At 42.6% G+C, this 115,343-nt stretch carries 103 protein-coding genes, 1 tRNA gene, 1 other RNA gene, 1 pseudogene, 2 riboswitches and 1 other annotated feature (2 of these 109 running past the window's edge); of the genes and pseudogenes, 16 read left to right on the top strand and 90 right to left on the bottom strand.

Annotated features, from left to right (window positions below; all coding sequences use genetic code 11):
* The 8 genes from A8805_RS01770 to rfbC all read left to right on the top strand — a co-directional run.
* On the top strand, window positions 1–123 hold the 3' end of the coding sequence (locus tag A8805_RS01770; RefSeq protein WP_109708480.1) for a [Fe-Fe] hydrogenase large subunit C-terminal domain-containing protein. Its footprint begins 1,281 nt before the window's first position; only the last 123 of its 1,404 coding nucleotides appear in the window; its start codon lies beyond the left edge, outside the window; it ends in the stop codon at window positions 121–123.
* A gap of 4 nt (window positions 124–127) precedes the next feature.
* Window positions 128–457: a DRTGG domain-containing protein gene (locus A8805_RS01765; RefSeq protein ID WP_109708479.1), complete on the top strand. Its 330-nt coding sequence runs from the start codon at window positions 128–130 to the stop codon at window positions 455–457.
* Window positions 457–1,179, top strand: a complete 723-nt coding sequence (locus A8805_RS01760; protein ID WP_109708795.1) for a PHP domain-containing protein — start codon at window positions 457–459, stop codon at window positions 1,177–1,179. The genes A8805_RS01765 and A8805_RS01760 overlap by 1 nt, the downstream gene beginning before the upstream one ends.
* 317 nt (window positions 1,180–1,496) lie before the next feature.
* Entirely contained in the window at window positions 1,497–2,276 is a 780-nt protein-coding gene (gene rfbF, locus A8805_RS01755) for a glucose-1-phosphate cytidylyltransferase (RefSeq protein WP_109708478.1), read from the top strand.
* Complete coding sequence (gene rfbG, locus A8805_RS01750; protein WP_109708477.1) at window positions 2,264–3,397, top strand: CDP-glucose 4,6-dehydratase; 1,134 nt, start codon at window positions 2,264–2,266, stop codon at window positions 3,395–3,397. The genes rfbF and rfbG overlap by 13 nt, the downstream gene beginning before the upstream one ends.
* 29 nt (window positions 3,398–3,426) lie before the next feature.
* Complete coding sequence (gene rfbH, locus A8805_RS01745) at window positions 3,427–4,770, top strand: lipopolysaccharide biosynthesis protein RfbH (protein ID WP_109708476.1); 1,344 nt, start codon at window positions 3,427–3,429, stop codon at window positions 4,768–4,770.
* On the top strand, window positions 4,767–5,684 hold the full coding sequence (locus A8805_RS01740; protein WP_109708475.1) for an NAD-dependent epimerase/dehydratase family protein: 918 nt from the start codon (window positions 4,767–4,769) through the stop codon (window positions 5,682–5,684). Before rfbH ends, A8805_RS01740 begins: the two co-directional genes overlap by 4 nt.
* On the top strand, window positions 5,663–6,256 hold the full coding sequence (rfbC, locus tag A8805_RS01735; RefSeq protein WP_109708474.1) for a dTDP-4-dehydrorhamnose 3,5-epimerase: 594 nt from the start codon (window positions 5,663–5,665) through the stop codon (window positions 6,254–6,256). Before A8805_RS01740 ends, rfbC begins: the two co-directional genes overlap by 22 nt.
* Window positions 6,257–6,396: 140 nt before the next feature.
* On the opposite strand, the gene A8805_RS01730 is transcribed toward rfbC, so the two are convergent.
* Window positions 6,397–7,914 carry a glycosyltransferase family 2 protein gene (locus A8805_RS01730; RefSeq protein WP_181392711.1) on the bottom strand — a complete coding sequence of 506 codons (1,518 nt, stop codon included), beginning with the start codon at window positions 7,912–7,914 and terminating at the stop codon, window positions 6,397–6,399.
* Between the two features lie 183 nt (window positions 7,915–8,097).
* Between A8805_RS01730 and A8805_RS01725 the strand changes: the two genes are divergently transcribed.
* On the top strand, window positions 8,098–9,129 hold the full coding sequence (locus A8805_RS01725) for a CatB-related O-acetyltransferase (protein ID WP_109708472.1): 1,032 nt from the start codon (window positions 8,098–8,100) through the stop codon (window positions 9,127–9,129).
* A gap of 202 nt (window positions 9,130–9,331) precedes the next feature.
* On the opposite strand, the gene A8805_RS01720 is transcribed toward A8805_RS01725, so the two are convergent.
* The 30 genes from A8805_RS01720 to cobK all read right to left on the bottom strand — a co-directional run bounded on the left by A8805_RS01720 (window position 9,332) and on the right by cobK (window position 38,374).
* The gene (locus A8805_RS01720) at window positions 9,332–10,207 is read right to left on the bottom strand and encodes a patatin-like phospholipase family protein (protein WP_109708471.1); all 876 of its coding nucleotides are present in this window, start codon (window positions 10,205–10,207) and stop codon (window positions 9,332–9,334) included.
* Window positions 10,208–10,418: 211 nt separating this feature from the next.
* A tRNA-Gly gene (locus tag A8805_RS01715) sits at window positions 10,419–10,489 on the bottom strand.
* Between the two features lie 126 nt (window positions 10,490–10,615).
* Entirely contained in the window at window positions 10,616–11,083 is a 468-nt protein-coding gene (locus A8805_RS01710) for a precorrin-2 dehydrogenase/sirohydrochlorin ferrochelatase family protein (RefSeq protein WP_330405676.1), read from the bottom strand.
* 57 nt (window positions 11,084–11,140) lie between these two features.
* Entirely contained in the window at window positions 11,141–11,773 is a 633-nt protein-coding gene (locus tag A8805_RS01705; RefSeq protein ID WP_109708470.1) for a precorrin-8X methylmutase, read from the bottom strand.
* On the bottom strand, window positions 11,770–12,780 hold the full coding sequence (locus A8805_RS01700; RefSeq protein ID WP_109708469.1) for a bifunctional adenosylcobinamide kinase/adenosylcobinamide-phosphate guanylyltransferase: 1,011 nt from the start codon (window positions 12,778–12,780) through the stop codon (window positions 11,770–11,772). Before A8805_RS01700 ends, A8805_RS01705 begins: the two co-directional genes overlap by 4 nt.
* Before the next feature lie 28 nt (window positions 12,781–12,808).
* Complete coding sequence (locus A8805_RS01695; RefSeq protein WP_109708468.1) at window positions 12,809–14,413, bottom strand: peptide ABC transporter substrate-binding protein; 1,605 nt, start codon at window positions 14,411–14,413, stop codon at window positions 12,809–12,811.
* Between the two features lie 126 nt (window positions 14,414–14,539).
* Window positions 14,540–16,375, bottom strand: a complete 1,836-nt coding sequence (locus A8805_RS01690; RefSeq protein ID WP_109708467.1) for an ABC transporter ATP-binding protein — start codon at window positions 16,373–16,375, stop codon at window positions 14,540–14,542.
* A 117-nt stretch (window positions 16,376–16,492) separates the two neighbouring features.
* Window positions 16,493–17,296, bottom strand: a complete 804-nt coding sequence (locus tag A8805_RS01685) for an ABC transporter permease (protein ID WP_242992221.1) — start codon at window positions 17,294–17,296, stop codon at window positions 16,493–16,495.
* Window positions 17,293–18,213, bottom strand: coding sequence for an ABC transporter permease (locus A8805_RS01680; RefSeq protein WP_109708465.1), 921 nt, complete (start codon window positions 18,211–18,213; stop codon window positions 17,293–17,295). The genes A8805_RS01685 and A8805_RS01680 overlap by 4 nt, the downstream gene beginning before the upstream one ends.
* A gap of 57 nt (window positions 18,214–18,270) precedes the next feature.
* Window positions 18,271–19,818: a uroporphyrinogen-III C-methyltransferase gene (gene cobA, locus A8805_RS01675; RefSeq protein WP_109708464.1), complete on the bottom strand. Its 1,548-nt coding sequence runs from the start codon at window positions 19,816–19,818 to the stop codon at window positions 18,271–18,273.
* A 48-nt stretch (window positions 19,819–19,866) separates the two neighbouring features.
* Window positions 19,867–20,751 carry a hydroxymethylbilane synthase gene (hemC, locus tag A8805_RS01670; protein WP_109708463.1) on the bottom strand — a complete coding sequence of 295 codons (885 nt, stop codon included), beginning with the start codon at window positions 20,749–20,751 and terminating at the stop codon, window positions 19,867–19,869.
* 104 nt (window positions 20,752–20,855) lie between these two features.
* Window positions 20,856–22,373 (bottom strand): cobyric acid synthase, encoded by a 1,518-nt coding sequence (locus tag A8805_RS01665; RefSeq protein WP_109708462.1) that lies wholly within the window; start codon window positions 22,371–22,373, stop codon window positions 20,856–20,858.
* The gene (locus A8805_RS01660; protein WP_109708461.1) at window positions 22,366–23,406 is read right to left on the bottom strand and encodes a pyridoxal phosphate-dependent aminotransferase; all 1,041 of its coding nucleotides are present in this window, start codon (window positions 23,404–23,406) and stop codon (window positions 22,366–22,368) included. The genes A8805_RS01665 and A8805_RS01660 overlap by 8 nt, the downstream gene beginning before the upstream one ends.
* 149 nt (window positions 23,407–23,555) lie before the next feature.
* Window positions 23,556–24,533: an adenosylcobinamide-phosphate synthase CbiB gene (gene cbiB, locus A8805_RS01655; RefSeq protein ID WP_109708793.1), complete on the bottom strand. Its 978-nt coding sequence runs from the start codon at window positions 24,531–24,533 to the stop codon at window positions 23,556–23,558.
* The gene (locus A8805_RS01650) at window positions 24,530–25,129 is read right to left on the bottom strand and encodes a histidine phosphatase family protein (RefSeq protein WP_109708460.1); all 600 of its coding nucleotides are present in this window, start codon (window positions 25,127–25,129) and stop codon (window positions 24,530–24,532) included. The genes cbiB and A8805_RS01650 overlap by 4 nt, the downstream gene beginning before the upstream one ends.
* On the bottom strand, window positions 25,117–25,887 hold the full coding sequence (locus tag A8805_RS01645) for an adenosylcobinamide-GDP ribazoletransferase (protein ID WP_109708459.1): 771 nt from the start codon (window positions 25,885–25,887) through the stop codon (window positions 25,117–25,119). Before A8805_RS01645 ends, A8805_RS01650 begins: the two co-directional genes overlap by 13 nt.
* 28 nt (window positions 25,888–25,915) lie before the next feature.
* Window positions 25,916–26,995, bottom strand: coding sequence for a nicotinate-nucleotide--dimethylbenzimidazole phosphoribosyltransferase (gene cobT, locus A8805_RS01640; protein ID WP_181392710.1), 1,080 nt, complete (start codon window positions 26,993–26,995; stop codon window positions 25,916–25,918).
* Window positions 26,976–28,409: a cobyrinate a,c-diamide synthase gene (locus tag A8805_RS01635; RefSeq protein WP_109708458.1), complete on the bottom strand. Its 1,434-nt coding sequence runs from the start codon at window positions 28,407–28,409 to the stop codon at window positions 26,976–26,978. The genes cobT and A8805_RS01635 overlap by 20 nt, the downstream gene beginning before the upstream one ends.
* 10 nt (window positions 28,410–28,419) lie before the next feature.
* Window positions 28,420–29,622, bottom strand: coding sequence for a precorrin-6y C5,15-methyltransferase (decarboxylating) subunit CbiE (gene cbiE, locus A8805_RS01630; protein WP_109708457.1), 1,203 nt, complete (start codon window positions 29,620–29,622; stop codon window positions 28,420–28,422).
* The gene (gene cobJ / locus A8805_RS01625; RefSeq protein ID WP_109708456.1) at window positions 29,615–30,346 is read right to left on the bottom strand and encodes a precorrin-3B C(17)-methyltransferase; all 732 of its coding nucleotides are present in this window, start codon (window positions 30,344–30,346) and stop codon (window positions 29,615–29,617) included. The genes cbiE and cobJ overlap by 8 nt, the downstream gene beginning before the upstream one ends.
* Complete coding sequence (cobM, locus tag A8805_RS01620) at window positions 30,339–31,112, bottom strand: precorrin-4 C(11)-methyltransferase (RefSeq protein WP_109708455.1); 774 nt, start codon at window positions 31,110–31,112, stop codon at window positions 30,339–30,341. The genes cobJ and cobM overlap by 8 nt, the downstream gene beginning before the upstream one ends.
* Window positions 31,113–31,862 (bottom strand): precorrin-2 C(20)-methyltransferase, encoded by a 750-nt coding sequence (gene cobI, locus A8805_RS01615; RefSeq protein WP_109708454.1) that lies wholly within the window; start codon window positions 31,860–31,862, stop codon window positions 31,113–31,115.
* Window positions 31,859–33,022, bottom strand: a complete 1,164-nt coding sequence (gene cbiD, locus A8805_RS01610) for a cobalt-precorrin-5B (C(1))-methyltransferase CbiD (protein WP_109708453.1) — start codon at window positions 33,020–33,022, stop codon at window positions 31,859–31,861. Before cbiD ends, cobI begins: the two co-directional genes overlap by 4 nt.
* Window positions 33,023–33,064: 42 nt before the next feature.
* Entirely contained in the window at window positions 33,065–33,847 is a 783-nt protein-coding gene (locus A8805_RS01605) for a sirohydrochlorin cobaltochelatase (protein ID WP_109708452.1), read from the bottom strand.
* Between the two features lie 73 nt (window positions 33,848–33,920).
* Window positions 33,921–34,778, bottom strand: coding sequence for an energy-coupling factor ABC transporter ATP-binding protein (locus A8805_RS01600; protein ID WP_109708451.1), 858 nt, complete (start codon window positions 34,776–34,778; stop codon window positions 33,921–33,923).
* Entirely contained in the window at window positions 34,775–35,548 is a 774-nt protein-coding gene (gene cbiQ, locus A8805_RS01595; RefSeq protein WP_109708450.1) for a cobalt ECF transporter T component CbiQ, read from the bottom strand. The genes A8805_RS01600 and cbiQ overlap by 4 nt, the downstream gene beginning before the upstream one ends.
* Window positions 35,549–35,578: 30 nt before the next feature.
* Window positions 35,579–35,887 (bottom strand): energy-coupling factor ABC transporter substrate-binding protein, encoded by a 309-nt coding sequence (locus A8805_RS01590; RefSeq protein ID WP_109708449.1) that lies wholly within the window; start codon window positions 35,885–35,887, stop codon window positions 35,579–35,581.
* 1 nt (window position 35,888) lies between these two features.
* Entirely contained in the window at window positions 35,889–36,638 is a 750-nt protein-coding gene (locus tag A8805_RS01585) for an energy-coupling factor ABC transporter permease (RefSeq protein WP_109708448.1), read from the bottom strand.
* A gap of 100 nt (window positions 36,639–36,738) precedes the next feature.
* Window positions 36,739–36,933: riboswitch (cobalamin riboswitch) on the bottom strand.
* A gap of 38 nt (window positions 36,934–36,971) precedes the next feature.
* Window positions 36,972–37,499, bottom strand: a complete 528-nt coding sequence (locus A8805_RS01580; protein ID WP_109708447.1) for a cob(I)yrinic acid a,c-diamide adenosyltransferase — start codon at window positions 37,497–37,499, stop codon at window positions 36,972–36,974.
* Window positions 37,500–37,567: 68 nt separating this feature from the next.
* Window positions 37,568–38,374 (bottom strand): precorrin-6A reductase, encoded by an 807-nt coding sequence (gene cobK / locus A8805_RS01575; RefSeq protein ID WP_109708446.1) that lies wholly within the window; start codon window positions 38,372–38,374, stop codon window positions 37,568–37,570.
* Between the two features lie 180 nt (window positions 38,375–38,554).
* On the opposite strand from cobK, the gene A8805_RS01570 reads away from it, so the two are divergent.
* Window positions 38,555–39,691, top strand: coding sequence for a GGDEF domain-containing protein (locus A8805_RS01570; protein WP_109708445.1), 1,137 nt, complete (start codon window positions 38,555–38,557; stop codon window positions 39,689–39,691).
* A gap of 56 nt (window positions 39,692–39,747) precedes the next feature.
* Here the strand turns inward: A8805_RS01570 and A8805_RS01565 are convergent, their stop codons facing one another.
* The 17 genes from A8805_RS01565 to A8805_RS01480 form a co-directional block, all read right to left on the bottom strand.
* The gene (locus tag A8805_RS01565) at window positions 39,748–40,221 is read right to left on the bottom strand and encodes a superoxide dismutase family protein (protein ID WP_109708444.1); all 474 of its coding nucleotides are present in this window, start codon (window positions 40,219–40,221) and stop codon (window positions 39,748–39,750) included.
* An 87-nt stretch (window positions 40,222–40,308) separates the two neighbouring features.
* On the bottom strand, window positions 40,309–45,531 hold the full coding sequence (locus tag A8805_RS01560) for an EAL domain-containing protein (protein WP_109708443.1): 5,223 nt from the start codon (window positions 45,529–45,531) through the stop codon (window positions 40,309–40,311).
* A 142-nt stretch (window positions 45,532–45,673) separates the two neighbouring features.
* The gene (locus tag A8805_RS01555) at window positions 45,674–46,525 is read right to left on the bottom strand and encodes a MetQ/NlpA family ABC transporter substrate-binding protein (protein ID WP_109708442.1); all 852 of its coding nucleotides are present in this window, start codon (window positions 46,523–46,525) and stop codon (window positions 45,674–45,676) included.
* A gap of 24 nt (window positions 46,526–46,549) precedes the next feature.
* Complete coding sequence (locus A8805_RS01550) at window positions 46,550–47,212, bottom strand: methionine ABC transporter permease (protein WP_109708441.1); 663 nt, start codon at window positions 47,210–47,212, stop codon at window positions 46,550–46,552.
* Window positions 47,209–48,207 (bottom strand): methionine ABC transporter ATP-binding protein, encoded by a 999-nt coding sequence (locus tag A8805_RS01545; RefSeq protein ID WP_109708440.1) that lies wholly within the window; start codon window positions 48,205–48,207, stop codon window positions 47,209–47,211. Before A8805_RS01545 ends, A8805_RS01550 begins: the two co-directional genes overlap by 4 nt.
* Window positions 48,208–48,265: 58 nt before the next feature.
* A complete protein-coding gene (locus A8805_RS01540) occupies window positions 48,266–49,159 on the bottom strand; it encodes a cysteine ABC transporter substrate-binding protein (protein WP_109708439.1) in 894 nt (297 codons plus the stop codon).
* Complete coding sequence (locus tag A8805_RS01535; protein ID WP_109708438.1) at window positions 49,156–49,932, bottom strand: amino acid ABC transporter ATP-binding protein; 777 nt, start codon at window positions 49,930–49,932, stop codon at window positions 49,156–49,158. Before A8805_RS01535 ends, A8805_RS01540 begins: the two co-directional genes overlap by 4 nt.
* A gap of 11 nt (window positions 49,933–49,943) precedes the next feature.
* Window positions 49,944–50,621 carry an amino acid ABC transporter permease gene (locus A8805_RS01530; protein ID WP_109708437.1) on the bottom strand — a complete coding sequence of 226 codons (678 nt, stop codon included), beginning with the start codon at window positions 50,619–50,621 and terminating at the stop codon, window positions 49,944–49,946.
* Window positions 50,602–51,261 carry an amino acid ABC transporter permease gene (locus A8805_RS01525; RefSeq protein WP_109708791.1) on the bottom strand — a complete coding sequence of 220 codons (660 nt, stop codon included), beginning with the start codon at window positions 51,259–51,261 and terminating at the stop codon, window positions 50,602–50,604. Before A8805_RS01525 ends, A8805_RS01530 begins: the two co-directional genes overlap by 20 nt.
* A gap of 229 nt (window positions 51,262–51,490) precedes the next feature.
* Entirely contained in the window at window positions 51,491–52,264 is a 774-nt protein-coding gene (locus A8805_RS01520; protein ID WP_109708436.1) for an ABC transporter ATP-binding protein, read from the bottom strand.
* On the bottom strand, window positions 52,257–53,138 hold the full coding sequence (locus tag A8805_RS01515) for an ABC transporter permease (protein ID WP_109708435.1): 882 nt from the start codon (window positions 53,136–53,138) through the stop codon (window positions 52,257–52,259). Before A8805_RS01515 ends, A8805_RS01520 begins: the two co-directional genes overlap by 8 nt.
* Before the next feature lie 98 nt (window positions 53,139–53,236).
* Window positions 53,237–54,247 carry an ABC transporter substrate-binding protein gene (locus tag A8805_RS01510; RefSeq protein ID WP_109708434.1) on the bottom strand — a complete coding sequence of 337 codons (1,011 nt, stop codon included), beginning with the start codon at window positions 54,245–54,247 and terminating at the stop codon, window positions 53,237–53,239.
* Between the two features lie 563 nt (window positions 54,248–54,810).
* Window positions 54,811–56,094, bottom strand: a complete 1,284-nt coding sequence (locus tag A8805_RS01500; RefSeq protein ID WP_181392709.1) for a methyl-accepting chemotaxis protein — start codon at window positions 56,092–56,094, stop codon at window positions 54,811–54,813.
* Window positions 56,095–56,246: 152 nt separating this feature from the next.
* Window positions 56,247–56,993 (bottom strand): amino acid ABC transporter ATP-binding protein, encoded by a 747-nt coding sequence (locus tag A8805_RS01495; protein WP_109708432.1) that lies wholly within the window; start codon window positions 56,991–56,993, stop codon window positions 56,247–56,249.
* Window positions 56,994–57,005: 12 nt separating this feature from the next.
* A complete protein-coding gene (locus A8805_RS22805; RefSeq protein WP_109708431.1) occupies window positions 57,006–58,565 on the bottom strand; it encodes an ABC transporter permease subunit in 1,560 nt (519 codons plus the stop codon).
* A gap of 145 nt (window positions 58,566–58,710) precedes the next feature.
* Window positions 58,711–58,885, bottom strand: a riboswitch (Lysine riboswitch).
* Between the two features lie 156 nt (window positions 58,886–59,041).
* On the bottom strand, window positions 59,042–60,118 hold the full coding sequence (gene rsgA, locus A8805_RS01485; RefSeq protein WP_109708430.1) for a ribosome small subunit-dependent GTPase A: 1,077 nt from the start codon (window positions 60,116–60,118) through the stop codon (window positions 59,042–59,044).
* A gap of 420 nt (window positions 60,119–60,538) precedes the next feature.
* Window positions 60,539–61,657 carry a glycosyl hydrolase family 18 protein gene (locus A8805_RS01480; RefSeq protein WP_109708429.1) on the bottom strand — a complete coding sequence of 373 codons (1,119 nt, stop codon included), beginning with the start codon at window positions 61,655–61,657 and terminating at the stop codon, window positions 60,539–60,541.
* 193 nt (window positions 61,658–61,850) lie between these two features.
* On the opposite strand from A8805_RS01480, the gene A8805_RS01475 reads away from it, so the two are divergent.
* The 3 genes from A8805_RS01475 to A8805_RS01465 are packed head-to-tail and all read left to right on the top strand — an operon-like array spanning window position 61,851 to window position 63,813.
* Entirely contained in the window at window positions 61,851–62,207 is a 357-nt protein-coding gene (locus A8805_RS01475) for a PadR family transcriptional regulator (protein WP_109708428.1), read from the top strand.
* A complete protein-coding gene (locus tag A8805_RS01470; protein ID WP_109708427.1) occupies window positions 62,197–62,862 on the top strand; it encodes a permease prefix domain 1-containing protein in 666 nt (221 codons plus the stop codon). The genes A8805_RS01475 and A8805_RS01470 overlap by 11 nt, the downstream gene beginning before the upstream one ends.
* Window positions 62,863–62,871: 9 nt before the next feature.
* Window positions 62,872–63,813 (top strand): DUF4097 family beta strand repeat-containing protein, encoded by a 942-nt coding sequence (locus tag A8805_RS01465; RefSeq protein WP_109708426.1) that lies wholly within the window; start codon window positions 62,872–62,874, stop codon window positions 63,811–63,813.
* Window positions 63,814–63,943: 130 nt separating this feature from the next.
* On the opposite strand, the gene A8805_RS01460 is transcribed toward A8805_RS01465, so the two are convergent.
* From A8805_RS01460 to ssrS, 8 genes and pseudogenes are all read right to left on the bottom strand, one after another.
* Window positions 63,944–64,294 (bottom strand): hypothetical protein, encoded by a 351-nt coding sequence (locus A8805_RS01460; RefSeq protein ID WP_109708425.1) that lies wholly within the window; start codon window positions 64,292–64,294, stop codon window positions 63,944–63,946.
* 127 nt (window positions 64,295–64,421) lie between these two features.
* Window positions 64,422–64,673: pseudogene (locus tag A8805_RS01455) on the bottom strand (metallophosphoesterase family protein); the annotation flags it as partial.
* 176 nt (window positions 64,674–64,849) lie between these two features.
* Window positions 64,850–65,560 (bottom strand): alpha/beta hydrolase, encoded by a 711-nt coding sequence (locus A8805_RS01450; protein WP_109708423.1) that lies wholly within the window; start codon window positions 65,558–65,560, stop codon window positions 64,850–64,852.
* 183 nt (window positions 65,561–65,743) lie between these two features.
* Complete coding sequence (gene queA, locus A8805_RS01440; RefSeq protein ID WP_109708422.1) at window positions 65,744–66,769, bottom strand: tRNA preQ1(34) S-adenosylmethionine ribosyltransferase-isomerase QueA; 1,026 nt, start codon at window positions 66,767–66,769, stop codon at window positions 65,744–65,746.
* A gap of 123 nt (window positions 66,770–66,892) precedes the next feature.
* Complete coding sequence (gene pheT, locus A8805_RS01435; protein ID WP_109708421.1) at window positions 66,893–69,310, bottom strand: phenylalanine--tRNA ligase subunit beta; 2,418 nt, start codon at window positions 69,308–69,310, stop codon at window positions 66,893–66,895.
* A gap of 36 nt (window positions 69,311–69,346) precedes the next feature.
* Window positions 69,347–70,366, bottom strand: a complete 1,020-nt coding sequence (gene pheS / locus A8805_RS01430; protein WP_109708420.1) for a phenylalanine--tRNA ligase subunit alpha — start codon at window positions 70,364–70,366, stop codon at window positions 69,347–69,349.
* Between the two features lie 187 nt (window positions 70,367–70,553).
* Window positions 70,554–70,780 (bottom strand) — a binding site (T-box leader).
* A 50-nt stretch (window positions 70,781–70,830) separates the two neighbouring features.
* Window positions 70,831–71,673: a YihY/virulence factor BrkB family protein gene (locus tag A8805_RS01425; protein ID WP_109708419.1), complete on the bottom strand. Its 843-nt coding sequence runs from the start codon at window positions 71,671–71,673 to the stop codon at window positions 70,831–70,833.
* Window positions 71,674–72,060: 387 nt separating this feature from the next.
* Window positions 72,061–72,237, bottom strand: a non-coding RNA gene (gene ssrS / locus A8805_RS01420) — 6S RNA.
* Between the two features lie 186 nt (window positions 72,238–72,423).
* Here ssrS and A8805_RS01415 point away from each other — a divergent pair.
* Window positions 72,424–73,206 carry an EFR1 family ferrodoxin gene (locus A8805_RS01415; protein WP_109708418.1) on the top strand — a complete coding sequence of 261 codons (783 nt, stop codon included), beginning with the start codon at window positions 72,424–72,426 and terminating at the stop codon, window positions 73,204–73,206.
* Between the two features lie 102 nt (window positions 73,207–73,308).
* Here A8805_RS01415 and A8805_RS01410 read toward each other — a convergent pair whose 3' ends face one another.
* The 8 genes from A8805_RS01410 to A8805_RS01375 all read right to left on the bottom strand — a co-directional run bounded on the left by A8805_RS01410 (window position 73,309) and on the right by A8805_RS01375 (window position 82,265).
* Window positions 73,309–75,000 carry a phosphoenolpyruvate carboxykinase (ATP) gene (locus A8805_RS01410; RefSeq protein ID WP_109708417.1) on the bottom strand — a complete coding sequence of 564 codons (1,692 nt, stop codon included), beginning with the start codon at window positions 74,998–75,000 and terminating at the stop codon, window positions 73,309–73,311.
* 411 nt (window positions 75,001–75,411) lie between these two features.
* Window positions 75,412–75,756 carry a hypothetical protein gene (locus A8805_RS01405; RefSeq protein WP_109708416.1) on the bottom strand — a complete coding sequence of 115 codons (345 nt, stop codon included), beginning with the start codon at window positions 75,754–75,756 and terminating at the stop codon, window positions 75,412–75,414.
* A gap of 3 nt (window positions 75,757–75,759) precedes the next feature.
* Entirely contained in the window at window positions 75,760–77,253 is a 1,494-nt protein-coding gene (gene thrC, locus A8805_RS01400) for a threonine synthase (RefSeq protein ID WP_109708415.1), read from the bottom strand.
* 31 nt (window positions 77,254–77,284) lie between these two features.
* Entirely contained in the window at window positions 77,285–77,776 is a 492-nt protein-coding gene (leuD, locus tag A8805_RS01395) for a 3-isopropylmalate dehydratase small subunit (protein ID WP_109708414.1), read from the bottom strand.
* Complete coding sequence (leuC, locus tag A8805_RS01390) at window positions 77,776–79,050, bottom strand: 3-isopropylmalate dehydratase large subunit (protein WP_109708413.1); 1,275 nt, start codon at window positions 79,048–79,050, stop codon at window positions 77,776–77,778. The genes leuD and leuC overlap by 1 nt, the downstream gene beginning before the upstream one ends.
* Before the next feature lie 17 nt (window positions 79,051–79,067).
* Entirely contained in the window at window positions 79,068–80,153 is a 1,086-nt protein-coding gene (gene asd / locus A8805_RS01385; RefSeq protein ID WP_109708412.1) for an aspartate-semialdehyde dehydrogenase, read from the bottom strand.
* Between the two features lie 23 nt (window positions 80,154–80,176).
* A complete protein-coding gene (gene argH / locus A8805_RS01380; RefSeq protein WP_109708411.1) occupies window positions 80,177–81,556 on the bottom strand; it encodes an argininosuccinate lyase in 1,380 nt (459 codons plus the stop codon).
* Window positions 81,557–81,632: 76 nt separating this feature from the next.
* Window positions 81,633–82,265, bottom strand: a complete 633-nt coding sequence (locus A8805_RS01375) for an epoxyqueuosine reductase QueH (protein WP_109708410.1) — start codon at window positions 82,263–82,265, stop codon at window positions 81,633–81,635.
* 158 nt (window positions 82,266–82,423) lie between these two features.
* On the opposite strand from A8805_RS01375, the gene A8805_RS01370 reads away from it, so the two are divergent.
* Both A8805_RS01370 and A8805_RS01365 read left to right on the top strand, forming a co-directional pair.
* Entirely contained in the window at window positions 82,424–83,191 is a 768-nt protein-coding gene (locus A8805_RS01370) for an ABC transporter ATP-binding protein (protein WP_109708409.1), read from the top strand.
* A complete protein-coding gene (locus A8805_RS01365; protein WP_109708408.1) occupies window positions 83,184–83,981 on the top strand; it encodes an ABC transporter permease in 798 nt (265 codons plus the stop codon). The genes A8805_RS01370 and A8805_RS01365 overlap by 8 nt, the downstream gene beginning before the upstream one ends.
* Window positions 83,982–84,058: 77 nt before the next feature.
* Here A8805_RS01365 and A8805_RS01360 read toward each other — a convergent pair whose 3' ends face one another.
* From A8805_RS01360 to gpr, 26 genes are all read right to left on the bottom strand, one after another.
* Entirely contained in the window at window positions 84,059–85,075 is a 1,017-nt protein-coding gene (locus tag A8805_RS01360; RefSeq protein ID WP_109708407.1) for a TPM domain-containing protein, read from the bottom strand.
* 16 nt (window positions 85,076–85,091) lie between these two features.
* Window positions 85,092–86,177 (bottom strand): hypothetical protein, encoded by a 1,086-nt coding sequence (locus tag A8805_RS01355; RefSeq protein WP_109708406.1) that lies wholly within the window; start codon window positions 86,175–86,177, stop codon window positions 85,092–85,094.
* Window positions 86,178–86,208: 31 nt separating this feature from the next.
* The gene (locus A8805_RS01350) at window positions 86,209–87,522 is read right to left on the bottom strand and encodes an SPFH domain-containing protein (RefSeq protein WP_109708405.1); all 1,314 of its coding nucleotides are present in this window, start codon (window positions 87,520–87,522) and stop codon (window positions 86,209–86,211) included.
* A 246-nt stretch (window positions 87,523–87,768) separates the two neighbouring features.
* A complete protein-coding gene (locus A8805_RS01345; protein WP_330405670.1) occupies window positions 87,769–88,647 on the bottom strand; it encodes a sugar phosphate isomerase/epimerase family protein in 879 nt (292 codons plus the stop codon).
* Window positions 88,647–89,597 carry a nucleoside hydrolase gene (locus A8805_RS01340; RefSeq protein WP_109708404.1) on the bottom strand — a complete coding sequence of 317 codons (951 nt, stop codon included), beginning with the start codon at window positions 89,595–89,597 and terminating at the stop codon, window positions 88,647–88,649. The genes A8805_RS01345 and A8805_RS01340 overlap by 1 nt, the downstream gene beginning before the upstream one ends.
* A 5-nt stretch (window positions 89,598–89,602) precedes the next feature.
* A complete protein-coding gene (locus A8805_RS01335) occupies window positions 89,603–90,574 on the bottom strand; it encodes an ABC transporter permease (protein WP_109708403.1) in 972 nt (323 codons plus the stop codon).
* Between the two features lie 18 nt (window positions 90,575–90,592).
* Complete coding sequence (locus A8805_RS01330) at window positions 90,593–92,086, bottom strand: sugar ABC transporter ATP-binding protein (protein WP_109708402.1); 1,494 nt, start codon at window positions 92,084–92,086, stop codon at window positions 90,593–90,595.
* Window positions 92,087–92,149: 63 nt separating this feature from the next.
* Window positions 92,150–93,127, bottom strand: coding sequence for a substrate-binding domain-containing protein (locus A8805_RS01325; protein ID WP_109708401.1), 978 nt, complete (start codon window positions 93,125–93,127; stop codon window positions 92,150–92,152).
* Between the two features lie 21 nt (window positions 93,128–93,148).
* A complete protein-coding gene (locus A8805_RS01320) occupies window positions 93,149–94,495 on the bottom strand; it encodes a sedoheptulokinase (RefSeq protein WP_109708400.1) in 1,347 nt (448 codons plus the stop codon).
* A gap of 190 nt (window positions 94,496–94,685) precedes the next feature.
* Window positions 94,686–95,684, bottom strand: a complete 999-nt coding sequence (locus A8805_RS01315; RefSeq protein WP_109708399.1) for a LacI family DNA-binding transcriptional regulator — start codon at window positions 95,682–95,684, stop codon at window positions 94,686–94,688.
* Window positions 95,685–95,758: 74 nt separating this feature from the next.
* Complete coding sequence (locus A8805_RS01310) at window positions 95,759–96,328, bottom strand: N-acetylmuramoyl-L-alanine amidase family protein (protein ID WP_109708398.1); 570 nt, start codon at window positions 96,326–96,328, stop codon at window positions 95,759–95,761.
* A 65-nt stretch (window positions 96,329–96,393) separates the two neighbouring features.
* The gene (locus A8805_RS01305) at window positions 96,394–99,540 is read right to left on the bottom strand and encodes an ABC transporter ATP-binding protein/permease (protein WP_109708397.1); all 3,147 of its coding nucleotides are present in this window, start codon (window positions 99,538–99,540) and stop codon (window positions 96,394–96,396) included.
* Between the two features lie 14 nt (window positions 99,541–99,554).
* Complete coding sequence (locus tag A8805_RS01300; RefSeq protein ID WP_109708396.1) at window positions 99,555–100,061, bottom strand: MarR family winged helix-turn-helix transcriptional regulator; 507 nt, start codon at window positions 100,059–100,061, stop codon at window positions 99,555–99,557.
* A gap of 191 nt (window positions 100,062–100,252) precedes the next feature.
* The gene (locus tag A8805_RS01295; protein WP_109708395.1) at window positions 100,253–101,146 is read right to left on the bottom strand and encodes a bifunctional riboflavin kinase/FAD synthetase; all 894 of its coding nucleotides are present in this window, start codon (window positions 101,144–101,146) and stop codon (window positions 100,253–100,255) included.
* Between the two features lie 17 nt (window positions 101,147–101,163).
* The gene (gene truB, locus A8805_RS01290) at window positions 101,164–102,069 is read right to left on the bottom strand and encodes a tRNA pseudouridine(55) synthase TruB (protein ID WP_109708394.1); all 906 of its coding nucleotides are present in this window, start codon (window positions 102,067–102,069) and stop codon (window positions 101,164–101,166) included.
* Complete coding sequence (locus tag A8805_RS01285; protein ID WP_109708393.1) at window positions 102,066–103,034, bottom strand: DHH family phosphoesterase; 969 nt, start codon at window positions 103,032–103,034, stop codon at window positions 102,066–102,068. The genes truB and A8805_RS01285 overlap by 4 nt, the downstream gene beginning before the upstream one ends.
* Before the next feature lies 1 nt (window position 103,035).
* The gene (gene rbfA, locus A8805_RS01280; protein ID WP_109708392.1) at window positions 103,036–103,407 is read right to left on the bottom strand and encodes a 30S ribosome-binding factor RbfA; all 372 of its coding nucleotides are present in this window, start codon (window positions 103,405–103,407) and stop codon (window positions 103,036–103,038) included.
* Between the two features lie 41 nt (window positions 103,408–103,448).
* Entirely contained in the window at window positions 103,449–106,313 is a 2,865-nt protein-coding gene (infB, locus tag A8805_RS01275) for a translation initiation factor IF-2 (RefSeq protein ID WP_109708391.1), read from the bottom strand.
* Between the two features lie 16 nt (window positions 106,314–106,329).
* A complete protein-coding gene (locus A8805_RS01270; protein ID WP_109708390.1) occupies window positions 106,330–106,653 on the bottom strand; it encodes a L7Ae/L30e/S12e/Gadd45 family ribosomal protein in 324 nt (107 codons plus the stop codon).
* The gene (gene rnpM / locus A8805_RS01265) at window positions 106,640–106,894 is read right to left on the bottom strand and encodes an RNase P modulator RnpM (protein ID WP_181392721.1); all 255 of its coding nucleotides are present in this window, start codon (window positions 106,892–106,894) and stop codon (window positions 106,640–106,642) included. Before rnpM ends, A8805_RS01270 begins: the two co-directional genes overlap by 14 nt.
* Window positions 106,895–106,937: 43 nt before the next feature.
* Window positions 106,938–108,140, bottom strand: coding sequence for a transcription termination factor NusA (nusA, locus tag A8805_RS01260; RefSeq protein ID WP_109708388.1), 1,203 nt, complete (start codon window positions 108,138–108,140; stop codon window positions 106,938–106,940).
* Window positions 108,141–108,157: 17 nt separating this feature from the next.
* Window positions 108,158–108,625 carry a ribosome maturation factor RimP gene (rimP, locus tag A8805_RS01255; protein ID WP_109708387.1) on the bottom strand — a complete coding sequence of 156 codons (468 nt, stop codon included), beginning with the start codon at window positions 108,623–108,625 and terminating at the stop codon, window positions 108,158–108,160.
* A gap of 204 nt (window positions 108,626–108,829) precedes the next feature.
* A complete protein-coding gene (locus tag A8805_RS01250; RefSeq protein WP_109708386.1) occupies window positions 108,830–111,076 on the bottom strand; it encodes a DNA gyrase/topoisomerase IV subunit A in 2,247 nt (748 codons plus the stop codon).
* Between the two features lie 104 nt (window positions 111,077–111,180).
* Window positions 111,181–113,103, bottom strand: a complete 1,923-nt coding sequence (locus A8805_RS01245) for a DNA gyrase/topoisomerase IV subunit B (RefSeq protein WP_109708385.1) — start codon at window positions 113,101–113,103, stop codon at window positions 111,181–111,183.
* Window positions 113,104–113,227: 124 nt separating this feature from the next.
* Window positions 113,228–114,409 (bottom strand): stage II sporulation protein P, encoded by a 1,182-nt coding sequence (gene spoIIP, locus A8805_RS01240; protein ID WP_242992217.1) that lies wholly within the window; start codon window positions 114,407–114,409, stop codon window positions 113,228–113,230.
* A 412-nt stretch (window positions 114,410–114,821) separates the two neighbouring features.
* A protein-coding gene (gpr, locus tag A8805_RS01235) for a GPR endopeptidase (protein WP_109708383.1) crosses the window boundary here: on the bottom strand, window positions 114,822–115,343 show its 3' portion. It continues 459 nt past the right edge of the window; 522 of the gene's 981 nt are visible here — the last part of the coding sequence; its start codon lies off the right edge, out of view — the gene reads right to left on this strand; the stop codon is at window positions 114,822–114,824.

Raw genomic sequence — 115,343 nt, 5'->3', positions numbered from 1 at the left:
GCCGCCCGTTCCTGTGATCTTGAGGACGAGAATGCAAAGCTGCTCCGGGAATATGTTCATAAGCTTACAACAGAGCTGGATGCATTTGGTGTACCGGAACAGCAGAATAAGAAGGGAAGGTAATGCTATGAAATTACAGAGTGTTTTAGATTTACCGGATTGCAAGGTATTAATAGAGGGAAACCCACAGCGTGAAGTGTCTAAAGTCTTCTGTTGCGACCTGCTCAGTATTGCAATGAGCAAAGCTCCCGCGGACGGTGTATGGGTAACTGTGATGGGGAATAAAAATACACTGGCTGTTGCAGCACTGGCTGACATTGCCTGTCTCATTTTAGCAGAGGGAGTTACTTTGGACGAGGGAACTCTTATGCAGGCCGAAAAAGAAGGAATTGCAGTTCTTGCCACAGAGCTTCCTGTTTTCGATATCGCTCTGAAAGTTTATGAAGCTGGAAAATGATGACCGGATTATACTATGACCTCCATATCCATTCCTGCCTTTCCCCATGCGGGGATGAGGATATGACCCCGGCTAATATTGTGGGAATGGCTGCGGTAAAAGGATTGGATGTCATTGCCCTGACCGACCATAATAGCTGTAAAAACTGCCCCGCGGCCCTATACCACGGACAAAATTACGGTATCACAGTGATTCCTGGAATGGAGCTGTGTACTGCAGAAGAAGTACATGTGGTCTGTTTGTTTGCCTCTTTGGCAGACGCACTTTCCTTTGATGCTTATGTTTATGAGCATATGCTTCCTGTAAAAAATAAGGAGGAAATCTTCGGCAGACAGCAGATTATGGATGAACAGGATGAAGTGGTTGGAACCGTCGATAATCTGCTAATCAGCGCTACAGATATATCCTTTGATGATGTATTTTCCCTCGTGTCTTCTTATCATGGAGTTGCTTACCCGGCGCATGTGGATAAAAGTTCTTCCAGTATCTTATCCAACTTAGGATTTGTGCCGCCGGACAGTACCTTTACCTGTGCTGAGTTTCACGATTTAAAGAATCTGCACCGGATACAAAAAGAACACCCTTACTTCTTACAATGCAACATTATAAGCAGTTCAGATGCACATTATTTGAATGATATCCGCGAACCGGAGTATCAGATTTTCTCAAAATCAAAGGAAATCAAAGACATTCTGACAGCAATCCGTAACCGGCTGACTTAGAATGGTTACACAGTAATTTTAAAACACAAAATAGCGCCCTGTCCCGATAAGGTAAGGCGCTTTTTAATTGCTCTTTTTTAATCCATACGGACATTATACGCCTCTGCTTCTCTCTTATTCCTTCAAAAATATTTCATCTATCCCATGATAACACCTCTGTTATCTTCACCCAATACATGAAAACGTGAGTTTCCGTAATACCCCAGTTTTATTCATAATATACTTATTTTAGGAGGTATCTCAGTAATCCAGCAGAAGAAAAATGCCCCCAATCCAACGATCATGCATCAGTTCTAGCAGAAAGGAAATCACATATAATGAAAGTAGTTATTTTAGCAGGCGGTTTTGGAACCCGTATTTCTGAAGAATCTCAATTCACTCCCAAACCACTGATAGAAATTGGCGGTATGCCAATACTCTGGCATATTATGAAGATTTATTCCTACTATGGATTTTATGATTTTATCATTTGTGCTGGGTATAAACAGCATGCAATCAAAAAATGGTTTGCTGACTATTTTTTGCATACTTCTGATGTTACATTTGATTTTACAAAAGATAATGAGATTATCATTCATAACAAGCATATTGAACCATGGAAGGTCACAATCGTCGATACAGGTCTGAATACTCAAACTGGCGGAAGAATAAAACGCATCAAAGAATTTATCGGTAACAACACTTTTATGCTTACATATGGTGACGCAGTAGGTAATGTAAATATTGCCAGGTTATTGGAATACCACAATACTCATGGGAAAACCGGCACAGTATCGGTATATAACTTTGGACAAAATAAAGGGGTCCTGGATGTTAATAAAAATGGAACAGTGGATGCTTTCCGTGAGAAGTCAACTTCAGATGGTGATTTAATTAATATTGGATTTATGGTATTTGAACCCCAGCTTTTTGATTACATCGACGGAGATAATACTATATTCGAAAAAGATCCAATGAATCACCTGGTAAAAGATAAACAGTTAATGGCATATGCACACAAAGGCCATTGGCAATGTATGGATACGCTGCGGGAAAAACAGCAATTAGAGAAATTATGGGCTTCCGGCAACGCACCCTGGAAATTATGGGAGGAGTAATGGAATTTAACTTTTCATTTTATAAAAATAAAAGAGTATTTTTGACAGGGCACACAGGGTTTAAAGGCTCTTGGCTTTGTAAAATGCTGGTGAACGCAGGAGCAGATGTTACCGGTTATTCCTTAGAGTCGCCCACTTCACCCTCTCTGTTTGAAATTGCCCGAATCGCCTCTGACATTCATTCAGTAATTGGCGATATCCGCGATTATCAATCCCTGAAACAGACATTTGACAAAGCACAGCCCGAAATCATCCTGCATCTGGCAGCACAGCCTCTCGTAAGAGACAGCTACAAGAATCCGTCTTATACCTATGAAACAAATGTGATGGGAACCGTCAATATTCTGGAATGTATACGTAACAGCACTTGTGTAAAGTCCTTTCTGAATATCACCACGGATAAAGTTTACCTTAATAAAGAATGGGTATGGGGATATCGTGAAGATGATACACTGGATGGCTATGACCCCTATTCTAACTCCAAGTCCTGTTCAGAACTGGTAACCCATTCTTATAAAAATAGTTTCTTTAAAGATGAACGTACAACAATTTCCACAGCCAGAGCAGGTAATGTTATCGGCGGAGGGGATTTTGCCGCTGACCGTATCATCCCTGACTGCGTCCGTGCAGCCGCAAATCATGAAGATATCATTGTAAGAAACCCCTTCTCCACCCGTCCATATCAGCATGTTCTGGAGCCGCTGTATGTCTATCTGATGATTGCAGCCATGCAATATGAAAATCCAGAATATGCAGGATATTACAACGTGGGGCCAGATGATGTAGATTGTTTTCAAACCGGAGCTTTGGTTAATCTTTTCGTCAGCAAATGGGGAGGAGGACTCAACTGGTTAAATGTATATGACGGCGGTCCTCATGAGGCCGGCCTTTTGAAGCTGGATTGTTCTAAGCTAAAGGATATATTTGGCTGGAACCCCCGCTGGAATCTGGATACTGCCATTGATATGGTAATTGAATGGAGTAAATGCTGGATTGCAGATGGAGATATAAGAGCATGTATGGATAAACAGATAGAGCAATTTATCCGGGTTGCAGATAAAACCCAGGTAAAGCCTCCGGCGGGTGTGCAGGGCGTGCATAAGGGAGGCGTACTTGAATAATATTGAATGAGTCTGCGGGAGGAAATAAAATGAGCCGTTGGAAAAACGAGACAGAAGCTCGTAAACAAATTAAAGATTTGATTACTGAATATTACCATGACTTCAAGAAGAAAGAGACCCTCTATCAAGAGGGCAGACACATTGCATATGCAGGGCGTGTATTTGATGAAAAAGAAATGTGTGCACTGACTGATTCAGTACTGGATTTCTGGCTGACTACAGGCCGTTTTGCAGACCGGTTCGAAAAGGAATTTGCAGAATGGCTGGGGGTAAAATATGCACATCTGGTTAATAGTGGTTCTTCAGCTAATCTGATTGCCTTTATGGTATTGACAGCGCCTGAGTTGAACGAACGGCAGATCAGGCGCGGGGATGAGGTCATCACTGTAGCCTGTGGTTTTCCTACAACAGTCACTCCTATCATACAGTATGGGGCGGTTCCTGTATTTGTTGATGTAACGATTCCCCAATACAATATTGATGTAACAAAACTGGAGGCGGCTCTTTCTGAAAAAACGAAGGCAGTCATGATTGCTCATACTCTGGGGAATCCATTTGACCTTTCTGCGGTAAAGGCTTTCTGTGATAAGCATAATCTATGGCTGATTGAGGATAACTGTGATGCATTAGGTTCCCAATATACAATAAACGGGGAAACCCGATTTACTGGTACATGGGGGGACATCGGTACCAGCAGCTTTTACCCTCCCCACCATATGACAATGGGAGAAGGAGGCTGTGTCTATACTGACAATCCCATGCTGCACCGTCTGATTTTGTCTTTCCGTGACTGGGGCCGTGACTGTATCTGTCCCTCCGGACATGATAATTTCTGCGGTCATCGTTTTGATGGTCAATATGGAGAACTTCCTCACGGATATGATCACAAATATGTCTACAGCCACTTTGGATATAACCTGAAAGTAACAGATATGCAGGCAGCCATTGGCTGTGAGCAGTTAAAAAAATTTCCATCTTTCATTGAGCATCGCCGCCACAACTGGAAAAGGCTGTACAATGCACTAGGGGATATTCAGGATCAACTTATTTTGCCTGCCCCCGCCGAAAACAGCCTTCCGTCCTGGTTCGGCTTTTTAATTAGTGTGAGGCCTGAAAGTGGATTGAGCCGGAATGATGTGACAAAATATCTGGAAGGCCACAATATTCAAACCCGGTTACTGTTCAGCGGTAATCTTATCAAACATCCCTGCTTTGACCAAATTCGTAATACAGAAGCTTACCGTACGGTGGGCAGTCTGAATAACACAGAATATGTTATGAATCATACTTTCTGGGTAGGAGTCTATCCGGGGATGACAGATGAGATGATTGACTATATGGCTAAGACAATAATCGGGGCGGTGCAAAAATGAAAAAAGTAATTGTTACAGGAGCTAATGGGTTTATTGGTTCCGCATTGTGTAAAGAATTATCTTCACAAGGAATCCAGGTAATTGCAGTTGTCCGTAGCAAATATGCCTGTATTGACAATATTCAAAACTTACCTGGTATAAGAATCGTGTACTGCGAATTGCAAAACTTTAGGCATTTGGAAGAGGTTATCCCGGACCGGGATGCAGATACATTATATCATCTTGCATGGATCGGAAGTGCAGGTCCTCTGCGGGGAGATTCTCAGATTCAGATGAATAATATCCAATACACTTGTGATACTGTCTGCGCATGTGCTGCTATGAACTGCAAACGTTTTGTGTTTGCCTCCAGTATTATGGAATATGAAATCGAAACGTTCATGAAAGAAGATGATACACCGGGTGTTAATACATTATATTGCAGTGCCAAGCTTGCGGCAAATTACATAGCGCGCACTATTGCCGGTTCTTTAGGAATTAGCTATATCCGTACAGTGATTTCTAACATATATGGTCCTGGAGAACGTAATCCAAGATTAATCAATACCAGTCTGCGAAAACTGCTCCATGGTGAACACTGCGCATTTTCAGCCGGCAGCCAGATTTATGACTTCATCTATATAACAGATGCTGCAAAGGCATTTGTTGCCGTGGCCGGAAAAGGTATTGCAAACCGTACTTATTATATTGGCAGTCTGTCACCCAGACCGTTAAAGGACTTTTTATGCGAAATGAGGGATCAGGTAAATCCCAATATTAAAATCGGCTTGGGAGAACTTCCATTTACCGGTATATCTCTGAGCTATAAGGAATTTGATATAGAAGCTGTTAAGAATGACACTGGTTTTGTTCCTTCTGTGGATTTTGCACAAGGAATAAGAAACACAATAAAATGGATTCAGGAACAAGAGTAATTATGGCAGGCTTTGAGTTTAAAGAATTGAATTTGGAAGGTTCATATCTAATTAATAATTTTTCAGTTGGGGATTCCCGCGGCGGCTTTACCAAATGCTTTGAAAAAGATATTTATCATGACAGCGGAATTGATTTTTGTCTGAGCGAAACCTTTGTCTCAATTTCTGCTGAAAATATAATCCGGGGACTGCATTTTCAGATTCATAAGCCACAGGCAAAACTGGTCAGTGTACCACATGGCAGAGTTTATGATGTCATTGTTGATTTGCGTCCACAGAGCCCCACATTTAAAAAATGGCAGGGATTTGAACTAAGTGCTAAAAATCATCTGGCTTTATATGTTCCACGGGGGTTTGCCCACGGCTTTGCTTCATTAGAGAGCAACTCTCTGATGTTATATCAGTGTGATGGCGCCTACGACAAACAAACTGATACCGGAATTCGGTTCGATGATCCTGAAATCGGTATCCAGTGGCCGGTTAATCTGAACAGTGCCCTTCTTTCTGCCAGAGATTTACAGCTTATGAGCTTCGCTGAATATATGAAAAACCCAATGATAATATCAAAATGAACTTGTTATGAGGATGTTGCAAAACCTTTGTCTCCTAGAGAGCACATACTAGATTTTAAGATTGCAGATAAAACAATTTCAAAATCTAGTATCCTTCTTCGAGATATTTGCATTTTACAACATCCCCATAACCTTCTTTCCTATTTTTTCTCAATCCCTATCACAAATTCTGATACCACTAAGCGGGACAGACATATTTGCATTTCTGCTTCTCCCGCAGTACAGCCTGACAACAAGGTTTTCAGAATATTCATCTCTTCTTGAGACACTCCTGCCCTCCTTGGATGGCAGAATTTAACTTCTCCTGTTTTTTGAAGTTCTTTATATAAAACTTCCAGCGGAATATTCAAAGAAATTTGAGGATTATAACTCTCTCTCTTTCCAAGTATATTTAAAAATTCCCTTATACCAAAAGAATTTAACAAAGTCAAAATAATCAGTCCGCCCCTTTCGGTCATTGAAAATGCATCCCGCATCACTTTCTGCGGTTCGTGATACTGATTAATCGGTTTTCCAATCACAACATAATGAAAAAAACCTTCCGAAAAATAATCTTTTATAAATTCTTCCCTGTCACATGCCACAATGCCGGAACTGATTGTATGCAAATCCTCCATGTAACGTTCTTGCTGCGTAAAGGCAGATATTTCGGCATTCCATATTTCATAATTTTTCAGATGATTCTTGATATCAAGAGCTGGTGTACCACTGCGTATATCTATTCCCAGGATTTTGGGGGTCTTTGCTTTAGGTGAAGAAATATAAGGCAAAACATCGAAATAGAAGTTGTTTACATCATCCCACGCATCGATTCCATTCCACTTTTCCCGAAAGGCATGGCGCCCTGTAACTAAAGATTTCTGAAACTCTTCAATATCTTTGTCCTCTCCTATTTGAAAACAATGATCATGATGTATCCAGGTGTCTCCCGCAAGTATCGCTTTATACCCCATGCGTCGTACCCGGAATGTTACATCATCATCAGCAAAATCATGAAAAAACGCAGGATCAAATACCGGAAACCCTATAGCAAATAACACTTCTTTTTTAAACAGTGGGGCAAGTGTAATAAGTCTTAGCCTTTCTTGCCATTTTTTTGGTTCACTTTGATTAAACATGGCCGCCTTCTCCTGCATCTCCTTTTCAGAAGCAAACCCCAGATTATAACTTTGGAAATTACTGCAGTTAGAGGCCAGAGGTGCAACCATCCCTATGCTTCTATCCGATTTGGCACAAATCAGTAAATTCTTGAGCCAGTTTGCAGTCATCACAAGGTCATTTGCAATGAATACCATGTATTCCCCGATATCTTGAAAATCAATGTAGGTAAATGGCATCATGCCGCCTATATTCTTCGATATTTTTATAATTTTCTTTTTTTCGAATATTACGGATTTATAATATTCCAGTGTATCATCTTCAGACCCATTATCAATAAGTATAAGATTGTAATCAATGTCTTTTGTATATTTCAGAATACTCTCAACACATCTTTTTGTTTTTTCCACTCTGTTATACGCAACTACTACCAGTGTTACTTCTGCTGTCGTCCGAGGGCAGTGTGCTTCTGCAATTTCTATTCGGCTTGCTAACAGAGAATCCTGCATTTTAGGACGCTTACATTCATCTGTATTAATATAAAAGATATTTTCTCCCATATACATCTTCCCCGTATCATATAGTAGTAGTATTTATAGTCCCTCTCCAAGGACTTATCACTTCATTAGATTCAAAACAGTATATGCGATGTTTCTGAATATTTGAATAATTCTGAGAATATAAAGTTTAAAAGAGATTTCTTAGAAAAAATAGAAATAGAGAGCTGTCAAGGAGTAGTAAAAATGATAATAAACTTTTCCGCACTGCCGTATCAGATTACAGATATTAGGACCGTATCTGCTGTCATAGATAGAGACAGACCACCTTTTCCGATAGCAATTATTGATCAAGATTCATATATCGTGTCAAGTGAGATTCAAAGCGGTATAGATTTCGATACTGAACGGATTGCGCATAATTTTCATATTGGAAAATATTGTTCATTTGCTGATAAAATCAAATTTCTTCTTTCCCTCAATCATGATTATAAGCATGTAACAACTGGAGTATGTTCGTTTCTAAATGGTATTACTATAGAAAATGTATTGAGGCAGAATAATCAAATTATTATTCAAAATGATGTTTGGATTGGCAGCGGATCCACAATCATGAGCGGAGTAACTATACATAATGGTGCCGTTATTGCTGCAAATTCGCATGTTGTAAGTGATGTGCCTCCTTACGCAATTGTCGGGGGCAATCCTGCAAAAGTTATTAAGTTCCGTTTTACCGAAGAACAAATTGAAAAACTTTTAAAAATATCGTGGTGGCTTTGGAGCCCCAAAAAGTTACAGGAAAACAAAATGATGTTCACCAAGAGCATTGATGAATTTATTGAACAATTTTACGATGAGGCAGTAACGGATGTTCCATTGCTTAACTATAAAAAAACAAAACCTATTTACCTTTTATTTCCCGACTTTGAGGCGGATTATTCTCTAACAGAATATATCCTCCGTGATTTCTGCCGGAAATATAACAATACTGGTAAAGTAGAGCTGATACTGTATTTAAATTTGGATGATGATAAATTAAATGATACAATTATAGAGCAGTATACAAGCCAACTTAAATCCATACTTGTAAAACTGGGACAGGAAAATAATGAAAGCATTATACTACTCATTGATAATTTAGCTGACGAGCGTCCATTATTTCAACTTAGTGATTATTATATAACGACTCGCGCCAAGGAAACAGTACAAAGAACCTGCTATGCAGATATGTATAATGTGAAAGTCATTTCCGGTGTAGATAAACCAGTTTTTTATTAAAAGACCAGAATTTTTTTAATAACCAATAACGGGAAATAAAGTCAAGCCATCCTCATAAATTAATTTCCCCGCAAAACAAACTGGATTTAAGCTGCTCTTTATATTTCATAAAAGAAAAAAAGTGCTGTGGACCTTGCAAAACAGGTACACAGCACTTCAAACACAACCGCAAAGACAACAAGTCTCACTCATAAGCCGTTCTTCAAATCGGGACACCTAATGCTTTCTTAATTTGAGGCATTCTCTCCTTAGTCTCTTCATATCCCAAGCTCATGCATTCTGTCATATATTCAAAGCTTAATAATCCGGCTTCCTCTGGAAGTTCCGGCTTCAGCAAAAAACGCTCCTGGTTAGAAGTACATTCCTTTAAAGTTTCCCCCATAATTGAAAAAGAGTGGGTCAGCACCTCTACGATCGACCTGTCTTTCGGCTTTTTATACATGATTCCCGCACTTACGGCTAAAATATTATCTTCTCCAATCTCTGCCAGTAGATCTACCGGAAGATTATGTGTAATACCTCCATCGACAAGATAATACGGATTCCACTCTACTGGCTGAAATATTCCCGGAACCGAAGCACTTGCCCGGACGATTTTACACAGTCTTCCCCTTGTCTCCCACTGTATTTCTTTTCCAATCTCTCCCTTTTCCTGGATTCTGTTCGCGAAAACAATGGTCTTCCCAGTATTCAAATCCACCGCTGGTATAATCAGTTTTTTGGGAATCTCTTCTATTTGGATATCACCAATAATCCCACAGATGAGCCCTTCTAATTTCTTCCCTTTGATGAGACCTGATAACATGATTTCCTTTTTAAAAAATACCTGTGCAATTAACTTGAGTATGCCCCCAAAATCCACATCCACATACCACATTCCATTTCTGGCAAGCCAATGTACCCATTGTTCCAGCTCTTCCACCGATATTCCATAGGCATATAAAGCAGCTACAAAGGCCCCGGCACTTGTTCCAGATAGAGCAGCCGGTTTAAGCCCCTCTTCCTCCAGCGCTTTTAAGACACCTACATGGACTGCGCCTCTTGCACCCCCTCCAGATAAAGATAATGAAAATCTCATAAATACACTCCTGGCTTTATCGTCCTCTTTTCACTATATGGGCTATTTCAATATTTGGTGCTTTTCATTTTCCATTCTGGGGTTTGGGCTGATTCCCAGGAGATTTCCGGGGATAATGCAAAGATAATATAGTTTGCCCCCTTTTATGTTTTACAGGATTAAAAAAGTGCTGTGCACCCAGTAAATACGGCACATAGCACTTCAAACACAAAGCAGATAACGGGAATCGAACCCGCCTCTCCAGCTTGGGAAGCTGGCATTCTACCAATGAACTATATCTGCACCACGTAATTATTATACTGCTCATGTTATGCAAAAGCAAGAAAGAATTTCTTATTTTCAGGATTCGGGATATGATTTTTTCACTGAATGAATGATGTGGTTTGCCTGTGCATAACAATTCGGCATTTAAAGTTCTCCTTCTAGTTTCTCCCGCAGCTGTTTTACCTTGCCAGGATTGTTCCCGCTGGAATTTATACCTATGACAATCTCATCTCTCGTTATGACTGACGGAAAATAGAAGTCGCACAGGCTTCTATCGTCCGCTACATTAATCAGAATTTTTCTGCCGCTTTTTTGTTCCTCTTCCCTGCAATCTGTTAAAATGCGGTGGTTCAATTGTTTGTTATTTGTAGCTGCCAGGACCATGTCGGCCTCCCTAATGTCCGCTTCTTTATAACCTCTGCGCACACAATGGATTTTTCCGGCCGATTCAAGTTCTTTTAGGGACTCTGTAGTTTCCGGGGCTATGACAGTAATACTCCCGGCAAACTGTGTAAGTACCGCTACCCGCCTGGAGGCAATCTTCCCGCCCCCGACAGCTACAATCTTCATTTCTGATATATCCACAAACATGGGAAAATATGCTTTTTCCAACCGACTCACCTCTCAAAAAATATTCCAAATTTATCTAGATAATTTTCATGGATGAAATTACAGCATATACAACAGTGCATTACAGATGCACGCCGCAATGTTGCTTCCGCCTTTTCTTCCTTTTGCTACAATCGACGGTATTTCTTCCAGGTCTAGTATTAGTTCTTTTGACTGAACAACATTTACAAACCCAACCGGCACTGCAATGATTAGTTCCGGTTTCAGTTTTCCTTCCTGTACCAGTTCATAAAGCCTGACCAGAGCGGTAGGGGCATTCCCTACAGCAAAAATCAGGTTTTTATCTAAGGCAGCCGCCTTATCCATGCTGGCGGCGGCACGGGTAGTTCCCTGCTCTTTCGCTGTCTGTGCCACATCCTCATCGGACATGAAGCAGTAAACTTCTCCGCCGTACTGCGCCAGTGTCTTCTTACTAATTCCGGCTTTTCCCATTTGTGTGTCTGTAACAATAGAGGCTCCGTTTTTCAAGGCATTCAGTGCGCGCTCTACTGCATTCTCCGTGAATACAAGATTTTGGGCATAATCAAAATCTGCACTGGTGTGAATACATCTTTTTACAATCGCTTCTGTTCCTGGAATCAACGGAGTGTCTCCCAATTCTTCTGTAATGAGTTCGAAGCTCCTGGCCTCAATTTCCTCTGGCAGTACCTTTTCTAATTCTATATGATTCATATTCTCTTCTCCTCATTTTTTAATGGTATTCCCACACCACACACTACCCTGTCCACCCGAAGGGAGCGCTCTGCCAGTTCTGTACAAATACGGCCGGCCTGTTCCCTGAACTTCCGCTCAAACGCATCCGCAGGAACCAATCCACAGCCAATCTCATCCACTAGAATTACCAGCCCCGGGTTATTCCGTGCAATGGAATCTGCCAGTCCTTTAAACTCTCTGCCTTCCTTCAGCATCCTTCTAATATATTTCTCAAAATGATAAATTCCTTCACAGGTGTAAACTTCTTCCAGAGGACAGCTTTCACCGTTTACCCAGTGCAGGTTTCCATATAGTTTTTCAGCAAACTTACGCTTTCCCTGGTAAGCGCCGCCTACCACCATTCTCAGGGTTTCTTTCTGGCCCATCTCTTTTCCTGCCGCTCCTTCTTTCATGTTCCTGAATGATTTCCCTTTGACCGTAACAGGGATTCCATACACGACTTCTGTTACCCTATCTGCCATCTCTGCCATATCCCGGTTGACTTTCGAAAGTACCTGTTTGTAAAATTTCATTTCTTTCGAATCCTCTGCAGAATCTGAGCAGACTTCATTTGTCACGATTACCAGATGACAGCTCATCTGCTTTAAATCTTTAATTCCCTGCAGAATTTTTTCTGCGGCATGTATCCCGGCTCCATCCGGCTCATATATTTCATTGGCTGTCAAATTAGACATGCACTCTAATAAGATACAGGGCTTCTCAGGATCTTTTTGAAAAAAAACTGATTTACTCAGTCTTTCCAATCCTGTATAACACTCCATGGTAAAAAACCCTTTTTTCTCTCTCATCATCTGGTGGCGGTGGATTTTTTGCATAGTCTCTTCACCATAAGGAATCATAGTAGCCACATATATTAAATTTCCCGCTGAACCATCTGCTATAGATTCCCGATGGTATTTGCAAATTATCTCTTCCGCAAAGGCAGATTTCCCGCTTCCGCTTCCTCCTGTCACAACATGGAACATGCCTGTCTCCTTACCTCTTCTATCTGGATTAATTTATATCTGCATACCTGTATTCTAATGCACCAGTAGCAGGATTCTGTGTGATTCCCGTAATCTGAGGGCGAATCAAATTACAGCTTTTCATAGAGTATAAAGGAATGATATAAAACTCCTCCCCCACTGCCAGGTACTCTGCCTCATGCATTAACTTGGCACGCTTCAGCGGATCTGTCTCTACGTCTGACTGTGCTACAAGTGTATCATATTTTTCATTTGAAATACCACTGCAATTGTAAGTGCTGTTGGACAAAAGCAGGGACAGATAAGTATAAGGGTCCGCAAAATCCGCCGTCCAGTTCATTCTGCATAGCTGGAAATCACCTGCTCTCCGGTCTGTGTAATTTACCTGCAATTCCTGAGCACTCAATTCAATGGAAATGTTCAGATTCTTTTTCAGCTGCTCCTGAATAACCTGTGCCGTATCGGAATCCATTTCTAAAGAAGGATATTTATAAGTTAAGGTGGGGAATCCTTCTCCGTCTGGATATCCGGCCTCTGCCAGAAGTTGTTTTGCTTCAGCCAGATTCTCCTCAAAAGGAGGCTCTGCTTCGTCTACAAAATAATTTCCAGTGTTTTTATCCTTCATATATCTGGCAATAAAATTCACGGCAGGCTCTGTATCCTCTCCCAGGACTTTGCAGAGCTCTTCCCGGTTGATTGCAAGATTAAGCGCTTTTCTTACCCGCACATCATCCAGAGGTTCTACATTTAAGTTCGGATAAATGTATCTGGTGGCTATTGTATCAGTAATCACCAGGTCATCCCGGCCTTCGTACAATTTCATTACAGAGGACTGTAAAGAAGGTGCAACATCCACCTCTCCGGTTTCATAAGCAGTTGCCATAGATTGCTGGTTATCAAAAAAACGGTAAGTAATCTGATCCAGCTTTATAGACTCCGCATTCCAATATTGGGGGTTCTTTTTTAATACAAAGTACTGTTCGGGTACATACTCTGATAAATAAAAGGGACCGTTGGATACGCTGGAAGATGGATTTTTATCCCATCCGCTTCCCACCTCATCCGCGTATTTCACACAGGAAGGAGTATAGACTGGAAGCCTCAGCAAATCCAGAAAATACACACATGGTTTCTCTAATATAAATATAAGGGTATTGTCATCCGGTGTCTTCACGCCCAGACTGTCCGCATCGGCCTTTCCATTGTAAATAGCTTCTGCATTCTGAATCGGAAAAAGATAATTTGCATAACCATTTCCACTTTTGGGGTCCAGCGCTCTGAGCATCGTATTGAGAAAGTCAGCAGACGTCACCGGAGTTCCATCTGACCACATAGCATCTTTACGCAGATGAAATGTCCATATGGTAGAATCATCATTTACCTCATAAGACTCCGCTGCCCGGTATTCAATCTCACCGGCTTCATTGTAGGTCAGCAATTCATCCAGTGCAGCAACAGAATAGGCAAGATAGGTCAAAGCTATCATCCCCGCAGGGTCCAGTCCCCCGGTTTCACTATTTGTTGCCACCACAATTTCCTTCTGTTCTTCTGTTTCCTCCTGTCTTCCGCACCCACTCAAAATGCAGGTTCCAAACAGAACAACAGACAACAAAACACTTAATATTTTTTTCATCTTCCGCTCCTTACTTATATTCACTTAGTGAGTTTTTTTCCAACCTAGTAGTAAAGCACAACCAGCTGGCTTAATGAAAGTTTACCAATAGGGGGGCCTTTCGAACTTAGCAAGATGGTTGTTTCCTTATATCTGAGAACTCATCTTGTAGTCATCACTTCTTCTGCCGGTATGTTCTTGTGAATACAGGAAACAGGCAATCTCCCGTTCTTCAAAAGAATATGTCTCCAGTCTCTGGGTATGGCAGCATTCCATAGTATATCCGCATCTGGAGGCAAAGGGGCAGGCTGTATCAGAAGCCTGCTCTCCTCTTAACTCTTCCACTTTCCACATACCCCGCCGTTTTCTGGCTATCCTGGGATCGGGTGTCAAAATTGCTGACAAAAGGGTCTTTGTGTACGGGTGCCAGGGATCTTCATAAATGCTCCTAGTATTTCCCACCTCTACAATACGGCCGCCATACATGACTCCCATTCTTTGGCTGATTCTTTTTACAACACTTAAATCATGAGAAATAAACAAAGTGGAAATTTGCCGTTCCTTCTGTATTTGTTCCAGAAGCTCCAGTATTTGCTCCTGTGTGGAAATATCCAGAGCAGATACTGGCTCATCACATACAATCAGCTCTGGCTCCAGTATCAGTGCTCTTGCAATTCCAATACGCTGGCGCTGTCCTCCGGAGAATGCACGGGGATATTTTCCCGCATCTTTTAAGGAAAGGCCGACCATCTCTAAAAGTTCTCTTATTTTTTGATTTCGTTCCCCCATAGACAATTTCGTATTGATAAGAAGCGGTTCCTCTAATGTCTCTTGAATTGTCATCCTGGGATTTAAGGATGCATATGGGTCCTGAAATACCATCTGAATCTGCCGGTTCATCTGTACAAGAGGCTTGCCTTTAAACATTATACCGCCCCCCGTAGGCTGATGCATTCCGGTAATCATTCCGGCCAGTGTGGTTTTTCCGCATCCGCTTTCTCCAACCAATCCAAAAGTTTCTCCTTTACAAATATGGAAGGAAACATCCTCCACTGCTGACTTGTCTCCCCTTAAATTCCATCTGCTTTTAGCCAGATACTGCTTTGAGGCATGTTCTACCGAAAGCAGCGGCTCCCGGCCCCCCCCCTTATCAGAGGGTTCCTGCAGCTGAGAGGCTTTATCAATAAGTTCTTTTGTATATTTTTGCCGGGGTTCCCAGAAAATCTCTTCTGTAGTACCTTCTTCTATGATTTTTCCGTTTTGCATCACAATTACCCGGCTGCATATAGATGCAATAACACCCAAGTCATGACTTACAAACAAAACAGAAGTTCCTGTTTCTTTGGAAATTCTATTTAGAAGCTGAAGAATCTGCCCCTGTACGGTAACATCCAAAGCAGTCGTCGGCTCATCCGCAATTAACAGTTTCGGCTCACAGGCAAGTGCAATTGCAATTGCCACTCTCTGCCGCATACCACCCGACAACTCAAAAGGATACTGGGTCAGCCTCCTGGCGGGCTGCCGGATTCCTACCATATCTAAAAGCTCCAGCGCCCTCTCTTTTGCCTTATTCCGGCTGCATGTTTTATTGTGGACACGGATGACTTCCGTAATCTGCCTGCCGATTTTTACCGTAGGATTTAGATAGGTCAGTGGGTCCTGAAATACCATAGAAATATGTTTTCCGCGGATTCTTTCCATTCTCTTTTCATAAGCTTTCTGCTCTTGCCTGCCGGATTTCCTGTTACAGGGGGGTGTGATATCTTCCTGTTCAAGGAGCAGCTTCCGGCATCTGATTTCAGCCCGCTCAGGAAGAAGCCCTAAAATGGCTTGCATAGCGGTACTCTTTCCAGAACCAGATTCTCCTACAATCCCTACAATTTCTCCTGGCTCCACCGTAAATGTGACACCTCTTACCGTTTCTCCTTTGGCATGTCTGTCATGAAATTGTACACTCAAATCCTGTACACACAATACACTCATTTTCAAATCCCTTTCTACTTATGCCACTTAGGCTTGGTCTTTTCAAGCCTTAGCGGCAAAGTACATCCTGTGGACTTTGGCGGGGTACTTTCATGCCTTAGTCACATGGATGTTTCACTAATTTCTGCGCTCTAGTCCCGCTCCTATCAGGTTCATGGACAAAATCAGAATACAAAGGACTAAAACAGGATACAGCATTTGGGTGGGGTAAACCAGCATCTGACTCCTGGACTCCTGAATCAAAGTCCCCAGGCTGGCGGCGGGTGCAGATATACCTACGCCTACAAAGCTTAAAAATGCCTCTGTGAAAATGGCTTTTGGAACCAGGAAGGTCACATTTACAATGACAGGTCCTAACCCGTTTGGCAGGAGGTGCCGCCTTAATATTCTGCCTGGTCTGGCTCCTGCCATCCTTGCTGCAATACAAAACTCCTGATTTTTAAGCCGCATTACTTCCCCTCTCACAACCCGGGAAAGTTCAATCCAGCCTGAAATACAGATTCCCAAAAGAATACTTCCCACATTTGCACCCAATACCAGCATAATCAAAATCACGTAAAGTAAAGAAGGAATGGAATCTATGACGTCAGCAAGACGCATTAAAAGGATATCAGCTTTGCCTCCTGCATATCCTGCAATACTTCCATATAAAATCCCCAATGTACCACATATCAGGGCACTTCCAATCCCTACAAGAAGGCTGATTCTGGTCCCGTACCAGACTCTCACAAAAATATCCCTGCCAAACTTATCGGTGCCAAATATATGAAAAAATGAAGAGCCGGAATTCTGGATATTTACATCCTGGGCCTGATAAGAATAAGGGGAAAAAGCCGGCACCAATATAGCCAGTAAAATAATCACTGCCAGCAGAATAGTGCCTGTCATAAGCAAAAGATTTTCCCGATATAATGCTTTCATCGAAGGGACCTCCTTATTCTGGGATCCAGCCATGCAGAGAGTAAGTCTGTGAAGAGATTGATTACAATAACTGTAATTCCCATAAACACAGTCAATCCCAATATCATTGTATAATCCCGGTTTCCAATGGAATTTACAAATTCACGTCCCAGTCCCGGAATGGTAAAGATACTTTCCACTACAAAACTCCCGGTTAAAAGAAAGGCAGCCGCCGGGCCAAGGTAATTCAGAACCGGGATCCATGCATTCTTCAGAATATGGGTTAAGGCGGTCTGCCGGAACCCAATTCCCTTTGCTCTTGCCATTGTCACATAATCCCGTTCCATTTCTACCCGGAAGGTATTCTGTACCAGCCTTGCAATCACTGCAGACGGATAAACTGCCAGTGAAATAACAGGAAGTATATAGCTTTGCGGACTTGTCAGCCCGGCAATAGGAAAAAGCTTTAGCCTGACTCCAAAGAAAAGCATCAGAAGCAGTCCGACTACAAAGTTGGGAATCCCCGTCCCCAACATAGTTCCAAGAAAAATGCCGCCTTTCACAATGAACCTTTTAGAAGAAGCCTGCCAGATGCCAAACACTGTACCGAAGAGTGCAGCTGTCAGAATTGCAAGTCCTCCTAATGATGCTGTAATAGGCCATGTACGGACGATTACCTCTGTTACAGTCACCTCCGGCTTTTTAAATGAAACACCCAGATTTCCATGCAAAAGATTCTTAAGATAAGTCTGGTACTGTTCCGTCACCGGCTTGTCCAACCCATACTCCTTTTCCATAGATCTTAAAATATCTTCTGACACGTTTCCATTCTGGAAAGGACTTCCCGGCATCATTCTAGTCAGGAAGAAAGCAACTGTCACAAGCATAAAAAGAGAAAGAATGCTCATCCCTATTCGTTTTCCAATATACCCCTGCATCAGCCCTCCTCCTTTCTTTACTATGCTAATGCCACTAAGGCTTGGTCTTTTCAAGCCTTAGTCACATGGATGTTTCATTTCCAATTCCTGCCCAAGCAGCTCAATCATACTGTCAATCGTGGCCTGTTTTGCAATCCGGACCTGCATACCATATTTTGTTGCTTCCTGCCCCGTCTGTTCTCCAATGCAGACTGCCAGGATATTTTTATATTCCTCAAGCTCCATTCCTTTCACAAACCCACGGACTGTAGATGCACTGGTAAATGTCACAGCATGAATTTCCCCAGCATGAAAAAGGCCCGATATCTGCTCACGTATGTGGCTGTGGGTTTTGTAATGCGTATGATACAGAGGAATATCTTCTACCGTAATCCCCGCCGTTTCCAGCGGCGGAATCAATTCCTCCGAACCATCTGCCGCCCGGACAACGGTCACCTGGCTTTGCGGGGCGGCCGTATCTGCCAGCTCCTTCCCCAGGCTGCCGGCACAATAAACATTAGGAACCAGATCCGCATGGAATCCATAAGTATTCAATGCTCTTTCTGTAGCGGAACCGATGGCTGCAAACTTCACCTCTGCGGCCCTTTCAAGGATGTTTCTCATATCCATCTTTTGCCTCACCATCTGCTCAAAGAATACTTGAACACCAATGGGACTTGTGAATACCAGCCATTCCTCCTCCGCCCGGTTTCCGAAATGTGCAAACACTTCCTCCAAAGCCGGATTTGGAGAAATGGCCTCTGTCACAATCGAAGGAAGTTCAATAACCTGGGCACCCAGGCTTCTGAGCTTTTCTGCAAGCCGGGAGCTATTCTGTCTTGGCCGGGTAATCAGAATCTGCTTTCCTCCCAGGGGCCTGTCCTCCGCCCAGTGAAAGGCTTCTGCCAATGCACAGACCTCTCCTACCAGGAGGATGGCAGGAGTCCCGATGTTGCTTTGCTTTGCTGCCCCGGGAAGCTGCGTTATGGTGGAGACTACACGGCGCTGGGTGGCTAATGTCCCTTTTTCCAGCACTGCTGCAGGAGTATCCTCATCCATACCTGCATCCAAAAGTCCCTTTAGAATCTCCTCCATGGAAGAAATGCCCATCAGGAAAACCAGCGTACCTTGGATTTTTACAAGAGAATCATAGTCTATTCTGCCAGCGCCGCCTTCCTTTGTATGTCCGGTAATAACATGAAAGGAAGAAGCATAGTTTCTGTGAGTAATCGGGATTCCGGCATAAGCAGGTACCGCTGCAGCCGATGTGACTCCAGGTACAACTTCAAAGGGAATCTGATGCTTTACAAGAAGCTCCAATTCCTCCCCTCCCCGTCCGAAGATAAAAGGGTCTCCCCCTTTCAATCTGAGTACCATCTTCCCTTTCTGCGCTTCCTCAAGTAAAATTTCATTAATCTCCTTCTGAGAGACAGAATGACTTCCGGAGCGTTTTCCCACATAAACCAATTCCTTATCATCCGAAATCTGGCTTAGTATCTCTGTACTGATTAAAGCATCATATACAATTACCTCTACTTTCTCCATCAACTGTTTTGTCTTCACAGTCAGAAGTCCCGCGTCCCCTGGTCCCGCACCTGCCAGCCAGACCTTTCCTTTTTTTTCCATCTCAGTCCTCCGTCTTAATTCTGATGCTTATACCTGCTTTCGCAAATTTTAGTTACATGAATATTTCATTATTTCCGCTAACTCAGCTCCAAGCTGCCGGGCTTTTTGGACTTCTCCTATTCTTACGGCAGTCAGGTAAGTATCATCTTCTTCCCGGTAATACAGGCCGGTAAGCTTCACTTCACCGCCTAAAACCCGAGCGTGTGCTGCCACCGGAGAAGAACACCCGCCGTCCAGTGCAGCAACAAATTCCCGCTCAGCCAGTGCCTCCGCCTCACTCTTTTTATCCTGCACACATTCCAGGTAACTATGGTTCTCTCCTTTTCTTCCCTGTACAGCCAGGATTCCCTGCCCTGCCGCCGGAACTATTTCCTCCACTTCAAAGATACGTCCTATTACCGACTCCATTTCCAGCCTCTTCAAACCTGCCGCCGCAAGAACCGTACCGTCATAACCTTCTTCTGTAAGCTTCCTTAACCGGGTTTGTACGTTTCCCCGGATTCCCCGGAACGTACAGGAAGGATAGAGCTTTTTCATTTGCAGCATCCGGCGCCTGCTTGAAGTACCAATCACACCCCTGTCAGGAATCTCACACAATCCGGGACGGTAAATCAATGCATCCCGTGGATCTTCCCTCTCTGTAAAGGCAAGGATGGGAAGGTCCTCGGGAATCTCCATAGGCATATCCTTGAGACTGTGGACAGAAAGATCAATCCGGCCCTCTATCAGCGCCTGATCCAGCTCTTTTACAAAAAGCCCCTTTCCTCCAATGAGTTCCAAGCTTTTATCCAGGATTCTATCTCCTGTGGTTTTCATAGTCACCAACTCCACCTGAATTTCCGGGTGATACTTCTGAATCCTCTTTTTCACTATTTCCGCCTGAATAACAGCCAGCCGGCTCTCCCGGCTTCCTATACGAATGACCGACTTCATGATCCACGTTCTCCTTTCTGCTTATGCCACTTAGGTTTTGTCTTTTCAAGCCTTAGTGGCAAAGTATATCCTGTGGACTTAGACGGGGTATTTTCACGCCTTAGTCACATGGATGTTTCCCTATCCAAGATGGTATAGATTTCCTTCATATCCAGGTTTTCCCGGATAACCTCTGCCAATTTATCATACTGCGCCTCTTTGTATGCAGACAAGTTCACCGCTTTGACAGCATCAGGCTTCAGCCCTTTTTGTTTCAATAGAACTCTGGTAAAAGCCGCCGCCGCTTCAGAGCGGTCAAACACTCCATGTACATAGCATCCGCAGACATTTTCCTTTGCTGCTCCGTCCAATTTGCAGCCTTCTCCCTGCACACCTTCTTTTAAAGAAAGAATATGACTGCCTTCATTCGTAAAACTGGTGGTCCCCATATGAATTTCATAACCTTCTATTTCCACCTGGTTAAAGCAGCTTAGGATTCCGCTCATATTTTGAAATCTTCCTGTCACTCTGGTTCTGGTCTTCTGTGGCTCAAACACGGTGCGCACCGGCAGGAGTCCCATACCTTTAACAGCACCTTTACGCTCCACCCCAGCCAGATCTATGATTTCTTCCCCCAGCATCTGATATCCTCCGCAGATACCAAAGACCAGTTTTCCTGCCCCGCTGTGCCGGATGATTTTTGCTTCCAGACCACTCTGCCGCATCCAGAGCAAATCCGCCATCGTATTCTTGCTGCCCGGTACAATCACTGCATCCGGGTTCCCAAATTCTTTCAGTGAGGACACATAGCGTAAAGTAACCCCTTCCATACATTCTAAGGCCATAAAATCTGTAAAATTGCTAATACGGGGAGTGCGGATTACCGCAATATCCAGAATCCCTTTCGCTTCTCTTTTATCAAACCGCCCGCTCAGACTGTCCTCATCCTCAATATCTAAATAAAAATAAGGTATAACGCCAGTTACCGGAACATGTATTTTTTCCTCCAGCATTTCCAGCCCCGGACGCAGGATTTCCTTATCACCGCGGAATTTGTTTATAATCACGCCTTTGATTCTCTCCCGCTCCTTTTCCTCCAAAAGCATCATAGTCCCTACAATCTGGGCAAATACACCACCCCTGTCAATATCCCCTACAAGAAGGACGGGGGCATCTACAAGCCCGGCAAGTCCCATGTTGACAATATCGTCTTTCTTTAAATTGATTTCTGCGGGACTGCCGGCTCCTTCGATGACTATAATATCGTATTCCTCTTCCAGCTTGCGATATGCTTTCAGGATTTCAGGTATATATTCCTTTTTATGCCTGTAATACTGGGCAGCGGACATCACACCCGTCACTTCTCCATTTACAATGACCTGGGAGCCGGTATCATTGGTTGGTTTTAAAAGGATCGGATTCATGGCTACACAAGGTTTGGTTTTTGCAGCCTCTGCCTGCATCACCTGGGCTCTTCCCATTTCCAGTCCTTCCTCTGTGATGAAGGAATTAAGTGCCATATTCTGGGATTTAAAAGGCGCAACCCGAAAACCATCCTGGCGGAAAACCCTGCACAATCCTCCTGTTAGTATGCTCTTTCCTGCATTAGACATCGTCCCCTGTATCATGATTACTTTAGCCATGTATAATTTCCTCCAATGCCTGCACCAGCAGACAGTTTTCTTCCCGCCTCTTCACCGCTACCCGGTAAAAGCCTTTTTCCAGACCCTCATAATTGCTGCAATCCCGTATCAGGATCTTTCTCTGCTTCAGCAATGTAAATAAATCATAACTACTTTTCAAAAGCATATAATTAGCTGAGGACGGAAAATACCTAACTCCTATTCTTCCAAGTTCTTTCTCCAAAGTTTTCCGTTCCTCAATAACAAAAGTGACTGTTTTCTTCATTCTTTCCGCTTCGCCCAGTGCAGCAATACCTGCAGCCTGTGCCGGAGCGGAAACACTCCATGGCTGCCTTACCTTCTCCATCTCACCAATCAATGTCTGATCCGCAGTAATCCCATATCCCAGCCGAAGTCCCGGCATCGCATGCATCTTTGTAAAAGCCCGGAGGAGAAACAAGTGAGGATATGTCCAGATTTCTGTGTGGGACAAGACATCTTCTGTATCTTCCAAGAACTCGTAAAAACATTCATCCAGCACCATGCGGATTCCCTGCTTCTCACATATTTCTGCTATTTTACAGAGCAGGGATCTCTCAATCAGATTCCCTGTGGGATTGTCAGGGGAACAAAGAAAAATTATATCTATATCCTCTGTCAGCATCTCCAGATAGTTCTCATCCAACTGAAAGTTCTTTTCCTCCTTCAAATAGTGGTAGCAGACTTCACATCCCCCCGCCTCAAGAGCCTGTGCGTACTCAAGAAAGGAAGGCGCTGTCAGCAATGCTTTTCTTGGTTTTTCTGCAAAAACAAGAGAAAATATCAAATCTGCGGCGCCATTTCCAAATACAAGCGTGTTCTGGGGAACCTGAAGGGCTGATTCCAGGGCCTGTCTCAATTTTCTGCACCGGCTGTCGGGGTAAGACCCTATTGTTTTCATCGCCTGGTATGCCGCCTCTATCACAGACGGACTTGGCCCAAAAGGATTCACATTTATGGAAAAGTCAATCATTCCTTCATAAGTGTAAATATCTCCGCCATGTACATAATCCATTATATTCCTCCTGCTTATGCAACTTATACTTATTGAACTACTAATGTTCAATAAGGCAGGTTTGGTCTTTTCAAACCTTAGCTGCAAAGTACATCCTGTCGACTTAGGTGGGGTCCTTTCCCACCTTAGTGACATGGGTGTTTCTTCACCTATATTATCTGCTGTATGGCTGCCATAATCAGCAGCTTTGCTACTCCAAAAGAAAGAAAGGATAAAATTGCAGTCCCATACAGCAATCTGCCCGCCCTGACAATATCTTCTACCTCCACGGGGCGGAGAGCATCTCCAATACATTTCTTTTTATATAGTTTTCCAAAGTAAAAAGCATCTCCTGCCAGTTGTATTCCCAATGCTCCTGCACATACGGCTTCGGTCTGTGCAGAGTTGGGGCTTGCATGGTTTCTTCTGTCTCTCCGGTAAATAAACCAGGCATTTTTGCCGTTCATTCCCAACAGATAAGCTGCCCCAATCATCAATACAGCAGAAATCCTGGCGGGAATATAATTCAGGATATCATCCAGTTTCGCAGCCACTCTTCCCAGATACAGGTATTTTTCATCCTTGTAGCCAATCATTGAATCCATGGTATTCACTGCTTTGTAAAAAAAACCAAGGGGAGTGCCGCCAATCATCATGAAAAGCAAAGGGGCGGTCACGCCATCGGAAGTGTTTTCCGCCACGGTCTCTACCGCAGCTTTAATCACACCTGTTTCATCCAGAGGTTCCGTATCTCTTCCCACAATCATGGACACTGCCTTTTTTGCTCCAGGCAAATCACCCTTTTGTATTTGTGAATAGACCTTCCGGCTTTCCTGTTTTAGGGATTTTACTGCCAAAAGCTGATAACACCAAAAACTTTCCAGGCCAAACCGAAGAACCGGATGAATACGTCCTGCGGCGTACAGCAGAATGCAGGGAATGCCAAAGGAAAGGACAAGGACAAGGAAACAGATGACTCCACCTGCCGTCAAAAGTTTTCCCGGATTCCCCCCGCATATTCTCCGTGCCTGCTTTTCGAAAAAAGCAATCCATCTGCCAATAAGTCTGACCGGATGATAAAGCCATGCCGGATCTCCGAATAAAAAGTCTAATATAAATCCTGTCCCACAGGCCATTAGTGACATCATAATTTCTGTATCTCCCTGCATTGTTTCTGCCCCTGTTGCCAGGCCTGTTCGTCCAAAGCAATACGGTAACCCCCGCCATTTTCTGTCTGCCAGTAGTAGAATTCTCTGCCTTCAACATCAAGCCAGGAGAGTACCGCCATAATTGTACCTCCATGCACAACTAGGGCAGCCTTCTTTGCCTCCTGTTCAATCCATAGATTTACAGCCTCTGAAAAGCCTTCCACACACCGTGCCTGGAATTCCCTGGGACTTTCCCCCTCTGGAAAGGGAAGGGTTCCTCCGGAATCCAGCCATCCCTTATAATCAGGCATGTGCTTTAGTTCCTCAAAATTTCTTCCTTCAAAGGTCCCAAAATCACATTCCCGCATTTTGTCATATAATACAGAGTTTTTTCCGGGAAATAAAAGTTCGGCCGTCTGTATACAGCGCCGCATGGGGCTTGCCGCTACTCTGTCTACATTCCGGCAGTCCTTTTTCCGTTTTTCAACCAGATGCATTAAGTCTGCGGTCTCAGCTAAAGACTCATCCGTTCTGCCAATATATTTCTTTTCCAAATTCCCTTGAGTCTGAAAATGACGTATCATTACAATCTCCATAAAAAACCTCCTATCGAAACAATCCCGGTCAACATACCAAGCTCACAAAGCTGCAGAAAATATCCGGCAAGGTCTCCGGTAATTCCGCCAAACTGCTTTTTGCAGATATGGCAGTAATAAAGAAACACAAGGCCTGCTGAAAAAAGTGCGGCTGCCCCTCCCTTTAAATCCAGCGAAAGCATCAGTACTGCAAGAAACGCAATATATACCAGCATTGTAATACGCACTGTTTTTTTCTGGGCTCCATCTTGAAATGTCTTCGCCAGCCCACTGTCCTTTGCAGATGGAAACATCACAACTGAAAATCCGCTTATGGAACGGGAAAGCATATATCCACAGCCAATCACCGGAAGCATCTCCATTGTAACCTGACTCCACAGTGCCACGCTCCACAGGAAATAACAGCACATTCCAAGAATGGCAAACGCTCCGGCATGAGGATCTTTCAGAATTTCCAGTTTTTTCTCCCTGTCTCCGTAGGAACTTAGGGCATCCATGGTGTCCATAAAACCATCCATGTGGATGCCGCCTGTTACCAGGACCGGTAAAAGGGTCATCACTGCTCCAAAGAACAAAGGTCCGAAACCAGACTTGAGAAGCAGGCCGCCCAAGAAAATTTCCAGTCCTCCAAGAACCACCCCTACAAGGGGGAAAAAGCACATTACATATCTCAAATTTTTTTCATCCCAGTCTACACGGGGCATGGGGATTTTGGAATACATAGAAATTGCAATTGCACAGGATCTGAGCAGATACATAAGCTTCCTCTTTTCTCTTCCTTACTTTTCACTTCAATACTTCATACTTTTCAATCCCAGTCTCCTCAAATGTGCTCATTTGGAGATAAACCTGCAAGCCCATTTCCAATAGGGGAAACACAGCGACTGCCCCGCTTCCTTCCCCTAGAAACATGTCACAGGTTAAAAAGGGTGATATATCTAATGCATCTAAAAGCATCTGGCCTGCCGGCTCTCTGGAAATATGTGATGCTATCATGTAATCTCTGGAATCAGGTGCCAGCCTGGCAGCACAGAGGGCTGCAACGCCCGAGATAAAACCATCCATAACCACCGGAAGGCGGCACATGGCTCCCCCTAAAAAGACACCCGTAAGTCCCGCAATATCCAAACCGCCTACTTTCGCCAATACATCCAGTACATCCTCCCTATCAGGCTGATGCATAGAAATGGCCTGTTTAATAACCTTGATTTTTTTCTCCAGCCCTTCACCAGTAAGCCCAGCGCCTTTCCCAGTTACTTCCTCCACCGGTTTTTCTAAAAGTACGGCTGCCACAGCGCTGCTTGTTGTAGTATTTCCAATCCCCATCTCTCCCGTTGCCAGAATGTCATAGCCCTGTTTTTTTAATTCTTCCACCATACGGATTCCTGTTTCAATTGCCTGCCATACCTCATTTCTTGTCATGGAAGGCTCTTTTGCCATATTTTTCGTGCCGTAAGCTATTTTTTGCCCTGCCTTCGTCACCGAGGGGACATCCACTGCCATGCCAATGTCCACCGGAAATACATCCACTTGAGCAACCTCACTCATAATGACCACACTTGCCGCCCTTTTCGTAAAGTTATCTGCTACGGCTGCGGTGACTTCCTGCCCAGTCTGGGTCACACCTTCCTCCACGACTCCGTTATCTGCGCACATAATGATAAGCCCTCTTTTCTTCAGGCTGAACTCTGGATTTCCCTTCATACCGGCTATACGTATGACTACATCCTCCAGCTTTCCCAAGGAAAACAAAGGTTTTGCAACAGATATCCAGCGGTGCCTGGCCTCTGTCATACTTTTTGCATCAGCGGGATGAATTTTTCCCTTTATAATTTCCAAGGTTATATTATTGTATTTTGCTGTCATCTTGCCTCTCCTTTTTTGCTTCCAGGATAAACCGCCGGGCAAACTCCAGATTAGAGTAAAAATGAATATGGGGATAGCCTGCAAACAGATTTCCCTCCATATGGATACATTCCCAGCTTCTCCGTTTGTCTGGCTTTACAGCAATACAGTCTTTTCCGTTGTCCGTGCTGTCCCAGTAGTGGAATTCATGTCCTCTTAGCTTCTCTCCCTTTTTCAGAAAAGCCCCTTCTTTCTGCGCCTCTATTTCTATGTAGCCGAACCGTACCAGCTTTCCGGTGTGAAATGCTTTTCCGGGAAATACACCTGTCATCTGCCGGAAACTCCCCTTGTCATCTTCCATTTCTTCATGCAGGTACATAAATCCCCCGCACTCTGCCAGACAGGGAAGTCCCCCCAGGATAGCTTCCTTTATAGAGGAACGCATGGACACATTTCTTTCCAGATCTTTGGTATACAGCTCTGGATATCCTCCGCCCAGAATCATTCCCTGAATGTCTTCTGGCAGGAAATTGTCATGTAAGGGGCTGAATTCAACCAATTCACAGCCTTCATTTTGCAAAAACTGAAGGTTATCTTTATAGTAAAAACAAAAAGCCTCATCTTGTGCAACGGCAATTCTTACAGTCTTTTTCTCCCTCAATATTCCTTCCTCAACGTCTCCGTTGTCTTTTGAATTCTTCTGAGAAAATCCTTTTCTATTTTCCGTTGCCTTCGAGCAGGCGGCAATAGAGAGAAGGGTATCCAGTTCCACCGTTTCACTTAGGAGTCTTCCGGCTTCTTCCAGCCTTTCCCGTATACTGCTAATTTCCTGAGGCGTTACCAGACCCAGATGCCTGCTCTCCAAACCGAAGACAGGATGTTCAGGAACGTAACCAATCACAGGGATTGCATATCCTGCCTGTGCCAACCCCTCTTCAATCATCTGCTTCATTTTGGGATATAGCATAGACGATACCCGGTTTAGGAGAATCCCGCATATATTACTATCCTCTTTAAATCCTATCATTCCCTGGATAACCGGAAGGACAGACAATGCAGCACCCTTACAGGAAACCACCAGAATTACAGGTGTCTTCAATGTTCTTGCCACGTCATAAGAGCTGGCTTTTTCCGAAGCTAAGGCCATGCCGTCATAGTAGCCCATGACGCCTTCAATCATTGTGATATCTGCATTTTCTGCATGTCTCTCAAATAGCTCCTCCAGTATCTCTTTCCCGTAAAAGAACAAGTCCAGATTTTCAGAATCAATCCCCAGCACTTCCCTGTGGAACATAGGATCAATATAATCCGGTCCGCATTTGCAGGCAGCAACCTTCAGTCCGCTCTGCCGGAAAGCCGCCATTAAGCCGCAGGATATTACGGTTTTACCGCTTCCGCTTGACGCTGCGGCAATCATAAAGCTTGGAATTCCCATAAGTTGCCTCCTAACTCGAAATAACATAGACGGGATTTTGTCCGGTCATCATATGATATGCCCCCAGTTTCCGTGACTTTGAAACTGAAATCTGGATAATCTCCGGATCTGTGAGAAGTCCTTCCTCTATGGCTTCCATCGTTTCTCTTACAGTCTCAAGAGATATGGCATTTAGTACAATTTTTACATTGGGATTTTTCTCTCGTACCACATACAGAATTTCCTTCAAATTCCCCGAGCTTCCTCCGATAAATACATGGGTAGGGGCCTCTAGCGGCAAAAGTGCCTCAGGAGCGGTTCCCTCAACCAGTTCCACCTGGTCACAGCAAAACTTCTGTCGGTTCTGCCTGATTAATTCAGTTCCTTCCGGGTTCTTTTCCACTGCATACACCTTTATGGTTTCATCCTGTAAGGCAGCCTCTATGCTGACAGAGCCAGTTCCAGCACCCACATCATAAAGTACTGACTTTTCCTGCAGCCCAAGTTTTCCAATACTGATGCTTCGAACTTCTGCTTTTGTCATTGGAACTTTCCCCCGGATAAATTCTTCATCCTCTATATGCCAGTGAATTCTCCTGTCAGCACGGGGGTTCAATACATATGCCGCTGCCAGCCCTTCGAAATCTTCCGGGAGAAGCTGGGCACCGCTTTTATGCAGTATTTCTTCCTTTTCATAAGAAAGGTACTTTCCGATATAGAAATCAACATGCCCCAGATTGTAATGCTGTATTTTTTTACAAATTTCCTCACTGTTCTCTCCGCCGCTAAGCAGGAGAAATGTTTTCTCATGGGTAGAAATGGCATGAATAAAATTCTGTTTTCTCCCATGAATGCTGACAAGCTTCACATCCTCCCAGGATATCCCCAGTTTTGCCGCCAGATACGCCACTGTGGAAATCCCTGGTATGGTATGCACACGATAATCAGAAAGCTCTTTTTCCAGCTTTTTTGCACCGCTGTAAAACCCTGGATCACCAGAAAGTGCAACTGCTATGTTCCCATATTCTATATGCTCTTTTAAAAACCTGTGAATCTCATCCGGCTTATAGGAAGAAAACATAGGTTTTCCAAAGGATTGCAGCGCATCTGTCATCCGGCCTGCACCGATAATACAGTCACAATTCCTGAAAATTCCTCTAGCCTCCTCTGTCATGGACTTTTCATTGCCCATCCCGATTCCGGTAAGATATACGATTTGCTTTTCTCTATACATTCTGGTATCCCCTTGGTGTTACCATTTTTCCATTCATTTGTTTTGTCTGCTCATTTCCGACAAATACTGTAGTAAACATATCTACTTCCGCATCCTTTAATTCTTCTAAAGTCAAGATTCTGTGAGATTCTCCGTCTCTGCCGATATTACGTACCATGCCGCAGACTGTCTCCGAACGCTTATATTCCAGCATACATTCACAAGCCTTTTTTAAATAATCCCGCCGCTTTTTACTGGATGGGTTGTAAAGACAAATAACAAAATCAGCCATAGCAGCCGCTTTTAATCTTTTCTCAATCTTCTCCCAGGGTGTCAGCAAATCACTCAGGCTGATAACTGCAAAATCATGCATAAGGGGCGCTCCCAGTACCGCCGCCCCTCCAGTGGCAGAAGTAATCCCCGGTACAATCTCAATCTCCACATCGGGATACTGTACCCCTGTTTCGTACATCAGGCCAGCCATACCATAAACTCCTGCATCTCCGCTGCAGACCATGGCTACATCCTGTCCCTTAACAGCTTCCTCCAGTGCCATCTGACAGCGTTTCACTTCCTGTGTCATAGGAGTAGTCAGATATGTTTTGTCTGGGTATTCTGTTTTGATCAAGTCTACATAAACTGTATATCCTACAATTACCGGACACCTATCCAATGCTGCCACTGCCTCCAGAGTCATTTGTCTGTCCGCTCCCGGCCCCAGACCTATCACATAAACCTTACTCATTGCTTTTCACCTCTTTACTTGCTTTGCGGTATTCCGTCGTAAAAGCAGGATTATATAGTTCGGATCTTGTATATTCACCATCTAAAACACGTCCTACTACAATCAGTGCCGTTTTTGTGATCCCTTCTTTCTCAGCAGTTGCCTCCAGACTGTCAATGGTACACCGGCACACCTTCTCTTCCGGCCAGGTTGCCTTGTATACAATCGCTGCCGGGGTATCCCCCGGATATCCGCCTGCCGTCAACTCCTTTGACAGGTCTGCAAGCATTCCGGTACTCAGGAAAATCACCATTGTCGTCTGATGTGCTGCAAAGCCGCGTATAGATTCCCGCTCCGGCACCGGAGTCCGCCCTGCCATTCTGGTAATCACAACAGATTGGGAGATGCCGGGGAGCGTATATTCCGCCTCTAAAGCCGCCGCTGCTCCGCAGAAAGAGCTGACGCCGGGGCAGATTTCATAAGAAATCCCCTCCTGCTTCAAAGCATCCATCTGCTCTTTTATAGCACCATACAGACAGGGGTCCCCTGTGTGGAGACGGACCACTCTTTTCCCTTCCCGTTCTCCCCTGACCATTACTTCCAAAACTTCCTCCAGCGTCATCCGGGCACTGTTATATACGGTGCAGTCCTCTTTCTTCGCATCCAGCAGCTTCGGATTTACAAGGGAGCCTGCATAAATAATAATATCCGCCTCCTGTAAATAATTCTGCCCCCGCACTGTAATTAAGTCCTCGGCCCCTGGTCCGGCTCCAACGAATACAATCATCTAATTGCTCTCCTTTATCATAATCAATGAATAATAGCTTGCCCCATCCGGAATTTCGTCCACATGATGGTAAACCTTTTCCCCCGGCATTCCGCAGTTTTCTACCATTTGTACCTGCAATGATTTTTCTTTTACTATTTGTTTCACATAAGGCATCTTTTTTCCTGCCTTCATCAGAATTTTTGTTCCCGGCAATTCGAGACTTTCTTCAATCCCATAAGATGCCGGAATGATATGCAGCTCCTCCCGGTTTTCTGCCAGCCCCGTATTCACCTTTGCCGCAGCTGCACAGAAAGATGGAATTCCAGGAACCAGCATCGTTTCGCATCCCCTGCTTTTCAGACGTTTGTGCACATAAAGACAAGTGGAATATATACTGGGATCTCCCAGTGTAATAAAAGCAACATCTTTCCCCGCCTGCAAAATCTCTTCTGTCTTGTCCGCACAATGATTGTGAATTTCTTTTAACTGCTGTTTTTCTTTTATCATAGGCATAGGAAGATAAAGCTTTGCTTTGTAGGCAATTTCAGGAATCTCCGGAAGCGCAATCTGATAAGCCACACATTTTTCCAGGTAATCTGGGTTGGCACATACCGCGTCTTCCTCTTCATATATGGCTTCTTTCAAATCCGGGCTGGAGACTGCCAGAGCTATCACATCACAGTCCCGGATAATCTCTACTGCCTTCAGAGTCATCAGTTTTGGGTCTCCCGGCCCTACGCCTACTCCGTAAAATATTCCCTGTCTCATATCTTCTCCCTTCCAATCTCCTTCAACAGCACTCTGGTGTCTTCTGTTTCACCAAGAATACCTTCTTCTTTTGAAAATATAATCGCACCGATTTTCAGTCCGCTGCCTGCACGTTGTTTTAAATAAAAATCTGCCCGCTTTGTAATCGACTCCATTACCTGATTCAAAATGCCCTGACTTTTTAAAAAGTCTACCGCCTCTGCGGTTGTGATGCATTCCATAATTTTCTTCACATCCCCAGTGAGAGCCCCTGCCATCGCTGCATGAGCGGCAAAGATCTCCATTCTGCAGTCTGCCTGTCTGGAGTGGGTATTCATCACGCCCCCCGCCAGTTTAACAAGTTTGCCTATATGCCCAACCAAGAGGATTCCCTGCATACCCAGGCTGACAGCCGCATCAATGGTTTCTCCAATATAATTGCTGGATTTCACAGACAGTGCACCTTCATATCCTAAGGTTTCTGTCAGAAAATCACTTCCGTAATTTCCAGGAACTACATAACACCAGTCATGGCCATTTTCTTTTAGAACCTTCATTTCCAGGTATATCGTGTCTGTCAGTGCCTTTTCACTCATAGGCTCCACAATCCCGCTTGTCCCAAGTACAGAAATACCGCCTTCAATACCCAGCCTCGGATTAAAAGTCTTCCCGGCCAGCCTTCGCCCTTCCGGGATGGAGATCAAAATCTCCAGTCCTTCCTCGTAACCAAACTGCTTCCGCTGCTCATCAACAGCATCTAAAATCATCTGACGCGGAACCTTATTAATTGCAGCTTCCCCAATGTCTTGTTCAAGCCCCTTTTTGGTAACTCTTCCAACACCTTCTCCCCCGTCCAGCAGGAGGCCTGTTCCTTCCCGCCTTATTACTTTGGCATAAACATACACTCCGTCCGTAATATCCGGGTCATCCCCACTGTCTTTTTGAATTGCACAGCTTACAGAGTTCTTGTCTTTTTCAATATGTTCCACATCCAGATATAAGGTAATTCCCTTTGGAGTATGCAGGGAAACCTGGATAAGAGTCTGCCCTGACAGAAGCATATATGCTGCTGCTTTCGCTGCGGCTGCCGCACAGCTTCCTGTTGTGTAGCCTAAACGGAGCTGTTTCTGGTTTTTCCATATAAGCGGGCTTTGATTTTCACTCTTTGAAAATCTTTTCATGCAGATGCCTCCTTTCCCTGCTTTTCTTTTAAAGTATGTGCTTTAGAGAACTGCCTCAATATGCTCTATAAATATATTCCGTATTCCTTTCATTTCTCCCAGACCTTTCAGAATAGCCTTTACCACATATCCGGCATCTGAAAGCTGAGCCTTCCAGGAATCCTCATCCCCAATCATATCATTCTTGGCGTGATCCCCTGCTACAATCATAAAGGGCATCAGCGTCACCTTTCTGTTTCCCGAAATCTCCAGCTTTTTCATGACATTTTTCAGATCAGGGAATCCTTCTACCGTTCCTATAAGCACCTGGTTGTATCCCAAGGAATGAAATGTATATTCCAATGTAGGGTATGCTGCATTTGCGTGATGATCCGTTCCATGTCCCATAAGGACCAAAGCTTCCCCTTCCTCCAGGGACACCTCTGCCATCACTGCATGAATAGACTTTTTGTAATCTTCTACACTGGTCAGCAGTGGTTTTCCTACACTGATTTTACGGAATCTGCCCGCATATTCCATCAAATCACTGAGCATTTTATCATTCTCAATTCCATTGATGATGTGGGTCGGCTGGACAATTACTTGTTCTATTCCATCTTCAGCCATCTTTTCCATGGCTTCCTTCACACTGCAAATAAATAAATCTTCCGTCTTTTTCAATTTCCTGATGATCATCTGGCTTGTAAACGCCCTGTATAAGGGATATTCAGGGAATATCTCCTGTATCTGTTTTTCAACCGGTACGATATTTTTTTCCAGAGCATCCAAATGGCTTGTTCCAAAGCTTACTGTTAATATTCCTTTCTTGCCCGTTCCCTTTTCCATTCTATACCTCCATGATTGCTTATGTCACTTAGGCCTGGTCTTTTCAAGCCTTAGTGACATAGATGTTTCCTCTTTACTTCCCTGTTTGCTCAATATAACTCTCCAGTTCCTTCATACTTACAGGAGGCTTCAAGTCTTGTTTTAAAACTCCTTTACTGCAAAGCTGTCTAAACAGCCTAAGTACAGCCGGTTCCTCCTGGTTTGTCATTGTCAGGGCTTCCACATTCGTACAGACTGTCACCGGATCTGCCTGAAGAAGTACTTTTCCCTCATGCATTAGTATAATCTCGTCTGCCCATGACAGTGCATAATCAACATCATGGGTTGCCATCAGTATGGTTATCCCCTCTTCTGCCAGTTTATCCACTATTTCATTTACTTTTTTTGTATGTTTGGCATCCAGGGCAGCCCCAGGCTCGTCCAATATCATGACATCGGGATGCATCACCAGGATATCAGCAATGGAAACCTGTTTCTTCTGTCCTCCGCTTAAAGCATGGGTGGGGCGGTCGCGAAAAGGTGTAATTTCCAGATAGTCCATAACTTCTTCTACTTCCTTTTTTGCTTTTTCTGGCCCCATCCCCATATTCAAGGCGCCAAATGAAATTTCCTGATAGACGCTGGCGGAAAATAACTGGTTGTCCGGGTCCTGAAATACAATCCCTACTTTTCCGCGTAAATCCAGCAGTCCTCTTTTTGAATAATCAACAGGCTTTCCATTGAATAAAATGGTTCCTTTACAGGGTTTATGTATGCCATTACAGCATAGGAAGAATGTAGACTTTCCGCATCCATTAGCCCCCATAAATGCAACCTTTGAACCTCTTCTTATTTTCAGGCTGACATTGTCCAGTGAATCCGGACCTCCCTCTTCGTAAGAAAAATAGACGTTTTTTACTTCTATAATAATATCCTGTTCTGCTGTACTCATAAGGTTTTCCTCCATATTGTAATTCCCAGCAAAACCAGTTCAAATGCGGCGATTGCTGCAATTTCAGCTCTTCTCGCCGGATATTCTTCTTCCAGAACCCGAATTTCCCCATCATAACACCGGGATTCCATTGCATCGTAAAGGGCATTGGAACGCCAGAAGGCACGGAGCAGAAGCCCTGCACCCATTTTCCCGAAGGAATCAAGGGATGTCCTCAGGTCTTTGTTGCCAAGCCTGGATTTCTGGGATACCATAATAGCCGAGGCTGTCTCCAGCAATACGAAGATGAACCGGTAAATGAGAAGCATCAGCTCTGCCAGGATTTTCGGGCAGCGGAGTTTCAATAAGACACTCAGAAAATCTGTCATTGTTGTATTCAGGGATAAAAAATACAAGCAGGACACACTTGCCATGGCCGTTGCAATTAACTGTATACCAAACAGCAATGATTGAAAGCTGCCTGTGATAAAAAAGCTGCCCACTGGAATTGCATAAGCATCCAGTGGGATTTTTGAAATATTGATAATAATAGCAAGAGTACTCATTATCAGGAATACAAAGGGGATTGTAAGAAGCCTGGCATACAAAAGCCCCGGTATTTTCCCCTTTTGTACCGTCAGATAACTATTCACAGCAAATACAATGCCTGCAATAACAAGAGAACGGCTCACTACACAGAACAACAGAGTCAGAATAGAAAAGGCAAACTTTTCACTTGCATTTACATATCTTAGCTTTGAGCGATAACAAAGCTTATCCACTACAATCATACTGTCTCCCTTTCTCCATGTATGCCTCTATTACTCCATACTCTGCCATTTTTTCCGTTCTACAAAACGACCCATAATAAAGGCAATGATTCCCACGCCAATACCTGTCTGAACACAGAATATCAGACTTTCTACTTCTCCGGGAAGTTCTCCGTCAAGTGCAGTCTCCAGTACCGGAGTAAACCAGGGGGTGTACTCCCCTTGTATTTTCTCTATCATAACACTTCCAGCGTCATCAGAGCCGCCAAATTCAGCTCCTTTTAGTGCAAATAAAGGTATAACTGCAATTAAAACTACTAAAATCAGCAGCACAACGGCTGTCTTTTTATTTTTACTCATCTTACCTTGCCTCCTTTAAGAATCCGATTGCCTTCAGCTCTGGTTTTGCATAAGATTCCATTGCCATAACAATGATTACCGTGAGAATCCCTTCAATCACAGCGAGTGGAAGCTGTGTTGGTGCAAATACTCCAAGGAATTTCACAGCGGAGGCTCCCACACCACCTGCCTCAGACGGATACGCCAGTGCAAGCTGGACGCTTGTCACACAATATGTAAACAAATCTCCCAAAAAAGCTGCCAGAAACACAGAGACTTTCCGGTTTACTTTCAATTTTTTGCAAAGCATATAGATTCCAAAAGATAAAAGCGGCCCTGCAATTGCCATAGAAAATGTATTCGCTCCCAATGTAGTCAATCCGCCGTGTGCCAGCAGGATTGCCTGGAACAACAGTACAATAATACCTAAAATACTAACCGCGGCAGGTCCAAACAGGATGGCACCCAGACCTGTTCCGGTCATATGGGAGCAGCTCCCCGTTACAGATGGGATTTTCAAGGAAGACAGTACGAAAATAAAGGCCCCTGACATCGCAATTAATGTAATGGCTTTACGGTTTTCCGCTACTCTCTTTTTTAGGGAAATAACCCCGGCAACCAGAAATGGAACACAGATAGCGCCCCATGCAATACAATATTTTACCGGAAGATAGCCTTCCATAATGTGCATTGCATTCACTGCCGGTGTGACGGCAAACATAAGCGCAAAGGCTATGGCTGCCCTGAATAGAATTTTTTCTTTTTTTGACATGTTTCTCTCTCCTTTTGTGATATTGTTTTCTGAAATATTCCAGGTATACCACAAAATCGATTGAGATTCGCAGCATAACACCCGGTCATATCCCCGTAACCATCCAGATTCATTTAAAAGTGGGTGTTCTGACTTAGGCCTCAACACAGTATTCCGCCTTCCCATAAGTAATCTTACAGTGACATCATGGAATACCATTCTTCCAATACAGCAACGGGTATTGTGCAGGATTCACACCTGCTTCCCCTTCTCCTAAATTGTATGCCAAATCTGGACTTATCTATGTAATTGCAGAGTGAAATCTGCATTACATACTTCATTTTTACAATGTAACTAGAATTCAATTCCCCTTCTTGCTCTTATATCCTGATCAAAGGGGTGTTTGATTTTCTGAATCTCTGATACGTAATCAGCAGCCTCGATTAATTCCGCAGAAGGATTCCTTCCGGTCAGAACCACCTCCAGCCCCGCCGGTTTACACCTAAAAAACTCAAGCGCCTTTTCATGCCTGACGAGACCATAATTATAAGCCGCCATAAATTCATCCATAACCAGTAAATCATAGCTGCCTGTTTCAACTTTCTGCATAATCGTATCCCAAAGCTGGCCATATAATTCTCCCGCCAGCCGCTTGTCCTCCTGGCTGAGTGTATTATAAAAACCAAATGACTTTTTCAGATGGAGAACTTCTATTTCAGGAACTGCATCTAAAATACGCAGTTCACCGGAAATCTCATTTTTCAGGAACCTGGCAAACAATATCTTCATACCACATCCTGCTGCACGGATTGCCAGTCCCGTGGCGGCTGTTGTCTTGCCCTTTCCATCACCGCAGTAAATATGGATTAAACCATTTTCCATCTCTTCACCTCGCTTTATAAATTCTACCACACTCCACAGCATTATGCAATGAAGGGGTCAGTCCCTTTTCAAAAGGGACTGACCCTTCTGCTCTTCGTTTTCAGAATATTCTGAATATATTGTTTTACTTCTTCTATACTGCTCCCGGTCTCGGCCGGCCGGCCTATGACTACCAGCGTCACTCCAAGCTCTTTAGCAGCTTCTAGTTTTTCTTCAAAGCCGCCTGCTTTCCCGGATTCTTTTGTCACAAAATATTTTGCATCTGTATGCCTTAACATGGCTGTATTGAGTTCTTTTGAAAAGGGACCCTGCATAGCAATCAGGTGAGCCCCCTGGAAACCAAGGGCCATACTTTCCTCCACTGCTTCTTTTGTAGAGAGAACTCTGGCATAACATCTTTCTTTATAGTTTTCAATTGCTGTGTATAGCTTTAATTCTTTGCTCCCTGTGGCAATAAAAATTCTTCCTGTCTGTATTTTCAAATATTCTACCGCTTCTGCCACGGAGCCTGCACTCACTATATTCTCATATATTTCCCTGGTAATACCTCCGCTTTCTTCCCGAAGACAGCGAAAATATTCAGTCTGGTGTACAAAGCAGGCCTTTTTAATATTCTCTGTCACAATCCTGGCATAAGGATGAGTGGCATCTATCACAAAATCCACTTTCTGTTCTGTAATAAACTTGCCGATTGCCTCTTCATCCATCCTCCCCCAGACTCCCCTGATATTGGGAATATTCTCTACGCACTCCATCCCATATTCTGTTGCTGTACTGATATATGTGACAAGAGGAAGCCCGCTTAAATATTCCGCAAGCTCTCTTCCTTCTGATGTTCCTGCAAATAAGAGTACACATTCTTTTTCTGTTTCCATATTTGCTCCTTTTTTATCTGCTGGATGTTATTGTAAATAAAATTTTTCCACAAGTCAAGTTATGACAGAAAATGGCGAAATTTTGTATGCTTTAATTGTTGCACTCCCCACAAAGAAACAATATAATGAACTAAGTATAAACCTTAGAAACCACACAATTTATGGGAGAAACTCCGTCTTATGTGTCTATATTTTATTACCGGGCTAAAAAAGGACTATGAACAGAAAAAGAAGTATTTTCTGACTGCGGGGGTTGAAGCAGCACAAAAGAATTTAGAGGTTTTAAAACTTGTCAGCTTAATCATTTTGGTTCTGCTGTTTCTTTTCTATGCTGTTATTCTTGTTCTTTCCAAAGAGGTGCCTATTACTTTGACACACCTCTTACCTCTTCCGGCTGCCATGATTTTTTTCACTGTTTCTTCTAAATATTTAAAGTCAAATAATAGGAGCAAACAGGTTATTACGGCACTCTGTCTTCTATTTGAACTGTTTACTTTCGCTTTTGTGATTTACATAGATGTTTTTCCCTACTCAAATGCGCAAGGTGTGTTTTTGCCGCTCGTTTATGTTGCATTTTCTGTGTGCTTTATTTTCCCATTTTGGCAGACCTTTTCCATCCTATTTATTGTAGAAATTATATATATTATTTTAATAAATCTAGTAAAGGACCCGATTGCCGTTACAAATGATATTTTTATTTCCATATTAGGTCTTGTACTTGCTTTTACGGCAAACCATATTATACTAAAGTCGCGCGTTGAGGACCATTGTGTATGTACCCGTTATATTCATTTGAGCATGACAGATTCACTAACTGGAATTTTGAATAAAAAGTCCTGTGAGGATGCAATCCAAAAGTATCTTGAGCTGAATACAAATCACTTTTGTGCCCTGCTTTTTCTAGATCTTGATGATTTTAAAAATATCAATGATCGTATTGGTCATGACATTGGTGACCAGGTTTTAGAGGGCGTAGGGAAATTACTTTTTAAATCTTTTCGTTCTACAGACATCGTTGGCCGTATCGGCGGTGACGAATTTATGGTGCTGATCAAAGATTTCCGAGATTCAGAGGATTCCCTGAAAAAGAAATGTGATATACTGCAGTACGAGATATGTCAGGCCATGCTAAGTCTTTCCGTAGAATCTTCCTGCAGTATCGGTGCAGTCTTATTCCGAAATCAGAATGTAGATTTTCAAACTATCTACAGGCTGGCAGACACGTCTCTGTATGAGGCTAAGCTTTCTGGTAAAAACAAATGTACCATGTGCGGTATCCCTGAAGGATACACAGAAAAAAACCTCGGCTCCATCTAAATGCTTTTTATTAGGAGCCGGGGTTTTTACATTTATCCGCCCAATGGAGTTCTAAACTAAGTTCCCCACGCTTGGATTTCCCCACATGCTATTTTTTCACCAGCATCCCCAAATGGCTGGGTCCTGTAATCATCCGGCTGATCATAAATTATTACAGTCCTGCCAATCACATCATCGGGAAAGAATCTGCCGGTATATACAGCAATCCATGCCGAACCGTGGGAGGAAAGAAGCACCGGAAGATCTCCTGCGTGCTGTGGATGATCTGCAAAGTCCGGGTTGTAATCTGTCCACGTATCTGCAAATGGGTCTGTTAGAATTCCGGCACAGTCACTTCCTTCATTAATATGAAAGCCAAAGAATTTACCTAAGTACTGTTGCTCTATGTCAGGCAGCCCGTAAATCTCCGCCATCACGATAGTTCCTCCATGCACTCCAAAAAAATACACCATTCCATGTACGTCAGGAAATTGTTCCGATCCCTTCACCTCGGCAAATGCCTCTGGTACCCCGTTTAGTATTTCTAACATAACATCATCCTCCTATCACCAATATATGCAGCAAAAAAGAAGATGTTCATATTATACTTACAAAGCCAGTATTTCCAGTATTTCATTTTACAATAGTTTACTCAGAGTTACCTGGAGCATCTCTATGTCGATAGGTTTTGCCACATGGGCATTCATTCCTGCATCCAGCGCCTCCCGGATATCTTCCGCAAAAGCATTCGCAGTCATTGCAACAATGGGAATACTTTCCGCATCCTCCCTATCCATCTTTCTGATAACACGCGCCGCCTCATAACCATTCATCTCCGGCATCTGGATATCCATCAGTATGGCATCATAAATATTCTTTGGTGCATTCTCAAATGCACTCACTGCCTGGGCCCCATCCGTCACTACTACTGATTCCGCCCCGTACAAGGACAGCAGTTCAGAGAGAATCTCCGCGTTAATCTCATTGTCTTCGGCAACCAGAAAACAGCGGTCAGCAAATAGCTTTCTCGCTTCTAAGTCTGAAAAACTTAGCCTTTTGCTCTCAATTGTATTCCCTGCACTCTCTGCTGCAGACTCATATTCCAGCTCAATCCGAAATTCTGTTCCTTGGGAAACCGCACTCTCTACCGAAATGATTCCGCCCATTAAATCCACCAATCCTTTGGTGATGCTCAGTCCAAGTCCCGTTCCTTCTACTCTGTACGCGCTATAGCTGCGGGTAAATGGCTCAAAAAGATATGTAAGAAACTCCTCAGGTATTCCCACCCCCGTGTCTTTGACCACAAAACAGTAACGTACATTTTCATACTTTAATGCAGGAATCTCCTCCACATAAAATTCTACACTCCCCCCTTCCGGTGTAAACTTAATGGCATTGCTTAAAACATTAATCAGAATCTGATTGATACGAAGGGCATCCCCATAAAACCAGTCATTTTGTATATGCTTTTTCCTGACAACAAACTCAATCCCCGCACCCTGAGCCTGAGAAGCTATAATTGATAATACCTGGTCAAGCAGCGTGGATAGTATGATTTTTGTATTGCTCAATGTAATCTGAGAACGCTCAATTTTACTCATATCCAAAACATCATTAATCAGACTTAACAAATGTTTTGAGGAAATTGATATTTTTTCCAGGCAGTCAGCAACCCGTTCCCGATCCTCTATATGTGCAGAGGCCAAAACTGTCATCCCCATAATGGCATTCATAGGAGTACGGATATCATGACTCATGGCAGATAAAAACTCGCTCTTAGTGCGGTTTGCTTCCTCCGCCAGAGACAGCGCTTCTTCCAGAGCCGCCTTTGTATCTCTCTCCGCCGAAAGTATATCTGTCACATCCGCCTGCACAAAGCAGATTGTGCTGTGGTCACTGTCCCCCCATAATACATTTATCTGTTTATACCGCAGCACATTCCCCATCTGCTGGGAAAGCAGAAAGTCATATCCTTCCGGCTTGTCTTCCAACTTGTGGAGCATGTTTTCAAGAAAAAATTGCTGATATGTCTCTCCCCCTTTATTTGTGTCTATATAGATGTCACTAAAGCCTTCTACTGCATTTTCGCAATAATTCATAACCTGGGGAGACAGATTGTCCAATATGGTCCGGCGCGTATACAATGTCAGCAATTCACGCTTTACATTGATAAAACCGGCCAGTTCAAAGGTATAGGCAATCATATTAAGAAGCCCCCTCTGTTCCCTTATGGAATCTGTAATATCCGTGCGCACCATACATACCCGGCCAATACGCAGATCAACGGCTGAAACGGTCATGTTTTTTGAGCGTATATCCCCATTTTCATCTGTAATAGAATAAGCAAATGTATAAGATTTCTCCTTCTTCAAACGGAGCCGTATCTCTGCCGGATCCAGTGATTTTCCATATACTGCTCTGTCTCTGGGCACAATGGCGGAATTTATCATTTCTTCTATCCGTTTCAGATGGCTTCCATGAGGTTCGGGCATACAGTCTCCATTTGTATTGTGTGCCAAAACAGTATAAAAATCTGTATCCAGATTCAAGTCAACGACAAAATCATAATTAGTTACTGACAGCTGGTGCAAAATCTTGTCTGTAATAACCTGCTCTGTAATATCTATCACTGTCAAAATTCCGGTAATGTCTTCTGCGTCAGGCGCTTCTACTAAATTCACCTTAAACTGGACATAACGACCCCGTTCGTCTGCCGGGAACTTTACAAAACATTTTAAAATCTGCTCTGTATCCTTTCGTTTAAAAGCAGTAAGGGCAGATGTATTCAGGTACATATCGAGAAATTTCTGCCGTTGTTCTTTTTCCACAATAAAACCAGACAAACCAGTGAGAAAATTTTCCCTCTCTGTCCCAAAAGTATTTAATATATCCGATCCTGTATGGTCAATAATCTCCCGTATTTTGTTGTGTGTGATACTGTAGTGGCCAATAATCAAGGCATTTGGTTCTGGAGTCCGATAATGCTGCATAAGCATTTCATTATATTTTCGCCTGAACTGCTCCTGTTCTGACAGCTCCCTGGTTATGTCACGATAAGTAGCATAAAATTTGTTTTCGCCGCCTTCGCCTTTAATCAGTGAAAATGTATTTTCCACCCAGACATAACCATCGTCCCTTTTTTTCAGCCTGTAAACCATCTTACAGCGGTTCATTTCGTTATACATGGATTCCAGCATCTGTTTCTTCACACGTTCTCTGTCTTTGGGATGAATGCCCGCCATAACATTCCGGCTGTATAATTTCCACGTTTCCTTCTGGCTCATACCTATCAGCTCAGAAAAACCTTCTGACAAGAATTCCGGTACGATTTCTCCCTCTTCATCAAAACGCATTACTGCAATTCCACCAGGCAGCTTTTTCACCACTGTCTGGAAATATTGCTCCAGACGCGCCTTCTCCTTTTGTGTTCTGAGCTCCTCTGTAATATTCCTTACATATCTGACATATGCAGAAGTTCCGTTCCACTTAATCTCCCGGAACCGGATACTATAATACTGGCCGGTCTCTTCAATCGACATTTCATGCTCTTTTCCATCTGGCATATGGGTCTTTAAAGTACAAAATTTGCAGGGAGCGCTCTTATCATGCAGCACTGAATAGCATTTTTGTCCGATATACTCCGGCACTCCTATATAATTTTCTTCTAACATATTTGTATAAAGCAGGTCATAGCTTTCTTTCTCAATGATGTAAATGCTATCTGCTGTCTCATTGAGAATACTCTGGAATTGCCGCGTTTCCGCAGACAGCCTGGTGAAGACTGCATAAAACCTGCTGACCTCTGCCAAGGGTCCTATGCGCCGCCCATTCAGGTGAATCCAGATAAGATTCCCCTCCTTGCTGCGTATGCGGTAAGAGACATCCAGAACCGCTCCACTGACCAGGGCTGTCCGGGCTGCAGCCGCAACCATTCCTCTGTCAGGCTCATAGATAAGCTCCATCGCATCACACCGGGCCATTTCTTCATATTCTTCCCTTGTATGTCCGGACAAAGCAATAACACCGTCCGAGAAAAAGGTTGGAATGAACCGGTTATTCTCTACACGGTAACTGGCAATCCCGCCTGGAATGTCCTGAACAAGTTCTTCTATACTGGGGGGCAAGTCCTTTCGTTCAAGTTCATTATGCGAAGATTCCAAATGTGACATAATATGATCAAGGCCGCTCACTGCTTCTGCACAGCTCAAGTCTGCCAGAAGAGTCTCAAACTCATCCCGGGGCAATGGCTTAGAGAAATAATATCCCTGAACATAATCACAGCCATTTTCACTGAGAAAGGTCAGCTGCTCCTTCGTCTCTACCCCCTCCGCTACTACCCCAAGATTCATCCAGCGGGCAAGATTGATAATAAACTGAAGAATTCCCTTACTATCTGATTTTGCAGTCTCATTCTGAATGAATTTCATATCCAGCTTCAAAAGATCAATAGGCATTTCATTGAGCATATTCAAAGAGGAGTATCCGGTACCGAAATCATCCATCTCAATGATAAACCCCAGCTCCCGCAGATGGGCCACTGTATCGATAATCTGTTTTGGATTCTCTGTATAAGCACTTTCCGTAATTTCCAGATGAAGCCTTGAGGGCGGCAAACCATATTTTTGAATAATCCCTGTCAGAATGTCTGTAATATCCGCATTATAAATATCCGCACGGGATACATTTACAGAAACGGAAATGGGGGTGTATCCCTTATCATCCCACTCCCGCATAAATGCGCATGCCTTTTCCCAAACAAACTGATCCAGCTTTGTAATAAAACCATTTTTCTCAAAAAGAGGGATGAATTTTACAGGAGATTGAATGCCCCATTTAGGATGATTCCATCTCACCAACGCTTCAGCTCCCACCATAAGTCCATCTTTAATCCGGTATTTGGGCTGCAGATAGACCTTGAATTGATTCTGCTGCAGTGCAGACTCCATACTGTCTGTAATTGCCTGTTCCTTCAGCAGCAGATCGCGCAGCTTATCATCATACTCTGCAAAATATTTCCCATACTGCCCCTTGATGCTTTGGGCTGCTAATAATGCCCTGTCACACATCTGGTCCACGGGAACCGTATAATTTTCTATTGTATAGATTCCCCATTTCATCACAATACTGCTAAGTTCCATCTTTTTACTGATTTTTTCAATCTTTTCCTGGAACATTGCATTTGTATAGTTGCGGCGGCGCTCTACCAGACAAGCAAACCGGTCGGCATTTAACCGGCCGCATATTCCATTGTATTCCCGGCTCTCCTTATACACTTCTGCCACAGTACAAAGCAGTTTATCACCTGTAGAAACACCGAACACATCATTGATTAACTTGAAATTTTCAATGTCTGAACAAACAATATCATAATGGATACCCGGGTTGCTCATCAGAATTGTTTTTACCTTTTGATAGAAAAACTCCTTACTATATAATCCGCTCAGACGGTCATACTGCATCATATTCATCATACTGGCAGTCTCACGCAGGTTGATAATGCTGGCCACCCTGTGCAGAATAATTAACGGCCTGTACGGCTTAGCCACAAAGTCTGATGCACCATAGGATAGTGCAGCAATCTCATCTGCTTCCCCGTCATTTTGTGTTGTCACAATAACAGGAATCGAAGAATAAGCGGAGTCTGCTTTCATAACAGAAAGAAAAGTATAGCCATCCATAACCGGCATGACAATATCAAGAAGAATGAGGGAAAGCCCTTCTCCATATTCTTTTAATATGTCAAGGGCTTTCTGTCCATTTTCCGCCTCCAGAACATCATAGACTGGAGACAAAATATCGCACAGCATCTTTCGGTTAAGTTCATTATCTTCCACAACTAAAATCTTTCTACGTGAAAACATGGGGTCATCTCTCTATCTTTGAAAAAGGTCGTCAGGTATCATTATATTTACATTGTATAATTCTACCATATGCCCCAGGAAAAGACAATCATTTTGCCTGTCTCAGTCTTTTTCTCACAGTATAGTTCTCAACATGACATCCTTAAAAAACCGGCACAACCGCTCCACCATAATTCTCATTGATAAAGTCTTTTACGTCACTAGATAAAATAGCATCTGCCAAAGCTTTTGTCTTTGCAGAATCTTCATTTCCTTCTTTTACAGCAATAATATTTGCATAGGTCTTAGCAGCAAGAGAATCTGATGCCTCAACTGCCAGCGCATCACTTACATTAAGTCCGGCTTGAGCCGCATAATTTCCATTGATGCACGCGATATCAACATCCTGAATCGCCTTTGCAGCCTGCGCAGCCTCTAACTCCTTAATTTCCAGATTCAGAGGATTCTCTATGATATCAAGTTTTGTTGCTGTAATTCCCGCATCCTCTTTCAGCTTGATTAACCCCTCTGCTTCTAACAGCAGCAATGCTCTCGCCTCATTTGTCGTATCATTCGGAACTGCCACAGATGCACCTTCCTTCAAATCATCCAGAGAAGCTGTCTTTCCTGCATATATTCCAAATGGCTCAAAGTGTACACTTGCAGCAGATACGAGGTGAGTTTTGTTTTCCTCGTTAAAGTTTTCCAGGTATGGAAGATGCTGAAAATAATTCGCATCCAGATCTCCATCCTCCAATGCTGTATTCGGCAATACATAATCATTGTATTCTACAATCTCAAGAGTGTATCCGTTCTCTTTCAGCTGGCCTTCAATCTCTTTTAAAATCTCAGCATGAGGAGTTACGCTTGCCCCTACTTTGATTGTTGTATCCTCTTTTTTCTCTGTTGTTGAATTGTCTCCTGAACTGCTGCTGTCTCCAGCCTTTCCGCATCCAACAGCAAGTGATGCCACAAGACTAATTCCCAATAATACTGCAATAACTCGTTTCTTCATAATAATCCTCCTCTTTTTCTCTCTTTACTGCTTCGTTCTTTTATCTATCTTGTTCACAAAACGGATTCCCACTTCCTGAAACAGTTGTACTATAATCACCAGAAGTATAACCGTCACCAGCATGACATTTGTCTGGTACCTGTAATATCCATAATTGATGGCAACTGCTCCAAGGCCTCCTCCCCCGACAAATCCGGCCATTGCTGAATATCCGAGAATTGTTGCAAGGGCTATGGTACTTCCTACAAACAAAGAGGGCTTTGCCTCCGGAAGCAATACCTTATATATAATCTGAGCCGGTGAAGACCCCATCGCTTTCGCTGCTTCAATTACACCTGCATCTACCTCCTTTAAGGAGGATTCCACAAGCCTGGCGACAAAAGGTGCCGCGGCTACCACAAGGGGAACAATCGTTGCCGTAGATCCTATGGTTGTTCCTGCAATCCATCTTGTAAATGGTAAGAGTGCAACCAACAGAATCAAAAAGGGAACTGAACGAACCAGATTAATAATAACTCCTGTGATAAGATTAAGTACTCTGTTCTCGCATATCCTGCCACTATCAGTTATGTATACCAGCACCCCCAGGGGTACACCCAGTACATATGCAGCTGCCGTTGATACGAGAGTCATATAGAATGTTTCTCCAATACCGAGCAATAACAATTCTACAATCTCCTGCCTCATTCCTGGCTCCCCCCTTCCTCGAAGTATATTCCCTTGCTCCTAAGAAAATCTTTCATCTTCTTCATCACCGCTCTGTCACTCTGATGCTCAATCAGCATCTGCCCATAAGCTCTGCCGCCAATATTTTCTGTATCAGCCCCCAGGATATTCACCAGTGTATTCGTTTCAATCACCAATTGAGCAATGATTGGCTCAAAGGATGACTGCCCGTCGAAAACAATTCTTAAAACCCTGCGTTCTCCCGTCTCAAGGAGTTTCTCTCTAGCCGGAAGAATCAGTTTCCTGGCTGTCTCCGATTTTGGATTCAGGAACACTTCTTTGACAGTGCCCTCTTCTTCTATCACACCACCGCTCATAACTGCAACTCTGTTACATATCTGCTTCACCACTCCCATCTCATGGGTAATTATTACAATGGTGACTCCAAGCTTTTGGTTAATTTCTTTTAACAGCTCCAAAATTGATTTGGTAGTAATCGGATCCAGAGCACTTGTTGCCTCATCACACAGAAGGACTTCCGGATTCGTTGCAAGGGCTCTTGCAATCGCAACTCTCTGCTTCTGTCCGCCGGACAGCTGTGCAGGATATGCATTCGCTTTATCCTCCAGGCCGACCAGCTTCAGAAGTTCTTCTGCTCTTTCTTTTGCTTCCCGTTTTTTCACACCAGCCACCTCAAGGGGGTAACAGATATTTTCAAGTACATTTCTCTGTGCAAGAAGGTTGAACTGCTGGAATATCATCCCCATCTTTTGCCGGTATTTTCTAAGTTCCCTTGGGCCTGCCTTTGTCAGATTCACACCGTCGAAATATACATTCCCGATTGTTGGAACCTCCAGCAGGTTTATACACCTTACCAATGTAGATTTTCCTGCTCCGGAGAATCCAATAATTCCATATATATCTCCCTTTTGGACCTCAAAACTCACATTGTCTACTGCGAGGAACCTTGTTTTGCTGGAGATAAATTCCTTGCTGACATGTTCAAACTTTATCATGCCATTCCCCCCTTTAAGTGTCTGTCTGTTGTCACTGAAATCAGTGATTTATCTAATTTTATTCTTCCACTACTCCGCCTTCTACTACCAGGCTGTCAGGATCAACCTCATCGCCGTATACAGGTTCAAGAGTCTCTTTGTAATTTGCATGGAAAAACTGCTCATCTGCCAGTGATTTAATTTCTTCGTTAATCCAGTCAAGCAGTGTTGTATTTCCTTTAGACACTGCCGGCGCAATGGTATCCAGATCCCCGAGAGAGGTAATACCTACTGTAAATCCATCATTCTGAAGTGCCCAGGCAAGAACCTCTGTATTGTCTGTTGAGAAAGCATCTCCACGCCCGTCAATCAATGCGTTGTACGTTTCTGTATACTGGTCAAATTTCACCAGCTCCACATCAGGATAATTCTCTGTAAAATAAGTCTCAGCTGTTGTTCCCTTTGCAACGATCAGTTTCTTGCCATTTAAATCTTCTGGAGAAGTAATCAGTGCATCATCAGGTGATACAACCCCAAGTGCAACCTTCATATACGGAAGAGCAAAATCAACAGACTCTGCACGTTCTTCTGTTACTGTAAAGTTCGCAAGAATTATATCGACCTTACCGGTCTGCAAGTATTCTACGCGGCTTGCAGGCTCTGTAGATACATACTCTACTTCAACCCCAAGATCTTCTGCAAGACGCTCTGCAAAGTATACATCATATCCTTGATATTCACCTTTCTCGTCCACATAACCAAATGGATTCTTGTCACTAAATACACCAATTACAATTTTACCGCTCTCTTTAATTTCATCCAAAGTACGGTATATGGCTTTATCCTCTGATTTCTTCGCCGTTTCCGTTGTCTCTTTACTTGTCTCAGAAGATGAATCCTCTTTAGAACCACATCCTGTAAGAGCAGAAACCCCAAGTGCCAGTGTCAATAATAAAACTGTTATTTTTTTCATAATACAAATCCTTCCTTTTCTGTTTTATTTTCCTTGTGAAATATAAATGTATTCAAAAACCGACGTGTTCTGTCCGTTTTTGGCTGTGTAAAGAACTGCTCTGGCTCAGCAATTTCTATGATATCTCCTTCGTCCAGAAATACAATTCTGTCTGCAACAGCACGCGCAAACTGCATCTCATGTGTGACAATTACCATGGTTGATCCGCTTTTTGCAAGCTCCAGCATAACATCCAATACCTCTCGTACCATCTCCGGGTCGAGGGCTGCCGTTACCTCATCAAAAAGCATAACCTCAGGCTGCATGATCAGAGCCCTCACAATTGCCACTCTCTGCTTCTGTCCACCCGATAACTGTCTTGGATAAGCATCCTTCTTATCCAGAAGTCCCACTCTTTCAAGGAGCTTTTCAGCATCCTTTTTTGCTTCTTTTTTATCTCTTTTTTGTACCCTGGTTGGTCCAAGCAATATATTATCTATCACAGTCATATGGGGGAATAATTCATAGCTTTGAAATACCATCCCAACCTTCTGGCGGACTTCATTCCACTTGGTTTTATTTCCCGTAATAGACTCACCGTCTAACAAAATTTCTCCGGACTGAATCTGCTCCAGCCCGTTCATACATCGCAAAAATGTACTCTTACCACAACCTGACGGGCCAATCAGAACTACTACTTCACCCTTGTGGACATCCAGGGATACATCCTTTAGTACCGGACCGTTACCGTAATCCTTGACCAGGCTGTGAACCTCTAATAATTTTTCACTCAACAATACTCACCTCAATCCTTCCACTTTTTCTCTAATCCGGATGCCAAGAGTGATATGGGCCAGCAAGCCAAAAAATACAGGAAAAAGATCGCTGCATATATCCAAAGTGCCGAATCCGGCACAGTGTAACGGTTTGCCTCTATAATTTGCTGCCCTACTTTCAGCACCTCCACTACTCCAATTAACACAATCAGTGATGTAGTCTTAATCATTCGTGTTGTCAGGTTAATAGCCAGAGGTATCAGCCTTCTTAATGTCTGCGGGATAATAATATAACCGTATATCTGTTTCCCTGTTAATCCCAATGCCTGACCGCTCTCATACTGATGCTTCGGTATAGATATCAGTGCCCCCCGCACCAGATCTCCAATCTCTGCCGTACCCCACATCGTAAATACAATGACCGCCGATACCTGCCCCGACAGATTAATCCCAAAAGACTTTGTAAGGCCAAAGTAAACCAGGAATAAAAGTACCAGCTGCGGCATAATCCGGATGAAATCCAGATACACTCTGGTAATACACCGGGTAATGGGATTCTTTAATGTCATAATCATTCCCAAAAGTGTTCCCAGTAGAATGGAAAGTACTACTGCAATCAGGGATACCTTAATCGTAATCCACAGCCCTCCCAGAAGGCGGAGAAAATTATCTCCCATAAACAAGACTCTAATTCCCAAATCCTGCATATCTTAGTCTCCTTTCCAAAAGTGTTGCCACGATGGATATTGGAAGCAATAATATCAAGTATGATAATACCAACATCAAAAGTGCCTCGTCGGTCTTGTAATACAGCCCAATCAAATCCTTCGCCACATACATCAGATCGGCCAGTGCAACCACACTGAATACGGAGGTTTCCTTAATCAGGAATATAACATTCGCACACAATGGCGGAACCGATACGGACAGCGCCTGAGGAAATATGACATAACGCATAACCTGGCTGTGGGTCAGCCCTATGCTGAGCCCTGATTCCATCTGAATCTTTTCAACGGATTCTAAGCCACTTCGGAATGCTTCAGACATGTAGCTTCCGCCAAGAAAGCTTAATCCAATGATGGCACATGCTTCGGAACTGAGTGCAATCCCTAGCTTTGGCAGCCCAAAGTACAGAAAGAACAACTGAACCAGAAGCGGTGTATTCCGTGACAATTCTATGTAAATTGACACGATTCTTCTGATAACCGGAACCTTATAATACTGAATCATGGAACAGCACACCCCGATAACCAGCGAAAGCAAAATTCCGGTTATTCCCAGCCTCAGCGTTAACTTGGCTGCTTCTAAATACATCGGAATATATTCTACAATAAATTCTGTATCCAACATCTCACCCCTTTTATAACATACCTTTCATATAGGAATAGTAGGAATATATCATTATATGCATACTTTGTCAATAGGTTTTATATGTTTTTATTTCTAAATGCAAAAAAAAGGCTGCCACAGCTATTGATAAAAAACCAAAGTGTGTCAGCCATATATATAATATTTTCCTGTTCATCTCACAGCTTTATTTTAAACGGAAGAACTATCCTCCAAATAAAGCATAAATTTAATTTCCACATTCAATGCTTATCTCATTGAATCTTCCAAGTATATCATCTACTTTCATCCCTTGCTTCTCAGTTCCGGCAGTATCCAGTATAATTTTGCCTTGATGCATCATCAAGAGTCTGTTTCCATATTCCACCGCATAACGCAGATTATGAGTCACCATTATAGTAGTCAGGTTCTTTTCCTTCACAATTCTGTCTGTCAGCTCCATAATCAGTTCTGCTGTTTTCGGGTCCAAAGCCGCTGTATGTTCATCCAGGATTAAGAAGTCTATTGGGGTCAGCGTGGACATTAAAAGTGCCATTGCCTGACGCTGTCCTCCGGACAGTGAGCCTACTTTCACATCCATTTTACTTTCCAGCCCCAGATTTAACCTGCTTAACAGCTCCTGGTAATACGCCCTGCGCCCTTTATTAACGCCCTTTCCCAGCCCATAAAACTTTCCTTTGTTATCTGCAAGGGACATGTTTTCCAAAATAGTCATAGACGGGCAGGTTCCCATCGCAGGATTCTGATATACCCTTCCGATTTTTCGGTTTCTTTTATATTCTTTCAACCTGGAAATATCTTCCCCATTCATTAATATCTGTCCATCTTCTACCGGAATACTTCCGCAGAGGATATTCAGCATGGAAGTTTTACCAGAGCCATTACTGCCCACAACAGACACAAAATCACCTTTATCTGCAGTCAGGTTAAAGTTTTCAAACAAGCACATTTCATTGACTGTCCCAGGATTATAATATTTTCGGATGTTTTTCAGTTCAAGCATTCTTCTTCACCTTCTTCTTTCTATCCATACCGATAACTAATATGATTAAAAACAGTACCGCCGTAATCAATTTCATGTCCTGTGGTTCAAAAAACTTTAACGCCGCCGCAACACAGGCTTTATAAATCACAGAGCCTATGAGAACTGCGGCAGTTGCATTGAAAAACCGGATGTTCTTAAACAGACTTGTTCCAATGATTACACTGGCAAGACCAATTACAATCGCTCCAGTTCCGCTTGAAATCTCAAACACTCTCTGTTCCTGGCAAAAAACACATCCTGCCAGTGCTACCAGGCCGTTTGCTATTGCAAGACCTAAAATTTTAATATTCCCCTGGTCTTTTGCAAGAGATGTCACAAGATTTGCATTATCCCCTACTGCACGAAGTAAAAGTCCTGATTTCGTCTTCAAATATAAATCAAGTACAATTTTACTAATTGCCGCAATCACAAGTACAATTATAAGTGCCTTATAAGAGGCAAGACTCCCTGAAAAAACTTTATTCACCAAATCATTATCAAAAATATTTTCATCTCCGAATATTGGCACGTTTGCAGTTCCGGCAAGACGTAAATTAATAGTCCACAAAGCCGTCATCATAATAATTCCTGAAAGTAAATCCCTTACTTTACATTTTACATGAATAAGCCCTGTACAAATTCCTGCCGCTGCCCCCGCTAAAAAGGAAACTGGTATTGTCAGATATGGATTCACGCCATTTGTAATCATAGTCGCTGTAACTGCAGCTCCAAGAGGGAAGCTGCCATCCACGGTCAAGTCCGGAAAATCCAGTATTTTATAGGTAATATATACTCCGAGAGCCAGTATCCCGTAAATCAGCCCCTGTTCTAAAATTGTTACAAAAATATCCATACATCTGCCTCCAGTTTCCTATGCTTATTGAACTACTAATATTCAATAAAGTATACTCCTTGAACTACTAATATTCAAGAAGCATACTTTTTCTATTTTTAAATACTGTCAAAACTTTCTACTGCACTATTTACGAATTCTTCATCTAAAGTAATTCCCAGATTTTTTGCCGCCTCTGTATTTATATACAGCCCTGGTTTGGAAATCGTTTCGTATTTCATTTCAGACGCCTTCTTTTCTCCTTTTAACACTTCCGCTGCCATTTTTCCTGTCTGCTTTCCAAGTTCAATGTAATCTATTCCCTGAGCAGCAACACATCCCAGTTTTACCTGTTCAATTTCACTTCCGAATACAGGAATCTTCTTCTCATTTGTCTTGTCAAGAATCGTTGCCAGTGAATTTACAACAGTATTATCTGTTAAATTTGTCAGACAATCCACTCCGCCCAGAATCTCATCTGTTGCCAGTGAAATATCTGCCGTCTGGGAAACACCTTTCTTTACAATCGTAAATCCATAGTCTTCTGCAAGCTTCTCATATGTTTCAATTGCAGAAACAGAATTCACCTCACTTGTAGTATAAAGAATTCCAATTTTCTTGGCATCAGGCAACACTTCACGGATCATTTCCAACTGCTCTCTAATAGGGAGCTGGTCACTTGTTCCTGTCACTTCTCCTGCAGGCATCCCCTCAGTATCTGCAAGCTTTGCCGCTTTAGGGTCTGTTACCGCTGTATAAATTACCGGGATATCTGTATTCATTGCAGAGTTATATGCTGCCTGGGCACTTGGTGTTGCAATTCCACAAATTAAATCCACTTTGTCAGATACAAATACATCACTAATCTGCTTTGCTGTTCCCTGATCTGCTGCTGCATTCTTCACTTCTACTTTCAGGTTTTTCCCCTCTTCCAAGCCTGCTTCTTTCAGTCCTTCAATAAAACCTTCTCTGCAGTTGTCCAAAGAACCATGCTCTGCAAACTGGGAAATGCCGACCGTATAGATCTTTTCCTCACTTGTTTCAGCAACCTTTGCATCTTTGCTTCCACATGCCATAAGGCTCACCGTCATTGCTGTTCCTAACACTACTGCCAATACTTTCTTTTTCATAATTTGATTCTCCTTTTCTCCCATTTCTATTTTTAATGTGCAGTTTCAAAAGCAAAGGAGCCGATTATGCAGATTCCTAAAAGGGAATCCCTCTGATACAAGAAAGAATCTTGCTTGCAAGATTCTCCGCCTGGGTTGGGTTGCGATAGCAACACCTTCTTTGCCAACCCAGTGCGATCCCCCGGAGGGTTTTTATGTAGTAGGAAACGTAGTTCTCTACTACATAAAAAACCGCCCCAAGCATATAGCTTGAGACGGTAATAAAATACAATTTTATTATCGCGGTACCACTCAAATTGACGAATTGTCCACTTTCTCACGTACTAACATACGCTCCTGATTGATAACGGGTTCGGTTCCCGACAGCGCCTACTCTTTTCATTTCAGGCCGCCCTCGAAAGTCCATTCAGAATTAAAATCCATGCAGCAATCCCACCATCTGCCGCTCTCTGTGATTTCTTTTAAAACCTACTTCTCTTTCTCATCGGTTTTGCTTTTGATGTATTCATTTTAATTTCCACAGCATCATTTGTCAAGTGTTTTTTTATGGGACAAAATCTTTTTTAATTAAAGTGCTGGCAAGATGTTTCCAACTTGAACGTCTGCACCATTTCCTTTAATGTTTCCGCCTGTTTGTACAACTGGGACGATGCAGCGGCACTCTCCCCTGACGCTGCTGAGTTTGCCTGTATCACACCAGATACCTGGGTGATTTCATCGTTTATCCGGTCTATGCTGGAAGTTTGCTCTGTGGATGCACTGGCAATTTTTTCTGCCAGTCCGACAACCTCGTCTATTCCTCCCACTATTTTGTTAAAAGCATCCGCGGTAGTCTTTGCGATTTTCGTTCCGTACTCCGTTCGCTGCATAGAGCTTGCTATCATCTCTGTAGTTTCCTTTACAGCTTCTGCTGAACGGGCTGCCAGGCTCCGGACCTCATCTGCCACAACTGCGAAACCTTTCCCGTACTGTCCTGCTCTCGCAGCCTCTATTGAGGCATTTAACGACAGTATATTTGTCTGGAAAGCAATGTCCTCAATAGTTTTTATTACTTTTGAAATATTCGATGCAGATATATCGATTTCATCCATGGCTTTGAGCATTTCTTCCATGTGTCTGTTTCCGTCAATTGCTCCGTCTTTGACATTATTTGCACATGTCCTGGCCATTGCCGCATTATCCGCGCTTAGTTCAATCCAGTCCTTTACCTCCATTACTGTTGAGGCAAGCTCCTGAAGGGAATCCGACTGACGGCATGCACCTTCCGAAAGGCGTGTACTTGCTTCTGATATCTGACCAGCTCCACTTACAACCTGACCGGACGTATCGCATATTTGAGACAGGATATGGTTGTTTTTCTCTACAATATTGCTTAAGGCAATACCCAGGACATCCTTTTCCGAGTTTATTTTCACATGGACAGTCAGGTCTCCGCTGGCTATCGTTTCGGCTGTCTGAGCCTGGTTCCTGATGTTTTCCACCATTGTCCTGAAGGATTGCATCAGTTCTCCCACTTCGTCCTTTGTGAGCACTCTGACATCTGCACTTGCATCCCCCACAGACAATTGCTGTGCAATATTGTTGAGTATTTTAAGCGGCCGTACAATACTTCCGTTTAAGACCTTGCATATGATTGAACTTGCAGCAACGGATACAAGGATTAACAACAGTATTACGGCCGAAAAAATTGCAAAAGATTTCGATGGAACACCTGCTGTTGAATATGATCTGTAAATGGCGAAAAGACTTACCAAAGAAATTAAAACCGTTATAATGTTTACTATGCCGAATCCTATTGCCAGTCTTTTACTAAGAGCAATTGAATTCTGTTTTCCCTGTTTTTCCATGTGAGCTGCACCCCTCGTTCTTGTTTTTATATTCTGCATGTATTGAACTATTAATGTTCAATACGGTATACTTCTTGAACTACTAATGTTCAAGAAGGTATAAGTTTATATCGGCAGATTTTGACATAATTTTAGTAAAATAAAGATTTTTTTTAATTATTATCGGAATTAAGAATCCGGTGCAGGAATTCCTTCGTACGTTTTTCTTTCGGATTGACAAATATATCTTCTGCCGTGCCTTCCTCTGCAATAACACCTTTATCCATGAAGATAACCCTGTCGGAAACATCTTTGGCAAAGGCCATTTCATGTGTGACAATGACCATTGTAAGTCCTGTATGTGCCAGATTTTTCATTGTCTTTAATACCTCACCTACCATTTCCGGGTCAAGCGCTGATGTTGGTTCGTCAAACAGCATTACATCCGGATTCATAGACAATGCGCGTCCAATTGCAACACGTTGTTTTTGCCCGCCGGAAAGCTGTGACGGCTTCGCATCAATAAACCTCTCCATGCCCACCTTTTTTAAATTTTCAAGGGCTGTCTGCTTTGCTTCTTCCCGCGGCTTTTTTAATACCGTAACCTGGCCTGTCATGCAGTTTTCTAAAACATTCATATTGTTAAAGAGATTAAACTGCTGAAATACCATTCCCAGGTGAGTACGGTATTTAGGTAAATTATAATTCGGCTCCAGTACATTCTCATTCTTATAATATATTTTTCCGCCATCCGGTTTCTCTAGTAAATTGATACACCGAAGCAGTGTTGATTTTCCCGAACCGGAAGAACCGATAATTGTCACCACCTCACCTTTATTGACGGTAAGATCAATATCCTTTAATACCACATTTTGACCAAAGCTCTTTTTTAAATGTTCTACCTTAATAATCTCTGACATTTCTACTCCTCCCTATTCTTCTTCTGCAAGCGGCGCATAAGCCTCCGGCCCGTCCAGTTTCTTCTCCACCAGGCGTAAAATCCTTGTTATACTAAAGGTCAGGACAAAATAAATAACGCAGATAATAAAATAGGTCTGGAAGAACATATAGTTTGCTCCGGCTGCGGATTTTCCTTGGAAGAATAGCTCAGTCACGGAGATGATACTCAATACTGAAGTGTCCTTAATATTAATGACAAATTCGTTGCCGGTTGCTGGCAAGATATTACGCAATACCTGGGGTACCACAACCTTGCGCATCGTTTGACCATGGGTCATTCCCAATGCCTGGGCTGCTTCAAACTGGCCTTTATCCACTGCAAAGATACCGCCGCGGACAATCTCTGACATATAAGCTCCGGTATTGATAGATACAATGAAAAGAGCCGCTGCCGTACGATTTAAATCGAAACCAAACAGTAGTGCCGTTCCATAATAAATAACAGCGGACTGAACAATCATTGGTGTACCTCTAAATACTTCTATGTATACATTTAAAAGCCATCCAAATAGTTTCTGAGATGCTCTTTTCCCCTTTTTTTCTGACATCGGTATGGTACGGTAAACACCAACTAAAAGACCTATTATGCCGCCTAAAATAGTTCCGGCCAGGGCTAAAAACATAGTCATTCCGGTTCCGCGCAAGAACAGCATTCCATTTTGCTTTAAGATTTTAAGGATTGGGCTGCCCGACTCCTCGTCAGATGCCGGCTGGTTTTTGATAGCCTCATCCATAATTTTTACTCGTTCATCTTTTGAAATTCCGGCTAAAATTTCATTAATAGCAGCTACGTCAGGATCTTCTTTCCGCATACCAATTGCAACCGCAGTATCCTCCGGGCTTGTCTGAAATCCGTCTGCCGCAGAAAACTCAATCATCTTCAGCTTCGGGTTTACGCTCTCGGCAGTAACCCCCTCCGGCCTTTCACTGACATAACCATCTATCGTCCCTGATTCCAAAGCCACCCGCATCGCTGCAAAATTATCCATTGCTTCCTGCATCTGTACACCTGGAATCTGATTAATGACTGTATAGTGAAAAGTATTAAGCTGAGCTGTGACTTTTGCACCCGAAAAATCAGTCAGGCTTTTTGCATCGGCATAATCACTGTCTGCTCTGATCACCATTACCAGATTAGACTCATAATACACATCTGTAAAATCAATCTGCTTCTTTCTTTCCTCGGTTGGGGACATACCGGCAATAATCGCATCAATTTTACCGGACTGCAGGGCCGGGGGTAAACCATCCCACTCCGTCTTTACAATCACAAGCTTGCGGTCCAGTTTCTCGGCAATTATCTTAGCAATTTCAACATCGTAACCGCCGGCATAGGATTTATCTCCCTGAATTGGCACAGACCCATTTTCATCCGTATTCTGTGTCCAGTTAAATGGAGCATACCCTGCTTCCATTCCTACACGAAATTCTTTTTGTTCTGTTTCCTCTGCTTGTACCTTCATTGTCAATCCTGGCATACTTACCAGTAATAACATCAGCACCAATGACAGAATTGATAGTTTCTTCTTCATCCTCTTCTCCTTCTCAATAAAACAAACCGTTTGTAATGGTAAGAAACACAGTCTCCTGCTGCATAGGAAAAGCACTTTCCTATTACATAAAAAAACGCCTTCTGGAAAACCAAAAAGCGCTTACTTCTTCTTACCCACCTCTTTTGTAAAACATAGCGCAACTTAGTTTTAAAAACTAAGACAGTCCATAAGCTCTTTACTTATGTCCCAACCAGACTGCAAAAGAGATGCCCTCTGATTTCGGCGATGTTTCCTAGTTCTGCTTCTACGTGTCTCTTCACTCCACAGGGTTAATAAACCTCGCAACCTCTACCTCAATACAATGAGGTGTCTCACATATTCTTTTTTCTACTTTAGATTCTATGATTTTACTGTTCCGTTGTCAATAGGTGATTTCATTTTACCAATTTTATCAAAATGCTCCTGCTTTCTCTAAAACTACCAGTTCACCCGAAACGGCCGTATCAGATTGCTTTTTATCTATTGTTCTTGTCTTTGATATGCTTCTTAAATTGTTTCAGTTCGCCCTTGCTTCCGAACATTCTATTAAGTTTCTCGTTCTCAAGCTGGCGGGCATTTAATCCGGCGTATGATACTTCCCGCTGCAATTTTTGATAGCTCTCAAAGCGTTTTTCGGACAGTGTGCCATTTTCGATTGCTTCTCTAATGGCGCAGCCCGGCTCTGATCTGTGAGAACAGTCGCCAAATTTGCACTGGGCAGCAATTTCTTCAATATCTTCAAAGGTTTTTGACAGGTTGCCTGTATAAATCTGCAACTCCCGCATACCGGGCGTGTCTATGACAATGCCTCCATTTGGCAATAGTAACAGTTGGCGGTGGGTTGTAGTATGTCTGCCCTTGGCATCATCTTCCCGTATCGCACTTGTTGCAAGCATATCCTGGCCCATAAGGCGGTTAATAAGCGTAGACTTGCCAACTCCTGATGAACCGACAAACGCAATTGTCTTTCCTTGGCCGATATAAGCGCTAATTGCTTCATATCCGTTCCCATTTTCAGAGGAACAGTGAATAACATCAACGCCCATGCTCACGGAAGCAATTTCATCCAGCTTTTGCGGCAAATCATCACACAAATCAGATTTTGTCAGTACGATAACCGGAGTAGCCATACTATCCCATGCGATCGTTAAATATCTTTCAATTCGTCGAATGTTAAAGTCTGCATTGAGCGACATACAAATGAAAATAGTATCAATATTGGCAGCAATCACCTGTCCGGTATTTTCTGTGCCGGAAGATTGCCGCGTCAAAACGCTTTTGCGGCGCAGAATATGATGGATAATTGCATTGCCACCCTTTCCATCCAGCCGGTCAATCATCACCCAGTCTCCAACGGCAGGAAAGGCAGTTTTGCTGTCTGCGTTATAAGCAAGTTTTCCTGAAACACTTGCATCTATTTCGCCACACTCGCTGATGGCTTTGTATAATTCACGGTGCTGTTCAGTAACTCTGGCAATAAACAGCCCGTCATACATGGTCGCTTCCTGTTCAAAGCGTTCTGTTAATCCATAGTTTTTCAAATTGATATTCATAGGTTCTAAATCCTTTCGTAAAGTCATAATACGTATCAAATAGCCTTACGACAACAAAAAAGCGCAGTTACCCACTGCGCTGCAAAACAAACGAAAAGGTGTGGCTAAACACTTCTCCGGTCATTTCATAAGGCATTTGAGTACACGAAAATAAGCAGGTCAAAATCCCGCTTTTGCGACACAAATAATTACCTTATCGAACGACCCTCATAAACACACCTCTTTCTTGCTAATGTATATAGATTAACACCGTATCGTTCAATTGTCAAATTGTGATTTTTGCTCCGCTTGTGATGTACCGTTAATCAGACACTTGCATAACTATAGCAACTACTCCGTATCCAAGCAAAAGACACAGGAAAATCTTCCCCCTGTGTCTTTGTATAATTCAACATCTTTGAACTACTTATTGATTACTAATTATATCTTATCCAGGAGCAGCCAGTTTGCCCGAAACGGCCGCATCAGATTCCAATATCCTACGCCAAAAAGATTATATTCCTTTGCAAGATTTATCTTTGCCGACATGCTGCGTACATCCTCAAACCATACTTCATGAGAGATTCCATCCCTCACATAGGTGAAAAATGGACTTTGAGCAACCTCAGAATATAGAATCTCCGCCCCATTTTCTGCCGCAATCTGAGGAGCCTCTACATTCCCTATCAGTCTTGCCTTTGTAATTCCCCTTTCAAAAGGCAGGGACCAGTCATAGCCATAATTTGGAATCCCCATAATAATTTTCTCCGCTGGAATTTGTGTCAGAGCATACTCTACCACCAGACGTACCATATTCAGGGGTGCCACTGCCATGGGCGGACTATAGGTGTATCCCCATTCATAAGTCATCAGGAAAACATGGTCTGCATTGGCACCCAGCAGCGCATAATCCATTCCTTCATATAATAAGCCGGGCTGGTCTGATGATGTCTTAGGAGCCAGTGCCACAGACACTTTATATCCGTTTGCATTCATAACCTCCCGCACTCTGCCCACAAATTCTGCATACCCTACGCGGTTTTCCGGTAAAATGTATTCAAAGTCAATATCCACTCCCGCATATCCTTTTTCCTGGACAGTTTCCAGTAAATTTGCAATCAGCGTATTCTGTATCTCTACGTTTTCAACAAGTACCTTTACGAGCTGGTTATTGAAAGTACCTTCCGCAAATGGTGTCAGCACAAGCATAGGTTCAATTCCATTCTCCCACGCTGTCTCAATCATCCATAATTCATCCTGATAGGGCGGAACAAGCTCACCTGTAAATGTGAACCCGTAAGAAAAAATCAACAGCTCATTCAATGCCGGAATGGACTGCTCTAAAATATATGGCTCAATAAAGGGATAGGCATATCCGGTAACATGCAGATTCCCTCTAATACTTCCTGATTCCTCCATACCAAGTATCAGAAGTGCCTGCCCCACTACCAGATTCTGCTGTCCGCTCAACTGGTTATCATAAGAAATCTTCCATTCAGGAACCTGCGTCTCCCCGGATATGGAATATAGTGTATCTCCGGGCTTTACTATATATATCACAAAAACACCCCCTATGTAACAACATATGAGAGTATTTTTCTTTTATGACACTTATTGAACTGCTGATATTCAAGAAGGCATACTTTTCAAATTACTAATGTTCATGAGGGTGTATATTGACATTATATATACCTTGACAGGCGATGTATAATATGTTTATATATACATATAAATGAAAGAAGGAGGTCTAATTATGTCAATTGCTTCAGACCTGATTCGCGGGCATACGGATACAATCATCCTGGCACATTTAACCAGGGAAGACAGTTACGGATATAAGATTAATAAAGAGATTCAAATGGACACCGATAACCAGTACGAACTAAAAGAAGCAACCCTTTACACAGCCTTTCGCAGGCTGGAGGGAGCCGGTTATATCTGCTCCTATTGGGGAGATGAAAACACAGGTGCAAGAAGACGCTACTATTCCATTACTGCAGAGGGCAGGCTGGCTTACAGGCAGTTAAAAAAAGAGTGGGAAGAAGCAAAATATCTAATTGACATCTTAATAAAGAGTAAAGAAGAAAGGGAGGAGCAAAATGGAAGATAAATTAAGGGCATATATGGATCATCTGTTCCGGGATGTAAAACCGACCAAGAAGTCTGTAGAATTAAAGGAGGAGATTTTGCAGAATCTGGTAGATAAATACCAGGATCTCCTGGGAGAAGGAAAATCACCAGAAGCCGCCTACAACATTGCTGTGGCAAGTATTGGTGACATGGAGGACCTGCTGGCCGGGTTAAAAAAAGAGGAATTAGGGGTTTCTCCGCTGGATAACGAGCAGATAGAACAAGGGAGAAAGAAATCTGCCATATTGATTTCCGTATCTGTCATGCTTTATATTATGAGTCTGCTTCCTCCAATCCTGCTTTCCGATACCTCTTACTCAGACAGATTGGCTCCGGCATTGATGTTTCTTATCATTGCTATCGCAACAGGGTTAATTATTTATAATTATTTAAGCCGGCCGCGCTATTATAAAAAAGATGATTCTATTGTTGAGGAATTCAAAGAATGGCAGGAGCAGACAGATTCCAGCCGCAGAGCCAGGAAGGCAATCAGCAGTGCACTGTGGTCTGTCGTTGTAGTTGTTTATATTCTTATTAGTTTCTGGACAATGAGCTGGCATATTACATGGGTTATCTTTTTGATCGGGGCTGCTATTGAAGGTATTATAAAAGCCATATTCGAATTGAAAAGGTAGGGAAGAAAAATGGATAAAAGACAATTCGCATTTATAAAAATTATTGCCTGGTCCGTTACAGCCGTCATACTGATTACGGTGCTTGTTCTGGGATTAACTGGTATATGGAACTGGACTTCTATCGGCTTTGGCGGCGGGTATTTTTACACAGATTCAGGAAAATATCAGACTGGCGGAGCGGAAATAGACGGTGAACAGATTAAGGATCTGGATATAAACTGGATGAGCGGCAATATTACAGTTGAAGTATATGATGGAGAAACCGTCCAATTTTTTGAGAAATCCCGCAAAGACCTGAAAGAAAGCGAGCAGCTGCGTTATTATAGCAAAGACGGGAAACTCATTATACAATACCGAAAAGCAAAAAGAGCGCTGCTTTCAATAGGAACAAATCTTAGAAAAGAATTGACTGTCAGAATCCCTGAAAAAACCGCAGAAACTATGGGATATATACGCATAGATACGATTTCTGCAGATGCCAAAGTAAAGGGAATTACTGCAGAACGGTTCAACCTGGATTCAACATCAGGTAACTTCTCATTATCCGAATGCAAGTCCTATACACTGTCCATGGACAGCACCAGTGGAAACATGACTGGAGAGTCATTATATGTAGATGACAAACTGGATGCAGACACAACCAGCGGAGATGTTGATGTAGAAGGGAGCTTCCAGCATATCGATTCAGACACCGTATCAGGAACCATTACGGTAATATCTCAAATATGCCCTCAGAAAGTACGGACAGATTCTGTCAGTGGGGATGTGATATTAACAATACCTGAAAATAGTGGATTTACTTACCGAAAAGATTCCGTCAGCGGATCACTCGAATGTGACTTTGATGTATCTCAGAAAGAAGATATGGGAATTCATAAGGACGGAAGCGCTTCATTTCACTTCGACTCCGTCAGCGGCGACATTGCTATCTTAAAATTGGGTAAAAACTAGAAACAAGTATAAAAACGCATAGAAGGCTCTCCGAATATGGAGAGCCTTCTATGCTGTTTCTGACAGCAGACGTAAATATAAAAACTTGTACATTTTTAATTGAGTGGCACTCTCCACCACTCGACTCATGTCAGATCCTTCCAAAATAGAAACTATCAATATCCTCTACCGTCATACGCATTAGAGGATTTCCTAGTATACGCCGGACATTTTGCACAACTGTGTTATATGCGCTCTGATATTCAGATTGATCCTTTACAAGATTTGGATTTCTGATACTTTCAATTTGAAATGTTACCTTCTCTCCGTTTTGGGTAATTTGACCAATAAAATACATCATAGATATTTCCCCGGTTATATCTATGCCAATTTCACGGTATACCTTATCAGCACTTATTTCCCAAATATCAGCAATAGTTTCTGCTGTATATTGCTGTGTAGTAAAACCTAAAAATAAAACCGAATAACGTTCTGTATTCATAAGTCACCACAAATATGTTTCTTAAAATAATATATGTCTTTTTGCACAAAACGGTTAAATCCCAGTTAAAATTAAAAATCTTTCTCAATAACTCTAAATAAAACAATTGTATCATCCTTTTGGAATGTCATAGGGGGATTATCACTTTTTCGTACTGGTAGTGCCCTGCATCCACAGTCATACGGCACATTGTAAGTTCTAAATCAAAACGCCGTTTACCGCAGCCGCCAGGATTGAGAAATAGTATTCCATTAATAATTTCTGCAGAGTATTTGTGGGAATGACCATAGACCACCACATCTATATTTGCTAAGTTTTTGGGGATATCTTTCTTGTTATGAATGATGAAGAATCTCACACCTTCAATTGTAACAGTATTGCAATCTGTTTCATGGGTTCCTCTTTCTTAATTTTGTTAGTAATCTTAGTGCTTATAAACATGAATATTTATGATATTCCATCATTATTATTCTTAAGGTCAGAATATATCCTACATGGTTATTCTTAAATGTAAACTCAGTGATTGGTTAATAAATTGGAAATTATTTTATAAGCCTACGTCAACAGCGAGTTCCTCATCCATTTCTCTACCGTTTCTAGTTGCTCGGGGGTATGGAACCAGTGTTCTCCGTTCTCCATAACAGTCAGCTCGCCGCCGAAATGTGAAATAAAAGTATCTACCACATGACGTTCAGTTAGGTTATCTTGCCCTGCATACAAGATTTTGGTTGGATGCCTCCAATTGGTAATCGGATGTTCTTGTACCCAAGTTAGATATTTCCATGATAGCGTCTGCCCAAAATCAGTTGGAATGATCTTGTCCCTTTGTAGCCGCTCTTTCGTTACTCCCGCCCATTGCATCATATTTTGAATGAGCAATTCCATATCCAAAATAGGCGAAACAAACAGAGCCTGCACAAGCGGCTTATCTGTAAAAGCTAACATTCCAAACCACGCACCGATACTGTTAGCACGCAATGCGATGTGCTTATATTTGAACTTCATATTGTCAAAAACCCAGCGCAGCTCAGGTACGACAGTCCAAGGAACAAAGTTATCACTGTCAGTACGCTCTCCATGACCGGGAAGATCAATCCCTAATACCTGCCAGCCAGCAGGACATGCGATTTCAGCAATCGCCGAAGCTTCTTCTTTATTTCCACCCTGTCCGTGCAGAAATAGGTACAGGTTATCCGATGGTTCACCGAACAGGATTGCCGGTATATTGCCGATTTTAAATTTTATATAACTTACCGTCTGTTTCATAATCTCCTCGTTAAATTCTTATTTATGCATTTAGGATAGAAGGGAACGGTACTGTAACTAAAATCACTTTCTGGAACGGAATCAGCCTCCCCTCATCCATGACGAAAAAAGCCTTGCATTGTGCAAGACTTATTTCCGCTTTTGCTTCTTGTTTTTGCCATTCTTATTTATAGTAAACCAGTACTAAAGTATCAGCATCGCATCCCCAAAACTAAAAAATCTATACTTCTCTTTTACTGCTTCTTCATAAGCATTTAATACATGTTCTTTGCCCGCCAGCGCCGAGACTAACATAATCAATGTCGATTCCGGCAGGTGGAAGTTTGTAATCAGGCAGTCCAGTATTTTAAATTCATACCCCGGATAGATAAAAATCTCCGTCCAGCCGCTGCACGCTTTGAGATGCCCATTCTCATCGGCTGCTGACTCAATAGTCCTGCAGCTTGTGGTTCCCACGCAGATTACACGTTTATGATTCTTTTTCGCAGAGTTAATTTTCTCTGCAGCCTCCTCATCAATGATATAAAATTCTGAATGCATATGATGAGCTGTCACATCCTCTACTTTTACAGGGCGAAACGTACCAAGTCCCACATGCAGGGTTACTCTGGCGATCTCTATCCCCTTCTCCCGGATTTTCTCCATCAATTCAGGAGTAAAATGAAGTCCCGCGGTGGGGGCTGCGGCTGAGCCTGCGTGAGAAGCATACACTGTATTGTATCTGTTCTTATCCTTCAATTGATGTGTAATATATGGCGGAAGAGGCATCTGCCCAAGCTGGTCCAGAATTTCTTCAAAAATCCCTTCATATTCAAAATGAATCAGGCGGTTCCCTTCTTCTACCACGTCCATCACTTCTCCAACCAGCAATCCGTCCCCAAAGCTGATTCTCGTACCTGGCTTTGCCTTTTTCCCAGGTTTAACAAGGGTTTCCCATACATCATTCTCTTTCCGTTTCAGAAGCAGCACCTCTATCTTCGCCCCTGTCCCCTCTTTGGAACCAATCAGTCTGGCAGGAATAACTTTTGTGTCATTAATGACAAGACAGTCCCCCGACTCAAGATATTCTGCAATATCCCGGAACGCATGATGTTCTATTTTCCCCGTTTTCTTATCCAGTACAAGAAGGCGGGAACCTGCCCTGTCCTCCAGTGGGTCCTGGGCAATCAGCTCCTGGGGCAGGTCATAATAAAAGTCACTTGTTTTCAATACAAAATCCGCCTTTCCAAAAATACTTAAGGAAGTTCTTTACGCTAAGCTCGATAATACCTCGCTAAGCTCAAAGAACGACCTACGTGCTAAGCTCGAAAACACCTCGCTAATCACTATCGGTCACTGTCTCAATTCTATTCCCATCTCTTCCAGAGCTTTCAGTATTTTTTTCATAGCTGATGTTATATCAGCCTCTTCTAAGGTTTTATCCTTTGCCCTGAATACGATAGAATACGCAATTGATTTGTAGCCCTCTTTAATTTGAGCGCCTTCATATAAATCAAATAAGACATAGCTTTCCAGATAGGAACCGCCCTTTTTCTCAATGACTTCCTCTATCTGTCCCGCAAGTATATTTTTCGGAACGACCATACTGATATCACGGTGAACGGCAGGATATTTTGCGATTCCCATGTACTTTCTGTCAAAAGTCGCGTATTCCAAAATGTCCGGCATATCAATCACTGCAATGTAGGCTCTTTCGCCAATTCCATAATTGTCAGCCACCTCCGGGTGTACCTCGCCTAAATATCCCACGTTCTTTCCTTTATACATGATATTTGCCTGACGTCCTGGATGCAGATACGGTATTCCTGCATCAGGGCTGTAGGATTCCTTATCTTTCATTCCGATTTTCTCAAAAAACTCTTCCACAACGCCTTTCATGCTAAAGAAATCTCCGTTTCCGTACATTCCCAGTGTAAACTGCATACGCTCCTCGGGAAGTTCCGTCAGCGGAATCGCCTTAGGCAGATAAATATTTCCCAGTTCATAAAGACGCACGTCTTTGTTCCGGCGATTGTAATTTGTAGCGAGAGAAGTCAGCATACCATTCAGAGAAGTGGTTCTCATGATACTGTAGTCTTCTCCCAGTGGGTTTATGATTTCCACAGCGTTCCGCAGCGGAGAATCTGAAGGAATCAAAAGTTTCTCAAATACCTTTGGACTTTCAAAGGAATAGTTCATACTCTGGCTGAATCCACAGAATTCTGCAATATCCTCAGCCGTTTTCTCAATCCGAAGCTTGAAGGAAATTTTTCCAGTGGTAGCTTCTCCTCTGGGAAGTGTAGTCGGTATATTATCATACCCGTAGAACCTTGCCACTTCCTCTGCCAAATCAGCAAGACGGAATAAATCATGACGAAATGTTGGTGCAATCACTTCTTTTGTCTGAGGGTCATACTCCAATCCAATTTTTTCAAAATATCCCAGCATTTCTTCTTCTGATATGTTTGTTCCCAGCATCTCATTTATTTTTGTCGCATCAAACGGCACTCTGACGGGTTCTTTCACCTTACCATACACATCAACGGTGCCCCCTATGACTTCCCCGGCCCCCATCTCTTCTATAAGCTGGCAGGCTCTGTCAATGGCAGCTTTTGCATTATTCGGATCAAGTCCCTTTTCAAATTTACCAGACGCATCTGTACGCAGACCCACTCTTTTGCTGGACTTACGGACGTTTACACCGTCAAAGCATGCAGCTTCAAATAACATTGTCTTCACATCATCTGTAATCATAGAGTTCTCACCGCCCATAATCCCGGCAAGACCAATGGCTTTTTCTCCGTCACAAATCATGAGTACTTCTTTATCTATCATTCTCTCCTGGCCATCCAGAGTAGTGAACTTCTCTCCATCCTGGGCGGTCCTCACTATAATCTGACGGCCTGCTATCATATCCAGGTCGTACGCATGCATAGGCTGCCCGTACTCTTCCATCACATAATTTGTAATATCTACCACATTATTAATCGGACGGATTCCTACAGATGCCAGTCTTCTCTGCATCCATTTGGGAGAAGGCCCGATTTTAATATTTTTCACTACTCTTGCACAGAAACGGGGACAAAGATCTGTATTTTCAACGGACACTTTTACATAATCGTTTACATCCTCTTCATTGCCTGTTTCTGTTACAGCAGGGGGAATAAATTCTTTACGGAAGGTCGCCGCCGCTTCTCTTGCAATTCCTATTACACTACAACAATCCACACGGTTGGAAGTCACTTCATATTCAAACACTACGTCATTCAATCCCAGGACTTCCACTGCACTTGCACCGATTTGTGCATCCTCAGGGAAAATATAAATTCCCTCATCAGGAGATTCCGGGTACATTTCCTTTGTGGAACCCAGTTCTTCGATAGAGCACATCATACCAAAGCTCTCCACACCACGCAGCTTTCCCTTCTTAATTTTAATTCCTCCTGGTGTTTTAGAACCGTCATGTCCGCCTGCCACACGTCCCCCATCCAATACAACGGGAACTTTATCACCCTCATGCACATTATTCGCTCCGGTTACAATCTGAACAGATTCCGTACCAACATTTACCTGACAGATAATCAGTTTATCTGCGTCGGGATGCCTTTCAATTTTATCAATCTGTCCAATGACAATCTTCTCCAGATCTGCATCCAGTACCTCATATCCTTCTACCTTGGTACCGGACAATGTCATTGCATCTGTATACTCCTGCGCTGTCACATTCAAATCCGGGACATACGCTTTAATCCATGATAATGAAGTATTCACTCTATTTTCCTCCTTTTTCTATATTCCGTTTTAGACTTAAAACTGTTTCAGAAAACGGATGTCGTTTTCATACAGAAGTCTCATATCGTCAATCTCATATTTCAATAATGCAATTCGCTCAAGTCCTACTCCAAATGCAAAGCCGGAATACTCCTCCGGGTCAATGCCGCACATTTCCAGAACATGTGGATGTACCATGCCGCAGCCAAGGATTTCAATCCAGCCTGAGCCCTTACAGAAACGGCATCCCTTTGCACCGCATTTGAAACAGCTTACGTCTACTTCCGCGCTTGGTTCTGTGAATGGGAAATGATGCGGTCTGAATTTGGTCTTTGTATCTGGACCGAACAGTTCCTTTGCAAACACTTCCAGCGTTCCTTTTAAATCAGCAAATGAAATATTTTTATCTATGACAAGTCCCTCAATCTGATGGAAAGACGGAGAATGTGTCGCATCCACCTCATCAGAGCGGAATACTCTTCCCGGAGCAATCATACGAATCGGAAGTTTTCCTTGTTCCATTACACGTGCCTGCACCGGTGATGTCTGGGTGCGCAAAACAATGTCCTTACTCACATAAAATGTATCCTGCTCATCTTTTGCCGGGTGATCGGCAGGAATATTCAGTTTCTCAAAATTATACAAATCATATTCCACTTCCGGACCTTCTACAACCTCATATCCCATACCGACGAAAATGCGCTCTACCTCTTCCAGTGCTATCGTGTTTGGATGTCTGTGTCCCACCATACTTTTTTTAGAAGGCAGCGTCACATCAATTACCTCTGCCTTTAACTTCTCTTCTCTAAGAAACTTTTCCATTTTCGTTCTGGACTCTTCCAAAACAGCTTCAATGGCTGTCCTTGTCTCATTTACCAGCTGTCCCACCTTAGGCCTGTCTTCTGGTGCCACATCCTTCATTCCCTTGAGGACTGCGGTTAATTCTCCTTTTTTGCCCAGGAACTTTACACGCACATCATTTAATTTCTCAGGTATATCAGATGCCTGGATTTGTGCAATCGCTTCTGCCTTAATTTGCTCCAATTTTTCTTTCATTCTCTTACTCCTTTCGTAAAGCGAACATTTCCTAATTATAGAATAAAGAGTCTGGCACGCCAGACTCTCGCGCCGAAGCGCGGTCGCTTTAGCGGCCATTTTCCTTATGTGCGCAGTGTGCATCCCCCAGAGGTTTTTATATAATAAGAAACGAAGTTTCTTATTATATAAAAAAACTCCATCCCAATAAAGGGACGAAGTTCTACATTCGCGGTACCACCCTAATTCCTATAATTATATTATAGGCTCTTAGTCTTGTGTAACGTACAACATACGGCATGCTCTACTTCTATTTCAAGCACGCAGCTACCGTGGGAATTTGGATTGCCATCTGAACTAAAGAAAACTTGCAGCCAGTGATTTTCTCTCTCTGATAGGAAATGGGGCTCTACTATGCACGGTTATCGCTTTTTACTTTTCCATTGTAACATAAGGTTTTTGAATGTCAAGGAAATTTCTTCTTTTTACCTTCTCTTCCCATAGCCTTCCAGTAATGCATTTAACTCCCCGCCAAGCAAAATAACATACATACAAACATACAGCCACAGCATAATCAGGATAATTGTAGTCAGACTCCCATACATACTGGAAAATCCAGTAAAAATATCCAAGTAGACGGAAAATACAAAGGATATCATCAGCCAGCCGCAGGAAGTAAATATAGCACCTGGAAGCTGCTGTTTCATGGTCGTTTTTGACATGTTTGTTCTGTTAGGTAAATATTTATATACCAGGTCCCAGAACAGTGTCAGTACAACCAGCGTTAAAAGTGTCCTGATCTTAATGACAAGATCCATGACCGTTGTCAAAAGCGGCACATGCCTATACACAATCAGGCTGATTCTATTTCCAAAGACAGAAAAGGTCAGTGAAAGTATAATCGCTAAAACAAAAATGACTGTATATATAGAAGCACGCATTCTCAGGTAAAGATAATTTCTAGTCTCTGTATTGTCATAAATGCAGTTCAGCCCCGATGTTACAGAAAGCACTCCCTTCCCTGCAGACCAAAGAGCTACAATAATGGTGATAGGGATAATAGTTCCCGACTGTGCATAAACCTGATTTATTATAGAAGCAATGGTTCCTTCCACCGTTTTGGGGAAAATCTGCATGACTGCTTCCATCACATCTGTTTTTGTGACCGGTGTAAACTGTACCATTGTTAAAAGCAGCAGAATGATAGGAATCAGGGATAACACAAAAAAATAGGCTGACTGGGCCGCATAAGCTCCAGTATGATGTGACCCCACGATATCTGCCACTCTACGAATTTTACCAACAACTTTTCTTACTCTTCCTTGCATCCTTCTCTCCCACTAGATTTCTTAATTTAAAATGTACCACAGTTTATCTGCTTTGAATTTAATATTATACCATTTTTATCTGTAGTATACTAGATATGATTTCCTTATCTTCGTAAAATAAACTTTTCAAATCATATCATAAAGGGTACATTTATTCAAGTATGCTCTTCAATAACCCGGAGCTTATCTCATCTCTTTTCAGGATATAGGAATAAAGAGCCTGGCTTGCCAGACTCTCGCACCGAAGCGCGGTCGCTCTAGCGGCCATTTTCCTTATGCGCGTAGTGTGGCATCCCCAGGAGGGTTCCTGTATAATAGGAAACACAGTTTCGTATTATACAAGAAGAAAAAGACATCTGCACACTGGCAGATGTCTTTATCTTTAGTAGTTTCCCCAAAATGCCGGTCCTGTATTTTGACTCCTAGCCAAAGCTAGGTGGGCAACCGCATCTGCTTTTTTGTCTTCCACTGCAACGGAGGCCTGACATATTACAGAAATATAGGAATCCCGTTTAAAGTATTGTAGGTTCAAAATAGCAGGGGTGTCGAACATTTCAGGTTTTTCTCTAAGTGTATTATAACCCATTTACATGAAATTTACAACTGGTATCGAATTCTATTTTTATTGCATTTCTTTCCATTTCCTTTCAGTTCATATTAAAATATATTTAACTATTTATGAAGTCTTTTATGAACTTAAAATTTGTGATATAGTTATTTTTATACCTATTGATAAAGGAGTCTTAAGATATGAAAATGAATGAGTTAAAACTTGTCTATTTCAGCCCGACGGGCACTACAAGAAAGGTCATCATGGAGGTTGCCAAAAGTATTGACCTTAAATCTGTCTCTTTCAATCTCACCGTCCACAAAGAAAAAAAGCCCTCTCTTCAGTTTAAAAAAGAGGATTTTGTACTTTTTGGAATTCCGGTGTACAGCGGCCGCGTTCCACGGACATTTTTAGAATATTTTGACCTTTTAAAAGGCGAAGATACTCCCGCAGCGTTAATTGCTACATACGGATGCCGTGAGTACGAAGATGCTCTTTTGGAGCTGCAGACAGAAGTTGAAAAACGGGGCTTTAAAGTCATTGGTGCAGCTGCATTTCCGACAGAACATTCTATAATCCGCTCTATTGGTTTTGGACGTCCAAACAAAGAGGACATGAAAGTAATTGCCGATTTTGGTATCCAGCTAAACCGCCGCATAAAGAAAGAGAATTCTTTTGAAGAATTTCATATTCAAGTGCCCGGAAATACGCCATATAGGAAATATGGTCATGTTTCTCTTCACCCAAGAACAAATAGAAACCTCTGTACAGAATGCGGGGCCTGTGTAAAAACCTGTCCATCCGGAGCTATTCCCGCGGAGAACCCTAAAAAGACAAATAAAAAGAGTTGTATTTCCTGCCTGAAATGTGTGCGTGTCTGTAAGCAAAAAGCAAGAACTGTTAACAGTTTAAAAATAAGCCTTACAAACAGAAGATTGCGTAAAGTTTGCCAAAACAACAAGACAGCCGATATATTTGTCTAAAAACATTTGGAGTAACTACTTTCCATAGACAGTGGATATAGGCCAGGATTAATGAAAAATAGAGTACAGGGTGTCCTGTACTCTATTTTTATATGCTCATTTTTAATTCAATTCGTCTACTACTTTCTGAATTGCTGCAAGCGCATCTTCCGGCAGTTTATCATATCCTTCTTTTACTGTAGCAAATTCTTTAATCTCATTTACACGGTCATTCATACGAGCCTTTAACTGAGATACATAATCTGCATCGTTCAGGTCCGGAACAAATCCTTCCCAATCCATAATCTCAATGTCAGAGAATGGTCCCCACTGATGGAATTCTGCTTTCTTCTCTACGATTGCTTCCAAAATTCCAAGTGTATCTTTAGGCTGAACTTTCTTACCCATGAAATCGCCTGTGTTAATAATGTAACAATCTACATTCTTCTCTTCAACCAGCTTCTTAAACTTGCTATAATCATCTACCAGCGGATATGTTCTGAATGGGTTTGCATATGGAACAACAACCAGTTTATTTGGATCTACTCCAGGAGCAAGTCTTTCCGCTGTAGTTCTCTTTGTAGCCAGTGTAGCTCCCATTACAGATGCAAGAGAAGCACCTTTTAATTTTACTACTGGTGGAATTGTAGGGTCTTTCATAATCCAGAAAATTGCATTTACAGGAGAATCAATCTTATCCACACGGTTTGGTGACCATAATTTAGATTTGATAGCACGTCCGTTACCATTTCTGATATCTTCTGTTACTAACTGAATCTTTCCATTTTCGTCACGTGTTGCAGCACAGTTCTGCGCTGTAAGCAGATATTTATTGTCTTCGCATCCTGTCGGATAATCCTGTGTCTTATCAAAATAAGTAGGCTCAATAGCAACGGAAGCACATGTATCTGTATTGATAATGAAAGCATCATCATGAAGAACTTTGATATCATATTTTCCATCATGTTTTGCATGTGTAATTGTAGACTTTCCTGATCCTGACAAACCATATACAGATGCAACATACTTGCTGCCGTCTGCTAAAGTATATTCTTTCTGTCCACCGTGGCAAGATGCATATCCATTACGGTTAGCAAGTGCCCATACCATGGTAAGTGTACCTTTCTTATGCTCACCAAAATATCTCATTCCAAGGATACATGCACAGTTTTCATTTGTGTTAAAATAGCACATTGTCTGAGGATCACTCAGGTTGCTGAAGTCCACATCAGGAGTCTGCAGTGGTTTCCACTGTGGATCGGAAAAGAGGTAAATATCCGGCTCTGTTCCATTTCCTACAGGAATAGACTCTTTATACATCTTTACATAATCATCGGACATATACTGGAAGTTCAACATCCATGAGTACATAATATTTTCTTCGCCTTCCGGAATCAAAAGGTGAACCTTTACCATGAACTCTGGATCAAGACCTGCATAAACTGTTGCATGATACATCTTTTTAAAACGGGATTTGTAAATCGCATCCATTGCTACTTTATCCAGCTTTTCACAATCTACACCCGGCTCGCCTGCAATACGGCGTGATCCTGCATAACGTCCTGTAATGGCACCATCGTTAAATAAAAGAACTTTTGCGTCTTCATCCAGACCAAACTCTTCGCCTCTATATACCGGCATATCTGTTACGACTGTTCCCGGAGAATTCTTTGCTAAATTATATGCCTCTTTCAATGTGTTTACCGGAACTACGTTATTTCCATAAAACGCTGTTTCAATAATAGACCTTGTCTTTGAAAAACCTGGCTTACCTTTTCCAATTTCACTGATTGGATAATACGCTTTTGTTGACATTTATTAATTTCCTCCTTCAAATCGAAATTTGTTTCATTATGCCATAATTGAACTGGAAAGTCAACCCTTTTTTGAAGGTCGAATCTGTGCTTATTTCATTTATTAGCCATTTTGTTAGGAATACCTGCCAAATAATTATGCAAAATGCAAGTAGACTTCATTCTACTTGCATTTTTATGACAAATATTAATCTATTTCTTGATGTTTTATCCTTTTTATGTACTCTTTTTGCAATTTCTATGTTAAATATTTCACTATTTAATATTATAGGTTATTTCAACTCAGCAATAAGCTGATTTTATTTTATTATTTTTCATTTTGGCAGACGGGCGAATAAATTTTCAACGATATATGCACGCAAAAAAACTTGCTTCTGCACATATCGTTGAAAATCTGAATCTCTGTATATAATTAAAAATATTTCTTTTTTAACTTTGTTGTATAAACCATAAACCAAATGAGTGCGACCACAAATGCCGCCATTGCAATCATATCCAAAATAAAAATGGGAGTTATAAAGTAGTGGATTGCATCCACCGCCCCATAAAGAGTAGTCACAATCCCGAAAATAAGAACTGCTGGAAGTGCTTTCTCCATGTACGCTTTTTTGTCCTTGCACATATACTCTGTAAATCCCTTGCCAAGCAGAAGAACCTCGTTAATATGTCCTTCTTTTCTCATGGTTATATAGGCATACAGTGAATAGATGCCGCCGCCTAATATCATAAGGCTGATTGCCCCAAACATATTGTCCATAAATTACACCTCTGCTCTCAAAATTTCTTTTACAGTTTTCTTCATTTCATCTGCATTGCATTCTTTTGTATGAAGAATCGCGGCATTACGGATTTCTTCAATGGCCTTTGGAACAGGGGTCTGGGATATCTTTTCCAATTCATCAATCAGTGCAAGTTCATCCATTGTACCATAAGACCCGTCAATCGCAGTCATTACACTTTTTGCAAATTTATAAGGGCTTGCTGTAGATATAACCAAAGCCTTTTTGTTATCTTTGATGTTTTCCCTGTAAACCTTGCATACACGGGAAGCTACTGCTGTGTGAGTATCCATCACATAGCCTGTGGAATGGTATGTCTCACGAATTGCTGCTTCCGTCTCTTCTTCTGAAGCGTATCCGCCTACAAAATCATTCAGTTTTTCTTTCATTTCAGGGGTAATTTCATAATATCCCTCTGTCTTTAGCAGCTCCATCAGTTCTGTATTCTTTTTGGCATCCTGCCCTGCAATAGCATAAATCAAACGCTCCAGATTACTGGAAATCAGAATATCCATGGACGGAGAAGAGGTCAGAACAAACTCCCGGTTCCGGTCATATTTTCCTGTCTTGAAAAAGTCAAACAACACTTTATTTTCATTAGAAGCGCAAATTAACTTTGCAATCGGCACTCCCATTTGTTTTGCATAGTAAGCGGCCAGAATATTCCCAAAGTTTCCTGTAGGTACTGTTACATTAATCTGTTCACCGGACTGAATCTCTTCATTCTCCAAAAGTTTTGCATAGGCATAGACATAATATACGACCTGAGGCACGAGACGCCCAATGTTGATGGAATTCGCTGAAGAAAACTGATATCCGTCTTTATCCAGCTCTTCTTCAAGAGCTTTGTCTTCAAACAGTGCCTTCACTCCACTCTGTGCGTTGTCAAAATTCCCATGAATGGCAACAACGGAAGTGTTCTTTCCCTTTTGCGTCACCATCTGCAGCTCCTGAACCTTGCTCACGCCGTCCTTTGGATAAAATACAATAATTTTCGTTCCCGGAACATCTGCAAAACCAGCCAGGGCCGCTTTTCCCGTATCTCCGGACGTGGCTGTCAAAATTACAATATCCTTGGTTACATGGTTCTTTTTAGCGGCAGTCGTGAGCAGATGCGGAAGAATCGATAATGCCATATCTTTAAACGCTATAGTGGCACCATGAAATAACTCCAAATGGAAGGTATCTCCCACTTTTACAAGAGGAGCAATTACCTCTGTATCAAACTTTTGGTCATATGCGCTTTCAATACAATGTTTCAGCTCTTCCTCTGTAAAATCTGTCAAAAACTGCTTCATGACCTCATAGGCTGTCTCCTGATAGGTCATGTCTTTCAACTCTTCCATCGTCACATCCAGCTTTGGAATATTTTCAGGAACGAACAGTCCGCCGTCCTCCGCCAGTCCTTTCAGAATTGCCTGGGAAGCCGTCACTGTTTTTTCTGCATTTCTTGTACTCTTGTATAATAAATTCATTTTATTGTCTCCTTGCCTATACTTTCCTTAGTTACTGCCTCTTACTGTTTGTATAATTCACCAGTCCTCCGGCGGCAATTAATTTCTGCATAAATTCAGGAAAAGGCTGTCCCTGAAATTCAGTTCCCTTTGTCCGGTTATAAATTTTACCACTGTCAAAGTCGACTTCGACCTCATCTCCCGCTTCAATTCCTTTGGCTGCTGACCGGCATTCAATAATTGGAAGTCCAATATTAATTGCGTTGCGGTAGAAAATTCTGGCGAAGGTCTCCGCAATCACACAGCTCACCCCTGCCGTTTTCAGGCAAAGAGGTGCATGCTCTCTGGAGGAGCCACAGCCGAAGTTCTTATTTGCCACAATTAAATCTCCCGGCTGTACTTTCTTTACAAAATCAGGATCAATATCTGCCATTGCATGGCTTGCCAGTTCCTGGGCATCGAAAGAATTCAGATATCTTGCAGGTATAATGACATCTGTGTCCACATTATCTCCGTATTTAAAAACATGTCCCAAAGCCCTCATTATTCGTCACCTACTTTCTCCGGATTTGCAATGTATCCTGCAATTGCGCTTGCGGCCGCCACTTCTGGAGAAGCCAGATAAATCAGAGAATCTACGTGTCCCATTCTTCCCACAAAGTTGCGGTTTGTTGTAGACACACATTTTTCTCCTGCCGCCATAACACCCATATGACCGCCCATACATGGTCCGCAGCTTGGTGTATTTACTGCACATCCTGCATCCACAAAGATATCTAAAAGACCTTCTGCAATACATTCTTTATAAATATTCTGTGTCGCCGGGATAACCATAACGCGCACATCGGAATGAACCTGACGTCCTTTTAAAATAGCAGCAGCTTTCCGCATATCTTCCATTCTGCCATTTGTGCAGGAACCAATGACTACCTGGTCAATCCAGATCGGCTCCATAGCCTCAATCTCATCAATCGTCTTTGCATTGCCCGGAAGATGCGGGAAGGCAACTGTGGGGCGGACTTTGGACAAGTCAATTTCAATAACTTCATCATAAACTGCATCCTCGTCGGCCTCATATATTTTATATTCCTTCACAGAGTGTTCCTTCATGTAAAACTCTGCCTGCTCATCCACCGGGAAAATTCCATTTTTTGCTCCAGCTTCAATTGCCATATTTGCCATGGTAAAACGGTCATCCATAGAAAGCTCTTTGATTCCGCTGCCTGTAAATTCCATAGATTTATACAGAGCACCATCCACGCCTATCACACCAATAATATGAATGATAATATCTTTACCGCTCACATAGGCTGCCGGTTTTCCTGTAAGCACAAACTTTACCGCATTTGGAACTTTAAACCAGAGTTCTCCCATTGCCATGCCCGTTGCGATATCTGTAGTACCCACGCCTGTAGAAAATGCACCCAGGGCGCCATATGTACAGGTATGAGAGTCCGCACCAATGATGCACTCTCCGGCAACCACAACACCTGCCTCCGGCAGAATTGCATGCTCAACACCTGACTTGCCCTGTTCAAAATACCATTTCAGTTCCTGCTCTTTTGCAAACTCCCGGATAGATTTGGAGTTTTCTGCAGACTTGATATCTTTGTTTGGTGTAAAGTGGTCAGGTACTAAGACCACTTTATCCTTATCATAAACTTTGTCTGCCATCTCTCTGAAAATAGGCAGAGCCATAGGCCCGGTAATATCATTGGCCATTACTATATCTAATTTTGCTTCTATCAACTGCCCGGCAACTACAGAATCAAGTCCTGCATGAGCTGCCAGAATCTTCTGCGTCATTGTCATTCCCATTGCGGCAACCTCCTGTCTTATTTCGCCTGAATGTATCCCTTTGCTGTCAGTGCTTCTGCACAGAGGACTGCACCGCCGGCTGCTCCTCTAACCGTATTATGAGACAGGCCAATAAACTTATAATCAAACATATTGTCTTCTCTGAGACGGCCGATGGATACACCCATACCGCGTTCATAATCTACATCCAGTTTTACCTGAGGACGATTATCATCTTCCAAGTACTGAATAAACTGCTTTGGAGCACTTGGCAGCTCCGCCTCCTGGGGGAACCCTTTGTAATTTACTAACTTTTCTATTAACTCCTCTTTGGAAGGTTTCTTATCAAAATTGATAAACACTGCTGCTGTGTGTCCGTTGAGTACGGGAACACGGATGCACTGACATGTAATTTTAGGCAGAGCTGCTTTCACAATCTCGCCGTTTTCTACCTTGCCAAGTACCCTGAGAGGTTCCTGCTCACTTTTTTCTTCTTCCCCTCCAATATATGGGATAATGTTCTCTACCATCTCCGGCCAGTCTTTGAATGTCTTGCCTGCCCCCGAAATTGCCTGGTATGTAGTGGCAACTACTTCCTTAGGGCCAAACTCTTTCCATGCATCCAGACATGGGGCATAGCTTTGGATAGAACAGTTTGGCTTTACTGCAATAAATCCACGTGTAGTTCCCAGACGTTTTTTCTGATCTGCAATAACTTCAAAGTGCGCTACGTTGATTTCCGGTACTACCATAGGCACATCCGGTGTCCAGCGGTGAGCACTGTTGTTGGACACAACCGGTGTCTCTGTCTTTGCGTATTCCTCTTCAATAGCCTTAATTTCATCTTTTGTCATATCTACAGCACTAAACACAAAATCAACTGTTCCAGCAACCTTTTCTACTTCATTTACATTCAGAACAACCAGCTTCTTTACGGCTTCCGGCATAGGAGTATCCATCTTCCATCTGTCTCCTACCGCTTCCTCGTAAGTCTTTCCAGCAGAGCGTCCGCTTGCGGCTACTGTAACTACTTCAAACCATGGGTGTCCCTCCAGCAGAGAAATAAATCTCTGTCCAACCATTCCTGTTGCTCCTAAAATACCAACTCTTAATTTTTGTTCCATTTCGTCTCTCTCCTTCTCTGTCTTTATTCTACATTCAAATAGGCTTCCTGTAAAGCAATCACTTTTTCCATAGCTGCTTTTCCAGGAGCACCAAGAGTATTTCGCATCTCTACACAGGTCTTCATGCTGATTGCATCATAAATATCTTCTTCAAAAACTGGTGAAATCTGTCTGAATTCTTCCAGTGACATATCATCCAGTGCAATTTTCTTCTCAATACAGTAAAGTACCAATTGTCCTACGATTCCATGGGCATCCCGGAAAGGCACCCCATGATTTACAAGATAATCTGCTGCGTCTGTGGCATTGGTGAAGCCATTCTTTGCACTGTCTTCCATTCTTCCATGATTGAACCCCATAGACCCAATCATGCCGGTAAATAAAGCAAGACATCCCTTCGTGGTATCAATGGCATCAAATACAAACTCTTTATCCTCCTGCATATCCTTATTATATGCAAGGGGGATTCCTTTCATGGAAGTTAAAAGAGACATCAGTGCACCGTACACCCGGCCGGTCTTGCCCCTGACAAGTTCTGCGATGTCCGGATTCTTTTTCTGAGGCATGATGCTGCTTCCTGTACTGTAAGCGTCATCAATTTCCACAAACTGATATTCATTGGAATTCCAGATAATTACTTCCTCCGAGAACCGGCTCAGGTGCATCATCACCGTTGACATGGCAGACAGCAGCTCTATCAGATAATCTCTGTCTGACACAGAATCCATACTGTTCAAAGTAGGCCCGTCAAACCCAAGCAATTCAGCCGTATAATCCCTGTCCAGGGGATAAGTTGTCCCTGCCAGTGCACCAGAACCCAAAGGACAATAATTCATTCTATTATAAATATCCTTCATGCGCAGCCTGTCGCGCTTAAACATTTCAAAATAAGCCCCCATATGATGGGCAAGAGTAATAGGCTGTGCCTTCTGCAAATGAGTGAAACCAGGCATGTAGGTTTCTGTATTCTCCTTCATCAGCTTCAGAAGAACTTCCAGCAATTCCTTCAAAAGTTTATCAAATTCTAAAATCTCATCCCGGGTATAAAGCTTCATATCTAAAGCAACCTGGTCATTGCGGCTTCTTCCGGTATGCAGTTTCTTCCCAGGCTCGCCAATGCGCTCTATCAGATTTGCCTCCACAAAGCTGTGAATATCCTCATATTTATCTGTAATCTCAAGGGTCCCATTTTCCACATCTGTCTTAATTCCCTCAAGACCTTCTATAATCTGCTCTTTTTCTTTCTCCGTGAGGATTCCCTGCTTTTCCAGCATTGTCACATGGGCAATACTGCCGCGGATATCCTGCTCATAGAACTTTTTATCAAAAGATATTGATGCATTGAAATTGTATACTAACTGGTCTGTTTCCTTCGTAAAACGACCGCCCCATAACTGTGCCATTCCTCTATCCCCTTTTCCTTTTTACGTTTTCCCCTTAGTTTATCATAGTAAAGTGCTGATGTCCACACTAAACTTTTCAATGTAATTCTTTTCTTTCGGCCAGGGAAAACTTGCATCCGCAGTAATCCTGCCTGTACAGCCCATGTTCTTTCGACAGCTCAATAGACCGCTTATAGCCGTTCTTCTTTTTAAAATCAGAAGGAAGATATTTCACCCCATATTGATCTGCCACTTTCATCCCAATAGAATTCAGCTTTCCTGCATTTTTCATCGGGCTGATGCTCAAGGTTGTCGTGAAATAATCAAACCCACCTTTTACTGCTTCTTTAGCTGACTCCTTCAAACGCAGCTCATAACACTTAAAGCACCGGGCACCCCCTTCTTTCAAGTGTTCCAGTCCCCTGGACAATTCGTAAAATTTTTCCTTATCATAATTCCCCGCTCGAAAAGATACAGGATATTTAAAATTTATATTGGTAATAAAATCCTGCTGCTCCGACAGCCGCTTTGCATATTCACTTTCGGGAAAAATATTTGGATTATAATAGAAAACAGTGATTTCAAAAAACTCTGATAAATATTCCAGTACATAACTGCTGCAGGGAGCACAGCAGCTATGGAGAAAAAGCCTGGGTACACGGCCCGCCTCTTCCAAGGATTCTGTCAGCTTATCCAATTCTTTTTGATAGTTCACATTTTGATGATTCATTTTTCACAATACCTTTCTAACGACCTGGCACATTCCCGGACTCAAAATTTACTACATCTTACCTCCTCATTCGTTTTTTGTCAATGAACCTGATAGACATTCACTTATCTACTATTTTTTCATAAACTAACTATATACTTGTCGAATGGAGTGTCTGCATGGAACCTATACTTGAACTCAAAAACATAAATTATGCGTATCACACATTAGAAGGAGAAACCAAAACACTGACGGATATCTCATTTTCCATTGCCTCCGGCGAATTTGTTGCCATTGTCGGGCCCTCCGGATGCGGTAAATCTACCCTGCTCTCCATTATTTCAGGACTTTTGGAGCCGGAAAAGGGGCTTATAAAAGTAAATGGACGTTATGCAAGAGAAAATACTATGAATATTGGCTATATGCTGCAGCATGACCATCTTTTTGAATGGAGAACTGTTTATAATAATGTTCTGCTGGGTCTGGAAATCCAGCATATGCTTTCTGCCAAATCCCGTGCCAGAGCAAGGGAACTATTAGAGGTGTATGGATTAAAACAATTTGCAAATGCCAAGCCTTCCGAATTGTCAGGGGGTATGAGACAGCGGGCGGCTTTAATCAGAACTCTCGTATTGGAACCGGATATCCTGCTTTTGGATGAACCATTTTCCGCCCTTGATTATCAGACCCGCCTTTCCGTAGGCGATGATATTGGGCAGATCATACGAGGTGCACACAAGACAGCACTATTAGTAACCCATGACCTTTCGGAAGCAGTAAGTCTGGCTGACCGCGTCATTATCCTTACAAAGCGCCCGGCATCTATCGCCAGAATTGTTCCTGTCACTTTTGACCTGGAAAAAGACACCCCCCTTCACAGAAGGAATGCTCCCGAGTTCAAAAATTATTTTAATACTATATGGGAGGAGTTGAACCAAGATGAATGAAATTTCCGTTGGCCAGCAAAGTTACCTGAATAGGCGCAAACGCCACAAAAGGATTGTACGGGTCTCTCGCGTAGCAATCCTTTTAAGCTTTTTATTCCTGTGGGAATTTACTGCAAATGTAGGACTCATTGATTCCTTTATCTTCAGCAGTCCGTCCAAAATTGCCTTGTGCTTCTGGGGTATGGTTTTAGATAAAACAATTTTTCTCCATATCTGGACTACACTATATGAAACCATTGTCAGCTTCCTGCTTGTCACACTTGTCGGTATTCTGTTCGCCGTAATGCTTTGGGGCAGTGAAAAACTATCGGAAATCATGGACCCTTATCTTGTTGTATTAAACAGCCTTCCAAAGTCTGCGCTGGCACCACTTTTGATTGTATGGCTGGGAGCAACCCCGACTACCATCATCGTAGCCGGTATGTCCGTAGCAATTTTCGGCAGTATTTTAAACCTGTACACCAGTTTTGCAACTGTGGATAATGAAAAAATCAAATTAATTTATACACTGCGGGGCAATAGAATGCACGCACTTACAAAGGTTGTACTGCCCAGTTCTATCCCGGCAATTATCAGTAATATGAAGGTAAATATCGGCCTGTGCCTGGTAGGCGTTATTATCGGGGAGTTTCTGGCTGCAAGGGAAGGCCTTGGATATTTGATTATTTATTCCAGTCAGGTCTTTAAGATGGATTGGCTGCTGATGAGTATCGTTCTACTGTGTATTATGGCAATGGGACTTTATTCATTGATTAATCTCCTGGAAAAAATATACCAAAAGAAAGTCTGAACTAAAGCAGGCGGGTGAAAATTCACCCGCCTAAACACTGCTATTTTATGTATTACTTCCATGACAAACCAGGAAGATTAAAATTTTCCGCTGGAACCGCCATGACTGCGTCCGGAAGAACTTCTGTGGGTGCTGCTAGTGTTTCTGTTGGTACTTCTGTTGATGCTTGAACCTGACGAGCTTTTAGGTTTTGGTTTTGCATGCTTGTCAACTTTATTGTAAAGAAATCTATCGTGACGGGTTGTTATATTCACACTATTATCTTTCACATACTTTGAAGCATTCTTTTGAAAACTCACTGTCTTCAACTTACTTTCCATCGACACTGTTACACATAGCGACAAAAACATTCCGCCCCCCAGGGAAACTAAAATCAAGAAAGGAGAGAATCTACTCTTCTGTAGATTGTCACTGTTATCAAGCTCATCACTGTCTGCCTGTTGCGAAGGATTCTCGTTGTTATAGAGCTTGCCGCTTTCTGCCTGTTGTGGAGGATTCTCATTGTTATAGAGATTGTCGCTTCCTGCTTGCTGCGAAGGATTCTCATTGTTATAGAGCTTATTGCTTTCTGACTGTTGCCAAGGATTCTTACTGTTATCAGGTTTATCGCTTTCTGCCTGTTGCAAAAGATTCTCACTATAAAATGTAAAGTCTGAAAATGCCTCTTTATAATTTCCGCCACTTAAATCCGGCATGATTTGATCAGTAATGTACTCCTGTTCTGCATCCGTAAATACCGTTATGGCATATCCATAGGTCGTAATAGCCCAGTCTCTTTCTCCCATACTGATCAGGAAAAGAATACCGTCATCTCCACTGCCCATTCCGTAGCCGTTATAGTCGTAGAAATCATCTGCATATTCGGTAGCTGTTTTTCCTTCCAGCGAATTTACTGTCACAATCGCTACATCGCAGTTATATTCTTCACTGGTTTTATCTAATTGTTCCAACAATTCATTTCTTTCCGAATCGCTCAGCAGCCCCGCATCATCGACCAGACGGGGCAATTGACGCTCTCCTGCCGCATATACTGGAGCCACCGCTAACAGGCACAGGACGACCGTCAAAAATATACTCCATATTCTTTTCTTCATAATTCTGTTCCTCCCCCTATGTAAGTAAAATCGCCCCTAATATAATATATATTACTGCGCCAAACACTACTGAAAGTGCGGCAAACCAACGCCAAAACGCCCCTTTGTCCACCGGCAGGTCACCGACAAACTTGCCGGTCTGTCCGTTCATTGCAAATATGTAATTCTTTTCCTTCCATGTAGTATTCAGAATCCAAACAGGACATAATGCATATTTAGAACTCCCGTTTGAGAGACGGATATTGCTGCTCTCTGTTGTGACAGTCGCATAACCCCGGACAGTTTTCCTAAACTCCTCTTCGGTGCTTCGTTTTACACGCTTATTCGCACGAGCTATGCTTTCTTCTGCCGTCACATCATATTTATCTGCCAGATATCCCGCAAGATAGGCTGTCTGGAAATCCACCGCCTCCGCGAAATCAAAAGGTTCAATCGATTCCATCAAATCGTCTGCCATCTTGGAAGAACCATCCACCGGAACCCGTTCAAAACCGATACGTCCCCCACGTGATACTGAATAGTAGCTTGTTTCCGTATATTTATAAACATCATCACTCCACGAACGTGTTTTCGTTGCATTGTAGTGGATATCCGCCTCCGCATCTGTATCAAACAGCCAAAACGGAACATAGATCCCTTTGATTTCATCTATGCGGTTCTCCTCCTTAAAAACTTTTGGAAGAAGACGTTTTCCTTTCAAATGTTTCATCAATTTTTCTTTTGCCATTTTCTTATCAAGTTTAAACGGTATTACCCAATCTGGGCGCAGAGCACCCGCAAACTGCCCTGTCATTATAACCGGGTTTCCGCAGAAAAGGCAGCTTGTGGCTGCCGTATTCTCATCCCCGATAATCTCGCCTCCGCAGGATTTGCACACATAGACCATCATACCGTCTGTCTCGCCTTCTTGCCACTCGCCGCCTGCAGATTCCTCCCATTCCATAGTTTCTGGCTGCTCGTTCTTAATCTCCTCATCCAGCTCCTTCAATGTCTCCATCTCAAATTCCGTATCGCAGAACGGACACTTCATTTTCTGTATGCTGCTGTCAAATTCAATCGCCCCGCCACAGGCAGGGCACTTATATTCCATCAATGCTGCCATTGTTTGTCGCTCCCATCTGTTATCTTATTTTTCATTTGATATCACTTTCATCAAAGGGATCCCCGCATTCCGGGCAGAATTTAGGGGGATGCTGCGGGTCTTCCGGCTCCCATCCACATTTATCACACTGGTAAAGAGGTGTACCGGCGGGTTTTGGCTTTCCGCATTCTGAACAAAATTTCCCTTTGTTGACATTACCACACTGACAGGTCCAACCAGCCTCAGAAACTGCTGGTTTTGGCTTTCCGCATTCCATACAGAACTGCCCGGAATTAGCCGTACCACAGGCACAAGTCCATGTACCGGGAGTCGGCGCTGCCGGCTGCCGGGTCTGCTGCTGCGCTCCCATTTGGAACAGATTCTGTGCATTCATTCCGCCGGCCTGGGAAGCCATTCCCAGGCCCATAAATCCCGTCATTGCCCCATTCTCATTAGATGCCGCCGCCCGCATTGCATCCGATTGTGCTCCAACCAATGTGGCAGCCGCCATTGTGGGGTCACGCATAATAGCAGTTCTCTGTGCCTGTTTGATCATCTCTGCGTCTTCTTCCGGAAGCGTAATTGAGTTCATTGCGATTGATACAACCGCAAGTCCACGCAGTTGGCTCCATTTTTTTGTAAGCGCCTCATTCATCGCATCTGAAAGCTCTTCCACATGACCAGGAATCGCGCTTGGACGTATTTGCATTTCAGATATCTTTGCAAAAGCTGGCTGAAGCGCACTGATAAATTCTGTTTTTAACTGACTGTCAATCTCCTCACGAGTGTATTCTCTTTCCACATTGCCGCACACATTTATATAGAATAAAAGCGGATTCACAATCTTATAGGAATATATGCCGCTGCAGCGAACAGACACGTCAATATCCAGACCTATATTTCTGTCAACCACACGGAAAGGAATGGGATTAGGAGTTCCAAATTTGTTACCTACCAGCTCCTTTGTATTAAAGTAATATATCCTCTGGTCTTTTCCTGTATCTCCGCCATAAGCAAATCGTTTTCCTATTGTTTCAAATGTGTCTGCGATTGTCTCCTCCAAATCGCCGGAAAAGATGCTGGGTTCAGTGGAAGTGTCATATGTAAATTCTCCTGGTTCAGCACAAAATTCCACCACTTTTCCCTGCTCTACTATAATCATACATTGTCCGTCAGCCACCGCAATGCCTGATCCATTTGAAATAATATTGTCGCTTCCTTTCGTATTGGAAGACCGGCCACTGGTTCTTTTTTGTCCTTTCACCATCAGGACACTTTTGTCCATTGATTCACAATAAAAAAACTCTTTCCACTGATCCGCAAGAGCTCCTCCCGCCGCTCCGATTCCCGCTTTCATCAAACCCATGTAAAATATCTCCTCTCCGGATGCATACAGAATACCCCTATGCAGCCTTCATTTCTCTTTTATTTTATGTATATTAATACATTATACACTTTTTATTTCCAACAGTCATCAGAAACCACCTAATTTAAACCCAACAGACTCAGGTGATTGCTTTTAATAAAACATAATGTACTGGAAAACAACAAAAAAAGACAACCAATACTGTTTATATTGATTGCTTTTTTGCTTTACCGCTTCATTAGTTTGCTAAATTTCAAAGACATGGCGGACAAATTGCAATGCCCCTTCCGCATCTTTATCCAGCTTCTCTTCTGTTGCACCCGGTATTAAATCACGCCACACTTTGATTTCCGAACCGATAGTTCCGCCGGCCATAACAAAAGGCTCCATCACTGCCGCTCCCTGATAATCGATATCACGCAGTGCTTGCCCGATTTCAGTCCAGGGCAGTGTTCCTTTACCTGGTACTCTCCTGTTTTGTTCTCCCAAATGCAAATGGCATAAGTTGTCTCCGGCTTTTCTTATAGCTTTTCCTATGTTATCTTCTTCTATGTTCATATGATATGTATCCAACATTATCTTAACATGCGAACTTCCCACTGCCTCAATAAACTCCAGTGCTTCTTCACATGTATTCATCATATATCCTTCATACCGGTTAAGTACTTCCATTCCTAGAGTAACATCATTTTCCTCAGCAATTTTAGACAGGATGCGCATATTTCTGATAGCCCGCTCTGTGTCTGCTTCTTTATCCATCGGCATATTGGGATCTAATGGCCAATAAGAATAAAGCCCGCCGCCAAGGATTTTTATATCCATTATTTTCAATCGGGGAATTAACTGCTCAAAGAAATCCATTGCTCTTTTTACAATTGCCTCATCACTGGAACAAATATTCTGCTCTTTTGTGGGGCCATAACCGGCCGTTAATATAATCTCATTATCGTCAGCACACTTCTTCAGTTCCAAAAGCTGCTCATCTCTGATATAATCACTTTGCAGGGCTGCACAAGATATTTCCAATACATCAAAACCCAATTTCTTTACTTTCTCAATATAGTATTTATAATCTGAAGACCATTCTCTTGTCCAGTAGGCATTATATATCCCATATTTTATCATTATATATCTCCTTCCTCAAATACCTCAAATAAATGTTTGAAAAATGCTTTTTCATCTACTTTAGTAGCAATCTTATGTTTTCCGCATTCATCCGGGCGCCAATAGGTAAATCCAGCCAACATATCACTGTTGGTTTCCACATTAATATTTCCTCGCTGATACTCACAGATATCCTGGTGGAACAATGCTACCGCCGCCAGGGGATCGTGAAATGTAACCCGTTCTTCATCTTTGAACCACTCTCTGGCAATATCCAGAACCGGTAATAAAATTGGATGATGAAAAATTTTCTCGGCCTCTTCCGGCTTCATAATTAATTTACTGGTAACATTCAAGCCAAAGCTTACATGCTCGCTCATTCTTGGCGCATATACAAGCTTTGTTGCATGTGGGTCAATCAACGCATTATTTTCCAATACCCCTTTACTCCCCAGTACAATAGCATCACTATTCTGCATCGCACTCATAGTCTCCGACGTATTGTCATATCGTGTATATGTGGGGGATCCGCACATTAGGACTATGCGTTTCAAAAGAGAGGGAATCTCCGGATCCATCGCAAACAAAAGACCTATATTTGTCAACGGCGCAATACATACCAATGTGATTTCTCCCGGATTTTCCCGAATCGTTTGCTGTAAAAAGCTAACTGCCTGATTCTTAGGAAATTCCTGACGATGCTTCCATTTATTAAGAATCACCTGCTGGGGCGCATACAATTCAATCTGAGGCACCAAAAGTGGTTCCTCACATCCCGGATATATCGGAATGTCTCGTCCTGCTACTTCACAAAACACACTCGCCAGTTTTGCCCTTTGTGTTGCTTCACCTGTAACTGTCGTAATTCCCAGAATATCTGCCCGAGGATTCGCAAGCAAATAAGCCAAAGTGATTGCATCATCTACTTCTGTCCCAATGTCCGTATCAATAATAATCTTTTCTTTCCCCATACCGCTTACTCCTTCCTCTTTTTAAAATAGTCAATAAATACTGCTATTAAAACCACTACTCCTTTTACGACATATTGCCAGGATGAGTCAATCCCTAAAATGTTCATTCCGTTATTCAATACACCAATTACAATACAGCCGATAATCGTTCCGCTCAAATGCCCTATGCCTCCGGTCATACTGGTTCCCCCTAATACAACTGCGGATATCGCATCCATCTCAGCGCCCTCACCTACATTAAACTGAGCTGAAAAAGTACGGGCCGAACTAATGATACCGGCACAAGATGCCAAAAAGCCCATGATAATAAAGGCAATCAGCATTACCTTCTTATCATCAATTCCAGAATAGGTTGCTGCTTGTTTATTATCTCCCACCGCATAAATATTCCGGCCAAACTTCGTCCGGTTTAACAGTAAAGCAGTAATAATAATCACTACAACCATATATACAAAATGAATGGGAATTCCACCCAACACTTCCCCGCTGCCAATAAACATAAACAACTCATCATCTACCAATATGGTGGTAGCCTTGGTGTAGATACGGGCAAATCCTCTGCCCACATTCATCATAGCCAGCGTCACAATAAACGGTGGTATCGTCGTCCGTGATACCACTAATCCGTTAAAGACTCCTACCAGGGTTCCGGCGGCAATGGAAATCACAATTGCCAGATAAGACGGCACTCCTGAATTAGTTATCAACCCGCAGCATAAGCATCCGGCGATAGCAATCGTAGAACCAACCGACAAATCAATACCGCCAAGAATAATTATCATAGTCATACCGCAGGCCAGGATTACATTTACTGATATTTGCCGCATAATATTCGAAAAATTTCTTACAGTAAGGAAGGAATCAGTCATAAATCCCAATATTGCACAAATTATCAACAATCCGATAATGATACCGCCATTTCTTTTAATACCCTCCAGGAAACCACGTCCTAATCCTGTCTTTTGTTTACTCTTCATTTTATTCCTCCTCGTTTCCTATGCTAGAACTTCCGTTGTCGCAAGGGTCATAATACTTTCCTGATTCAGTTCTTCACGATGCAGTATTCCTGTACTGTACCCTCCGCACATCACCATAACCCGGTCGCTCATATTAATTAATTCTGGCAAATCTGATGAAACCATAATGATTGATAATCCTTTCGCTGCCAATTCATCAATAAGAGCATATATTTCTGCCTTTGTCTTAACATCTACACCTCTGGTCGGCTCATCTAGAATCAGCACTCTTTCGGTTGAACACAGCCATCTTCCTATTAATACCTTTTGCTGATTTCCCCCACTTAATCTGGACGTAATCTGTTCTGCTCCAGTCACTTTGATATGCATTTCATCTATTTTTTGTTGTGTAATTTCTAACTCTTTCCCACGTTTCCAAATCAACTTTTTCAAGAAACTTGGAATAACGTTAATCGTCGTGTTAAACCGCACTCCATTTTGTAAAAACAGACCTTCTTTCTTCCGGTCCTCGGGCACAAAACCAAAACCTTGCAGCATCGCCTCTCTAGGACTTTTGAAATTCACTTCTTTTCCCAAATAATGAATGCTGCCTGATTGCTTTATAGTTAAGCCGAAAATGCATTCTACAGCTTCACTTCTGCCTGCACCGACCAAACCGGCAATTCCCAGAACTTCGCCTTTTCTCAAATCAAAACTGACATTCTTTACCATACGCCCATCTGATAAGCCTTCAACCTTCAATACAACTTCATCGCTGACATGATTCTTTTTTGTGTAAAAGCTTGCTAAGCTGCGTCCTACCATCATAGATATTAACGTCTCACGCTCAGTATTGACGGTCACTACCGTCCCTACGGACTCCCCATCCCGCAAAACAGTGGTTCGATCCGTAATATCATACAATTCATTCAACCGGTGTGATATATAAATAATAGATATTTTTTTCTCTTTTAATATGCGAATCATCCGATATAAAATCTCTACCTCAGTTTCTGACAAGGAAGAAGTCGGCTCGTCCATTACAATGATGGATGCTCCAAATGAGATAGCCCGGATAATTTCTACCATTTGTTGTTTCGCAATCGTTAATTTATCTAAACGCATATCTGCCGTTAAACCAATCTCATATGCATCCAAAAACTTCTGGGTTTCCTCTTCTTGCTTCCGCAAGTCTACAAATCCTGCAGCATTCTTTATCTCACGTCCCATAAAGACGTTCTCTGCAATACTCAGATGCTGGGCCAGCATCAGTTCCTGATGGATAATACTAATACCATTCTTTTGCGCTTCCTGAACATTGGATATCTGTACTTCATTTCCCCGAATCAAAATACTCCCGCCATCTTTGGCATAAATTCCGCCTAATATCTTCATCAACGTGGATTTGCCTGCTCCGTTTTCTCCGAGCAATGCGTGTACTTCACCTTCTTCAACCGAAAAGTTAACATTGGTTAACACTTGATTTCCCGAGAAGCTTTTTATAATATTCTTCATTTCCAGCAACGTACCCATAAAAGTCACCTCTCTTTCCACTAATTGGGGCTGTTGCAAAACGCAACGGCCCCTTTTACTTCCTTACTGCCAGTCACTATCGTTGTACTCCTCAATGTTTTCCGGTGTTACAGCAAATGAGGCAATCTGAACCTCTTTTTCTACTTCTTCGCCATTTAAAATTTTATAGGCTACTTCTGCACTCTTCTGTCCAATTCCGATTGGGCTCTGGGCTGCCGAGCACTTCCAAATTCCGTCCACTCCATCACTTGTCATTGCTGCTTTTGCTTCCGGGCCGGCATTTACACTGTAAATTTCAATTTTTTCACCAGCTGCTGTAATTGCTGAGTATGCCCCTTGTGCACACTCATCATTAATACAAAATACTGCTACTAAATCACTGTGAGCCTGAATCAAGTCTTCCATAACTGTAAGCCCTTTTTCCGGCTTTGCTCCTGCATCCATCTGTGCTACTACTTCAAATCCATTTTCTGTAACAGTATCAATAAAGCCCTTTGCTCTATCCGCTGCTGCGGCTGATGCGGGAAAATCAAGTACTGCTACTTTTCCGCCTTCCGGATGATTCTTAACCAGTTCTTCGCCGGCAATCTGGCCACAAGAATAGCTGTCGCTTACTACAAAGCAATCTACTTTTGAAAGATCACTAACTGCTGAGTCAAAGTTTACAATCGGAATCCCAGCATCATTCAGCGCTTTTACTGCTGCTGCTGAAGCCGAAGCGTCTGATGGATTATAAAATACTAAATCGCATCCTTGTGCAATGAAATCTTCGATTACACCTAATTGGTATGTGCTGTCTGCTTTTCCTTCTACATGGACAATTGTGTCACCATTTGCTTCAATAACTCCTGCCGCACCTTCATAACACGCATCAAAAAAGGAACCCGCACTCATTTCTGTAAAGCCAAACTTATATGTCTTCTTACCGTCATCTGATGCCTTTGTGGTACCCTCACTATCCCCACTCTTACTTCCACATCCTATAACTAAAGCCGCTGCCACCGTTACACAAAGTAAAACACTTAATAATCTTTTTTTCATATTTTTCCTCCTTTTTCCATCTCAAATCTCAATTCCTATCGCTTCTAAACCGGAAATTTCTTTAGCCGCTATCATTCCGGCTTTTGCGGCTCCATAAGCAGCTTCCTCACTATATTCTGCCATTTGTAATACCATAGAAAACTTTTTACTCATGATGTTCTGAAGGCAGATATTCTTTCTAATTCCATTACCCGAAGCAATCATTTTGTGAATATTTTTTCGCTTTTTTTCATTAACAAGCAAATACATCTCATATAGTTCCTCTGCCATACCTTCCAGCACCCCGGCAATTAAAGCTTCCGGAGTAAAATTTTCAATTCCAATGTTTGTGATATTTCCCCGCTTTTCCGGGGTTTCTCTGGTGCCTGAAAAGCTAGTATCAACTTTCAGCTTATCTTCTCTGCCAATCCCTTCTTCTGCTAGTCTTCCCATTATCTCATAATGATTTACATTACAAATTCCGGCTGCTTCAGCATATTTTTGAAAAAAGTTTTTCAAAATGGCGTAGGCCCGGCCGCCGCAAAGCGAAGAACCGACTAAAAGATATTTATTTTTAGCTAAAGGCCTAAGTTCAACACCGGGAACTTCTAAATAATTATCCATGTACACAGATATCTGGCCACCAGTACCCATATTAACCAGAATAGAATCTTTTGCATCCTTTACAGAGCCAATAAAACTTGCCTGATTGTCCCCAACTGCAACACAAACCGGTATTTCCTTATAGGTTCCGAGAATACTCAATGTTTCCGTAATATCAGGTAATATAATATTTCCTGCCTTTTCTTTTGCAATAATCTCTTCAAGAAACGCCCCACTTTTCATATCATATAACCCTAAGCTTGCCGCATTACTACTGTGGATTATTGAATTATTACTTTCGGTCAATACCATTCCCAGATAATCCATTATTGTTCGAATAGAATGCGCCTTTTCCGGAAGCAGGCCTTTACCGGCATTATAGAGATGAGTCACTAGTCCATAACCGGTATATGTACGAATTCCATATCGCTGTTTTAAAACATCACATACACTTTTCTCTCCTAAGTAGGGCTGGTTCCCTCTTTCATCCTGCCATGTATAAAGCGGACTTACTGCCTTTCCCTCATCGTCAGCATATAGAATACCATGCATCTGTCCGGTTAGGCCTATCACCCGGATATCATGATTTGCTTCTATAATCTCATCCAACAGTCTCTTTACCTTCTTGACAATCTTTTCAGGGTCTTGTATCTTTTCCCATGAATATTTCGTTTTGACAAAGCTGTCATTCTCAATGGTATATGCCCTTTCGAGATGACCATTTTCAATTCCTACAACAACTGCGCTAATTGTTGTCGTTCCAATGTCAAGCCCTACTGCTTTCATATTTTTTCTCCTTTCTAAGATTGAGTAAACGTTTTCCCTCGTGTATAGGGTAAACGTTTACTCTCGAATTGTCAACCATTTTAATAGGTTAACAATTCGGTTTGTGACATTTAGACTAGATTCGTAAAATTTTATTGTGCACTTTTACGAAAAAAAAGAACCTCCGAAAAGATTCTTTTTTTAGTAAATACTATACGGTATTTCTTTCTATCAGTTCAACTGCTAATATATATTTTCGATAATCCATATCACCATTCATCATCTTCATAATTGAGTCCGCTGCTATTTTCCCAAACTCAATAAAGGACTGGCGCATGGTTGTTAAAGCCGGCGTAACTTTACTGCTAAGAGGAATATCATCAAATCCAATAATGGACACATCTTCCGGAACGCGAATCGCATTTTCACTAAAGTATCTGAGTGCACCAATTGCCAAAATATCTGATACGTAAAATACGCTATCAATTTCAACAGAACTTTCCCAAATTTCTTTCGTGATAGCATAACCACTGTCCATATCAACCGAATTAACTTTTACGACTCTCTGCTCATCAAATTCGATTCCATGATCGCGTAATGCCTGCTTATAGCCATTCGCCCGCCGTTCTTGAGTTGCTATCGTTTTATCATGCAATACCAAGGCAATCTTCTTTCTTCCCGCTTCAATCAAATGCTTGGTCGCCATGTACGCGCCTTGGTAATTGTCACTGCCAATAAAAGAGGAGCCTTCCTTATTTTCTACAAAAGCCGGTTGCCGGTCAATGTAAACAGCGGGAATATTTTCTACCCGGTCAACCTTCTGATCCCCGCTAATATAGATAATTCCCCCTACTCTCATGGATTTCAGCATTTCGATGTACTGTTTCTCTAATTCCAGCTTCTCGTTCGTATCACATATAACTGCCATATATCCATTCTTTAGTAACTCGCTTTCTATCTCTCTGGCTATATAAGCAAAAAACTCATTCGTAATATCTGGAACAATAACCCCTACAACTTGTGCTTTATCAACCCGCAAGCCTCTTGCCAGCTCATTCGGACGATAATCATATTCTTCTATAATATTTAATACCCGCTGTTCTGTTTGCTTTGAAAAGCGGCCATTTTTATTTATCACCCGGGATACGGTTGCAACTGATACACCGGCTTTTTCAGCGATATCTTTAATTGATATTCCTTTTTGTTTCATGTCTATTTTCACCTCATGTATTTGTTACTATTCTAGCATGATAGCGGTTCTTTTTCCAGTTGTTTCCGTTCTTTCTATTCAAAACCAAAGTATTGCATTATTCCTAAATAAATACCATATGCAAATTGATACTCATTGTCACGCAGCTTTTGTGCATCAGAAGTATTCGTAAGATATGCCAGCTCAACCAGTATTGCAGGCATGTTGGTGTTTCTCAAAACATATAGTGACGGATTTTCACGTATTCCGTTATCCCTTGTTCCGACTGTCCCGGTTATTCCATCCATAACATGCTCCGCGAGCCATTCCGCTTGTGTGAGGTATTGATATATATATATTTCTGTACCGTTTACAGCAGGATTTGGGTTCGCATTACAATGAATACTGATAAAATAATCTGCGGGCCAATCATTTGCCATTCTTACTCTTTCTGCAAGGCTGGTAGTATTGCTCGTTCCTAATACTGTATCTGGTTCCGGCCTTGATACACGTACCTCAAATCTTGAATCACTGATTAATAAATTTTGTAAATAAATTCCAACCCGATAAGTTATATCCGATTCATATAACCCATTACCTACCGCGCCGCTGTTGAAATAACCGACAGGATTATGACCTTGATCAATAAATATTTTAATAGCCAAAACACATATTCCCTTTTAATCTTAATTACTATTAAATATATTCAGCAGTTATGGGGAATGTTACATTATTCACTCCGCAGTGCTTCCACCGGATCTTTACGTGCCGCTGCCGATGATGGGAACAGACCAGAAATAAATGCCAGCAGCATACTGATTCCAATCAGGATAATGGCAGCATTTATCGGCAGCTGCGCAATGTTTTCAATGCCAAGCTTGTTGTAAACAATAATATTTGCAACAATGCTGACCATATAGGTGACTAAAACCCCAAGAAGACCGGCTACAAAACCGATAATCAAGGTCTCCGCATTAAATACTCTCCTGACATCTCTTTTACTGGCACCTATAGCGCGCAGGATACCAATTTCTTTTTTCCGCTCCAGAACGGAGATATAGGTAATTACCCCAATCATAATGGAAGACACAATCAGCGAGATTGCTACAAATGCTATCAAGGCATAACTGATGGTATCAACAATGTCTGTTACAGACGACATCATCGTCCCCACCAAATCTGTATAGTTAATCACTTTATCTTCTTTTCCTGCGTCTTCCATCTGATTATTATAGTCTTTCAGGAAAGCCTCCACTTCCGCTTTGGCATTAAAGTCCTTTGGATAAAGATTAATCTGTGATGGATTATCTGGTGTTGAATATCCTAATGCCGTCAGGTTTGCTTCATAGGAGCTGTCCTCCCGGCTCATCATTGTTGTCATCAGCTCCATAATTTCATTTTCTGACATGTTGATTTGGAATGCCTTAATAAAAGCGTTCTGATCAATACTAAAGGCATTTTGCATCTGCTGCGGCAATTGTGCCATAACGCCTTGTATTTGGCTCTGAATCTGCGTCTGCAGCTGTGTCTGCAGAGATGTTATGAGCTGCGTCATATAACTTTCCAGGGCTGTTGACACATACATTTGTACCGCATCGTTAATTTGTACATCAATCTGTGATTCACCAATCACCTGGCCTAGCTGTGCACCGATGGATTCCTGCACATCTGCGCGGTTTAAATATTCCTGTAGATTTGCCACAATCAGTGTCGGATCAGTAACCCCTTGGGCTATCTGCTCCGCCAGAAAACTTTGCATGACACCGTTCATAATTCCAGTAAGCTGCTCCTGGGGAATGTTTATCTGTCCGGCAAGTGATTGGGTTATATCCTCCAAATTCATCTCCGGCATCTCGACTCCATCTGTATTTATGGATAAATTACCCAGGCCTGATAAGTCGAGATTTATTTTCGAACTATCTACTCCAAACGCATTTTTAATTGCCTCTTCGTCAATTGTAATTAAATCCGTAAACTCAAAGTCTGACTGCGCATTTTCCTCTTTCTCTTCTGCAAAAGACTTTCCGGTCAAAACATTGACCTCTGGATTTTCCAACTGTTGTTTCACAATATCTTCTTTTGCTGCATCTTCCATAAGATACTGAATCAGCTCCGGGGTATAGTTGATTCCCGGAGAAAGAGAGGTTGCCGCTGCATCTGGATCCCCCTGGACTACTCCGACAACTTTTAAATCCAATCCCTGTTCCACGAGTGATTTCATGTACTCTTGATTGTCTGATTTATCTACCCAGACCTTGTAGCCGTCATCGTATTCATAGCGTTTGGCTGCACTGATAACCTTAAACTTTGCTCCCAGCATATCTTTATATGAAGGACTAATATCTTCATTTTCAAGTGTAGCCTCAACTTCTGGATTGCTTATCATTGCTTTCAGCATATCTTTTAGCTCTGTGCGGTCTCTGAGTCCCATAGCATAAAGTACATAATCAGAAATACTTCCATCCGGCATCAGCACAAGTACTGTTTCATCATAGCTCTCGGGCCAGCGGCCTGCCTTAATCTCATACTGATAGTCATAAATTTCACTCTTTCCAGGCAGCTCGTGAAAGACATTCATCCCTGAGTTGCTGCCGGAACCAAAAATAGAAGTCATCGCACTGCCGGCTCCAATTCCATAGCTGCTAAGAAGGGAATCAGGACTTACCTGGTCGGCCCCATTTGCCGTATCTGCCAGATAAATCTGTGGAGTCACATCATATACATATTGGATTGTTTTTACATAGGGGTTAATTTTCTTTTCGTTCTTATCTATATAAGCTTTTAAAGATTTCAGGTCATTTTTGTTCTGGCTTTGAAAGAGGCCTTCCACAATCTTTCTTTCCTTGACCTTCTCTGCCCCATCACTCTTCGTATCTCCCTCTTCTTTATCCTTCTCTGATGCTTCGGAAGACACTCCCATACTGGCAAACAGACTGCCATAATCAATCCCGGACTCCTGAATGGTGAGCGGATAAATACTCATGGTCTCTTCCTCAATATCCTTGATATATGCATTGATGCCACTAGCCAGGGCGAGAATTGCCGCAATCCCGATAATTCCAATGGATCCTGCCAGTGAAACCACAAAAGTGCGCCCCTTCTTTGTCATCAGATTGCTAAGAGATAACGATACAGCAGTAAACAAGGACATGCTTACCTTTCTTGGTGCAGCCCCCGGATGCTGTTCTTCTTTCTCAGGATCAAGGGGATTCGTGTCGGATACAATTTGTCCATCTTTCAGCCGGATGATACGGTTAGCATATTGGTCTGCCAGCTCCGGGTTATGCGTTACCATGATGACCAATCTGTCTTTGGCAATCTGGGTCAGCAACTCCATAACCTGCTTACTGGTCTTAGTATCAAGGGCACCAGTAGGCTCATCTGCCAATAAAATCTCCGGGTCATTGATTAGTGCTCTGGCGATTGCTACACGCTGCATTTGACCTCCGCTTAATTGGTTTGGCAGTTTTCTGATATGTTCTCCAAGCCCTACTTCTGCCAGGGCTTTCGTAGCTCTTTCCTTACGCTCTGCCGGTGAGACACCACTAAGCGTAAGTGCCAGTTCAACATTGGCCAGAATCGACTGATGAGGAATCAGGTTATAACTTTGAAAAACAAAGCCGATCCTGTTATTTCGATAAGTATCCCAATCTCCAGATTTGTATTTCTTCGTAGATATTCCATCAATCTCCAAGTCTCCCGAGTCATAATGATCCAGGCCTCCGATAATGTTCAGCATCGTTGTTTTACCGGAACCTGAAGGGCCCAGGATGGCCGCAAATTCATTATTTCGGAACGACACCGAAACTCCATCAAGGGCTGTCTGAGTAAAATTAAATGTGTTATACGATTTTCGTATTTCAGTTAGTTTTAGCATAATATTCTCTTTCCTTATTTACATTTGTAGTCTCCTATACCGGGTTGTTTCTCTTCTAAAACCTCCTTTGTGGCAGTGGCAAATTTGTTCATACTAAGGATAAACTGTTCGGCATTCTCAATACCCATTTGCTGAATCAGCTCTATAAGTATCTCGTTTAGTAAGCCTTCCAGTTTTTCTAAAATCTTTTGTCCTGCTTCTGTCAGGGTGATAATCAATGTCCGGCGGTTTTGCAGGTTCACCTCCCGATTAAGATAGCCCTTCTGCTCCAGAGCCCCAAGCATTTTTGAAACTGCTCCCTTGGAAATGCACAGACAATTTTGAATATCATGGCTGGTTGCGTTCTTTTTCGAATCTGCTGTGTTTTCCTTGATCATTTTCATTAATGCTAACTCTGCTGAATTCACATCATATTGCTTCATCTGTGTATTTACACCCGTATGAAAAATTGCCAGTACTTGCCTTACCTGAAAAAATGTAAGAGCAAATTGTTCTTTTAATTCATTAATTTCCCGTGCCATTTTTTTCGTCCCCCAATTTGTTTACCAATAAACTGTTTCTTTGTAAACAGTTTTATTATACGTCCGCTCTTATCCTCTGTCAATAAATCTCGGAAGAAATTCATTAAAACGCAAAAATACCACTTATTATCGAATAAGCGGTATTTTTCCTTTTTCTTAATTGTATCGGCGATAAAAACAAACCACCTGCATCATTCTTGAAAATATGCCTTTCCAAAAGCAATATCCAAATCTACCTGTCGTTTCATCTCTTCTATAGAGTCAAACTTTTTCTCCGGGCGCTCAAAAGCACAGAATTCGACTGTGATATTCTTTCCATAGGCGTCTCCATCATATTCAAATACAAATACCTCCAGCAGCACCCGCTTCTCCTCTGTCACTGTGGGCCTCATTCCCACATTGCCGATTCCCGTAAATACTTCTCCCTCTATCCATATTTTACAGGTATAAACTCCATATCGAGGCACAATTTTCCTGTCCGCCGGTATGATATTCATGGTAGGGAATCCCAGAGTACGCCCTAAGCGCTTTCCATGCTCCACCACACCTGACATATGATAAGGATATCCCAGAAGCAGATTTGCAAGCTCCACATCGCCCTCTGCAAGTGCGGCTCTTACATATGTGCTGCTGATTTCCCTGCCCTGATACAATTCCTTATTAAGTACGTCCAATTGATAGTGGTACTTTTCGGCATATCGTGCCAGCATCTCTACATTTCCGCGCTTCCTGTGCCCGAAATGAAAATCAGTTCCCACGACAATATAAGAAGCATGAAGCTTCTCTACGAGAACTTTTTCAATGAATGCTTCTGCCTCCATCTCCCGGATTTCCTTTGTAAAAGGGCATTGTATCATGCAGTCAACCTGAGTTTCCAGGTGATTTCTCCGTTCCTGATTGGTCAGCAGAGTTTCCTTATTTATGTCAAAAGCAAATACAACACTTTTTACATTCTTTTTTTGCGCATAAGACTGTATACTTTTAACCAGCCTTTGATGCCCTCTGTGAAGGCTGTCAAACTTTCCCAGTGTTACCGCCGTTTTTTCCAATCCCTGATAGGAATTGATGTCTGTATAATACTGCATATTTATCCTCGCTATTTTTAAGGAAGAAAAAACATTTTTTCAAGCCTGTACTCTTTTTTTTCAGTAAGATAATGATAAATGCCTATGAACTTTCCCTCTTCGTTATATACTCTGACTCTTTTATCCTCAGCAATGGCCGGCCCTTCCGTCATATACTCCAGGCGGAGAGGATTTCCATTGTAGGCATAAGCTGCATGTGCATCTGCCACTGTAACTGCCGGAAGCCCCGAAAACATAGCATCAATGGGAATTATAACCTCTGAAAGTTTTCCTGCTTTTTTCAATTCTTCTATTTGTTCCAGCTTAAGACTGTCCTTAACCTCGAAACGGCCCACCGATGTCCTCAGCAATGTTTCCATACATGCCCCTGTTTCAAGGTCTTGTCCAATATCATGGCACAAGGTGCGGATATATGTACCCTTAGAACACTTTACTTTCATAGATACCCTGGGAAGTTTTATAGTTTGGATTTTGATGTCAAAAATTTGAACTATCCTTCTCTTCCGCTCTATTTCGATTCCTTCCCTTGCAAGCTCATATAATTTCCTGCCATTTACCTTCAGAGCAGAATACATCGGCGGAAGCTGCTTATATTCCCCAACATACCCCTCTATACATTCTCTTACATTGCTTTCTGTCAGGAAAGAAGTGTCTTTATCCTCCAGTACTTTTCCAGAAATGTCCTGAGTATCTGTTGTCTTTCCAAACAAAAGGACAGTCTCGTAAGTTTTGTCCTTATCAGTCAGCATATCACACAATTTTGTTGCTCTCCCAAGACATATCGGGAGAACCCCTTCTGCATCAGGGTCCAGCGTTCCGGTGTGCCCTATTTTCTTCTGCCCTAAAATTCCCCTGAGCCGGGCCACTACATCATGGGAGGTATATCCTTTTTCTTTGTATACATTGATAATTCCATTTATCATAAATTGTCTTTCCGGTCAAGCTGGAGTACAATCCGGGCACCTACATTGTTAATCACATCGTGGCTGGTACCCTTCATTGTAAATCCGGCAGCTCTTTTATGCCCGCCTCCTCCAAAAAACTGTGCTATTGTACTTACATCTACTTTTCCCTGAGAACGCAGGCTGACTTTAAACTGCCGGGTTTCCAGTTCATACATAAACATAGCAACTTCTATTCCCTGAGTCAGTCTAAGCTGGCTCACAATGCCTTCCAAATCACTTGGTTTTGCCTCGTAAAACTCCATCTCACTTTTACTGACAGACGATACGATGCATTTCTTATCTAAAATCAAAATACTTTCAAGCAATGCTCTTCCCAAAATCTGATTCTGTATATATGTTTTTTCATAATATGTTTTATCAATAATCTTATTGCCATCTACCCCTTTACGCAGAAGCTCCGCTGCTGCCTCCATCGTCTCCGGAGAAGTGCAGGAGTACTGAAACACTCCTGTATCATGTATAATTCCCATGTACAGGGCTTCTGCTGTGTAGAGACTGATTTTCTCCTTATCCAGCATCCTGTATACCAGCTCTGAAGTTGAGCTTGCATCTGGAACAATATAATTCTTATCCGCAAATGCACGATTGCTCACATGATGATCAATACAAAATGTCTCTTTCGCAGCCTGGAATAAAGGCTCCGAAAAACCAAGGCGCATCTCATCTCCGCAGTCCAGACAGATAAATAAATCATACTGTCTGCCTTCAGGTATATTGTGCTTTACCGCATCTGTTCCATGAATCATCTGATAAGATTCTGGAATTTCTTCCAGATACACATCTGTCTCCACTTCCGGATACTGTTCTTTCAAGTAAATATACAGCCCCAGGCTTGAGCCTACACAATCCCCGTCCGGGCGGATATGCCCGCCCAGTGCTACGGTCTTCTTCCCCTGCAGGACATCAGATAATTGTATACTCATATTATTCTGCCTCATCTTTCAAATCTCGGGTCAACTCATCAATTTTTTTACTCATATTCACCCCGTACTCAATAGACTGGTCCATAATAAATTTGATTTCAGGGGTGTTTCTCATATTAATTGTTCTTGCCAGTTCGTGCCTGATATAGCCTTCTGCACTCTGAAGTCCCTTGATTGTGTCCTCCTGTGCCTTCTTATCTCCCAGAACACTGATATATGCCTTACATGTCTTCAGGTCGGGAGCCACCTCTACAGCTACGACAGAAGTCATAGGAGCAACACGCGGGTCTTTGATTCCTCCGCGCAGAATGTTGCTCAATTCACGCTGGACCTCTGTGTTGATTCTTGTATTCTTAATACTGTTTTTTCTCATAAAAATCGCTCCTTTATATCACCGCTGTCATGCCTGCGGTTCTATTTTCTTTCTATCTCAACCATCTTGTATGCTTCTACCAGATCGCCTTCCTTGATATCATTAAAGTTTTCAAAGACAAAACCGCACTCATATCCGGTTCTTACTTCCTTCACATCATCTTTAAAACGCTTGAGTGATGCAAGAGGTCCGTCGAAGATAACAATTCCGTCTCTTGTCAGACGCACAGAGCATCCTCTCTCAAAGATACCATCCTGTACATAAGATCCGGCAATCGTTCCTATACCAGATGCCTTAAATGTCTGACGCACTTCTGCATGGCCCAGAACCTTCTCTTCAAAGATAGGATCCAGCATACCCTTCATGGCTGCTTCTACATCTTCAATTGCACTGTAAATAACTCTGTACAATCTCAAATCTACACCTTCCCGGTCTGCAATTTCTTTTGAAGTTGCATCAGGTCTTACATTGAAACCAATGATAATTGCGTTAGAAGCGGATGCCAGGCTGACGTCTGATTCATTGATTGCACCAACACCGCCGTGGATAATTTTAATGACAACCTCTTCATTGGAAAGCTTCAGCAGACTCTGCTTCAATGCCTCCACAGAACCCTGAACATCTGCTTTTACTATAATGTTCAGCTCTTTTAAATTACCCTCTTTAATCTGATTAAACAAATCATCCAGTGACATCTTCGCTTTGGTATCATCCAGCAGCTTCACTTTATTCTGTGAGATAAATGTTTCTGCAAAGCTTCTTGCTTCCTTCTCAGTTTCACATCCTACGAATACTTCACCTGCATTTGGTACATCATTCAATCCCAGAATTTCCACTGGCTGAGACGGTCCTGCCTCTTTGACACGGCGTCCTTTATCATCCATCATGGCTCTTACTTTACCATGAGCGGAGCCCGCTGCAATAGCATCTCCTACACGAAGGGTTCCCTTCTGCACAAGAACAGTTGCCACAGATCCTTTTCCTTTGTCAAGCTCTGCTTCAATCACAAGACCTCTCGCGGAACGGTCTGCATTTGCTTTGAGTTCCATTACTTCTGCTGTCAGAAGAATCATTTCCAGCAGATCCTTGATTCCGTCTCTTGTATGAGCTGATACAGGCACGAAAATAGTGCTTCCGCCCCAATCCTCTGGAATCAGTTCATATTCTGCCAGTTCTTGTTTTACCCTGTCAATATTTGCACTCGGCTTATCAATCTTGTTGATTGCCACAATAATTTCAATTCCGGCAGCCTTTGCATGGTTGATTGCTTCCACAGTCTGAGGCATCACGCCGTCATCGGCAGCTACAACCAGGATGGCGATATCTGTTGAGCTCGCACCGCGCATACGCATTGCAGTAAAAGCCTCGTGTCCAGGCGTATCCAGGAATGTGATTTCCTCTCCATTTGCTTCCACCACGTAAGCACCGATGTGCTGTGTGATTCCGCCTGCCTCACGGCCGATTACATTTGTATGACGGATTGCATCCAGAAGTGAAGTTTTACCATGGTCAACATGCCCCATAACACATACTACCGGAGGACGTTTTACCATTGTGCTTTCGTCTTCTTGCTCCTCTTTGAGAAGTTCTTCAATGACATCCACCACTTCTTCCTTCTCACATAAAACATCAAATTCCATTGCAATTTCTTCTGCTGTCTCATAATCAACTTCCTGATTCACTGTAACGATTTTCCCCTGAAGGAACAGTTTCTTTACAATGACAGATGGCACAATCTTCATTTTATCAGCAAGCTCTTTAATTGTAAGCACTTCCGGAAGAATGATCTGTTTGATTTCTTCTTTCTTCTCCATCTGTTTTTGCTGCGGTTTTACCACTTCCGCCGCTGGCTTCTGTTTTTTGCCCTTTTTACCCTTGCCGGCAAATTCGTTGTCTCTATATTCTTTCTTCTTGTAGTCTTTCTCTTTTTCTTTTGCTTTATTCCTCTGTGTCTTCTGCTGCTCTACCAATGGTGTGGGAATTGCATCTCTATCTTCTCTTCTGCCGTCCCGGCGCTCCTGTCCGCGCACTACTCCAGCAGTACCGCGCTGGTTATTTGCTGCATTTCTGCCGCCCTGTCCGCCAAAGTTTCTATCCTGGGGCCGATCCTGGCTTCTTCCGAAACTTCTTTCCTGTCCGCCAGCTGGTCTTGGTCCACGGTTATTGTTAAAACGTGGATTCTGTCCGCCTTCACCGGTCCTCTGATTCTGTGCATTTGGATTCCTCTGTCCCTGGAAACGTCCGCCGCCCTGTCTCGTATCCTGAGAAGAGCCTGGTGTTCTTTGCCCGCCCTGAGATGCAAAATTCTGCCCTCCTGTACGCTGCTGTCCCTGTCCTGCCGGTCTGTTTCCATAAGGACGCTGCTGTCCCTGTCCTGCCGGACGCTGTTGTGATCCATATCCCTGCTGGCGCTGTGATGAGGACCCATATCCCTGCTGACGCTGTGAGGATCCGGTTCCTGGCTGACGCTGGGAAGATGCATCTCCTGCCTGATTATGTGGAGACACAGCACCTCCTGTACGCTGTCCCTGTCCTGTCGGTCTGTTCCCCCCGGGTCTCTGCTGACCCTGCATATTTCCAGCCGGACGCTGCCCTTCACGGTTTCCCCCCGGTCGCTGTCCGCTCTGCACACGGCCACCGCTTTTCGTATTCTGGGGACGGAACACCTGTACGATATTTTTCTTTTTAGGTGCTGACTCCTCTGCCGGTCTTTCTGCACCGGTATTCCTTTCTTCAGATGCAGCAGAGCTGCCTCCGGTTTTCTTTCTCATTTCTTCCACCACTTCATTATCCAAAGAACTCATGTGGCTTTTAATTTCCACATTCTTCTTTGCCAATACATCCATCAATTCTTTATTTTCCATCCCCAGCTCCTTAGCCAGTTCATGTACTCTCATTTTTGCCATATTAAAACTACCTCCCTTATGCAATTGTATTGTCTTTTGCTTCTATTTGTTTCCGAATTCCTTTTGCAAATCCTTCGTCCAATATCGCCAGAGATGCACGGAATTCCTTCCCTATTGCATGCCCTAAGGTGTCTTTATCTCCGTAAATATAAATTGGAACCTTATAAAATTCACACATATCGCGAAACTTCTTTTTTGTGTTGTCCGAAGCATCACCTGCAACGATTACAAGCACCGCTTTTCCTGACTTTGTTTCGCTTTCCGTCATGAACTCGCCGCTCACTGTCTTTCCTGCCTTTGTGGCAAGCCCTATCAGAGATAACACTCTATCTTGGATCAATCTCACTCATCTCCTTTTCCAGACGCTCATATACATCCGCAGGAATAGACTGTTTAAAGGAACGCTCCAGCCCCTTACTTTTCACTGCCCTGTCAAAACATTCTCTGGAGCAGCACATATAAGCTCCCCGTCCGTTCTTTTTTCCAGTGGCATCCAGTACAAATTCCTCTTCTGCCGTCCGCAGAACGCGTATCATCTCTTTTTTCGGCTTCATTTCACCGCAGCCGACGCATTTGCGCATAGGTATCTTTCTATTGCTCAATTATTTCACCTCACATAAAGGGTTATTCATTCTCGGTCTCGATAAACTCTATTTCATCGTAGGCTGTATCAGCAGGCGTTTCTTCATATTCCTGCGGATACTGCTCATCGTACCCCTCTTCATAGTTCTCTCCATATCCCGCTTCTTCCATACCCATTTGTTCCATATAGTCTTCCGGAAGCTCTCCTGATTCAATGGCTTGAGTCTCACTCTTAATATCAATCTTATATCCAGTCAGACGCGCAGCAAGCCTTGCATTTTGTCCTTCCTTTCCAATAGCCAGTGAAAGCTGGTAATCCGGCACTATAACACTTGCCGCTTTCTCATCCGGATCTGCCATTACAGAAATTACTTTTGCAGGACTTAATGCATTTTCTATCAACAACGCCGGGTTGTCGCTCCAGTTGATGATATCAATTTTTTCTCCCCGCAATTCATTAACTACTGCATTAACCCTGGTACCATTCATTCCTACACAGGCACCTACCGGGTCTACATTTTCCTCATTAGACCAGACAGCCATCTTCGTACGGGAACCAGCTTCACGGGCAATACTCTTAATCTCAACCGTACCGTCCTTTACTTCCGCTACTTCGGCTTCAAACAAGCGCTTCACAAGTTCCGGATGTGTCCGGGATACTAAAATCTTAGGCCCTTTCGGTGTATTTTTCACTTCCACAACATAAAGTTTAATTCTTTCCGTGGGATGGAATACTTCCCCCTTTACCTGCTCGTTCTCCGTCAGCATTGCATCGGCTCTTCCCAGATTAATGCTGATGTTCCGTCCTACATATCGCTGCACAATTCCAGTTACAATATCTTTTTCTTTTTCAAAATACTGGTCATAAACAACTTTTCTCTCTTCTTCTCTGATTTTCTGAAGAATCAGGTTCTTTGCGTTCTGTGTTGCGATTCTGCCAAAAGACTTTGATTCAATTGGAATCTGTGCCACATCCCCAATCTGAAGTGCAGAATCAATCTGCTCCGCATCCTCCAGGCTGATTTCCAAAGCCGGGTCAAATACCTCTTCAACAACTTCTTTTTCAGCATATACTGCATAATCACAGGTTTCCCGGTCCATAATTACTTTGATATTCTCTGACGTTCCAAAATGGTTCTTACATGCACTGATGAGGGAATTCTCGATTGCGTCTAACATCGTTTCTTTACTGATGTTCTTTTCCTGTTCAAGAATATTCAATGCTTCTAATAGTTCTGTATTCATTATTATTTCCTCCTAAATTAAAAGTCCAAAGCTAAACGGATCAGCGCTATGTCACCTTTCTCAAAAACCTGTGCAGACCCATCCTCATACTCTATCGTCACAGTATCTTTATCATAGTCTTTTAATATTCCTAAAAACTCCTTCTGTCTGTCAATGGCTCTGTAGGTCCGTACCTCCACTTCTTCTCCCAGGCTCCGCTTAAAATCCTTCTCCTTTTTCAGCTGTCTGCCCAGTCCCGGAGAACTCACCTCAAAAATATAAGTATCTTCGATATAATCCTTCTCATCCAGAATATCCGAAAACTTCCTGCTGACCGCCTCGCAGTCATCTACGGTAATTCCTCCCGGCTTATCAATGTAGGCCCGCAAATACCATGTTCCTACTTCCTTCACATACTCCACATCTACCAGCTCAAATCCAAACCCTTTGACGATAGGTTCCAAAAGCTCCTCTGTCTGCTGTTCATACTGTTCTCTTCTTGACACGCTAAACTTCCTTTCTCTGCACTTTTTATAAATATGGTTAAAAGAAACCTACCAGTGAAAAACCATTCATGAGACTGTTTTGCCGCATCCCCGGCAATAAAGAAGAGTGAACTTTCGTTCACTCTTCCGCCAGGTTCCTTATATAACTACAGCAAGTATAGCACCATTCTTTAAGAAAATCAAGGAAAATCAAGGAATTTTTCCCTAACTCCGGTTCTTTGTTCCCATGGTATCTCTCCGTGACTGTTTCAGCCGATTCAAATACACCTCTTTTTCCCCATAAGTTATTTTTGTCTCTGTCCCCTCTTCAAAGAGATATACCTGCTCTATTTCATCTTTTTTCTGAAGCTTGATTCCTCTCACACCGACGGCTCCTTTTTTCTTCTCAGGCACTTCTTCCGCCGGAAACCTCAGGAAATATCCGCCTTTGGTCTGAAGTACTATGTTCTGGTTCTCTGTTACCACATTCACACTAATAAGTCCATCTTCCTCCTGGAGCTTTGTAGCTGCTATAGTACGTTTTGACACCTGGAATTCCGTACCCTCTACTTTTTTAATCATACCCTGCTTCGTAGTAAAAAGTAATTTTGCAAAACGCATCTGTTCCGCATCGCACATCAAAACAATCTGTTCCTCGCTGCTGGAATAATTCGTAATATTGTCAATGGGAATACCTTTATCCCGGAACTTTCCATAAGGCAAATCCAGTACCTTGGCCTGATGCATTTTCCCTTTGTCTGTGAAAATACAAACTTTCCCGGTATTCATACAGTGAATCACATATTTGTTTTCACTGTCGGCAGCTTCTTTATTTCTCTCATATACAGCCACGTCAATGGTTTTTGCATAGCCAAACCTGTCCATTAAAAAGACGACTTCCTGCTCCTCAATCTTCTTTTCCTCAAATACTGCCTCTTCCGCATTTTCAATCATGGTACGGCGTTTCCGCCCATATTCTTTTTTATAGGAATCTAATTCTTCTATAATTAAGTCAGCCATAGAGTCATAATGATTCAGGACATCTTCATAACGGGCAATATGTTTCAGCGTTTCCTCATGTTCTCTCTGTAAAGCTTCAATTTCCAGTCCAATCAGCCTATACAGGCGCATCTCAAGAATCGCCGTGGCCTGTCTTTCCGTAAATCTAAGGAGTGCCGCCATTTTCTTGGATATACTAGACTTAAAAGTAATATTTTCTGTGATACCATTGACAAGGCAGGCTCTTGCATCTTTTACAGATTTACTTCCTCTGAGTATTTCTATAATCAAATCTATAACATCACAGGCTTTTATCAAACCTTCCTGTACTTCCTTTTTCTCCTGCTCTTTTCGCAGCAGTGTGGTATACTTTCTGGTCATCAGTTCAAACTGGAAGTCTACATGATGCTCAATGATTGCTTTAAGTCCCAATGTTTCCGGCCGGCCTTCCGCGACTGCCAGCATATTCACCCCGAAAGTATCCTCAAGACGGGTTTTTTTATAAAGCATATTTTTCAGATTCTCTACATCTGCTCCCTTTTTCAGCTCCAGCACAATCCGGATGCCGTCTTTAGAGGACTGATTAGAAATATCTACAATATCGCCCGTTTTCTTGGATTCTACAAGGCCATAAACGTCATTTAAGAACTTCCCGATGCCGCTTCCTATCATTGTATAAGGAATCTCGGTTATGACAAGCTGGTTTTTGCCGCCTTTTAATTCCTCAACCTCCACTTTTCCCCGGATTTTGATTTTCCCCTGTCCGTTTTCATAAATGTTCAGCAATTCATCCTTATTGACTACAATACCGCCTGTAGGAAAATCCGGGCCTTTGACATACCTCATCAACTGCTTTGTACTGATTTCGTCATTCTTCATGTAAGCCTTCACGGCATCAATCACTTCACACAGATTATGGGTCGGAATACTGGTGGCCATACCTACAGCGATTCCCTCTGCTCCATTTATTAAGAGGTTTGGAACACGTACAGGCAAAACAAGAGGCTCTTTCTCCGTCTCATCAAAGTTCGGTCCAAAATCCACAATGTTTTTATCCAGGTCTGCCAGATATGCTTCCTGGGTAAACTTTGTAAGCCTTGCTTCCGTATAACGCATGGCGGCTGCACCGTCTCCCTCTATGGAGCCGAAATTACCGTGACCATCCACCAAGATCATTCCTTTTTTGAATTCCTGGGCCATTACCACCAGAGACTCATATATGGAGCTGTCACCGTGAGGATGATACTTACCCATTGTATCTCCCACAATACGTGCACATTTTCTATATGGTTTGTCATACCGGATTCCCAGTTCATACATGTCGTACAAAGTTCTTCTCTGCACCGGCTTCAAACCATCTCTTACATCAGGCAGTGCTCTGGCAATGATAACGCTCATGGCATAATCAATGTACGACTTCTTCATGATTTCAGAATATTCAGTTCTGATGACTTGTGATTCAACACTACTCATTTTATCCCTCCCTGCTTATGCAACTTATACTTATTGAACTACTAATGTTCAATAAGGTAGGCTTTGTATTTTAAAGCCTATGGATGTTTCCTCGCTTACACAACTTATACATCCAGCTCCGCATCTGTGGCATTTTCATATATGAAGGAACGCCTGGGTGGTACTTCTGTTCCCATCAGCATTTCCGTTACACCGGATGCCATACGTGCATCTTCGATTTCCACCAGTGTCAGCATCCTGGTTTCCGGGTCCAACGTGGTCTCCCAAAGCTGCTGGGCATCCATTTCACCCAGACCTTTATATCTTTGAAGAGTAAAGGGGCCATCATGAGTCTTTCTGTACTTCTCCAGGGCCTTATCATCATAAAGATATTCTTCCTCTCCATTTTTGGGCATCACTTTATATAGAGGAGGCATGGCAATATAAACATGTCCCTCATATATCAGTTCCGGCATAAAGCGGTAAAATAAAGTCAGCAGCAGCGTAGAAATATGTGCCCCGTCTACATCAGCATCGGCCATGATAATGATTTTATCATACCGCAGTTTGCTGATATCAAAATCATTGCCGTACCCTTCTGAAAATCCACACCCAAAGGCATTGATCATTGTTTTAATCTCTGCATTTGCCAGCACTTTATCAATGCTTGCTTTCTCCACATTCAGGATTTTTCCCCTGATAGGCAGAATTGCCTGATAGTTTCTGTCCCTTGCTGTCTTTGCCGAACCTCCGGCTGAATCTCCCTCTACGATAAAAATCTCGCATTTCTTTGGGTCCCTGCTCTCACAATTTGCCAGTTTTCCATTGCTGTCAAAGGAGTATTTCTGCTTCGTCAGAAGGTTAGTCTTTGCCTTTTCCTCTGTTTTCCTGATTTTCGCGGCTTTTTCAGCACAGGTCAATACCTTTTTCAGCGTCTCCAGATTCCTGTCAAAATATAGAGTAATCTCATCCCCGGTCACCTTGCCTGCAGCTTTTGCGGCATCAGGGTTGTCCAGCTTTGTCTTTGTCTGACCCTCAAACCTGGGATCGGGGTGTTTAATGGAAACAATGGCAGTCATCCCATTCCGAATATCCGCCCCTGTGAAGTTTGCATCTTTCTCCTTTAAAACGCCCAATTCCCTTGCATACTGGTTCATAACTGTTGTAAATGTAGTCTTAAATCCTGTCAGATGGGTTCCCCCCTCTGCATTGTAAATGTTATTGCAGAATCCCAGTACATTTTCATGGAATTCATTCACATACTGCAATACCACTTCTACTTCTATACCTTCCGATATTCCTTTAAAATAAACCGGATCATGAATCATCTCTTTTTTCTGGTTCAGATCCTTAATAAACCCGATAATCCCATCCGGCTCATGATAAACAATATGCTCCGCCGGGCTTAGTCTTTTATCATCAAAAATAATCGTAAGCTCCGGATTCAGATAAGCCGTTTCATGAAGCCGGCTTTTTACCTCCTCTGCCCGAAACCTAGTTCTTTCGAAAATTGTGTCATCCGGGAGAAAATTAACTTTCGTTCCTGTCTTTCTTGTCTTCCCAATCACTGGCAGAAGACCGTCCTCCAGCTCAATGACAGGCACTCCCCTTTCGTATCGGTCGTGATGGATGCTTCCTTCCCTGCTGACCTGCACATCCATATAACTGGAAAGTGCATTCACCACGGAAGAACCCACTCCGTGAAGACCCCCGCTCGTTTTATATACTGAATCGTCAAATTTCCCGCCTGCATGCAGTGTAGTATATACGATACGCTCCGCAGATACCCCTTTTTTATGCATGCCGACAGGGACGCCCCGTCCATTATCCTCAATGGTAGCCGAGCCGTCCTTTTCCAGCGTCACATGAATTTGTGTACAGTAACCTGCAAGGTGTTCATCTACTGCATTGTCCACCATCTCATAGATCAGATGATTCAGTCCTTTTGTCGAAACACTCCCTATATACATACCAGGTCTTTTTCTTACTGCTTCCAATCCCTCTAATACAGAAATACTGTCCGCATCATATGTATTTTTATTTCCCATAGTACCTCTCCTTGTTTCCTTAAGTGACATCGATGTTTCCTCACTTATATAGACTTCGTTATATTATCACAAAATGTAATGTTATTCAAACTTTAAAATGAAGTTTTAAACTCTCCCGTATAAATTATTCCGTCAACACATGATTTAATGTATCAGCCAGGACTTCCATAGCATTCCTCATTTCTTCTACCGTATTCGTCTGGGCCCCTGCCTCTATCAGAAGTGACTTTGGCCGCAAATGCAGATTATATCTATATCCTCCCAGATAAATGCGCCTTGTAAAGCCCGGATATTGACTCTCTGAGGCCAGCTCCATTTGCAGGGAAAATGCCAGGTTATCCTGAATATACGGGTTATATAGATAAGCAATATCACCATTTGTTCTGGTACGGCTCAAACCGTTAAAATACATAATCTTTGCAGTAGGCTTTCCATTCACCTCTGTTACCAGGTGGGTGCCCTCTGCCACTCCATCCCTGTGCAGGTCTATAACCACCTCCACCGACGGGTTTGCTTCCAGAATAGGCCGGATGGAAGCTTCTGCATTCTCATATGCATTGCTTCTGTCAAGCTGCCCATTGATAATATCATAAACTCCCGAGTCATGGATAGTCTTAATTCCTTTTTGGTTCAATAGCTGTGTCAAATACTCTCCTACCCCCACAATACTTGTATTCGGGTCTCCCGGCGTGGAATCTGCAAATGCCTCCTGGGAATGGGTATGGAAGATCAGAACTTTAGCTCCCTCGCCGCTCTTGTCAATTTTCATACTTCTCCCAAGGAGATCATCTACATTAAGCTGTTCCGGCCCAATCATAGTAGTACTGTCTACAATATAAAAATTACCGAGCAGATAGTTGAAATCTCTTAGCTTTTCAATAGACATATCAATGGGAGACTGGTTTTGTGCTGCAGGCGGCTCTTGAGGCACAGTTCTATTCTCACTTATCAGATTCCCATTTTCATCAACCATATTTTCATCGTTTGCCTGATTTTCCAAAATTTTTGCAATGGTTTCCTCATCCTCCATGACAGATTCATAAGGCTCTTTCTGCTCCACATACTTTACCAGAGGGAGCCAGGAAAGGGCTTTTTCCTTTATCCATTGTATCGCCGTAGGCTTTGGCTCTTTCTTTAGATAAGCCAGGCTCGGCATGTACATTTCTTCTGTATATTTTTGGACAGCCTCCCGGCTCTCATATTTCCATTCCCTCATCATATTTCGGCCGCTTATGTATATCATACCAATGCATGCCAGAGTGCCAAGGGCAACTGCAGACATGCGCAAAAAATCCGATTGCTTCATACACTGCCTTCTTTCAAGAACATCTTCCGGGGCCATGCTTATGCAGCTTTGGTCTGGTCTTTTCAGACTTTAGCTGCAAAGCACATCCTGTCGACTTAGGCGGGGTCTTTTCCCGCCTTAGTGACATGGATGTTTCCATGTCTATGCAGCTTTAGTCTGGTCTTTTCAGACCTTAGCTGCAAAGCACATCCTGTCGACTTAGGCGGGGTCTTTTCCCGCCTTAGTGACATGGATGTTTCCATGTCTATGCAGCTTTAGTCTGGTCTTTTCAGACCTTAGCTGCAAAGTACATCCTGTCGACTTAGGCGGAATCTTTTCCCGCCTTAGTGACATGGATGCTTTCCCACTTTCAGCTTTAGCTTGGTCTTTTCAAGCCCCGCTCTTCTCCATATATATGACCCCGGCATGTCTGTTATGCCTTCTGTGCATTGGTAAATAACATGTTCATCCCCTCTGAAATGGTATAACTGATCTGTTTCACCATTTCATCTGCATCCTTGGGAGTCATAAACATTCCATTCAGATGCGGAGAAATCAACTCCTTTACCAACTCATACTTTTCTGCCGCATTATAAGTACGCAGAACATCCCCTACACCTTTGAGCATCTCTGACGTCTCCAGTGCACGAATCAGATTTTCCATCGTATCATTTACAATAGTAGCGGCGTCTACTACAGTCGGTACACCGATTGCTATGACCGGTACTCCAAGAGTTTCTTTCGTAATCCCGTTTCTATGGTTACCTACACCTGATCCTGGGTTAATACCTGTATCCGCTATCTGTATGGTCCGGTTCAGTCTTCTGCTATTTCTGGCAGCCAATGCATCAATAGCAATTACAATGTCCGGTTTTGTCTCTTCTACTACCCCTTTGATAATCTCTACAGTTTCCATCCCGGTCTGTCCCATAACACCGGGCACAATCGCACTTAC

The sequence above is a fragment of the Faecalicatena contorta genome (assembly GCF_003149105.1).
Taxonomy (GTDB): domain Bacteria; phylum Bacillota; class Clostridia; order Lachnospirales; family Lachnospiraceae; genus Muricomes; species Muricomes contortus_C.
This window is presented reverse-complemented; position numbering and strand designations above follow the sequence as displayed.

What these genes read in the sequence shown, in the direction of transcription:
- cbiD (WP_109708453.1), bottom strand. Translation starts at nt 33,022, where the DNA reads ATGAAAAGATTTTCAAAGAGTGAAAATCAAAGCCCGCTTATATGGAAA.
- A8805_RS01665 (WP_109708462.1), bottom strand. Translation starts at nt 22,373, where the DNA reads ATGGCTAAAGTAATCATGATACAGGGGACGATGTCTAATGCAGGAAAG.
- A8805_RS01600 (WP_109708451.1), bottom strand. Translation starts at nt 34,778, where the DNA reads ATGAGTACAGCAGAACAGGATATTATTATAGAAGTAAAAAACGTCTAT.
- A8805_RS01590 (WP_109708449.1), bottom strand. Translation starts at nt 35,887, where the DNA reads ATGAGTAAAAATAAAAAGACAGCCGTTGTGCTGCTGATTTTAGTAGTT.
- A8805_RS01765 (WP_109708479.1), top strand. Translation starts at nt 128, where the DNA reads ATGAAATTACAGAGTGTTTTAGATTTACCGGATTGCAAGGTATTAATA.
- cbiE (WP_109708457.1), bottom strand. Translation starts at nt 29,622, where the DNA reads ATGTATAGAGAAAAGCAAATCGTATATCTTACCGGAATCGGGATGGGC.
- A8805_RS01650 (WP_109708460.1), bottom strand. Translation starts at nt 25,129, where the DNA reads ATGGAGATTGTAATGATACGTCATTTTCAGACTCAAGGGAATTTGGAA.
- A8805_RS01350 (WP_109708405.1), bottom strand. Translation starts at nt 87,522, where the DNA reads ATGGGTTTGATGAAAGCGGGAATCGGAGCGGCGGGAGGAGCTCTTGCG.
- A8805_RS01460 (WP_109708425.1), bottom strand. Translation starts at nt 64,294, where the DNA reads ATGAATACAGAACGTTATTCGGTTTTATTTTTAGGTTTTACTACACAG.
- A8805_RS01470 (WP_109708427.1), top strand. Translation starts at nt 62,197, where the DNA reads ATGGAAGATAAATTAAGGGCATATATGGATCATCTGTTCCGGGATGTA.
- A8805_RS01635 (WP_109708458.1), bottom strand. Translation starts at nt 28,409, where the DNA reads ATGGGAATTCCAAGCTTTATGATTGCCGCAGCGTCAAGCGGAAGCGGT.
- A8805_RS01605 (WP_109708452.1), bottom strand. Translation starts at nt 33,847, where the DNA reads ATGGAAAAGGGAACGGGCAAGAAAGGAATATTAACAGTAAGCTTTGGA.
- leuD (WP_109708414.1), bottom strand. Translation starts at nt 77,776, where the DNA reads ATGAGGGCTTTGGGACATGTTTTTAAATACGGAGATAATGTGGACACA.
- A8805_RS01540 (WP_109708439.1), bottom strand. Translation starts at nt 49,159, where the DNA reads ATGAAAAAAATAACAGTTTTATTATTGACACTGGCACTTGGGGTTTCT.
- A8805_RS01690 (WP_109708467.1), bottom strand. Translation starts at nt 16,375, where the DNA reads ATGAGTGTATTGTGTGTACAGGATTTGAGTGTACAATTTCATGACAGA.
- A8805_RS01415 (WP_109708418.1), top strand. Translation starts at nt 72,424, where the DNA reads ATGAAAATGAATGAGTTAAAACTTGTCTATTTCAGCCCGACGGGCACT.
- argH (WP_109708411.1), bottom strand. Translation starts at nt 81,556, where the DNA reads ATGGCACAGTTATGGGGCGGTCGTTTTACGAAGGAAACAGACCAGTTA.
- cobA (WP_109708464.1), bottom strand. Translation starts at nt 19,818, where the DNA reads ATGGAAAAAAAAGGAAAGGTCTGGCTGGCAGGTGCGGGACCAGGGGAC.
- rsgA (WP_109708430.1), bottom strand. Translation starts at nt 60,118, where the DNA reads ATGAATATCAATTTGAAAAACTATGGATTAACAGAACGCTTTGAACAG.
- A8805_RS01425 (WP_109708419.1), bottom strand. Translation starts at nt 71,673, where the DNA reads ATGCAAGGAAGAGTAAGAAAAGTTGTTGGTAAAATTCGTAGAGTGGCA.
- A8805_RS01360 (WP_109708407.1), bottom strand. Translation starts at nt 85,075, where the DNA reads ATGAAGAAAAGAATATGGAGTATATTTTTGACGGTCGTCCTGTGCCTG.
- A8805_RS01325 (WP_109708401.1), bottom strand. Translation starts at nt 93,127, where the DNA reads ATGAAAAAAAGATTATTAAGTGTTTTACTTTGTGTAACGGTGGCAGCG.
- A8805_RS22805 (WP_109708431.1), bottom strand. Translation starts at nt 58,565, where the DNA reads ATGAAGAAGAAACTATCAATTCTGTCATTGGTGCTGATGTTATTACTG.
- A8805_RS01340 (WP_109708404.1), bottom strand. Translation starts at nt 89,597, where the DNA reads ATGGGGAAAGAAAAGATTATTATTGATACGGACATTGGGACAGAAGTA.
- A8805_RS01565 (WP_109708444.1), bottom strand. Translation starts at nt 40,221, where the DNA reads ATGTTAGAAATACTAAACGGGGTACCAGAGGCATTTGCCGAGGTGAAG.
- nusA (WP_109708388.1), bottom strand. Translation starts at nt 108,140, where the DNA reads ATGAATACAGAACTATTAGAAGCATTGAATATTCTTGAACAGGAAAAG.
- A8805_RS01545 (WP_109708440.1), bottom strand. Translation starts at nt 48,207, where the DNA reads ATGATAAAGTTTGAACATGTCAGCAAGGAATTTATCTCCAGCAAAACA.
- A8805_RS01695 (WP_109708468.1), bottom strand. Translation starts at nt 14,413, where the DNA reads ATGAAAAAAATATTAAGTGTTTTGTTGTCTGTTGTTCTGTTTGGAACC.
- spoIIP (WP_242992217.1), bottom strand. Translation starts at nt 114,409, where the DNA reads ATGAAGCAATCGGATTTTTTGCGCATGTCTGCAGTTGCCCTTGGCACT.
- A8805_RS01685 (WP_242992221.1), bottom strand. Translation starts at nt 17,296, where the DNA reads ATGAAAGCATTATATCGGGAAAATCTTTTGCTTATGACAGGCACTATT.
- A8805_RS01370 (WP_109708409.1), top strand. Translation starts at nt 82,424, where the DNA reads ATGGAACCTATACTTGAACTCAAAAACATAAATTATGCGTATCACACA.
- rfbC (WP_109708474.1), top strand. Translation starts at nt 5,663, where the DNA reads ATGGATTCAGGAACAAGAGTAATTATGGCAGGCTTTGAGTTTAAAGAA.
- A8805_RS01295 (WP_109708395.1), bottom strand. Translation starts at nt 101,146, where the DNA reads ATGCAGTATTATACAGACATCAATTCCTATCAGGGATTGGAAAAAACG.
- A8805_RS01555 (WP_109708442.1), bottom strand. Translation starts at nt 46,525, where the DNA reads ATGAAGAAACGAGTTATTGCAGTATTATTGGGAATTAGTCTTGTGGCA.
- cobT (WP_181392710.1), bottom strand. Translation starts at nt 26,995, where the DNA reads ATGACAGCAAAATACAATAATATAACCTTGGAAATTATAAAGGGAAAA.
- A8805_RS01495 (WP_109708432.1), bottom strand. Translation starts at nt 56,993, where the DNA reads ATGTCAGAGATTATTAAGGTAGAACATTTAAAAAAGAGCTTTGGTCAA.
- A8805_RS01375 (WP_109708410.1), bottom strand. Translation starts at nt 82,265, where the DNA reads ATGAATCATCAAAATGTGAACTATCAAAAAGAATTGGATAAGCTGACA.
- A8805_RS01315 (WP_109708399.1), bottom strand. Translation starts at nt 95,684, where the DNA reads ATGAAACAAAAAGGAATATCAATTAAAGATATCGCTGAAAAAGCCGGT.
- cobJ (WP_109708456.1), bottom strand. Translation starts at nt 30,346, where the DNA reads ATGAGTAAGGTTTATGTGATAGGTCTGGGGCCGGGAGCGGACAGACAA.
- A8805_RS01500 (WP_181392709.1), bottom strand. Translation starts at nt 56,094, where the DNA reads ATGGAAAAACAGGGAAAACAGAATTCAATTGCTCTTAGTAAAAGACTG.
- cobK (WP_109708446.1), bottom strand. Translation starts at nt 38,374, where the DNA reads ATGGAAACAGAAAAAGAATGTGTACTCTTATTTGCAGGAACATCAGAA.
- A8805_RS01740 (WP_109708475.1), top strand. Translation starts at nt 4,767, where the DNA reads ATGAAAAAAGTAATTGTTACAGGAGCTAATGGGTTTATTGGTTCCGCA.
- A8805_RS01320 (WP_109708400.1), bottom strand. Translation starts at nt 94,495, where the DNA reads ATGAAAGCAGTAGGGCTTGACATTGGAACGACAACAATTAGCGCAGTT.
- A8805_RS01645 (WP_109708459.1), bottom strand. Translation starts at nt 25,887, where the DNA reads ATGTATCTGCTCAGATCCTGTGCAATTGCAATTTCTATGTATTCCAAA.
- cobI (WP_109708454.1), bottom strand. Translation starts at nt 31,862, where the DNA reads ATGAGACAGGGAATATTTTACGGAGTAGGCGTAGGGCCGGGAGACCCA.
- A8805_RS01760 (WP_109708795.1), top strand. Translation starts at nt 457, where the DNA reads ATGACCGGATTATACTATGACCTCCATATCCATTCCTGCCTTTCCCCA.
- A8805_RS01245 (WP_109708385.1), bottom strand. Translation starts at nt 113,103, where the DNA reads ATGGGAAATAAAAATACATATGATGCGGACAGTATTTCTGTATTAGAG.
- asd (WP_109708412.1), bottom strand. Translation starts at nt 80,153, where the DNA reads ATGGAACAAAAATTAAGAGTTGGTATTTTAGGAGCAACAGGAATGGTT.
- truB (WP_109708394.1), bottom strand. Translation starts at nt 102,069, where the DNA reads ATGATAAATGGAATTATCAATGTATACAAAGAAAAAGGATATACCTCC.
- A8805_RS01510 (WP_109708434.1), bottom strand. Translation starts at nt 54,247, where the DNA reads ATGAAAAAGAAAGTATTGGCAGTAGTGTTAGGAACAGCAATGACGGTG.
- A8805_RS01660 (WP_109708461.1), bottom strand. Translation starts at nt 23,406, where the DNA reads ATGGATTATGTACATGGCGGAGATATTTACACTTATGAAGGAATGATT.
- A8805_RS01515 (WP_109708435.1), bottom strand. Translation starts at nt 53,138, where the DNA reads ATGGATATTTTTGTAACAATTTTAGAACAGGGGCTGATTTACGGGATA.
- rfbG (WP_109708477.1), top strand. Translation starts at nt 2,264, where the DNA reads ATGGGAGGAGTAATGGAATTTAACTTTTCATTTTATAAAAATAAAAGA.
- A8805_RS01550 (WP_109708441.1), bottom strand. Translation starts at nt 47,212, where the DNA reads ATGAGGCAGGAGATTGTAGAATTGTTATTGCTCGGTATTGGAGAAACA.
- thrC (WP_109708415.1), bottom strand. Translation starts at nt 77,253, where the DNA reads ATGAATTTATTATACAAGAGTACAAGAAATGCAGAAAAAACAGTGACG.
- A8805_RS01705 (WP_109708470.1), bottom strand. Translation starts at nt 11,773, where the DNA reads ATGAATCATATAGAATTAGAAAAGGTACTGCCAGAGGAAATTGAGGCC.
- infB (WP_109708391.1), bottom strand. Translation starts at nt 106,313, where the DNA reads ATGGCAAAAATGAGAGTACATGAACTGGCTAAGGAGCTGGGGATGGAA.
- A8805_RS01570 (WP_109708445.1), top strand. Translation starts at nt 38,555, where the DNA reads ATGTGTCTATATTTTATTACCGGGCTAAAAAAGGACTATGAACAGAAA.
- A8805_RS01305 (WP_109708397.1), bottom strand. Translation starts at nt 99,540, where the DNA reads ATGCTAAAACTAACTGAAATACGAAAATCGTATAACACATTTAATTTT.
- A8805_RS01330 (WP_109708402.1), bottom strand. Translation starts at nt 92,086, where the DNA reads ATGGGTACGTTGCTGGAAATGAAGAATATTATAAAAAGCTTCTCGGGA.
- A8805_RS01560 (WP_109708443.1), bottom strand. Translation starts at nt 45,531, where the DNA reads ATGTTTTCACGTAGAAAGATTTTAGTTGTGGAAGATAATGAACTTAAC.
- A8805_RS01345 (WP_330405670.1), bottom strand. Translation starts at nt 88,647, where the DNA reads ATGATAAAATATGGGATATATAATGCCTACTGGACAAGAGAATGGTCT.
- rnpM (WP_181392721.1), bottom strand. Translation starts at nt 106,894, where the DNA reads ATGCGCAAATGCGTCGGCTGCGGTGAAATGAAGCCGAAAAAAGAGATG.
- hemC (WP_109708463.1), bottom strand. Translation starts at nt 20,751, where the DNA reads ATGAAGTCGGTCATTCGTATAGGAAGCCGGGAGAGCCGGCTGGCTGTT.
- cbiB (WP_109708793.1), bottom strand. Translation starts at nt 24,533, where the DNA reads ATGATGTCACTAATGGCCTGTGGGACAGGATTTATATTAGACTTTTTA.
- A8805_RS01475 (WP_109708428.1), top strand. Translation starts at nt 61,851, where the DNA reads ATGTCAATTGCTTCAGACCTGATTCGCGGGCATACGGATACAATCATC.
- A8805_RS01335 (WP_109708403.1), bottom strand. Translation starts at nt 90,574, where the DNA reads ATGAAGAGTAAACAAAAGACAGGATTAGGACGTGGTTTCCTGGAGGGT.
- A8805_RS01465 (WP_109708426.1), top strand. Translation starts at nt 62,872, where the DNA reads ATGGATAAAAGACAATTCGCATTTATAAAAATTATTGCCTGGTCCGTT.
- rbfA (WP_109708392.1), bottom strand. Translation starts at nt 103,407, where the DNA reads ATGAGAAAAAACAGTATTAAGAATACAAGAATCAACACAGAGGTCCAG.
- A8805_RS01300 (WP_109708396.1), bottom strand. Translation starts at nt 100,061, where the DNA reads ATGGCACGGGAAATTAATGAATTAAAAGAACAATTTGCTCTTACATTT.
- pheS (WP_109708420.1), bottom strand. Translation starts at nt 70,366, where the DNA reads ATGAAAGAAAAATTGGAGCAAATTAAGGCAGAAGCGATTGCACAAATC.
- rfbH (WP_109708476.1), top strand. Translation starts at nt 3,427, where the DNA reads ATGAGCCGTTGGAAAAACGAGACAGAAGCTCGTAAACAAATTAAAGAT.
- A8805_RS01680 (WP_109708465.1), bottom strand. Translation starts at nt 18,213, where the DNA reads ATGCAGGGGTATATTGGAAAACGAATAGGGATGAGCATTCTTTCTCTT.
- cbiQ (WP_109708450.1), bottom strand. Translation starts at nt 35,548, where the DNA reads ATGATTGTAGTGGATAAGCTTTGTTATCGCTCAAAGCTAAGATATGTA.
- A8805_RS01405 (WP_109708416.1), bottom strand. Translation starts at nt 75,756, where the DNA reads ATGGACAATATGTTTGGGGCAATCAGCCTTATGATATTAGGCGGCGGC.
- A8805_RS01700 (WP_109708469.1), bottom strand. Translation starts at nt 12,780, where the DNA reads ATGTTCCATGTTGTGACAGGAGGAAGCGGAAGCGGGAAATCTGCCTTT.
- rfbF (WP_109708478.1), top strand. Translation starts at nt 1,497, where the DNA reads ATGAAAGTAGTTATTTTAGCAGGCGGTTTTGGAACCCGTATTTCTGAA.
- A8805_RS01725 (WP_109708472.1), top strand. Translation starts at nt 8,098, where the DNA reads ATGATAATAAACTTTTCCGCACTGCCGTATCAGATTACAGATATTAGG.
- A8805_RS01450 (WP_109708423.1), bottom strand. Translation starts at nt 65,560, where the DNA reads ATGAAACAGACGGTAAGTTATATAAAATTTAAAATCGGCAATATACCG.
- A8805_RS01250 (WP_109708386.1), bottom strand. Translation starts at nt 111,076, where the DNA reads ATGAGTAGTGTTGAATCACAAGTCATCAGAACTGAATATTCTGAAATC.
- A8805_RS01410 (WP_109708417.1), bottom strand. Translation starts at nt 75,000, where the DNA reads ATGTCAACAAAAGCGTATTATCCAATCAGTGAAATTGGAAAAGGTAAG.
- A8805_RS01730 (WP_181392711.1), bottom strand. Translation starts at nt 7,914, where the DNA reads ATGGGAGAAAATATCTTTTATATTAATACAGATGAATGTAAGCGTCCT.
- A8805_RS01355 (WP_109708406.1), bottom strand. Translation starts at nt 86,177, where the DNA reads ATGGCAGCATTGATGGAATATAAGTGCCCTGCCTGTGGCGGGGCGATT.
- A8805_RS01580 (WP_109708447.1), bottom strand. Translation starts at nt 37,499, where the DNA reads ATGGAAAATGGTTTAATCCATATTTACTGCGGTGATGGAAAGGGCAAG.
- A8805_RS01720 (WP_109708471.1), bottom strand. Translation starts at nt 10,207, where the DNA reads ATGAGATTTTCATTATCTTTATCTGGAGGGGGTGCAAGAGGCGCAGTC.
- A8805_RS01530 (WP_109708437.1), bottom strand. Translation starts at nt 50,621, where the DNA reads ATGCAGGATTTGGGAATTAGAGTCTTGTTTATGGGAGATAATTTTCTC.
- A8805_RS01365 (WP_109708408.1), top strand. Translation starts at nt 83,184, where the DNA reads ATGAATGAAATTTCCGTTGGCCAGCAAAGTTACCTGAATAGGCGCAAA.
- A8805_RS01285 (WP_109708393.1), bottom strand. Translation starts at nt 103,034, where the DNA reads ATGAGTATACAATTATCTGATGTCCTGCAGGGGAAGAAGACCGTAGCA.
- cobM (WP_109708455.1), bottom strand. Translation starts at nt 31,112, where the DNA reads ATGATTGTATTCGTTGGAGCCGGACCAGGGGCCGAGGACTTAATTACA.
- leuC (WP_109708413.1), bottom strand. Translation starts at nt 79,050, where the DNA reads ATGGGAATGACAATGACGCAGAAGATTCTGGCAGCTCATGCAGGACTT.
- A8805_RS01585 (WP_109708448.1), bottom strand. Translation starts at nt 36,638, where the DNA reads ATGTCAAAAAAAGAAAAAATTCTATTCAGGGCAGCCATAGCCTTTGCG.
- A8805_RS01520 (WP_109708436.1), bottom strand. Translation starts at nt 52,264, where the DNA reads ATGCTTGAACTGAAAAACATCCGAAAATATTATAATCCTGGGACAGTC.